At 68.7% G+C, this 115,343-nt stretch carries 92 protein-coding genes (2 of these 92 cut by a window edge); 47 read left to right on the top strand and 45 right to left on the bottom strand.

Going from position 1 to position 115,343, the window contains the following annotated elements:
• The 11 genes from DAT35_RS12090 to DAT35_RS12040 form a co-directional block, all read right to left on the bottom strand.
• A protein-coding gene (locus tag DAT35_RS12090) for an FG-GAP-like repeat-containing protein (RefSeq protein WP_158501663.1) crosses the window boundary here: on the bottom strand, positions 1–6,210 show its 5' portion. It extends 186 nt beyond the left edge of the window; 6,210 of the gene's 6,396 nt are visible here — the first part of the coding sequence; it begins with the start codon at positions 6,208–6,210; the stop codon falls past the left edge of the window.
• Between the two features lie 298 nt (positions 6,211–6,508).
• The gene (locus DAT35_RS12085; protein WP_158501662.1) at positions 6,509–7,603 is read right to left on the bottom strand and encodes an extracellular solute-binding protein; all 1,095 of its coding nucleotides are present in this window, start codon (positions 7,601–7,603) and stop codon (positions 6,509–6,511) included.
• Positions 7,604–7,618: 15 nt separating this feature from the next.
• Positions 7,619–9,949, bottom strand: a complete 2,331-nt coding sequence (locus DAT35_RS12080) for a hypothetical protein (protein ID WP_146209675.1) — start codon at positions 9,947–9,949, stop codon at positions 7,619–7,621.
• A 10-nt stretch (positions 9,950–9,959) separates the two neighbouring features.
• On the bottom strand, positions 9,960–11,444 hold the full coding sequence (locus tag DAT35_RS12075) for a hypothetical protein (protein ID WP_108067084.1): 1,485 nt from the start codon (positions 11,442–11,444) through the stop codon (positions 9,960–9,962).
• Between the two features lie 31 nt (positions 11,445–11,475).
• On the bottom strand, positions 11,476–15,330 hold the full coding sequence (locus DAT35_RS12070) for a hypothetical protein (protein WP_146209674.1): 3,855 nt from the start codon (positions 15,328–15,330) through the stop codon (positions 11,476–11,478).
• Positions 15,331–15,352: 22 nt separating this feature from the next.
• Positions 15,353–16,738 carry a hypothetical protein gene (locus DAT35_RS12065; RefSeq protein WP_108067082.1) on the bottom strand — a complete coding sequence of 462 codons (1,386 nt, stop codon included), beginning with the start codon at positions 16,736–16,738 and terminating at the stop codon, positions 15,353–15,355.
• A complete protein-coding gene (locus DAT35_RS12060) occupies positions 16,735–17,880 on the bottom strand; it encodes a hypothetical protein (RefSeq protein ID WP_108067081.1) in 1,146 nt (381 codons plus the stop codon). The genes DAT35_RS12065 and DAT35_RS12060 overlap by 4 nt, the downstream gene beginning before the upstream one ends.
• Before the next feature lie 42 nt (positions 17,881–17,922).
• Positions 17,923–20,100, bottom strand: coding sequence for a hypothetical protein (locus DAT35_RS12055; protein ID WP_146209673.1), 2,178 nt, complete (start codon positions 20,098–20,100; stop codon positions 17,923–17,925).
• A 475-nt stretch (positions 20,101–20,575) separates the two neighbouring features.
• Positions 20,576–21,121: an ester cyclase gene (locus DAT35_RS12050; RefSeq protein ID WP_108067079.1), complete on the bottom strand. Its 546-nt coding sequence runs from the start codon at positions 21,119–21,121 to the stop codon at positions 20,576–20,578.
• A 147-nt stretch (positions 21,122–21,268) separates the two neighbouring features.
• The gene (locus DAT35_RS12045) at positions 21,269–22,180 is read right to left on the bottom strand and encodes a LysR family transcriptional regulator (RefSeq protein ID WP_108067078.1); all 912 of its coding nucleotides are present in this window, start codon (positions 22,178–22,180) and stop codon (positions 21,269–21,271) included.
• A 33-nt stretch (positions 22,181–22,213) separates the two neighbouring features.
• Entirely contained in the window at positions 22,214–23,281 is a 1,068-nt protein-coding gene (locus tag DAT35_RS12040) for a folate-binding protein YgfZ (RefSeq protein ID WP_108067077.1), read from the bottom strand.
• A gap of 38 nt (positions 23,282–23,319) precedes the next feature.
• Here DAT35_RS12040 and DAT35_RS12035 point away from each other — a divergent pair, with 38 nt between their 5' ends.
• From DAT35_RS12035 to DAT35_RS12010, 6 genes are all read left to right on the top strand, one after another.
• Complete coding sequence (locus DAT35_RS12035; RefSeq protein ID WP_108067250.1) at positions 23,320–23,646, top strand: cupin domain-containing protein; 327 nt, start codon at positions 23,320–23,322, stop codon at positions 23,644–23,646.
• Positions 23,643–24,983 carry a thioredoxin domain-containing protein gene (locus DAT35_RS12030; RefSeq protein WP_108067076.1) on the top strand — a complete coding sequence of 447 codons (1,341 nt, stop codon included), beginning with the start codon at positions 23,643–23,645 and terminating at the stop codon, positions 24,981–24,983. Before DAT35_RS12035 ends, DAT35_RS12030 begins: the two co-directional genes overlap by 4 nt.
• A gap of 9 nt (positions 24,984–24,992) precedes the next feature.
• A complete protein-coding gene (locus DAT35_RS12025; protein ID WP_108067075.1) occupies positions 24,993–25,370 on the top strand; it encodes a translation initiation factor in 378 nt (125 codons plus the stop codon).
• A 110-nt stretch (positions 25,371–25,480) separates the two neighbouring features.
• Positions 25,481–27,853: a kelch motif-containing protein gene (locus DAT35_RS12020; protein WP_146209672.1), complete on the top strand. Its 2,373-nt coding sequence runs from the start codon at positions 25,481–25,483 to the stop codon at positions 27,851–27,853.
• A gap of 168 nt (positions 27,854–28,021) precedes the next feature.
• On the top strand, positions 28,022–28,768 hold the full coding sequence (locus DAT35_RS12015) for a superoxide dismutase (RefSeq protein ID WP_199242866.1): 747 nt from the start codon (positions 28,022–28,024) through the stop codon (positions 28,766–28,768).
• Positions 28,769–28,809: 41 nt separating this feature from the next.
• Positions 28,810–29,814, top strand: coding sequence for a YncE family protein (locus DAT35_RS12010; protein ID WP_108067072.1), 1,005 nt, complete (start codon positions 28,810–28,812; stop codon positions 29,812–29,814).
• A 71-nt stretch (positions 29,815–29,885) separates the two neighbouring features.
• On the opposite strand, the gene DAT35_RS12005 is transcribed toward DAT35_RS12010, so the two are convergent.
• The 3 genes from DAT35_RS12005 to DAT35_RS11995 form a co-directional block, all read right to left on the bottom strand.
• Positions 29,886–30,956 carry a DMT family transporter gene (locus DAT35_RS12005; RefSeq protein ID WP_108067071.1) on the bottom strand — a complete coding sequence of 357 codons (1,071 nt, stop codon included), beginning with the start codon at positions 30,954–30,956 and terminating at the stop codon, positions 29,886–29,888.
• A gap of 62 nt (positions 30,957–31,018) precedes the next feature.
• Positions 31,019–32,023: an isocitrate dehydrogenase (NAD(+)) gene (locus DAT35_RS12000; RefSeq protein WP_108067070.1), complete on the bottom strand. Its 1,005-nt coding sequence runs from the start codon at positions 32,021–32,023 to the stop codon at positions 31,019–31,021.
• Between the two features lie 65 nt (positions 32,024–32,088).
• Complete coding sequence (locus DAT35_RS11995; protein ID WP_108067069.1) at positions 32,089–32,892, bottom strand: DUF2270 domain-containing protein; 804 nt, start codon at positions 32,890–32,892, stop codon at positions 32,089–32,091.
• Between the two features lie 78 nt (positions 32,893–32,970).
• On the opposite strand from DAT35_RS11995, the gene DAT35_RS11990 reads away from it, so the two are divergent.
• Positions 32,971–35,040: a response regulator gene (locus DAT35_RS11990; RefSeq protein WP_108067068.1), complete on the top strand. Its 2,070-nt coding sequence runs from the start codon at positions 32,971–32,973 to the stop codon at positions 35,038–35,040.
• Position 35,041: 1 nt separating this feature from the next.
• On the opposite strand, the gene DAT35_RS11985 is transcribed toward DAT35_RS11990, so the two are convergent.
• Positions 35,042–36,004, bottom strand: coding sequence for a DUF5996 family protein (locus DAT35_RS11985; RefSeq protein ID WP_108067249.1), 963 nt, complete (start codon positions 36,002–36,004; stop codon positions 35,042–35,044).
• Between the two features lie 281 nt (positions 36,005–36,285).
• Between DAT35_RS11985 and DAT35_RS11980 the strand changes: the two genes are divergently transcribed.
• Positions 36,286–36,912 carry a TIGR02265 family protein gene (locus DAT35_RS11980; protein WP_108067067.1) on the top strand — a complete coding sequence of 209 codons (627 nt, stop codon included), beginning with the start codon at positions 36,286–36,288 and terminating at the stop codon, positions 36,910–36,912.
• Here the strand turns inward: DAT35_RS11980 and DAT35_RS11975 are convergent.
• Positions 36,888–37,802, bottom strand: a complete 915-nt coding sequence (locus tag DAT35_RS11975) for a LysR family transcriptional regulator (protein WP_158501661.1) — start codon at positions 37,800–37,802, stop codon at positions 36,888–36,890. The genes DAT35_RS11980 and DAT35_RS11975 overlap by 25 nt on opposite strands.
• Before the next feature lie 99 nt (positions 37,803–37,901).
• On the opposite strand from DAT35_RS11975, the gene DAT35_RS11970 reads away from it, so the two are divergent.
• From DAT35_RS11970 to DAT35_RS11950, 5 genes are all read left to right on the top strand, one after another.
• A complete protein-coding gene (locus DAT35_RS11970; RefSeq protein ID WP_108067065.1) occupies positions 37,902–38,915 on the top strand; it encodes an NAD(P)-dependent alcohol dehydrogenase in 1,014 nt (337 codons plus the stop codon).
• A gap of 13 nt (positions 38,916–38,928) precedes the next feature.
• Positions 38,929–39,612, top strand: a complete 684-nt coding sequence (locus DAT35_RS11965) for an HAD family phosphatase (protein ID WP_108067064.1) — start codon at positions 38,929–38,931, stop codon at positions 39,610–39,612.
• 356 nt (positions 39,613–39,968) lie between these two features.
• Positions 39,969–40,520 (top strand): TIGR02265 family protein, encoded by a 552-nt coding sequence (locus DAT35_RS11960; protein WP_158501660.1) that lies wholly within the window; start codon positions 39,969–39,971, stop codon positions 40,518–40,520.
• Positions 40,521–40,538: 18 nt separating this feature from the next.
• The gene (locus DAT35_RS11955) at positions 40,539–41,153 is read left to right on the top strand and encodes a TIGR02265 family protein (protein ID WP_108067062.1); all 615 of its coding nucleotides are present in this window, start codon (positions 40,539–40,541) and stop codon (positions 41,151–41,153) included.
• A 34-nt stretch (positions 41,154–41,187) separates the two neighbouring features.
• On the top strand, positions 41,188–42,435 hold the full coding sequence (locus DAT35_RS11950) for a tetratricopeptide repeat protein (RefSeq protein WP_233261424.1): 1,248 nt from the start codon (positions 41,188–41,190) through the stop codon (positions 42,433–42,435).
• A gap of 13 nt (positions 42,436–42,448) precedes the next feature.
• Here DAT35_RS11950 and DAT35_RS11945 read toward each other — a convergent pair whose 3' ends face one another.
• Positions 42,449–43,069 (bottom strand): DUF4230 domain-containing protein, encoded by a 621-nt coding sequence (locus tag DAT35_RS11945; protein WP_108067061.1) that lies wholly within the window; start codon positions 43,067–43,069, stop codon positions 42,449–42,451.
• Positions 43,070–43,111: 42 nt separating this feature from the next.
• On the opposite strand from DAT35_RS11945, the gene DAT35_RS11940 reads away from it, so the two are divergent.
• Complete coding sequence (locus DAT35_RS11940) at positions 43,112–43,723, top strand: 2OG-Fe(II) oxygenase (protein WP_199242865.1); 612 nt, start codon at positions 43,112–43,114, stop codon at positions 43,721–43,723.
• Here the strand turns inward: DAT35_RS11940 and DAT35_RS11935 are convergent.
• Positions 43,702–44,268 carry a helix-turn-helix domain-containing protein gene (locus DAT35_RS11935; RefSeq protein ID WP_108067060.1) on the bottom strand — a complete coding sequence of 189 codons (567 nt, stop codon included), beginning with the start codon at positions 44,266–44,268 and terminating at the stop codon, positions 43,702–43,704. The genes DAT35_RS11940 and DAT35_RS11935 overlap by 22 nt on opposite strands.
• An 80-nt stretch (positions 44,269–44,348) precedes the next feature.
• Here DAT35_RS11935 and DAT35_RS11930 point away from each other — a divergent pair, with 80 nt between their 5' ends.
• Complete coding sequence (locus DAT35_RS11930; RefSeq protein WP_108067059.1) at positions 44,349–45,092, top strand: SDR family oxidoreductase; 744 nt, start codon at positions 44,349–44,351, stop codon at positions 45,090–45,092.
• Positions 45,089–46,114, top strand: a complete 1,026-nt coding sequence (locus DAT35_RS11925) for an S-adenosylmethionine:tRNA ribosyltransferase-isomerase (protein ID WP_108067058.1) — start codon at positions 45,089–45,091, stop codon at positions 46,112–46,114. The genes DAT35_RS11930 and DAT35_RS11925 overlap by 4 nt, the downstream gene beginning before the upstream one ends.
• A gap of 30 nt (positions 46,115–46,144) precedes the next feature.
• Here DAT35_RS11925 and DAT35_RS11920 read toward each other — a convergent pair whose 3' ends face one another.
• Positions 46,145–47,365: a zinc-dependent alcohol dehydrogenase gene (locus DAT35_RS11920; protein ID WP_108067057.1), complete on the bottom strand. Its 1,221-nt coding sequence runs from the start codon at positions 47,363–47,365 to the stop codon at positions 46,145–46,147.
• Between the two features lie 132 nt (positions 47,366–47,497).
• Positions 47,498–49,000, bottom strand: a complete 1,503-nt coding sequence (locus tag DAT35_RS11915; protein ID WP_108067056.1) for a Ppx/GppA phosphatase family protein — start codon at positions 48,998–49,000, stop codon at positions 47,498–47,500.
• Between the two features lie 133 nt (positions 49,001–49,133).
• Between DAT35_RS11915 and ppk1 the strand changes: the two genes are divergently transcribed.
• From ppk1 to DAT35_RS11890, 5 genes are all read left to right on the top strand, one after another.
• Positions 49,134–51,296 carry a polyphosphate kinase 1 gene (gene ppk1 / locus DAT35_RS11910; RefSeq protein WP_233261423.1) on the top strand — a complete coding sequence of 721 codons (2,163 nt, stop codon included), beginning with the start codon at positions 49,134–49,136 and terminating at the stop codon, positions 51,294–51,296.
• 93 nt (positions 51,297–51,389) lie between these two features.
• On the top strand, positions 51,390–52,100 hold the full coding sequence (locus DAT35_RS11905) for an immunity 52 family protein (RefSeq protein ID WP_158501659.1): 711 nt from the start codon (positions 51,390–51,392) through the stop codon (positions 52,098–52,100).
• A gap of 48 nt (positions 52,101–52,148) precedes the next feature.
• Positions 52,149–53,909 carry a Tox-REase-5 domain-containing protein gene (locus tag DAT35_RS11900; protein ID WP_146209671.1) on the top strand — a complete coding sequence of 587 codons (1,761 nt, stop codon included), beginning with the start codon at positions 52,149–52,151 and terminating at the stop codon, positions 53,907–53,909.
• 15 nt (positions 53,910–53,924) lie between these two features.
• Entirely contained in the window at positions 53,925–54,647 is a 723-nt protein-coding gene (locus tag DAT35_RS11895) for an immunity 52 family protein (protein ID WP_108067053.1), read from the top strand.
• A 48-nt stretch (positions 54,648–54,695) separates the two neighbouring features.
• Positions 54,696–55,421, top strand: coding sequence for an Imm52 family immunity protein (locus tag DAT35_RS11890; protein ID WP_108067052.1), 726 nt, complete (start codon positions 54,696–54,698; stop codon positions 55,419–55,421).
• Between the two features lie 91 nt (positions 55,422–55,512).
• Here DAT35_RS11890 and DAT35_RS11885 read toward each other — a convergent pair whose 3' ends face one another.
• Together DAT35_RS11885 and DAT35_RS11880 are read right to left on the bottom strand one after the other, a co-directional pair.
• The gene (locus tag DAT35_RS11885; RefSeq protein WP_108067051.1) at positions 55,513–56,439 is read right to left on the bottom strand and encodes a DUF2381 family protein; all 927 of its coding nucleotides are present in this window, start codon (positions 56,437–56,439) and stop codon (positions 55,513–55,515) included.
• Positions 56,440–56,539: 100 nt separating this feature from the next.
• Positions 56,540–58,564 (bottom strand): serine/threonine-protein kinase, encoded by a 2,025-nt coding sequence (locus DAT35_RS11880; RefSeq protein ID WP_108067050.1) that lies wholly within the window; start codon positions 58,562–58,564, stop codon positions 56,540–56,542.
• A gap of 322 nt (positions 58,565–58,886) precedes the next feature.
• Here DAT35_RS11880 and DAT35_RS11875 point away from each other — a divergent pair, with 322 nt between their 5' ends.
• Positions 58,887–59,963, top strand: coding sequence for a sensor histidine kinase KdpD (locus DAT35_RS11875; RefSeq protein WP_158501658.1), 1,077 nt, complete (start codon positions 58,887–58,889; stop codon positions 59,961–59,963).
• A gap of 53 nt (positions 59,964–60,016) precedes the next feature.
• On the opposite strand, the gene DAT35_RS11870 is transcribed toward DAT35_RS11875, so the two are convergent.
• Positions 60,017–61,168 (bottom strand): phosphatidylserine/phosphatidylglycerophosphate/cardiolipin synthase family protein, encoded by a 1,152-nt coding sequence (locus tag DAT35_RS11870; protein ID WP_108067048.1) that lies wholly within the window; start codon positions 61,166–61,168, stop codon positions 60,017–60,019.
• A gap of 27 nt (positions 61,169–61,195) precedes the next feature.
• Positions 61,196–61,390, bottom strand: coding sequence for a hypothetical protein (locus tag DAT35_RS11865; protein WP_108067047.1), 195 nt, complete (start codon positions 61,388–61,390; stop codon positions 61,196–61,198).
• Positions 61,391–61,522: 132 nt separating this feature from the next.
• On the opposite strand from DAT35_RS11865, the gene DAT35_RS11860 reads away from it, so the two are divergent.
• Both DAT35_RS11860 and DAT35_RS11855 read left to right on the top strand, forming a co-directional pair.
• Positions 61,523–62,614, top strand: a complete 1,092-nt coding sequence (locus tag DAT35_RS11860; protein WP_199242864.1) for a serine/threonine-protein kinase — start codon at positions 61,523–61,525, stop codon at positions 62,612–62,614.
• Between the two features lie 25 nt (positions 62,615–62,639).
• Entirely contained in the window at positions 62,640–62,855 is a 216-nt protein-coding gene (locus DAT35_RS11855; RefSeq protein ID WP_108067045.1) for a hypothetical protein, read from the top strand.
• Between the two features lie 3 nt (positions 62,856–62,858).
• Here DAT35_RS11855 and queF read toward each other — a convergent pair whose 3' ends face one another.
• Positions 62,859–63,260, bottom strand: coding sequence for a preQ(1) synthase (gene queF, locus DAT35_RS11850; RefSeq protein ID WP_108067044.1), 402 nt, complete (start codon positions 63,258–63,260; stop codon positions 62,859–62,861).
• A 180-nt stretch (positions 63,261–63,440) separates the two neighbouring features.
• On the opposite strand from queF, the gene DAT35_RS11845 reads away from it, so the two are divergent.
• The 3 genes from DAT35_RS11845 to DAT35_RS11835 all read left to right on the top strand — a co-directional run bounded on the left by DAT35_RS11845 (position 63,441) and on the right by DAT35_RS11835 (position 71,541).
• Entirely contained in the window at positions 63,441–65,366 is a 1,926-nt protein-coding gene (locus tag DAT35_RS11845) for an ATP-binding protein (RefSeq protein ID WP_108067043.1), read from the top strand.
• A 152-nt stretch (positions 65,367–65,518) separates the two neighbouring features.
• Positions 65,519–70,075 carry a glutamate synthase large subunit gene (gene gltB / locus DAT35_RS11840; protein ID WP_108067042.1) on the top strand — a complete coding sequence of 1,519 codons (4,557 nt, stop codon included), beginning with the start codon at positions 65,519–65,521 and terminating at the stop codon, positions 70,073–70,075.
• Between the two features lie 2 nt (positions 70,076–70,077).
• On the top strand, positions 70,078–71,541 hold the full coding sequence (locus DAT35_RS11835; protein WP_108067041.1) for a glutamate synthase subunit beta: 1,464 nt from the start codon (positions 70,078–70,080) through the stop codon (positions 71,539–71,541).
• 50 nt (positions 71,542–71,591) lie between these two features.
• Here the strand turns inward: DAT35_RS11835 and DAT35_RS11830 are convergent, their stop codons facing one another.
• Together DAT35_RS11830 and DAT35_RS11825 are read right to left on the bottom strand one after the other, a co-directional pair.
• Entirely contained in the window at positions 71,592–71,972 is a 381-nt protein-coding gene (locus DAT35_RS11830; protein ID WP_108067040.1) for a hypothetical protein, read from the bottom strand.
• Between the two features lie 24 nt (positions 71,973–71,996).
• On the bottom strand, positions 71,997–72,461 hold the full coding sequence (locus DAT35_RS11825; RefSeq protein ID WP_108067039.1) for a hypothetical protein: 465 nt from the start codon (positions 72,459–72,461) through the stop codon (positions 71,997–71,999).
• A gap of 105 nt (positions 72,462–72,566) precedes the next feature.
• Between DAT35_RS11825 and DAT35_RS11820 the strand changes: the two genes are divergently transcribed.
• Positions 72,567–72,794: a hypothetical protein gene (locus tag DAT35_RS11820; RefSeq protein ID WP_369945477.1), complete on the top strand. Its 228-nt coding sequence runs from the start codon at positions 72,567–72,569 to the stop codon at positions 72,792–72,794.
• A gap of 37 nt (positions 72,795–72,831) precedes the next feature.
• On the opposite strand, the gene DAT35_RS11815 is transcribed toward DAT35_RS11820, so the two are convergent.
• On the bottom strand, positions 72,832–73,206 hold the full coding sequence (locus DAT35_RS11815; RefSeq protein ID WP_108067038.1) for a hypothetical protein: 375 nt from the start codon (positions 73,204–73,206) through the stop codon (positions 72,832–72,834).
• 146 nt (positions 73,207–73,352) lie between these two features.
• Complete coding sequence (locus tag DAT35_RS11810; RefSeq protein WP_158501657.1) at positions 73,353–75,281, bottom strand: carboxypeptidase regulatory-like domain-containing protein; 1,929 nt, start codon at positions 75,279–75,281, stop codon at positions 73,353–73,355.
• Positions 75,282–75,381: 100 nt separating this feature from the next.
• On the opposite strand from DAT35_RS11810, the gene DAT35_RS11805 reads away from it, so the two are divergent.
• The gene (locus DAT35_RS11805; protein WP_108067036.1) at positions 75,382–75,999 is read left to right on the top strand and encodes a glutathione S-transferase family protein; all 618 of its coding nucleotides are present in this window, start codon (positions 75,382–75,384) and stop codon (positions 75,997–75,999) included.
• 357 nt (positions 76,000–76,356) lie between these two features.
• Complete coding sequence (locus tag DAT35_RS11800) at positions 76,357–80,226, top strand: DEAD/DEAH box helicase (RefSeq protein WP_233261422.1); 3,870 nt, start codon at positions 76,357–76,359, stop codon at positions 80,224–80,226.
• 11 nt (positions 80,227–80,237) lie between these two features.
• On the opposite strand, the gene DAT35_RS11795 is transcribed toward DAT35_RS11800, so the two are convergent.
• The 4 genes from DAT35_RS11795 to DAT35_RS11780 all read right to left on the bottom strand — a co-directional run bounded on the left by DAT35_RS11795 (position 80,238) and on the right by DAT35_RS11780 (position 85,508).
• The gene (locus tag DAT35_RS11795; RefSeq protein ID WP_233261421.1) at positions 80,238–81,026 is read right to left on the bottom strand and encodes a carbohydrate deacetylase; all 789 of its coding nucleotides are present in this window, start codon (positions 81,024–81,026) and stop codon (positions 80,238–80,240) included.
• Entirely contained in the window at positions 81,023–82,189 is a 1,167-nt protein-coding gene (locus tag DAT35_RS11790) for a polymer-forming cytoskeletal protein (protein ID WP_108067034.1), read from the bottom strand. The genes DAT35_RS11795 and DAT35_RS11790 overlap by 4 nt, the downstream gene beginning before the upstream one ends.
• A gap of 138 nt (positions 82,190–82,327) precedes the next feature.
• The gene (locus DAT35_RS11785) at positions 82,328–83,386 is read right to left on the bottom strand and encodes a PHB depolymerase family esterase (protein WP_108067033.1); all 1,059 of its coding nucleotides are present in this window, start codon (positions 83,384–83,386) and stop codon (positions 82,328–82,330) included.
• A gap of 13 nt (positions 83,387–83,399) precedes the next feature.
• Entirely contained in the window at positions 83,400–85,508 is a 2,109-nt protein-coding gene (locus DAT35_RS11780; protein WP_255415171.1) for a protein kinase, read from the bottom strand.
• 363 nt (positions 85,509–85,871) lie between these two features.
• On the opposite strand from DAT35_RS11780, the gene DAT35_RS11775 reads away from it, so the two are divergent.
• From DAT35_RS11775 to DAT35_RS11735, 9 genes are all read left to right on the top strand, one after another.
• Entirely contained in the window at positions 85,872–87,152 is a 1,281-nt protein-coding gene (locus DAT35_RS11775; protein WP_108067031.1) for an amidohydrolase family protein, read from the top strand.
• Positions 87,153–87,206: 54 nt separating this feature from the next.
• The gene (locus DAT35_RS11770; RefSeq protein WP_108067030.1) at positions 87,207–87,779 is read left to right on the top strand and encodes a peroxiredoxin family protein; all 573 of its coding nucleotides are present in this window, start codon (positions 87,207–87,209) and stop codon (positions 87,777–87,779) included.
• Between the two features lie 174 nt (positions 87,780–87,953).
• Positions 87,954–88,445 carry a DUF2381 family protein gene (locus DAT35_RS11765; RefSeq protein ID WP_158501656.1) on the top strand — a complete coding sequence of 164 codons (492 nt, stop codon included), beginning with the start codon at positions 87,954–87,956 and terminating at the stop codon, positions 88,443–88,445.
• Between the two features lie 131 nt (positions 88,446–88,576).
• Positions 88,577–90,247: a hypothetical protein gene (locus DAT35_RS11760; RefSeq protein ID WP_108067028.1), complete on the top strand. Its 1,671-nt coding sequence runs from the start codon at positions 88,577–88,579 to the stop codon at positions 90,245–90,247.
• 14 nt (positions 90,248–90,261) lie between these two features.
• On the top strand, positions 90,262–90,894 hold the full coding sequence (locus DAT35_RS11755) for a pentapeptide repeat-containing protein (RefSeq protein ID WP_108067027.1): 633 nt from the start codon (positions 90,262–90,264) through the stop codon (positions 90,892–90,894).
• Positions 90,895–91,177: 283 nt separating this feature from the next.
• Positions 91,178–91,984, top strand: a complete 807-nt coding sequence (locus tag DAT35_RS60635; protein ID WP_233261420.1) for a peptidoglycan-binding protein — start codon at positions 91,178–91,180, stop codon at positions 91,982–91,984.
• 240 nt (positions 91,985–92,224) lie between these two features.
• Complete coding sequence (locus tag DAT35_RS11745; protein ID WP_108067244.1) at positions 92,225–93,328, top strand: glycosyltransferase family 4 protein; 1,104 nt, start codon at positions 92,225–92,227, stop codon at positions 93,326–93,328.
• 86 nt (positions 93,329–93,414) lie between these two features.
• Entirely contained in the window at positions 93,415–94,533 is a 1,119-nt protein-coding gene (locus DAT35_RS11740; RefSeq protein ID WP_108067025.1) for a glycosyltransferase, read from the top strand.
• 165 nt (positions 94,534–94,698) lie between these two features.
• Entirely contained in the window at positions 94,699–96,888 is a 2,190-nt protein-coding gene (locus tag DAT35_RS11735) for an ATP-binding protein (RefSeq protein ID WP_108067024.1), read from the top strand.
• On the opposite strand, the gene DAT35_RS11730 is transcribed toward DAT35_RS11735, so the two are convergent.
• From DAT35_RS11730 to DAT35_RS11720, 3 genes are read right to left on the bottom strand one after another with little or no spacing between them, the layout of a single operon-like run.
• A complete protein-coding gene (locus DAT35_RS11730) occupies positions 96,845–98,287 on the bottom strand; it encodes a HAMP domain-containing sensor histidine kinase (RefSeq protein WP_108067023.1) in 1,443 nt (480 codons plus the stop codon). The genes DAT35_RS11735 and DAT35_RS11730 overlap by 44 nt on opposite strands.
• On the bottom strand, positions 98,284–98,997 hold the full coding sequence (locus tag DAT35_RS11725; RefSeq protein WP_108067022.1) for a response regulator transcription factor: 714 nt from the start codon (positions 98,995–98,997) through the stop codon (positions 98,284–98,286). Before DAT35_RS11725 ends, DAT35_RS11730 begins: the two co-directional genes overlap by 4 nt.
• Before the next feature lie 9 nt (positions 98,998–99,006).
• On the bottom strand, positions 99,007–100,287 hold the full coding sequence (locus tag DAT35_RS11720) for a serine hydrolase (RefSeq protein ID WP_108067021.1): 1,281 nt from the start codon (positions 100,285–100,287) through the stop codon (positions 99,007–99,009).
• A gap of 270 nt (positions 100,288–100,557) precedes the next feature.
• Here DAT35_RS11720 and DAT35_RS60630 point away from each other — a divergent pair, with 270 nt between their 5' ends.
• The 6 genes from DAT35_RS60630 to DAT35_RS11690 all read left to right on the top strand — a co-directional run bounded on the left by DAT35_RS60630 (position 100,558) and on the right by DAT35_RS11690 (position 104,660).
• Entirely contained in the window at positions 100,558–101,172 is a 615-nt protein-coding gene (locus tag DAT35_RS60630; protein WP_233261419.1) for a hypothetical protein, read from the top strand.
• A gap of 756 nt (positions 101,173–101,928) precedes the next feature.
• A complete protein-coding gene (locus DAT35_RS58080) occupies positions 101,929–102,357 on the top strand; it encodes a hypothetical protein (protein WP_146209669.1) in 429 nt (142 codons plus the stop codon).
• Between the two features lie 3 nt (positions 102,358–102,360).
• Positions 102,361–102,822 (top strand): immunity 26/phosphotriesterase HocA family protein, encoded by a 462-nt coding sequence (locus DAT35_RS11705; RefSeq protein WP_108067020.1) that lies wholly within the window; start codon positions 102,361–102,363, stop codon positions 102,820–102,822.
• A gap of 51 nt (positions 102,823–102,873) precedes the next feature.
• Positions 102,874–103,335 (top strand): immunity 26/phosphotriesterase HocA family protein, encoded by a 462-nt coding sequence (locus tag DAT35_RS11700; RefSeq protein WP_108067019.1) that lies wholly within the window; start codon positions 102,874–102,876, stop codon positions 103,333–103,335.
• Positions 103,336–103,482: 147 nt separating this feature from the next.
• Positions 103,483–104,301, top strand: a complete 819-nt coding sequence (locus DAT35_RS11695) for a helix-turn-helix transcriptional regulator (RefSeq protein WP_233261418.1) — start codon at positions 103,483–103,485, stop codon at positions 104,299–104,301.
• Positions 104,298–104,660 carry a terminase gene (locus DAT35_RS11690; RefSeq protein ID WP_108067017.1) on the top strand — a complete coding sequence of 121 codons (363 nt, stop codon included), beginning with the start codon at positions 104,298–104,300 and terminating at the stop codon, positions 104,658–104,660. The genes DAT35_RS11695 and DAT35_RS11690 overlap by 4 nt, the downstream gene beginning before the upstream one ends.
• Before the next feature lie 21 nt (positions 104,661–104,681).
• Here DAT35_RS11690 and DAT35_RS11685 read toward each other — a convergent pair whose 3' ends face one another.
• From DAT35_RS11685 to DAT35_RS11670, 4 genes are all read right to left on the bottom strand, one after another.
• A complete protein-coding gene (locus DAT35_RS11685) occupies positions 104,682–105,452 on the bottom strand; it encodes a hypothetical protein (protein ID WP_199242863.1) in 771 nt (256 codons plus the stop codon).
• Positions 105,453–105,455: 3 nt separating this feature from the next.
• The gene (locus tag DAT35_RS11680; RefSeq protein ID WP_108067016.1) at positions 105,456–106,670 is read right to left on the bottom strand and encodes a type II CAAX prenyl endopeptidase Rce1 family protein; all 1,215 of its coding nucleotides are present in this window, start codon (positions 106,668–106,670) and stop codon (positions 105,456–105,458) included.
• Between the two features lie 61 nt (positions 106,671–106,731).
• Positions 106,732–107,748: a methyltransferase gene (locus tag DAT35_RS11675; RefSeq protein WP_108067015.1), complete on the bottom strand. Its 1,017-nt coding sequence runs from the start codon at positions 107,746–107,748 to the stop codon at positions 106,732–106,734.
• A 73-nt stretch (positions 107,749–107,821) separates the two neighbouring features.
• Positions 107,822–109,054, bottom strand: a complete 1,233-nt coding sequence (locus DAT35_RS11670; protein WP_108067014.1) for an acetyl-CoA C-acyltransferase — start codon at positions 109,052–109,054, stop codon at positions 107,822–107,824.
• A gap of 158 nt (positions 109,055–109,212) precedes the next feature.
• Between DAT35_RS11670 and DAT35_RS11665 the strand changes: the two genes are divergently transcribed.
• Positions 109,213–109,809, top strand: a complete 597-nt coding sequence (locus DAT35_RS11665) for a TetR/AcrR family transcriptional regulator (protein ID WP_108067013.1) — start codon at positions 109,213–109,215, stop codon at positions 109,807–109,809.
• A gap of 112 nt (positions 109,810–109,921) precedes the next feature.
• Positions 109,922–110,227, top strand: coding sequence for a hypothetical protein (locus tag DAT35_RS11660; protein WP_108067012.1), 306 nt, complete (start codon positions 109,922–109,924; stop codon positions 110,225–110,227).
• 23 nt (positions 110,228–110,250) lie between these two features.
• Here DAT35_RS11660 and DAT35_RS11655 read toward each other — a convergent pair whose 3' ends face one another.
• From DAT35_RS11655 to DAT35_RS11635, 5 genes are all read right to left on the bottom strand, one after another.
• Complete coding sequence (locus tag DAT35_RS11655) at positions 110,251–112,341, bottom strand: chloride channel protein (protein ID WP_233261417.1); 2,091 nt, start codon at positions 112,339–112,341, stop codon at positions 110,251–110,253.
• A 140-nt stretch (positions 112,342–112,481) separates the two neighbouring features.
• Positions 112,482–113,228, bottom strand: coding sequence for a DUF1223 domain-containing protein (locus DAT35_RS11650; protein ID WP_108067011.1), 747 nt, complete (start codon positions 113,226–113,228; stop codon positions 112,482–112,484).
• Between the two features lie 21 nt (positions 113,229–113,249).
• A complete protein-coding gene (locus DAT35_RS11645; RefSeq protein WP_108067010.1) occupies positions 113,250–114,026 on the bottom strand; it encodes an NrsF family protein in 777 nt (258 codons plus the stop codon).
• Positions 114,023–114,544 (bottom strand): RNA polymerase sigma factor, encoded by a 522-nt coding sequence (locus DAT35_RS11640; RefSeq protein ID WP_108067009.1) that lies wholly within the window; start codon positions 114,542–114,544, stop codon positions 114,023–114,025. The genes DAT35_RS11645 and DAT35_RS11640 overlap by 4 nt, the downstream gene beginning before the upstream one ends.
• Positions 114,545–114,696: 152 nt before the next feature.
• On the bottom strand, positions 114,697–115,343 hold the 3' portion of the coding sequence (locus DAT35_RS11635; protein ID WP_108067008.1) for a fatty acid desaturase. The gene runs 436 nt beyond the window's last position; only the last 647 of its 1,083 coding nucleotides appear in the window; the start codon falls outside the window, past its right edge — the gene reads right to left on this strand; the stop codon is at positions 114,697–114,699.

Genomic DNA, 115,343 nt, shown 5'->3' with positions numbered 1-115,343 from the left:
ATTCATGTCGAGCGCGACCGTTATGAACGTGCTCCGAGCCGCTTCGGGGAACCGAGCAAGCTCCCGTGGCGTATCAATGAGCGTGGCTTCATTCCCACGTTCGCCGTACCTGGCTTTGAGCGTCTCTCTAGCAAGGCTATCCGCGCCCAGCATCCCTTCTAGCAGGGGCTCAGGGGCGTCACTATCACTCATGCCGTAGACGGGATTTCTTCTAGAGTTGCCCCTGTCGACGGCCCAGCCCATGCGGTTGGCCGGGTAGTTACCCCCTGGCTGCATGGCCGGGTGGACCCGTTCGTGGGCCGTACCCTGCCAATTGAGAGGACTCTTGAACTGGACCAGCCCGATCTTCATCTCGTGGTTTGTCGCAGCAAAGCCGATCTTGATGTTGGCTCCCACCTGATAGTGTTCCCCCGCGGCTGGCTGCGCTTGTCGTCTGAACGCTTCATAGACATGCACCGTGAACCTGCCGCTCACCCCACCTTGGGGGTTGTTTGGATGCCTGGTCTGGAATGTAGACCCGACAGACTGCGTCATGAGCCCCGACTCATCAGAGAAGTTGATCGGATCGTGTCTGGCATAGGTGTAGAGATGGCACTCGAGCGGGCTCCCGACACAGAACTCCGGCTCCGAGAACACATAGGCGTCTGGAGTGGTGAAGCTCGCGAGTCCCGGCGCATACTCACGTGCCCCCATCTGGATGAGGCCGGTGTCGGGGTCCGTGAACCGTCCGGTGAAGCTGAAGACGAGCTCGGTGCTCTCGAGCAGGTTCTGGGCTCCCGTCACGGTGGCCAGACCGAAAGGTGTGTATTCGGCCTGGAGCGGGGTCTGGCCGGACTCGTCCACCAGCGCCCGGACCACGCCGCGTGAGTCGTCCAGCAGGGTGAAGACCCGCTGCTCGTCAACGATGAGGGCCAATCGCCTGCCCTCGATGCGGACTAGGCTCTGCCGCTCCCTCCCGTTATCGCGTGTGAAGCGTGAGGGATAGATGACCACCTCGGAGACCTTCTCCTGTGCGCCCTCCTTCACGCGCACCTGCTTGGAGACGCGATCGCCAGCCACCGAATAACCATAGATGAGTGTCTTTCCGTCGAGCTCGATGCGCCGGATGCGGCCGAACGGGTCGTAGATGATCTCCCGCATCGCTCCGCCCGCCACCACGCGGCCGAACACGTCGAGGCGGAAGTTGCCCCCCTTGGGTAGGGGAATGGCGTTCGTGCCCGATGCACGCTCGAAGAGGTAATCCGCTCCTTCGCTCAGTCTGCTCGGCTCTCCCGAGGGACCATAGGCGTAGGTCTGGGTTTGCCCTCCCTCCTGGGCCGAGAGCAATTCTCCGCGGGGACTGTAGGTGTACGAGCTGGTGCGTGAGCCGTCCTGGATGGCCGAGATGCGCCCATCCGCACGGTGCGTGAGCAGCATGTCCTGGACGGGGACGCAGCCTGCCTCACGCGTGATGCAGGCCTGGAGGTGGACGAGACGCCCGGACGCGGTCTCATAACCATATTGGCGCTCGAGCCCCATCCGAGGCGCCGTATACGCGGTTATCTGTCCCCGCCCGTTGTATTGAATGCCCGCGATGAGCGGAGCCTCGACGCGCCCCGGCGCCGACCAGTGGATCGCGGCGAGCGCTCCCGCGCCATGCCGTTCGAGCGTGAAGGTATTTCCGAACGGATCGTCATAGGAGGCCAGCTTGCCATCGAGCGCGTAGGTCCACGCTTCCTCGTAGGTGCGCTCCACTCCGCCCCCCGAATACGAGAGCATGTGCCCGGTCCGCTGTCCGCTCCGGTCGTAGGTGTAGTGCTCCGTCACGTGCTGCGCCCCGAGCAGGTCGTGCGCGCTGGCCTCGACAAGACGGTCCAGGGTCTCGGGCGTGGCGGGTTGTCCCTCCCGCTTGTCGTAGACGAACGACAGGTCATCGGTGCCATCGGGGTAGACCGAGGAAGAAGCTCGCAGGTGCGTCAGCCGGTTGAGGGCGTCGTAGGTTCGTTCGACGCGCTCCCACTCCGACCCGCTGGCGCTCCATGTCATCCCCTGGGTCACCCGTCCTCGCGTATCGCGCGTCCAGAGTCGCGTCATGATTCCGGAGGCCTGACTGAGGAGGAGGTCACCATCGGCATCGAAGACCACTCGCCGGGGCGTCTCCTCTCCAGGCAGGTGGATTCTGTACAACCTTCCATGCGCGTCCCGCGAGTAGCGATAGATCTGCCCCGCCTCATCGACCAGCGCGTACACTTCCCCGGAGCGCTCGACGGAGGTGCTCGTGCGAACGACGGCACCACCGCTCTCCGTGAGGCGCTCCTCGAGCCGTCGCCCCCAGGGCTCGTACACCGTGCGCACGACGTACCTGCCCGAGGAATCCGTCACCTCCACCGGGCGCCCCAGTGCGTCATAGGACGTACATGTCCCCAGGCCGAGCCCGCAGCCGGGTGCACTCGCAGGAGCCGGGAACCGCCCTTCCGCGAAGAGCGCGGCCGGTCCCTGGGCCTCCAGGTAGGGCTGGGCCGAGAAGACGGGAGCGCCCGTCGCGTTGTAGGTTGCGTACGCCAGAACCCTGGCTCCGGTGGATTCACTCTCGATGGCCTCGCCCAGGGAACGGCCATCGGCCCGGAATGCGAACAGCCGCTCCGTGGTCATCCGGAGACCCGTGGCCGCGCGGCGCTCGATCACGCGCACGAGCCGTGGCTGTGTGCCCTCCGCGTCGCGGTAGGCGTAGGCGACTTCGCGTCCGCTCGAGTCCGTCATCCGCACCGGGCGGTGCAGGGAGTCGAACCTGGACACCGTGAGCTCGCCCTGTGGAGTCAGGAGATGGGTTCGGGCCAGGCTCCGTTCGGGGATTCCCTCTCCCGTACCGCCGAGCGTGCATTCCGCCGAGCCGTAGCAATACCGGGTCCGGTGCCCGAGTGAATTCCGAGACTCCACGATGCGCAGGCCCGTCGGGTCGTAGATGAAGCGAGCCGTGATTCCCAGCCCATCTCCGGATTCGACGACGTTGCCAAAGGCGTCATAGGCATGTGTGAGGGTGCGCACGGCACTCTTCTGGATTGCCTGGGTGAACCGGGTGTCGAGCCCCGAGAGTGCCTCCGGGTCCGTCTCGCCTTGAGCCGTCACGCGCACCGGCAGGGGCCATTGCTCCGCATACACGGTGGTGGTCTTGGAGAGTACGGCGCCGGAAGGCAGTGTCTTCACGACTTCTCCGCTCACGGCCGTCAGAATTCCCCGCTCCTCCCAGACTGGGTCGTACGTGAGCGTGCGCACGCTGGCGTGCGAGGGGACCTGCAGGTCTTCGGGTCCCGCGACGGCGTTCAGGGCTTCCTGCTCACGCACGAGCCGATTCAGCGCGTCGTAATCGAGCGTGCGGGTGCTCGTCGCGGGGGCCACACATCCCGAGCTCTCGCTGCAGCTTCGCGAACGGGTGCTCAGGAGGCGCACGAACACGGGGGGCGTGCGGGCCTCCGCTTCCGGAAGGGGCTCGACGGCCCAGTCGGACTCCTGCTGGGAGAGGACCGCCGCCGGGGTGAGCGGCTCCTCGCTCCAGGTCTCCGCCGTGAAGGACACCGCGCTCGCCGTCTCGAGTGGGCCGGGCACGGCGGGACGGACCCGGAGTGGAGTGGGGCGGACGAGCTCCTCCATGCGGGTCATGCTTGCCAGGAAGCGGTCCGTGCGCGTTCCCTGCACGGCGTACGTCCGGCGGATTCCCAGGTCCGGTTGGGTACTGTCTCCCAGAGTGAGCATGTCGCTCCGGGCGAAGCCGACGAAGCTTCGCGCTTCGCTCTCGAAGTGGGGCGCATGGTACCGGAAGGCCGTGAGTTGAGGAGGCTCGCCCCCCACCAGGAGGGCATGCCGCTTCACCACGGGGAGCGCGTAGGGAAGGCCGCGCAGGCTCGCATCGTCCATGCCGAGCTGCCGACGATCGCGCACGAGCTCATCGGTGGTCGTGCCATAGACGAATGCGTGCCGGAGCCCGGTCCCCTCGGACGCTGCGACGAGCAGATCCGGTCCGACGACGTTCTTCTGCCCCGTGCGATTGAAGTCGATGACGCGCAGCCGTCCACCTTGGGGAGTGGGCTCGTAGACGAGGATTTCTCCGACACCATCCCCGTCGATATCGATGACGCGCGTGTTCCAGATGTTCTGTGTGTCGACACTCAAGGTCGTGTTCAGCGGGATGAGCTCCGCACGCGAGAATCCATCGCGGCCCTGCCCGAACCAGACCTTGAGCGCGTTCGCCGTCGCCGTGAGGTGGGCGAGGTCGATGTTCCCATCCCCGTTGACGTCCGCCAGCCACATCGCGTTGAGGTTGACGCCGGACTCGATGCCCTGGGCCGGGAGGAAGAAGCCCTGCTCACAAACCGGGTCGCCCGCGTCGAAACCAAACACCATCGCGCCCGCGGCCATCCGCCCGCGCGGCACGTCTCGCCCCTGCGAGTCCGTCCCCAGGCTCGTATAGGTATATGCCCACACCCCGCCCTGGTTCTCGTAGACGCACAGGCCCTTCTCGCCCGCGCCAGTCACTTTCAGCACGGCGAGGTCCTGGAGCCCATCCCCATTGACGTCCAGGAAGCGGTACGCGGGATTGTCGAGCTCCCACCCGGCGCCGGCCGTGAAGGGGAACCGGAGGTTGGTGAGGGTCTGGAAGGACAGGGCCCTGTCCTCCGGCGAGGTGATGTTCACATGGGCGGTCCACGTCGCTGTCACTCCGTCCGTGGTCGCGATGAGGATGTCGTCCTTTCCGTCCGCGTTGAGGTCGATGACGCGGCTGCGTCCGTGCATGAGCTGCCCGACATACGCATCGAGCATGCTGGAGCGCGTGGCCGCCGCGAACGGCTTGCCGGGGACGCCTTGCTGTCCGCGGAAGAAGAAGAGCTCGGACTGACCGCCCGAGGCCGTGATGTGCACCACGTCCGTCAGGCCGTCGCCATTGAAGTCTCCCGTCCAGAACAGGCTGTCGGAACCGGGGCGCTCGTCGAAACGCAGCACCTCCGGCTGCTCGATACCGCCCAGCACCTTCTGGAGCACCACCCCATCGCGCTGCACGAACGGGTTCTGCCTGGCGAGGTCTCCGAGATTGTACGAGGCGAAGCTCCGGTTGTCGGAGAGCGAGGCGCGCAGGACATCCGCCAGACCATCGGCGTTCAGGTCCAGGAACTCCGAGCCGCCCTCGGGACCAAAGCCATACACATCCGGAATCTCAATGTCGTAGACGAGCGAATGATCGCGAATGTCCGAGATCGTCCAACCCGAGTACTGGAACCGCACGAGCGGTTCCTGTTGCGTGTTGCGTGTCAGGGGAACCGCACTCCGTCCGAAGCGGTAGACACCCAGGAGCTTGTCCTGCCGGCTCAGGGACGCCGAGAGCTTTGTGAGCTCCGCGGCGAAGTCCTCCTGTGCGACCGCCGCGCAGTCCGGATGGGTGAGGAGTTTCGCTCCATCCTGTGCGTACACACCGTAGACGAAGCACCACTGATACATCAGCTCGCCGTCGAAGCGTGCCGTCATCTTCGTGTAGAGGTGGCCTGCCTTCTGGGGGGACCCCATCACGTAATCCGTGGGTGCACGCGGCCGCTCCGCGCGCTCGAAGACGTAGGCCGACCGGCCGCCCGCGAAGCTGACGGAGCTCAGGTACGAGCGTTGATCCTCCGTGGGCTTGTCGTACTGGTAGGTGACGACTTCGCCCGTGGGGCTCACAGCGGCCACCAGCGGCCAGCGCGTGGCGAAGAAGCGCTTGAGCATCAGCCCCTCGGCAACCTCTGGCGCTTCGCTGTAATACTCCTGCCGTCCATCCGGGTAGACGACGCGGAAGCCCGCAAGGGCCAGCGTGCCTCCCTGTCTGTCCGGCACGGCCATCTCCGCGCCGGGCATGTGGCGGAACACCCGGACGAGCGAATCCGTGCCATCGAGTCGATACTCGATGATGCTCAGGGCGCCGTTCACCTTCTCTGTTCGGACGCGCTCCAGCCGCGCGCCATTGAGTGTGAGCCGGGCGGCGAGATCTCCGTTGGCGGTGACATACCGGTACGGCACGCCCCAATCACCGGCGATCCCCACCGAGGACGAGCCGAGACTGAAGCCGATGCCGAATCCGTCCCGGGCATCGGTGGGGGAGGTGCTGTACGTGAGGGCCAGACCCGGTCCGAAGCCCGCGCGTGCGGGCAGGCCCGGGAGTGGGAGCACGACACTGGCCGCGCCACGGTTCTCCGTGACGCTCACGCCCATCGTGGGTCCACTCAAGGCCCCCGCGGATGCGAGTGCGCCAGAGCCCATGGCCTGGGGCGTCTCCAGCTCATCAGACCTTGGGGCCTTGGCCGGGTCCTTCGTCTCTTCCGTCCGGGTGGGTCCACACGAAAGGGCTGGGAGCAGCCCCAGGACGGCCAGCGACAATCGCAGCCGATTCATCCACTCATCTCCTTGAAATGGCATTCCGCCTCCGGCGGAGGACATGGCTGTGCCGCCGCGCCGGAGGCGAGCCGGCGACACGTGCTGAGCAACGACCTGAGGGCGCGGGTGCGCCCTCTCAGTTCTGTGCGGGAGTCGAGACGGCGGCGACCAGGGAGCGGGCAGCACCCTCGGCGCTCAACCGCCCGGTGGCGAACTGCTCCCAGATGGGAGCCAGTGCGGCCTCCGCCGCGCGCACGCGCGCTTCGGGAACTTCCACTGCGTCCACGGAAGCCGCCGCCAGGGCGAGCTCTTCCGCCGACGCCGATGCGGCCACGGGCTGGAGCGCTGCCTTTCCGAGCGTCGCCATGAGGCGCGAGGAGCCCTCCTTTTCGACGAAGCGCAGGAGCGCATCCGCGGCCTCCAGCTCACGCTTCGGGGCCTCACCCGCCCGGAAGAGCGCGTACACCCGTTGTACGGGCCTGATCCTGGCTCCGCCCCCGGGCAGGGCGGGAATCACCGTCAGCCCGAGCTTCCCTCCGAGTGCGCTCCGCAGCTCTGGCAGCCGCCATTCTCCAATCACTGCGAACGGTGCACGGCCCTCCTTGAAGACCTGGACCACGCACTCCGACAGGCAGGCGCCCGGCGTGAGGCCGTACTTGAACCGGAGATCGGAGAGCAGCGCGAACGCCTCTCGAGGCGTGTCACCCGGGCCCCCGGCCTGGAAGAGGTCGCCGAAGAAGGGGAGGAGGCTGTGCATCTCCTCCGCGAGCACGATTCCATACGGGACCGTGCCCTTCTCCTTGAGGGTGTAGCCGTGGGCGATGATGTCGCGCCACGTCTTCGGTGCTTCCGGAACGAGGTCCCGGTTGTAGGCGAGGACGACGTAGTCCGAGGCGAACAAGGGAACGCCTCCGGGCGTGGCGGACCCGTTCGACACTCGCAGCGCCAGGTGGGGGCCACGGGCCGCGCCGTCACTCCCCTCCCGGGCATGCGCGTCGTACCGCACCGACAGCCGCACCTCGGGGTGTTGCTCGAGGAAGGGGCGCAGGAGTTCCTTGAGGGGTTCATTGAACTCCTCGCTCACGCTCTGGACGACGCTGAGCTCGACCGGCGATGTCGAGGGAGGGGGCGGGGCCGGGTCTCGCCGGGATAGCCAGTACCCGAGCACGGTGGCAAGCACCACGAAGCTCCCGACGGCGGTGTATGCCCACCGATTCTTTCGCCATCCCATGTCCATGCGCCTCACCTAGGGAGTCCCCATCCACGGCGCTTCGACCTGGCATGCCCCGGGACTGGCAGTCAGGTAGCGGATGTCTGTCATGGGCTGGGGCACGACGAACTGCACCAGCGCCTGTTCTCCGGACGCCTGGGCCGGGCACCGCACCACGTAGGCGAAGTTGCTGACGCTCGCGGCGTCGAACACGAGCCGGCCCGCAGTACGCACGCGCAGCATGGTGGCCTCGGTCCGGAAGAGGGTGGACGTCGAGGACAGCCCCTTGGAGAACGTCGTCCGCTTGGACCACAGGGCGTCCTCTCCTCCGGGCCGCGGAATCCCGGACCACAGGATTCCCACGGGGCCCTGGAGGGTCGCTCCTCCGATGAAGGTCTGGGTGCCCGGTTTGAGCGTCAGGGCCCGGAAGCGATCCACCGCTCCCGAGAGCGAACGTCCATCCAGGTCGATGAGGATGCTGGAGCTCGGGTTGGCATGGGCGAGCGACACCAGCTTGAGCTGCCCCGTCTGCGGCCACGAGACGATGGACACCGTGCCTTGCTCGGCCTCCACGGCGCTCGTGAAGGCGAGGACGTCGGAGTTGTAGAGCACCAGGCTCCCTCCCGCGATGTCCACGCCGGCGTAGAACGGATATGCCCGCGTCGCATCGCCAATATCGGCGTCACGAAGGCGGAGCATCAGCTTCTGTCCGGTTCCACCCCTCGCCCTGACAGCCACGCGCGCAAGCGCCGGCCGGGATGCCACGGGGGTGGTGGGAGGGATTGGACGCATGTCCAGGTACCGGAGCTCTACTTCGAGATCTCCCTCGACCTGGATGGCGGGGACGGCCGCCGTGCAGAGGGCCGCTCCCGTTCCGCATCGTGGCTCAGCGACGAGGAGCGCCGACCGAGCACCTGCCTCTCCGCCGATCCGGAGGGTCTTGAGGCTGGAGGGAAGGGTACTGGCGTCCACCCGGAACGGAGCATCACTCAGGACGGCCTCCGGTCCGAGGACGACCTCCAGGGCCTCGGGTCCACTCGCGCACTGGCGCGCGCGAACCGCGCGTTCCAGCTCGCGTGAGAGCTCGATCTTCGAGAGATCGATTCCATCGAGAATCACCTGGGGCAGGTTGATGCGGCACGTCGTCTGCTCCTGGAGACACGGGAGCGTGAGCTGGGGAGTGGATGGCGAGGAGGGCGTTCCGGTGCCGTACGCGGCCTTCAGCTGCCCCAGCCAGGAGGACGTGACCGCGGGGTTGCGCGTGAATCCGAGGTGCTTCTGCCAGGTCTCCGTGGCTCCGCCGCAGGCTGAGAACACCAGCTCTCCGGTCGAGAGCTGCGCACCCTGGCGAATCGTCCCATCGAGCTGCTGGCGCTCCTCATAAGTGAAGGGAGCGGCGTAGGTGCAGGACTCTCCCGCGCCGAGCTCACCCTGCAAGCAGGAGATCGCACCATTGACGACCTTCTTGTGCGCGGGCTTGAAGTCCGTACCACAGTGGTCCACGCAGAAGTCGAAGAGCGGCCGTCCCGCCACGTCCTGATACTCCAGCTCTCCGGCCCAGCCGATGGATACCGAATTCGGAATCATGAACAGTGCGCGCAGCCTGTCCTCCACCTCCGCGCGCTTCGCGTCGTCCCACAGGAGGTCCGTGACCGCCAGTCCATCCACCGCGTCCAGGAGGACGGTGCTCGCCCCTCGGGTCAGCACATAGACATCCCGGCCGAGACTGCGCGCGTAGGCGGTGTCGAGCTCCCAACCGGAGTACTCGACCGGCCGGTCCCTCTTGCAGGACAGGTAGATGCGCTCCCCCGTGGCCGGAGGGGGCTCCCGCGACGTCTCCTGCTGGGCCGCGCGCTGCGGAACCTGGAAGTGGAAGATCAGCTCTCCACACCGGTTGGGGATGACCAGGAACGACGAGGGCTGACCCGCATCCGTGCCCGCCGAGCCCTGCAGGTACTCGAGATAGGAGGATCCCAGGGTGAGCGATTCGACGAAGACCCGCGCACCCGATGCGGTCGTATCCGGGCAGGAGAGGACGAGTGTGCTCGGGGAATTGAGCTGACCTGCCCACGGACTCTCATCGAGCGGTGTGATGGGGTCCGCGTAGATGCGGAAGAGGCGGCGTGCGTTCGCCTCGGTGCACCCGTTCAACCTCGCGAGCCGGGATGCACGTCCTTCTCCCTGGGGGAACTCCACGGCATACACCGTGGCGCCGCTCGTCGTCTCGTAGGAGAAGAGCTTGGGGATCAGGGGAGCCTGGGCGAGGGCCCGCACCTCGCTGACCGTGGTATGGCTTTCAGCCTCTTCCTGGATGCCGCACCCGGCCAGGAGGAACGGAACGACCCCATACATCCAAAAGCGTTTCATCGGTTGGTTCTCACTGACCCACATAGAACGTGTTCATGCAGGCCTGAATGTCCTTGCGGCCATCCGCGATGTACGCACCGAGCCCGACGTTGCGGCACAGCGCGGCGGCGGTGGTCTGGCCATCTCCGGAGACGTAGGTCGTCTCCACATTGGAGGAGCAGAGCTTGTTGAGCTCGCTGCGAGGCTTCGACAGGATGGGGTCGACCTGGGCACAGGTCTTCCGGAAGGTCTCCCGGTTCCCACCGCGGATCTCGCAGAAGTACAGGCTGCAGAGCTTCTTCAAGACACCATCCTCGGCCTCCGCGCCCCGAGCGAGCACCGACAGGTCCCGCTTGACGAGGCGGATCTTGTCGAGGAACGCCTCCTGGCCCTGGAGCGTCGCGAGGGTGTCGGTCAGGTCCGTCTTGCTCCTGGCCAGCTCCGCGCGGACGTCACGCCCGGCGCTGTCCTGGTAGAGACCGTTGACCCACCTGTCGACGAAGCCGAGCACGTTCTGCGCCTTCAGCGTCACCGCCTGGTACTTCGTGCTCATGGCCTGGACGCGCGAGGGAATAGGCCCATTGCACTCGCCGGTAGGCGAGCAATACATCTCCGCCAGGCCCGTGTACGAGCCCTTGAGCCGCTCGTTGCGCTGCTTCAATTCCGAGAAGAGCTGAGCGGAGCCCGCGACGGCCCCGTCGACCATCTCGAACTTCCTGGCGAGCATGGCCGTGAGGGGACCGACCCCGGTCGCCGTCGAGCTCGTCTGGTCCGTCACGCTCCCCAGGTAGCGCGAGAGCTCCGTGGTCCCCACCTGGGTCCCGATGCTCTTCACCTGCTCTTCCGGGAGCGACGTGACGATGCCACAGGTCGCATCGGTGCCAGCGCTCAGATGGCTGCTGTAGCACGCGCCCATGGACTCGATGTGCTTTCCGACGGAGAAGGCCGTCGAGTCCGGGTAGTCGAGCGCCATGTTCGCCCAGTTGACGCTCGTGAAGGCCGCCTTCGCCATCCCCCGGTGCACGCAGTAGAGCTCGCGCGAGGGCAGCTTCGTCTCCACCTCCGGCGCCAGCTGCTTCATCCGCTCACAATGGAGCAGCCCCTCCAGGAGCGCGCCCACGTGCCTCTGCGACCGCAGGAGCCCGGAGGTCTGTGCGCGCTGGAGCTCGTCGATGCCCCGGTTGATCTGCTCCCGGGCCTTCTTGGGGTCCATGGAGCGCCGGTCCTGGTGGAACGCGCAGAGCCCGTTCAGGAAGTTCACCTGCGCCCGCTTGCTCGTCACGAGCTGACCGCTCTCCATGGGGAAGTACACGGCGCTGAGGTGCTTCCAGGTGCCATTCAGGCACGCGCTGCTCCAGAGCTGCGCGCGAAGCGTCGTCTTCCGCTCCTGGAAGTCGCACGATGAGGCATTGCTGTTGCAGTCACTTTGAGCTGCCGCCGGCCCGCTCGCACAGAGTCCGGCGAGCAGGCACGCGACCCAGAGGGGTGCCTTTCTCTCGAGCACCAACCGATGCATGACGAAATCCCTTCTCATCCGAGATGTGCGATTACTTGACGACGTAGATGAATCCGAGCTTCAGCTTGGACGTGCTGCTTCCGGAGAGGCATCCCACGAAGCTCGGCGTCGCGATGAGCTCATAGGTTCCAATCAGGGGCAGGCCCACGAGCGGGTACTCGAGCTTGCCGACCCGGTCGGACTGGAGCACGGTCTCCAGCCCCGCTGCGGTGAAGGAGCCTGTGCGGAAGGTGTCGCTTCGCGAGGTCCACAGGCCCAGCTCCGCGTTCGTCCAGACGGGCATCTCGAGGTCCGTGGGCTTGCGGACGACGAGGGTCGCCTGCGGAGCGGCGTTGTCACGCGACATGGGCGCGAACAGGGTGCCCGATCCGAGGTGCCGGACAGTCGCCTTGCTTCCACAGCTCGAGCCGTCGGCGAGGGCCATGGCGTGGACGAGCAGCATCGGGGACTCGGTGTTCATCAGATTCTCGTGCCAGAGCACGAGGTTGCCGAGCCGCTGGCTGTTCGCCAGGGACTGCCCGTAGGGGGAGATCTCGAAGCGTACGCGTCCCTCGGCCAGGAGCTGCTGGAGCAGGGTGCTCGTGTTCTCCAGGGTGAACTCCGCCACCGTGCCCGTCATGTTCTTGTTGTCCCAGACGAGCGAGCGAGGCTTGCAGATTTCGTTGGTGTCCAGCCCGGAGCAATCCGCGAGGACCTTCTCGAGCTCCGCCGCGTTGCTGATGAACGCGTACTCCTCCGAGATGGGAGCCACATCGCCCGCGAACTGGGCGAGGACGTTGTAGCGGCTGCGGTAGAGGTTGTAGGTGAAGTTCGCGTTCTCGAGCAGCCTGCGCTTGTAGTCGAGCATGTCGCCGGCACCGCGTGACAGCTCCGCCGCCAGGTTCTCGAAGTCCCAGAACAGCGAGTTGGCGGTCTCCTGCTGGCCGCCGCCCGCCTCGATGTTCTTCCGGACGATGGCGAGGATGTTCTTGTAGGAACCCTCGACCTCCACGGCCAGCTTCTGCTCGATGGCGTGGACCTGCGCGACGAGCTGGTCGGCGTCATCCAGCTGCGCGAGCTTGCTCTTCAGGTCCGCGATCTCACTGAAGGCGACCTTGCCGGACTGCGCCAGGACCGCCGAGACGAACTCCCGCTCCTTCTGCTCGCGCAGGACGATGCTGTCCTTGATCTTCTCGTTGACGGCCTTCAGCAGGGTCTTCGTGTCGGAGTATTCGCCCTGGAGGGACTTGACGGTGGACTGGTAACCCCGGGCCATGGCGATCTGCCGGTCGATGGCAGCCTTCATTCCCGTGAGCTTCTGCTGATCCAGACGGATCTTCTCCTGCTGCCGGTTGTACTCGAGCGTCTCGAGGTTCAGCCGCTCGATCTCCGTCTGCGCCTGGGCCCGGAGGTTCTCCTGCTCGTGGATGTCGAACAGCGTCAACGCGGACTCATCCGCGTTCTGCTGCAATTGCCCGACGAGGGCGGCGCGCGACTTGAGGAGCCTGGCCACCGTGGCCTCGCGGTTGGCCTTCTCTCCATTGCACTCGAGCCGCTGGACCTCCTGCTCGTTCTTCACATTGTCGTACTCACCCTGGAGTTCCGCGAGCCGGACGGAGATCTCCGCGAGCTCTCGCTCCTTCGCCCACTTCTCGACGTCGAGCTCCTTCTGGATGGCGTCGATCTGGTTGGCGATATCCTCCAACTCCTGCTTGTTGAGGAGCTTTTCGGACTCGAGCTGGTGGTGGAACTGGGCCATCTGGTAGCCGAAGTTGAGCAGATTCGAGGCTCCCTCGGCCGCGGTTTTGGCGCTGTTGAATGCGGCCTTGGAGATGGTGAATGTCTTCACGGGCATGAACCCGATGAAGCCGGTAGCGTCGTCTGGATTGGCGGCGAGGGTGGCGGCTGTTGTCCAGAGCACGTCGATGAGGGACTTGGTGGCCTCTATCCCGATGGCCGCATTGGTCGCCGTGCGGAGCTCGTTCTTTTTCTCGTTGAGGATCTCCTTCGTCTTCATCAGCGCGGCCTTCCGATGGTTGATGACCGCCTGGTTCGCCGTGCTGGCATTTTTGATGGCGTCGACGACCGACTTCTCGGTCCCGGTCATCTGGCTGCACTTCCCGCCGCTCTCGTCGCTCCCGCCGCTCCCGTTCCCGCTGCTCCCGCTGTTGAGACAGGCCCGGATCTTGTCGATGTTGGCGAGCTGGTCTGTCTTCAGCTTCGCGCGAGCCGTGCATAGCTCATCCAGATTGGCTTCCTGGGTCGTGCTCGGAGGCGAGACCGTGCAGGAGTGCCCGGAGACGGGATCGCTGTAGCCGCTGTACGCCGCGCTCCGGCTGTAGAAGACGAGCTCCGCATCCACGGTGCAGATCTGCTCGACGATGGGAATACGGGCCGACTTGAATGACGTCTCCTGAGCGGTCTTGTACTTGTTGATGATGATGTCCGTGAGGGTGACCCGCCACTGCGCGGCCTCGATGCCCTTCTGGACCTGTCCCTTGCGTGCCTCGAGGATGTCGATCTCCGCCTTGTCCGCCAGGAACTGCCGGTCGAGCTCCTCCTTCTGGGCGAGCAGGGCCTCGACCTGCATGGTGAAGTTGTATTCCGCCATGGTCATGTCGATGCTGAAGCGGAGATCATCCAGCCGGGAGTTGATGGCCTCCTTCTCCAGTCCGAGGAGATCCTGCTCCGTCTGTGTCTTGATGCTCTGGAGTTGGTGCGAGAGCTCCAGTTGCTCCCGGGCGAGCGTCGCCTCGATGGCCTTGATGCGTTGCTCGAGCTGGAACTTCGGCATGCTCCGGTCGATGAGTTCCACCTGGGCCCGGAGCTCCTGGGTGAGCCGGCCCGCGGTCGCCTGCATTTGCGCGAGCTTGTACACCTCGAGATCCAGGACGCGCGAGTTCTGCTGATTGGCGAGATCCAACTGCTGATTGGTGTGGGTGGTGAACTTGGCCGCCCAGGTTTCCATCTGCTGGCGGAGCTCGCCTTCCTGGCGGCGGATGGCTTCCCGCTGGCCGATGAGCTGCCGGGACAGGGCGCTCAGGCTGTTGCCCGTGAGCTGCTCCGGATCGATGTTGAGGTACAGATATCCCTTGCGGACCGAGTCGAGCCGCATGTTGACGTCGGACTCGAGCGAGGTGAGCGTGGAGAACTCGGAGCTGAAGAGGTCCGTGTTCGCCGCGGGGATGCTGCTCCTCGCCTCGAGGATGACCCAGAACGCCTGGTCGTAATACGTCGCCGCGTTGTAGTACTCGGTCCCCTTCTTCTTCGCGCGGTCATCCTCTCCCAGCGCTTCCGCCACCTGGTACTGCAGGTTGTCCAGGCGGGAGAAGGAGGCCTTGCGATACCAGATGTCTCCCGCCGCCACGAAGAGCCGGGCCTTGAGCGAGTTGAGGCGCGCATGCGCCTTGAGGAAGCGGTTGAGCGGCAGGTCCATCGGATTGCTGGTGGAGCCCGCGGCCTGCTGCTGGCGTGCGAGGTTCTTCAGGGCCTGTTCGACCCGCTGGACACCCAGCATGGCCTGCGCCTCATAGGGCTCGCGCACCTCCCCGTTGCCACCGGGAGGGTCGGTCGGGAACCAGGCATTGCTCGTCTCCCGCATCAGGGGATAGCCGGTCGCGCGGAAGAGATGGACGTTGGCGAGCTGGTAGGAGCACTCCGCGTCACACAGCAGGGGCGCCATGCTGGCGCAGCCCGTGCTCTTGAGGAGCCCATCGAGCTCCTTGAAGCTCTTCTCCATCAGGAGCACGTCCGCGCGGTAGTTGGCGATCCGCAGCGCGGAGACGTGTTGATTGATATAGGTCCTGAGCGCGACCTCGTTGCCCGGAGCGCAGGAGGGGCCCTGGGCCCTGGCGGCGAAGGGCAGGAGTGCCAGCAGCAGCACGAATAGGCATGCAGAACGTTTCATTGATTGAACCCCGTCTCGCCGTTCACTGCCCGCGCGTCGCGATGTCGACATACGCGGACGACAGGTCATCCAACTTCAGGGCGAAATCGCCGTACCCCGGCCGCGTGCCGCTCTGCGCCTTGAGCTCCGTGTAGACCGTCGCGAGCTGCGCCAGACACGTATTGAGCTGCGTGGCGAGGCTCTCGAGGTTCTGCGGCGTCACCTCCGACGGAAGCGTCACGCAGACCTTGACCCGATCCTTCGCACTGGTGCTCAGCCCAGGGGTCACCGCCATCTCCCGGAGCAGGGTGACGGTGTTCGACAGGAACTGCGTATGCGCGTCCCGTGTGGCGCGTGCGCTGGCGACTTCCGCGCTGAGCTCGGCGGCTCCCGTGGCGCTGATGATGGCGTTGATGCGTTTCTGCCTGTCCTCGAGGTCGGTCACCAGGGGCTGCCTCTGGCTTCCCTGGGGGACGCTGTAGAGCATCAGCTTGTCCTGCACGACGAAGTCGTGGACGGGCCGCGTGTCATTGACGGATTTCTTCAGGGCGAAGATCTCGCGTGTGGGCACCTCCACGATGGTGCTCTGGCCGGCGCTCGCGTAGTCCGCCAGCTTGCGCTCGGCGATCTGGAGGGTGGCATCCATCTCCTTGCCGACCTTCACCGCGATGGCCTGATCCACCGCTCCCCTGACGGTCTTCTCCACCTCGCTCTTTCGGATGGAGCGTTGGAGCGAGCAGATGCCGTCGGGGATGTGGCGCACGAAGCTGTTCGAGAAGAACGTGCTGGCCGCGGTGCGCAGGGACTCCCAACCGGTCGGCACGCGGGCCTGGACGGGGCCGCCCGTGGGGCTCTGGCGGGTCCATCCGAGGAAGCGGGCATGATCGGCCGCGCGCTCGTATGAGAGGCACTTCTGCTCGCGCGTCTGTCCCTCGAGGAACACAGCGGTGTTCATGAGGAAGAGCTCGAGGTGCGCGGCGTTCGACCACGTCTCGAGGGCGATGCTGCGATCCATCGGGTCCGCTTCCGCGCGGTAGCCCTGAACGGCGCCGAGCAGCAGGTCGAGCTTGGCGGAGCGCTCGTGGACGGTTCGTGCCAGGCCCGCCTCCAGGCTGACGATGGGGAGGATGGGACCCGTCGCCGTGGCGCTCGCGCGTGGCGCGGCCGCGGCGAAGTCGTATTCGATGCCGCCCCCCCCACCGCCGCCTCCGGAGGAGGTCTGGCCGAGGTGGGTGGTCAGGGTGGTGATGAGGCTCGCATCCAGGGGGTATCCCCCGGTTGCCGTCTGCCACAGGCTCTCCACCTGGGGGAAACCATAGGTGGGGACCACGATCTCGTCCCCGGGCTGGGAGGCCGAGAGGGAGAGCGGGAACAGGGATGTCGTCAGGAGGAGCGTGACGGGAAGCGCCACGCGTCGCAGCGATGTCATGGATTGGTTCCCCCCGTGCAGTACCAGGCGGGATTCGTGGTGCTGCAGTGGACCCGCATCCGGGTGCGCCAGTCGGTGTCGATCCGGGTGGCGTGCGTGAAGAGCATGGAATTGCCCTCGGCCGCCGCGGCGGTCTTGAGCTTCGCGAATCCCTTTTCCTCGGAGGCCCAGAACCGGGTCCACAGGTTCACGCCCAGCAGGAGCTCCGCCGAGAGCTTCTTCACGCTGAGGACGGTCTGCTCCTTCTTCAGGAGGTAGTCGTCCATCGATTGGGCCGCGAGGGCACTCAGAAGCTGCGTCTCCAGGGCCGTCACCTTGGTTTCGACCTGGAGGAGTCCCTGGTAGCGCGTATCGAGAGACGTGAGGATGGCCTGCTTCTTGTTCTGGTCGTAGCGGAAGAGCGGGAAGGTGGTGTCACTGGAGTCATCGGTGATGACCGTTCCCGCGCCGAACTGCGCGTTGATCTCGTCCCGGATGGAGAACAGTTGGGTCCGCCCGGCGTCGAGCTCGATCGATGCCGCGCGGTAGCGGGTCTCGACCTGGGACGCGGTGGTCACCAGGCTCTGCGTCATCTGCTGGAAGGAGCCCATCTTCTCCCGGAAGAGGGGCCCCAGGACTCCGTCCGTCTCGGTGTTGTAGATCAGCCCTTGAATGCGCTCGGTGGCGTAGCGCCGGGCATAGCGCTCCAGGCTTGTCGCGGTGTGCGAGGACTCCTCGCAGCCGGTGACGCTCTTGAGCGCGTCCAGCGTCTTGGTCGCGTGATAGACGTACCGCATCTCATCGGACGTCCCGAACGTCTGCTGCGTCTCGAACTTCTGGTGGCGCTCGGCGAGGAAGGCCTCGAGCAAATCCTTCGCACGAAGGGTGTGGAAGCAGCGGAGGCTCTGCGCGGCCGTCCGGTTGGACAGCCCGAAGTGCGCCCTGCCGAGGAAGTACTTCTCGATGGGCTCGTATCCGATGACGTTCAGGCTGATCCGGTCGATGATGCCCTGGTAATCCCCGTAGGCCGCGAGGGTCTCGTAACAGATGCGCTTGTCGTTCCCCTGACAGGCACTGTCCGAGCTGGCCGTGGGCTCCGCCGCGGCACCGACCGCAGGACACACGAGGAGCGTGGCGAGCAGCAATCGCAGTCGCTTGTTCATGGTGTCAATGTTTCTGATGAGAGGGCTACTCGGGTGGGAAGGCTACTCGCGGATGTAGGTGATTTTGCAGCCCGTCGTGGACTTCGTCCGCACGTAGCACTCGATGGACGGATAGTTCGCCCTCAAGGTGCCCTTCGCGATGTAGCCGCGGATGGCGGTGGTCTTCGATTCGATGGTCGAGCTCGAGCACGAGAGGTTGTCGCGTTTGCAGGCCCGCTCGACGATCTTCGGGATTTCATAGGCACACGCGCCGTTCGCGGGGGTGCACTCGTCCTGGAGGTAGTACTCGTGGCTCTCGCGCATCATGGCGAGGGAGAAGTCCGGATTGGGGATGCTCGGGGAGTAGACCTCGGGCCGATAGAACGCTCCTGTCCACCAGGCGATGCCTTCGTCCGACGCGCACTCGGAGGCCTCGTCGTTCGTATGGACGCAGCCGAACACGTCGTCGTAGGCCTGGATGAGGTCACGCCGCCAGGGAGCGTGCGACTTCACCACCAGGTCGTAGACCCACCGATAGATGCCCTTGTCGACGGCAGCGGTCTTGTTGTTGGTGACGTCGGTCTGGAGGAAGGCCAGGTCATGCGACTTGGCCACGGAGTTGTCGAACCCAGGCCGGTAGAGGTTGGCACGCTTGCCGTCGCTCACCGAGTTGCCCAAGACCGTCGTGAGGAGGCTCGAATTCGCGAAGAGCTTGTTGCCTGCACAGCGCTGAAGTGCCAGGAAGGCCTGGGCGTCATCCGGGTTCTCCATGAGGCTGCGGTGGAAGCCCTTCTCCTTGCCAGCACCGGCCGTGCTCCCGTAAGTCAGGAGGGCGTGCTCACGCATGCGGGCCGCGAGCCGCGGCGCGCGCTCCTTGATGAAGTCCCGGATGAGCGTGAAGTTCGCGCGCAGCGGAGCCCCGAATCCGCCACCCGTGACCTTGCCCTTCAGGTAGTCGGTGATGGGATAACCGTCGCAGTCGCTCTCGATGTTCGGCGCCGGGCTCGCGGCCGCCAGCGCGCGGTCCACGACAGGGGCCAGCTCGGAAGACAGCACCTTCGCCTCGAACTCCGCGATCATGGCCGTCTGGATCTGGGTGGCGTTCCCCTGGAGCTCGCCCCAGAGGCGGGTGTACGTCGCCCTGTAGACGGAGCGCTCTGCGTCCGTGATGGAACGCCCGAAGACGGAGGCGAACCAGGTGTCGATCATGGCCAGCTCCGAGTCGCTCGGACCCGCGCAGTTGATGTCGTAGAGACGGGTCTTCTCCTCTGGCTGGTTGCGGTCGAACAGGAGGTAGTCCAGAGACTGGCGCGTGCTGAAAGTGGCTTTGTTGGTGGTCCCTCCGTCGGGGGTGGGTGGGGTGGTGGTCTCGAAATATTTCGCAGCCGTGCTGCATGAGAAGCGGAAGAGTGCGTTCCTGCTCTTGTTGAACCGGTAGTAGACGCTGGCCGGGGACGAGAGGACCAGGACGCTCATGAGGTTGTCGTTGCGGCAGTGGAGGACCGGCTGCTCGTTGGGATGCGACGCGAGGAAACGGGGATCATCCTGCGCGATGAGTTCCGGAGTGGTGGTGCCGAAGCCGAGCGCCTGCTGAATCTGTGCCCGATTGGAGCCGCAGTCGAGCGCATAGCCCAGGCCGCCGGAGATGAGGTACAGCGGCCTGGACGTCCGGACACCGTCGAAGGGGTAGTCGCTGACGAAGAGCTGGGGCCTGTCGAACGGCATGGGGGGGACAGTAGGGACGGTGGAGGTCGGAGGCGCGGGGAGCGGCTTCGCCGTGGCTGAATAGCAGTTGATTTCGAGCGGGATGAGCCCGTGATCCGTCGGGTCCAACCAGAAGTCGAGAGTGAGAGACAGGGTGGCGATACTCTTCGCCACGAGGTCGGAACCCGTCGTGTTCGTGACGCCGAGGGCCGTGAAGAGATTCATGCAACTGGCGGCGAACAGGTAGTCGGGAGCCTCGCGGAGGCGCATGTAGTACTGGGGCTTTCCCGCCGCGGCACCGAGGATCGAGAAGACCTGCAGAACCTGCTGCCGGGTCTCCTCCGGGGTCTTCCCACAACGAAGCGTGAAGATGGGAACCGCGACGTTCCCGTTCGCCCGCTTCAGGTCGTCTGGAAGGTTCGACAGATCCCCCCAGTTCTCCATTTCACCGAGGGTGAGGTTCCGGTCGTACCCGAACGCTTCCAGCATCGTCCCATAATTGCTGCCACAGCCGATGCGGAATGCGGCCGTGGGCATCCGGCCCTTGTAACTGACGACGACGGGAAGCTCGCTCGGAAGGCCGTCCAGGAGGTCCGGGTTCGTGTAGGCATAGGCCTCGATCTCCCGGTCTGTGATAATCTCAGACGAGAGCTCGGAGGTTGGCTGGGTTTGCTGGAGCTCGGTGTGTTCTCTGTTCTGTCCACACGCGGCAATGACGCACAAGCAGCTGGTCCAAAGACACAAACGCATCCAATGCATTAGAAAACCCTGTCCATGTCGCCCTGAAGGACCAGAGGCATGGCCGCAATCAATATTGAAGTCTTGGCAGACGAGATACGGACCCGGGGGAGTCGCGTATTTTGAGAATGCTGGTATTCCGTGAATTGCTAGTGGAGTTGGCAATTCGGGGTGTACGGATTGTGAAGCTGTACACAATCCGTAATATGATTGCACGCGCAAAAAATGCGGCTGATTTGTTTCGCATTGCGTTACCCCGCCGAAGCGTTAGTGCTCAGTGGGTGCTGATGACACCGAGTTGTTTCATGAGGCTCAGGTTGTCCTCGAGGTGCCAGTTGGTGGCGATGCGCCCATTCTTGAGAGTGTAGATATCAACCGCGCTGAAGTTGATAGTTCGCCCGTCGCCGACCTTGTCACCGAAGCGGCCCGTGAAATGCCCGGTGAACCTCAGCTGGCTGATGACCTGATCATTCACGACCCAGGCACGTTCCACGGATACTGAGAGATCGGGAACCGCCTGACGGAATGCACGCGAGGCGGTGAGCGGTCCCTCCACTCCCTGCGGCCGACCCTCGGGCAGATTGAGATCTACGAAATCGGGAGCCAGCGCCTCCTTCGCGAACTGCTCCTTGCCCGTGTTCCAGAAGGCGTAATACCGACGGGCCGGCAGCAAGCGTTCCTCGGCCGCGGCCGGGCTCAGGCCCTTCCCGACAATCACCTCCCTCGGTTGGGGCAAGGGCTCTTCGGCGAGCGCCGGGCTCGTTGTCACCAGTGCAGCGGCTATGACACGGAAGGCCAGACGGGTCTTGAGGGAAGGCATGGTCGAGTTCCTTTCGAGTGCACGGGAGGCCCGCTCTCGAGCGGTGACATCCCGGTGCACTGAAGATGGTCTCGACCGGCTTGGAGATAAATGACCGGGTTGCGAAGGGAGTGTTTCGGATTCGCGAAGAGTCTGGAGGGCTGCCGCTCAGGTGCCCCAGCGATAGGCGGACTGAAGCTCGGCCGCGAGGAACTCCACGAAGCAGCGGACCTTCGCCGCGAGGTGCCGGCCCGCTGGATGGACCGCCTGGATCGGTGCGGCGGCAACCCGCCACTGCGGCATCAGCCGGACGAGTCGGCCCGCGTCGAGATCGTCTCCCACGTGCCAGATGGACTTGAGGATGATGCCCGAGCCCGAGAGGGCCGCCGCGTGGGCCACCTCTCCGTCATTGGCGAGCACGCTGCCACCCACCTCCACGGCCACGGGCTCGGCATCCGGACGCGAGAGGCGCCAGACGGTCATGGGCGGCTCCCCGAAGACGATGCATTGGTGCTGGAGGAGCTCGGCCGGCTCCCGGGGCTCGCCGTGCCGGGCGGCATACTCAGGTGAAGCGCAGAGGGTCCGGTAGTTGGGCGCGAGGCGCCGGACGATCAGGTTGGAGTCCGGCAGCACCGCCTCCCGGATGGCGAGGTCGATGCCGTGCTGGACGAGATCCACCACCGTGTCGGAGACAAGGAGGTGCACCTTGACGTCGGGATGGAGCGCATGAAAGCGGCTCAGGCGCGGGGAGATCTGTCGCTGGGCGAACGCCGCCGTCGCCGTCACGCGAAGCAGCCCCCGGGCCTTGCGCCCATGGCCGCCGACGCTCTCCGCCGCGTCCTCCACCTCGTCGAGGATGCGCACGGCGCGGGCGTGGAACTCGTTGCCCTCCTGGGTCAGGCTGAGGCGCCGCGTGGTGCGGTTGACCAGGCGCACGCCGAGCTGTGCTTCCAATCGGGCGAGGCGCTTGGACACCACCGCGAGCGACATGTCGAGCTCGCGCGCCGCGGCCGAGAGGCTCCCGGCCGCGACCACGCGGACGAAGACCGTCATGTCGGTCAGGCTGTCCAGGGGGAGCATGCGCCGCGAATCGGGGAGCGGGGTCCTCCCACCTCAGGAGAGGGGCAGGGCCGCCACGGTCGCCTCGGCCGGGCCCTCGCCCACCGTCAGCACCGTTCCCGGCTCCAGGTGGTCCCGGTGCACGTACCCCAGTGCCACGTTCTGCCCCTTGCCCGGCGAGCGCACCACGGAGGTGACCCAGCCCACCTTCTTGCCGTCCTTCTTCAGCTCGGTGCCGGGCGACGCCTCGGTGGCCCCGAGCAGCAGGCCGGCCAGCTTCCGGTTCATGTGCCCTCGGAAGGTGGCTCGCGCGATGACCTCCTGCCCGATGTAGCACCCCTTGTTGTACGAGATGGCGTGGGTGAGGTTCGCCTCCAGCGGGATGGTGGTGTCCACCATGTCCTGGCCGTAGCGCGGCACCCCCGCTTCCACTCGCAGTGTCTCCAGCGCCCACCACCCGAGCGGCTTCAGCCCGAAGCCCGCCCCCGCCGCCACCAGCGCCTTCCACACCGCCTCCAACCCGGCCCGGGGCACCAGCACGTCCACCCCGTGCGGCTCCACCCGCGTGGACCCCACCAGCACCACCTCCTGGCCGGCCAGGGTCACGGCACGGGTGGTGTCCTGGGGCAGGGGGGTGAACGGGCTACCCGTCACGGTGCCCAGCAGGTCGGCCGTCCGGGGGCCCAGCAGCCGCAGCACCCCCAGCTCGTTCGTGGCCTCGTGCAGCTCCGCGTCCTCGGAGATGAGGAATTTCTCCAGGAACTCCCGTACCTTGGCGCCCAGCCCGGGCTCCAGGTCCAGCAGCAGGTCGGCCTCCCGGCGCAGGATGCGGGCGTCCGCCACCATGGCGCCCTTCACCGTAATCATGGCCGCGTAGGTGGACGCCCCGGCCCCCAACCCCTTCACCTCCTGGGTCACCATCCCGTGCAGGAAGCTGGCGCGGTCCTCACCGGTTATCCGCAGCGCTTCCCGGTAGGTGGCATCATGGAGGGCCACCGCTTCCCGGGCTGCCCGGTACTCGGCGTCCCCATCACCATGGTCGGCCACCACCTCCCGGCCGTTGACCTCTTGAAAGCGGGCGCCTGCCTGCTCGTGAAGAAAATGCAGAGACAGCGGTTCCATGTCCGTCGCTATATAGAGGCCCGGGAGTGAATGCCACGATGGATGTGAGACACCTGTCGGACTTCATCGGCTTCTCCGCCGAGAAGCTCCAGAAGCACAACCTCTTCAAGTCCGAGCGCTTCTTCCTGGACGTGTATTGCCTCGCGCCCGGCCAGTCGCAGAAGCCCCACCGGCATGCCACCTCGGACAAGGTGTACCTCGTCCTCGAGGGGCGGTGCCGCTTCCGCATCGGCGCGGACGAGGCCTCCCATGGCCCCGGCGCCGCCCTTTTCGCACCCGCGGGTGTCGAGCACGGCGTCACCAATGACGGCCCCGACAACGCCCGCCTCCTCGTCCTGATGACCCCTCCTCCGGAGCACGCATGAGCAAGAAGGCCAATCCGCCCCCTCCCGTCCCGGTCCGTGGTGCCACGGCGCTGCTCGGCCTGGGCCTCGCCCAGTGCGCGCTGGCCATCTACCAGTGGAAGGAGCTGCTCACCCTGCGCGGGGGCGGCGTCACCAGCTGCGGCATCTCCGAGCACATCAACTGCGAGACGGTGTGGAACTCGCCCTTCGCCAGCGCGGTGCACCATCTGCTGCACATGCCGGTGGCCGGGCTCGGCCTGGTGTGGGCCCTCGTCGCGGTGGCGCTCTCCGCGCTCTACCTCGTGTGGCGGCGCGCCGGGCGCACCGTGCGGCCCGCCGTCAACGGTCTGCGCCTGACGGCCGCGGCCGGTGTGGTGGCCGTCCTCGTCTTCGCCGCCGCGAGCGCGAGCGCCGGTGCGTTGTGTCCCACGTGTCTGGGCACCTACGCCCTCACGCTCTCCTTCGCCGCCGTGGCGGTGTGGGGCCTGCCTCGCCCCGTGGTGCCGCAGGCCGGTGAGTGGGGCCGCGCCCTCCAGTGGGCGGGTGGCTTCGCCGTGGCCGCCTACGTCGCGCTGCTCGCGCCCGGTATGGCGACGCCCTCGGCCACCGAAGCCGACGAGAAGGTCGCCAAGATGTCCTCCACCGCGGCCCCCGGCTCGCTGGAGGCCTACCTGAGCGGCCTTTCCGTGGAGGAGCAGCAGGCCGTCTCCAACGCGCTCGCCCGCTACCGCCAGGACTCGCCCCTGCCGGCCCCCTCGCCCGCGCGCCGCCTCTACGGGCCCGCGAACGCCCCGGTGAAGATGGTCGAGTGGACGGACAGCCGCTGTCCGCACTGCAAGGCCCTGGTGGAGGTGCTCGCCCTCATGAAGAAGCGGCTGCCCGAGGGCAAGCTGTCGCTCGAGGCCCGCCAGTTCCCGCTCGACAGTGAGTGCAACCCCACCCTGCCTCCGCAGCTCACCGATGGCTCCGGCACGCGCTGCGCGGCCGCCAAGGCTCAAATCTGCCTCGAGGACGCCCCGGACTTCTGGGAGCTGCGCGAGAAGCTCTTCGCCGCCCAGCGCTCGCTCACCAGCCGCGATGCGATCCTGAACATTCTCGGCTCCGGCTCGGTGTCCCGCGAGCAGCTCGAGAAGTGCATGGGCTCGCCGGAGACGAAACAGAAGCTGGTGGCGGACATCATGTTCGCCAAGCAGCACGACGTGCGTGGCACGCCGCTGGTGGTCATCAACGGCCGCGAGGCGGCGGCCATGCCCTCCTTCCTCTACGCCCTCATCATGGCGGACGGGGACGGCAACGCCGCTGCCTTCCGCGTGCTGCCCCCGCCGCAGAGCCTGCAGCAGGCCCGGCAAGAGCACTGAGCGGGACGTATGGGCAAGCGTGACAAGAAGCCCGAGGCCCCCGCTCCGGCGGGGCCCTTCCACAATCCCTTCGCCTCGCTCGGCCTGAAGCGCGAGGAGCTGCCCGCGGGGCCGGCTCCCTCGCCGGTGAAGGCCGAGGAGCCCAAGGGCCCCGCGCGCGCCGTGGTGCGCATGGAGCGCAAGGGCCGGGGTGGCAAGGAGGTGACGGTGGTGGAGCAGCTCGGGCTGCCGGAGGCGGAGCGGGAGAAGTGGCTCAAGGCCCTCAAGGGCGCCCTGGGGTGTGGTGGCGCCGTGGAGGGGGACACCCTGGTGTTGCAGGGTGACCAGCGCGAGCGTCTGCCCGCGCTGCTGGAGGCCCGCGGCGTGCGCCGCGTCACGGTAGGTTGACGTTTTCCCTCATGCCTTGTCTCTGGACGAGGGAGTGGGCGCCCCGTGTAGTGTGAGCGATGCCGCGCCGCGAAGGGCTGGCGCGAGTCGTTCCCGAGGGGGATTTCCACATGGTTCAGAGAGTAGGGATGGGCTGGCTGTGGCTTGCCGCGGCCGCCTTGCTGGTGGTGGGGTGTTCCCAGCCGCAGACGGCCCAGGAGTCCACGGGCTCCGTGCAACTCGTGGCGGTCATCCAGTCGGCCACCGCCGATGAGGTGACGCGCGTCCTGGTGACGGTGATGGCGCCGGACATGGACCCGGCCACCGGCTCGCTGGTGAAGACGGGCAGCACCTGGAGCGGCAACCTCACCAGCATTCCGGTGGGCTCCAACCGCACCTTCACGGCCGAGGCCTTCGACGCCACGGGCAAGAAGCTCTACTCGGGCCAGTCCACGGGCGTCACCATCTCCGCTGGCGCCACCGCCGTGGTGAACATCACCCTCCAGGAGACGACTCCGAAGCCGGGCTTCGAGAACGACGCTCCGCGCATCACCTCGCTGGTGGCCTCGACCAACCGCGTGACGATGGGGGGCACGGTGTCGCTCCAGGTCAGCGCGATGGACCCCAACACCGGGGACACGCTCAGCTACGCGTGGACGGCCTCGGCGGGCAGCCTGGACAACCCCACCAGCACCGCGACGACATGGACGGCGCCCTCGGTGCCGGGCAGCGCGACGGTGACGGTGACGGTGACGGACTCGCACGGAGCCTCGGCCGCGCTCAGCGTCACCCTCTTCGTGGAAGGGGCGGGTGGGGGCTCGGATGGGGGCATGGGGGGCGGCGCTTCCGTGGGGGCCCTCTTCAACACCTGGCCGCAGGTGACGCGCGTCACCGCCTCGCCCTCCTTCCTGGCCGCGGGTGAGACGACGACGGTGGCTGCCACCGCCTCCGACCTCGATGGGGATTCGCTCTCCTACCAGTGGTCCTCTCCCAGCTGCTTCGGCACCTGGACGGACCAGGGCTCCCGGGTCGCCACCTTCACCCCGTCGGAATTCGGGATTCCGCCGCCTTCGCCGGATGGGTGCTCGGTGTGCCCCCTCCAGGTCGTCGTCACCGATGGGCGTGGAGGCCAGACGACAGGTACCCTGCGCATGTGCGTGGGCAACAAGCCCTCCCCGAGCTTCCCTCCCCGCATCACGAGCACTTCGCAGTCCGCTGCCTCGGTGGCCGCCGGGAGCACCGTCACCTTTCGCGTGACGGCGACCGACCCCATGGGGGGCGCCCTGAGCTTCCAGTGGAATACCATCCGGGGCACCCTGGGCGCTCCGGTGTCGGGCGTCGCCTCCAGCGAGGTTGTCTGGACGGCACCCTCCTGCGTGCCCTCGACGAGCTCCACCGTCCGCATCCTGGCCACGGCGAAGACCACGGCGGGCCTCTTCGCCTCCACCCCCTTCGCCGTGAACCTCACCGGTCCCTCCTGCCCGCCGTCGACGTGGAGCTCCGTGGGAAGTCTGGGGTTCCGCCGCGCGTCCCACACGGCCACGCTCCTGCCGTCCGGCCAGGTGTTGGTGGTGGGCGGCTATGACAGCCCCTCCTACCTCCGGAGCGCCGAGCTGTACGACCCGGCCACGGGCCTCTGGCTTCCCACCGGGCAGATGGGGATGGCGCGCACTGGCCACTCCTCCACGCGACTGGCGTCCGGCAAGGTGCTGGTGGTGGGGGGCGTCTCTGATGGGAGCTACGCGGCGACGGCCACCGCGGAACTGTACGACCCGGCCACCGGTGCCTGGACTCCGGTGGCGAGCATGAACCGGGGTCGCGCGGCCCACTCGGCCGTGCTGCTGCCATCCGGCAAGGTGCTGGTGTCGGGGGGCTTCAGCAGTGGCATGGGCATGATGGCCGACGCGGAGCTGTACGACCCGGCGACGAATACCTGGACGCCGGCGGGCAACATGTTCGAGTCCCGGGACGGGCACTCGTCCGTGCTGCTTCCTACCGGCAAGGTGCTGGTGACGGGCAGCAACTCCCGGAGCTCGTCCGCCGAGCTGTACGACCCGGGAACCGGCACCTGGAGCTCCATCTCCCTGCTGCAGAGCTACGCGCAGCCGGTGATGGCGGTGCTGCCGACCGGCAAGGTGCTGGTGGCGGACCTCTCCTTCTCGCGCTCCGCCGAGCTGTATGACCCGGTGGCGGGTACCTTGGTGTTGACCAGCGGCCTGAGCTCGGTGCGTGACAGTGGCAAGGTGGCGGTGTTGCCATCCGGCAAGGTGCTGGTGATGGGCGGAATCGACCCTTCGTCCGGTATCAACGGCTACTTCGCCAGCGCGGAGCTGTATGACCCCGCGACGGGGAGCTGGTCTTCCGCCGGCTCGATGAGCATCGGCCGTGGCTCCCACACGGCCACGGTGCTGACGTCCGGCGAAGTGCTCGTCGTCGGCGGTTGGTTCACTCCCTTCCCGGGTAGCGGCGACATCACGCCCAGCGCCGAGCTGTACCAGCCGTGATGGAGCGCGGGCCCGCTCCGGCGGGCCCGTTCGCTTCGTGGCGCGGGTGGGGCGTGTGTCCCGGGATGAACACCCGGGCGAAGTCTGCAACACGCCCCGTGGGCTCGCGATGCTCACGGGGATAGCGTCTGGCCTCGCACGCGTTGCCCCAAGCGAGGTCCATGACGAATGAACCGACGCGAAGCCATGACGGGGATCGCCCTCTCGGGAGTGGCGCTTGTCTCCACCGCCGGAGCGGTTGCCAGGGCCAGGACCCGGGAGGACAAGCCAGCATCCCCGCCCCCCGCCACCCCGAGTGCCTTCGCGGGCACGCACGCCATCGCGCCACTGCCCTTCAATCCGGCGAAGCTCAAGGGGCTCTCGGAAAAGCTCCTGCGCAGCCACCACGAGAACAACTATGGCGGCGCGGTGAAGAACCTCAACAAGGTGGAGGAGGAGCTCGCGCGCACGACGAAGGACACGCCCGGCTTTCTCCTCGGTGGGCTGAAGGAGCGGGAGCTCACCTTCACCAACTCGATGATTCTGCACGAGGCGTACTTCGGCAACCTCGGTGGGGACGGCAAGGCGAGCGGCCCCATCCAGAAGCTCCTGGCGGGCGCGTATGGAGACTTCGGCCGGTGGGAGGAGCACTTCCGCGCCACCGGGGCGAGCCTCGCCGGTGGCAGTGGCTGGATCATCCTCGATTACAACCTCGCCTCGGGTGAGCCGCGCACGTCCTGGTCCGGCAACCATACCCAGGCCGTTGCGTCCGGAGTGCCGCTGCTCGTCATGGACATGTACGAGCACGCCTACGCGCTCGACTATGGCGCCGCGGCGGCGAAGTACATCGACGCCTTCTTCCAGAACATCCAGTGGGACGAGGTCAACAGGCGCCTGGAGCGCGCGCAGAAGGCGCACGCCGCGCTGAAGGGGTAGGGGCCCTCGGGCATGGTGGGCATGATGAGGCAGGAGCCCGCATGAAGCTCGCTTTCGCACTCGTCATCGCCGCGCTCGGAGCAACCTCTACCAGCGCGCCCACTCCGCTCCCTCTTCCTGGCGGTGAGGGCGGCATCGGCTTCGACGACCTCCTCTACTCACCCCGGCTGCATCAGGTGCTGGTGCCCTCGGGCCGGACGGGTCGCCTGAACCTCGTGGACCCGAAGAACCGCGCCATCGACTCCATCCCCGGCTTCAGCGAGTCGCCCGCTGCAGGAAAGGGTCATGGCGCCGGAACGACGTCGGCGGACAGTGGCGGGGGCTTCATCTTCGCCACGGACCGGGATCTCGGTGTCGTGAACGTCGTGGACCTGGCGAAGAAGCAGCTCGTCGCCACGGCCCGGCTGGGCGGAGGCCCCGACTACGTGCGTTGGGTTGAACCGCTTCGTGAGGTATGGGTCACCGAGCCGGGACGAAAGGTCATCGAGGTCTTCCATCTCGAGGCAAGCAACCCACCGAAGCTCGTCGCCACTGGGACCATCGACCTGCCCGATGGGCCCGAGTCGCTCGTCGTGGATATCGCCCGAGGCCGCGCCTACACGCACAGCTGGCACGACACCACGTTCGCCATCGAGCTGAAGTCCCATCGCGTGGTGGCTCGCTGGGCCAATGGCTGCGAAGGGGCCCGAGGGATCGCGCTCGACGAGAAACGCGGCTTCCTGTTCGTGGGCTGCGAGGAAGGAAGGGCCGTCGCACTGGACGTGGCTCACGACGGGAAGAAGCTCGGGAGCGTGAAGACGGGCAAGGGGGTCGATATCGTGGCGTACTCGCCGCGCCTCTCGCACCTCTATGTGCCCGGTGGCGACGATGCCTCGCTCGCCATTGTCGGCGTGGGAGGCCGCGGCCAGCTGACGGTCCTCGGCCATGTGCCGACCGCGCCCGATGCCCACTGCGTCGCGGCCGACGATGCGGGAAACGCATACGTGTGCGACCCACAGCATGGTCAGTTGCTCGTGTTCAACGACACCTTCCCGGCCACCCGGTAGCCCGCGCGCTACGCGCTTGCCGGGTCAGCGCTTCAGAGGCGGTGCGGTGGACGGGGAGGGCTTCGGCGGGCTCAATGCGGCCCGTGCTTGTGCCGGTGGTGCAGGTCGGACACGTGCGGATGGTCGTGGGTGAGGGGCACGTGCCGGTGGGGGTGGCTGTGGGGCTCGGTGACGTCCGCCATGCCCGGATGCGCGTGCTGGTGGTGCGCGTCATGTGTGTGCAGGTGCTCGTGCTCCAGCAACTCGTGCGTGTGCACATGGCCGTGGCGCTCGCGCACGAGGAGGACGACACCCAGGGCCATGGCGGCGCCGCCCAGCAGCTCCCTGAGGGAGAGCCGCTCGCCGAGCAGGGGAAGCGCGGCCAGGGCCCCGAGGAAGGGCGCCGTGGCGAAGTAGGCCGCCTCGCGCGCGGCCCCGAGCAGGCGCAGGGCGTACATGTCCAGGACGATGCTCAGTCCGTAGCTGGCGGCCCCGAGCGCGAGCGCCGCGGCCACCACGCGCGCTCCCGGCAGTGGGTGCCCCGTCGCGATGGCCAGCACGAGCATGCAGCCGCCCGCCCCCAGGGCCTTGATGCGGACCACCGCCACGGGGTCCTTCAGGGAGAGGCGCTGGGTGAGGTTGTTGTCCACCGCCCAGGACAGGCACGCGCCCGCCACGGCGAGGACACCGGGCCAGTCCGCGCGCACTTCGCCCGCCTGGAGCCCGAGCACCGCCGCGCCGCAGAAGATGAACCCGGCGGCGAGGCCCGCCCGCCGTCCCAGGTGCTCGCCGAAGAGGAGCACGGCGATGAGGATGGTGAAGGGGCCCTCGAGGTTGAGCAGCAGGGAGGTGGCCACTCCCGACAGCCGCGCCAGGCCCACCAGCATCAGCACGGGTCCGAGCATCCCACCGCAGAGGATGATTCCCGCGAGCAGCGGCCAGTCCTTTCGCTCCAGGGGCGCCTCCAGGTGGGGAGCCCTGCCCTGGCGAAACCGCGCCGCGACACCCGTGAGGCTCAACCCCACTCCGCCTCCCAGATAGAGGAGCGAGGCGAGCAGCAGGGGACCGCTCGTGGGCAGGAGCAGCTTCGCCACGGGCGCGCTCAGGCCGAAGAGCGCCGCGGCTCCAAGGCCCATCAACGCCCCTTTCAACTCGGGGGACATGGACACAGGATGGCCCCTCTTCCAAGACGGAGAGGGGAACTGCCTGAGGAGGAAGCGAGCGACTACAGCGCCGCGATGACGGCGTCGGTGAACTCGCGCGTGGTGGCGCTGCCAGCGAGGTCGCCGGTGCGCGCCTTGCCCTCGCCGTGCACCTTGGCCAGCGCGCCCTCGAACTTGCGCGCCTCGTCCCGCATGTCCATCCAGTCCAGCATCATCACCGCCGACATCATCAGCGCGGTGGGATTGGCCAGGCCCTTGCCAGCGATGTCCGGCGCCGTGCCGTGCACCGCCTCGAACATCGCCGTGCGCTCGCCGATGTTGGCGCCCGGCACCAGGCCCAGGCCGCCCACCAGGCCCGCGCACAGGTCGCTGATGATGTCACCGTACAGGTTCTCCATCACCAGCACGTCGTAGCGCGACGGATCCTTCACCAACTGCATGCACATGTTGTCGACGATGACCTCCTCGTACTGGATCTCCGGGTACTCCCGGCCCACCTTGCGGGTGCAGTCGAGGAAGAGGCCATCCGACAGCTTCATGATGTTGGCCTTGTGGACGCTCGTCACCTTCTTGCGCCCGTTCTTCTTGGCGTACTCGAAGGCGAAGCGGGCAATGCGCGTGGAGGCCTTCTCGGTGATGATTTTGAGCGACTCCACCACGCCCGGGACGATGATGTGCTCGAGGCCGGCGTAGAGCGACTCGGTGTTCTCGCGCACCACCACCAGGTCCACGTTGTCGTAGCGCGTCTTCACGCCGGGCACGCTCTTGACGGGGCGCAGCGAGGAGTACAGGTCCAGGCGCTTGCGCAGGCCCACGTTGGCCGACGCCATGCCGCCACCCACCACGGTCCCGGTGGGGCCCTTGAGCGCCACACCGCTGCGCAGCACCGCCTCCACCGTCTCGTGGGGCAGGTTGGTGCCGTACTTCGCGATGACCTCGGTGCCCGCGTCCTTGAACTCGAACTCGAGGGGGGCCTTGAGCGCCTCGAGGACGCGGATGGTGGCCGCCATCACCTCGGGGCCGATGCCGTCGCCATTGATGACCGTGACCGTACGCGTATTCGCCATGTCACGCGCTTCAACCACAAAAGACAGGGGCCCGGAAGGAGGAAAAAGCCCCGGAGTCAGCCCGGCTAATGCATCGGTGGAGTCTGGATGGGTGGCGAGGAGGGGGGAGGTGGCTTGGGCGAGGGCTTGCGGCGGCCGCGGCGGCGGGGGGTGACGGTGGCGTACGGCCGGTAGAAGGACTCCCACAACGCGGCGCGGCGTCCGCGCGGCAGGGAGCGCAGCTCTCCCATGGGTGCCCGGGTGAAGTAGGAGGCCGCGAAGAGGTAGGCGAGCACCAGGTCGAGCACGAAGAGAAACGCCAGCACCACCTCGCCCGGGACGGGGCCGACGGCCGCGCGCTCCATGAACTCGCTGATGCTCTGGGGGGCGGCCGGGTGGCTGTACACCTTGACGAACCAGGTGAGCGTCAACACCAGCAGGATGGGGCCATACGCGCGGTTGAGGCGGGTGGAGATGGCGGAGAAGAGCGAGAGTTGGATTTGTGGCCGCTCGATGAGGCTGGTCAGCTCGCGCATGGCGTCCGGGTCCACCGGCTCGCGGCGCAGCATGGGGACCCAGTAGCCGTTCTCCAGCAGCCGCACCCGGCGGATCCACAAGTCGTAGTAGCGGTAGCGGCGCGCCTCGATGAGGAGGAAGGACAGCACCATCCAGATGCCCACCAGGAAGACGACGGGCGAGGCGGCGGCGGAGAAGCCGAAGGAGACGACGGCCGCGGTGGTGGTGAGGGACCAGTTGGTGGTGTTGTCCAGGCGCGAGCGCCAGGTGTCCGAGCGGCTGAGCTCGCCCCGGAACAACTGGGCCATGGCGGTGTCCGAGAGCGGTAGGGCTTCGTACTCGTTCTTGTCGCGCTCGTTGCCCTCGATTGGCATCCGCCTGGCCTCCCGGGAGAGTCGGTGGAGGCGGGTGGCCGGACGAGCCCGGCATGCCCACTCTCTCCCGGAGGAACCATGGCCATTCCCTTCCTCCAAGACACCCCGCCGCCCGTGGATCCGGTGGCCGCCCTGCTTCAACTGCTGGAAGAGGAAGAGGAGCGCGTGGTGCGCCTGTGGGCCAAGCGCATCCGGGCGGAGACGTATGAGCTGGACCTGCCCGGGCGCAACCTGCGCGCTCCCCTGCGCCGGCTGATGGATGAGCTCGTCCGCCTGCTCAGGGACCGGGGGACGGATGCCTTGCGCCTCTGGCCGGAGGTGGTGCGCTCGCATGGGGCCCGGCGGTATGACCAGCGCTTCGATCCGGAGGACCTGGCGCGCGAGTTCAAGGCGCTGGAGGAGGTGCTCCTCTACGTCTACGCCCGGCGCAACGGCCGTCTGGAGCCGGAGGTGGCCACCTTCGTGGTGGAGCTGGTGGGCGAGGCCCATGCTTCGGCGCAGGCCTCCTTCGCGCGGGTGCTGAAGACGGAGGAGGTGCGCTTTCGCGAGGCGGCGGTGATGGAGTCGGTGCTGCACCACGTGGAGGTGGGCATCCTCCTGGCCGAGGCGGACGGCACGGTGTCCTTCGCCACGCCGCCGGTGAGCCGGCTCATCGGCGTGCCCATGCGGGCGGTGGTGGGCTCGCGCTCGCAGACGTCGCTGGCGGCGGTGCTCACCCAGGTGAACGCGCGTCACCCCAACGGCGAGCCCTTCAAGGTGAGCGACATGCCCTTCATGCGGGCGCAGCGCGAGCGCGGGCCGGTGCGGGGCGTGATGATGGTGGTGGAGCGGCCCGGCGGGGGCGAGGCCACCCTGGAGCTGAGCGCCACGCCCATCTGGGAGGAGGAGGGGGAGCTGGCTGGTGTCATCCAGACCCTCACGGACCGTACCGAGGCGGCCAACAAGACGAAGGCGCTGGTGAGCGCGCACGGCGAGCTGCGGCGGTTGCAGGGACGGCTGTTGCAGCGCACGCGCACGCAGGCGCTGGGGCAGCTCGCCAGTGGCGCGGCGCACGCGCTCAACAACTTCCTCAACGTGTTGCGGCTGCGCATCACCCTGTTGCGGCGCGAGTTCAAGCCCGAGCACCTGGACGCCCTGGACAAGACGGTGGGGCAGATAGGCGAGCTGGTGGCGCGGCTGCAGGAGTTCAACGTGCAGCGCACCGAGGAGCAGATCTCCGACGTGCAGGTGGACGCGACGGTGCGCGAGGCGCTGGAGCTGGCGCGGGCGGAGCTGGAGCAGCGTGAGCACCCGGTGACGGTGGACCTGCGCCTGGGGAGTCCCGGCGCGGTGCGGGCGGACCCGGGCTTCTTCCGCGAGCTGGTGGTGAACCTGCTGCTGGCCGAGCGCGAGCGGCTGAGCGACGGCGGTGGGCGGGTGGCGGTGGAGACGCGGGCGGACGAGGACGGGTGGAGCATGCTGCGCGTGGAGGACTCCGGCCCACCGTATGAGGCGGACGAGATGGCGCGCATGTTCGATCCACTCAACCGCGAGGCGGGGGCGCCGCAGCTCTCGCTGATGTTGGCGGTGGCGCGCAACCAGGTGCAGCGCTGGGGCGGCGAGCTGTCGGTGGAGAACCTGCCCGGGGGACGCGGGGCGGCGTTCGTGGTGCGGTTGCCATTGGCGAGGGCTACCGAGGAAGCGGCGGAGCGGGCGGCGACGGGCCGGGGGGCGGCGGTCCCCAGGCGCTTCCAGCAGACGCGCCGGGTGCTGGTGGTGGACGACGACCCAGACAACGCGCGGATGATGGCGGAGGTGCTCGGCGAGGAGGGCTATGACGTGAAGATGGCCAACAGCGGGGACGTGGCGCTGAAGATGTGGGACGAGCGCCGCTACGATGCCGCCCTGCTGGACGCGGTGATGCCGGACATGTCGGGATGGGATGTGGCGCGCGAGCTGCGCAAACGCTCGCCCCAGGCGCTGCTGGCCATCGTGACGGGCATGGACGTGCGCGGGCAGAACCGCGCCAACCTCGCGCTGGTGGATGCCGTGTTCCGCAAGCCCATCGACGTGGGCGCGCTGGACGACTTCCTCGGTCAGTCGGAGTCGCCCTCGGCCAGCGGTGGCGGGAGTGGGGCCGGAGCGGCCGGGGCCCCACCTCCCTCGTGAGTCATTGCGCCGGAGCCGGCTGCTCGGGAGCGGTGGTGCCGCGGGTGTCCCTGGCAGCCGGGTGCGGGACGATGAGCGGCCGCTCCAGCCGTGCCCGGTCCCAGCCCCCGAGGTTCGCGCCCGCTTCGTAGATGCTCTGGCAGAAGTCGAGCACGGTCTGCCTCGGGTTGGCGGCCGTGCGCACGTCGTCGTACTTCAGCAGGTACTCCTTGAAGCCCGTGTCGTACCAGGCGGTGCTCGGACGGATGTCCGCACTGGAGAAGCCCTGGGGCTCCGGGGCGGCGTAGCAATAGAAGGCCGGTCCTCCGAGCTGCTCGGTGCCGGGCCAGAAGCCGGCGCTGATGACCTCGTCGCCATAGGCCTCGCGGGTGACAGCGTCCGCGCCGGGCCGCTCTGGTGCGGGCCGGCCCGAGAAGCGCGTCACCGCCAGGTCGAAGCCGCCCCAGAAGACGTGCACCGGGCTGCACTTGCCCGTGAAGCGGGCCCGGAACTCCTTGAGGATGCTGTCCGCCTGCACCAGCGCGAGCCACCAGCGATGGGCGTACTCCGGATCATACGAGGCGTGGTGCCGGTCCTCGCTGAAGGGGGTGATGTCGTCGGCAATCTCCTGGGGCTTGTCGTTGATGGATACCTCGATGCCCAGTGAGCGCAGCGTGGCCATGACGTCCCGGTAGAACTCCGCCACCGGGCGGGCCTCCAGCGCGAGCACCCGCTCCAGGCCATCGCTGGTGCGGAAGAAGAGCTCGTGGTCGATGAAGTCGAAGTCGATTTCGAAGGTGCCCTGTCCGTGGGGGATGGGCGAGGTGGTGAGCCCACGCGCCGTCACGTACAGCACCACCTGCCACCAGTGGTTCGTCATCGGCGCCAGCTCGAGCCGGACCTTTCCAATGATTTGCGTGTAGCGGTGAAGGGTGGCGAGCGTGTCCTTCCACGCCTCCATCGGCAGCTCTGGCCATGCATCCATCGTCTCCTCCACTCGGCGCAGCAGTGTCCGCTCGTCAATGTTGGGACCAGCGAAGGGCGAGGCCACGCTTTCGTGACACGCAGGGACGCCAGAGAGGCGGGGAGAGGGGGGCCCGGTCCAGCGCTGGGGTAGAACATTGGGAATGTATTTCTTCACACCCAATGACAGACGGGGATGGGTGTGCATTGCCTCGGATGGGTATGTGCTGCCTCGCCTGACGGCGGAGGGCGGAGCGGGTACAGTGCCCACGCACTTGGTGCCTCAACAAGGACAGCGGTCTCATGCATGTGCGCGATGAGCAGGCCTGGTGGTTGGAGGCCGCCCCCGGCTCGGACGAGGACCTGGAGCAGCGCCTGGCCATGGCCTCGCCCTCGGACACGGCGCGAGGCATGTTCCTCCGGGCCACGCTGGAGGCGGTGCGCACGCTCGGAGACGAGGAGGCGGTGCGCTGCTGCCAGCAGGCGAGCGGGGAGGAGAAGCTGGTGGACTTCTTCGTCTACCCCATCACCGCGAACCTGCGGATGGTGTTCGCCGCGGCGAGGATGCTGGCGAGCCATTGCGGCGGCTTCGACGAGGCGCTGCGGCAGCTCGGATACCGGGCCGGGGAGAGCTTCCTGGCCTCCGCGGCGGGCCTGGCGCTCCAATTCCTGGCCAAGGGAGACGCGAAGCGCCTGGTTGGCAACCTGCCCTCGGCGTACCGGGCCGCGGTGAGCTTCGGGGTGCGCTCGGTGGTGTGGACGGGGCCGACGAGCGGCCAGTTCACCATGCGGCGCGAGTTCATGCCCTATCCCTTCCACGAGGGGCTGTTGCTGGGCGTGCTGGGGAAGGTGAAGGCGCGGGGGGCGCGGGTGTACGGGCACCAGCTCTCCACGCTCGAGAGCGCCTATGACGTCTCCTGGGAGGCGTGAGCGGGAGCGGCCTCGCGCTCGAGCCGGGTGAAGAGGTCCGCCAGCCAGGAGACGAGGGCGCGCACACGGGCATTGCCCCGGAGGTCCTGGTGCACCGCGCTCCACACCTCGCGGGAGGGGAGCTTCGCGGCGGGCACCACGCGCACCAGCCGCGGGTCCGTCGCGGCGAAGGCCGTGGCGACGGCGGCCAATCCATGGCCGGAGGCGCAGGCGGAGAGGATCGCCGAGGTGCTGTTGGCCCGCACGGCGTAGCGGGCGCCGGGCACATGGCGGCGCAGCCAGCGCATCTCGGGGATGGCGTCCAGGGAAGCGTCGAAGGTGACGAAGTCGTGGCGGGGGAGCTCTCGGAGCGTGCGGGGGCGGCCCCGGCGCGCGAAGTAGGCCTCGCTGCCATAGAGGCCATAGGGGAGCGTGCCGAGCCGCCGCACCACGAGCGCCTCCTCTCGTGGGCGGAAGAGGCGCAGCGCGACGTCCGCCTCGCGGCGGGCCAGGTCGAGCGGGCGCGGGTCGGTGCGCAGCTCCAGGTCGATGCCCGGGTGCTGCTCCCGGAAGGCGAGGAGGTGGGGCATCAGCACGAGGCTCATCAGTCCCTCGCCCGCGGTCAGCCGCAGCAGCCCCTCGAGGCGGACGTCACTGCCGCCCACCTCGCGCTCGATGCCGAGCAACTGCTCCTCGATGCGCTCGGCCGCGGCGAGCACGTGAGCGCCCTCGCGCGTGAGTGACAGGCCCGAGCGCGTCCGGTTGAACAGCCGGGCGCCGAGCGCCGACTCCAGGGCGGTGAGGCGTCGGCCCACCGTCGTCGCATCCAGACCGAGCAGGCGCGCGGCGCCGGCGTGGGAGCGGCCCCGGTGGGCCGCGAGGAACACGCGCAGGTCATCCCAATGGTACATGCCCTGCATTTTCGCAGGGTCCACCTGCGCTGTCCGTGGGTTTCGCACACCGAGGCCGGGTTGCATCCTTCCGAGCATCTCGTTCCGAGGAGGAAGTCCATGAAGGCATTCGAGCTGCGCGGATTCGGCCTGGAGTCGCTGGTGCTCACCGAGAGGCCGGAGCCGGTCCCAGGCCCCTTCGAGACCGTCGTGCGCATGCGCGCCGCCTCGCTCAACTACCGCGACCTGGTGCTCATCCAGGGCACGTATGACCCGAAGCTGCGGCTGCCGCTCGTGCCGCTGTCCGATGGCGCGGGCGAGGTGGTGGCGGTGGGGCCCGGGGTGACGCGGGTGAAGCCGGGCGACCGGGTGGTCCTCTCGTACGTGCAGGACTGGGTAACCGGCGAGCCCGAGCCCTCGCTGGTGACGCGCCGGTTGGGCGGGCCGCTGGATGGGGTGCTGGCCGAGTACGTGAAGGTCCCCGAGCACGGGCTCGTCCGGGCGCCGGCGCACCTGTCGGACGTGGAGGCTGCGACGCTGCCCATCGCCGCGGTGACGGCGTGGCACGCGCTCTTCGAGGTGGGCCGGGTGCGGCCCGGGGACACGGTGCTCGTCGAGGGCACGGGGGGCGTCTCGCTCTTCGCGCTGCAACTGGCGCGGCTCGCCGGGGCGCGGGTGCTGGTGACGTCCGGGAGCGACGAGAAGCTGGCCCGGGCGAAGGCGCTTGGCGCGAGCGCGGGCATCAATTACCGGAAGACGCCCGAGTGGGACGAGGCGGTGCTGTCCCTGACCGGTGGCCGCGGGGTGGACCATGTGGTGGAGGTGGCGGGCGGGCCCAACCTGTCGCGCGCGCTGAGGGCGGTGCGCATGGGCGGCGAGGTGACCGTAGTGGGCTTCCTGGAGGAGATGCGCGCGGAGCTGGAGCTGCTCCAGGCCATCCGGCGCCACGTCACCGTGCGAGCGGTCTCTGTGGGCAGCAGGGCGAGCTTCGAGCACCTGGTGCGAGCGCTGGAGGTCCATGAGGTCCACCCCGTCGTGGACCGGGTGTTCCCGTTCGCGGACGCCCGGGCGGCGCTCGGCTACCTGGCGAGTGGGCAGCACTTCGGCAAGGTGGCCCTGGCCTTCCCTCGCTGATAGGGGGAGGGCCATGAGCCCTTCGCCGCGCCCGCTGTCCGCCGCCATCTTCGACCTGGACGGCACCCTGGTCGACAACATGCGCTTCCACGTCCAGGCCTGGGTGGCCCTGTCCCGGAGTCTGGGCATCGACTCCCCCGCCGAGCGCTTCGAGCGGGAGTTCAACGGCCGGCGCAACGAGGAGATCTTCCCCGCGCTGCTCGGCCGTCCCGTGGCGCCCGAGGAGCTGACGCGGCTGGCGGACGCCAAGGAGTCCCACTACCGCCAGCTCTACGCCCCGCACCTCACCCCCCTGCGCGGGGCTCGCGAGCTTCTCGCCCGCCTGCGCGGGGCGGGTCTCCGGCTCGCGGTGGCCTCGGCCGCGCCCCAGGCCAACCGGGCCTTCGTGCTCGACGGGCTGGAGCTGCGCCCCTTCTTCTCCCAGGTCGTCGGGGCCGAGGACGTGAAGCGGGGCAAGCCGGCTCCCGACGTCTTCCTCGCCGCCGCGAAGGCGCTCGAGGTGGACCCCGCGACGTGTGTCGTCTTCGAGGACGCGGTGAATGGCATCCTCGCGGCGCGGGCGGCGGGGATGTACGCGGTGGGCGTCACCACCCTGATGCCCGCCGAGGTGCTGCGCGAGGCCGGGGCCCACCACGTCATCGGTGACTACGCCTCGCTTCCGGAAGCCTTCGAGCAGCTGCTCTTCGGTACGCCCTGAGTCCTGGGTCAAACCTGACTTCATGCGTTGCGCTCCGGCCGGGCTGTTCGAATCCCATCCCACGGGAATCGTGAATAGCTTTGCAACGCCGAAACTATTTACAGACATGCTGAGCGGGTTCGTTGTTGGTGCAATCCCACAACGCGGGCGGATGGCGCTGGGAGACGCGCCTCGCCTCCTCTCGGAAAATCTGAGTGCCGGGGCCTCGTCCTGCTGACAGGCTGTTCTAGAACAATTAAGATAGCCTTTGCCCAGCCGGGTTGATTCCTGCCAAGGGGGCGCACATGGCCGTGACGGGTAGTGCACGAACCAGGTGGGTAAAGGCAGACACCTGGGAACAGGAATTGGAGCGCCGCATGGGCCTGGCGACGGCGAGCGACACCATCCGCGGGATGCTCTTCAACGGCACGTTGGATGTGCTGCGGGCCGTGGGGGCCGACTCGCTGGCGGAGCGCTGTGTGGAGGAGAGTGGAGAGGCACGCTTCCTGGACTTTTTCAGCTATCCGGTCCGGATGCACTGTCAGATGGTCTCTACGGCGTTGCCGGTGCTGGCGGAGGAGTACGGAGGGGAGGAGGAGGCGCTGAGGCGGATGGGATGTTTGGTAGCCAACCGTTTCCTCCGGGTGGGGGCGGGCCGGGTGATGATGTCGTTGACACCGCGCAGTCCCAGGCAGCTGGGCTACACGCTGCCCATGGCCTACCGCATGGCGGTGAACTTCGGCGAGTACGAGGTGCGGTGGACGGGGCCGCGAAGCGGTCACTTCACCTTGAAGCGTGACTTCATGCCCCACCCCTTCCATGAGGGAGTGGTGAAGACGTCGTTGGAGCTGTGGGGCGCACGCGAGGTGACGGTGAGCGGGCGGCAGACGGGCGGGCTGGATAGCGAGTGCGATTTCTGCTGGCAGTGAGACAAGGGGGTCAGGGGAATGAGCATCGCGGCGATTGCGTGGAGTGTGACACCCCGGGATGGCGGACAGTTCTGGGGGCAGCGCATGGCGCTGACGAGCGCGGAGGACGTGGCACGCGGGTTCTTCGTCCAGGGAGCGCTGAAGGCCATCCGGGAGCTCGGGGACGAGTCGCTGGTGACGCGCTGCACCTCGGCGAGCGGGCAGTCGCGCTTCTTCGACTTCTTCAGCTACCCCATCCGGCTGCAGCTGCAGATGCTGTCCGCCGCCATGCCGGCCCTGGCGGCGCGCCATGGGGATGTCGACCAGGCGCTGTGGTTGATGGGGCACTGCGTGGCCATGGACTTCCTGGAGTCCGAGGCCGGTAGGACGGTGCAGGTGCTGGTGCGCGGCGAGACGAAGCGGCTGGTGAACAACCTGGCCCTGACGTACCGCATGTCGTTGACGGGGGAGCGGCAGGTGAAATGGACGGGGCCCCAGTGCTGCCGCTTCACCATGAAGCGCGACTTCCTGCCCGTCTCGTTCCACGAGGGCATGCTGGTGGCCATGCTCGAGCGGATGAACGCCAGCAAGGTGAAGGTTGTTGGCCATCAGATGGACGTGCTCGACAGCGAGTACGACATCTCCTGGCAGTGAGCCGCGGAGGCTCTGGGCGGCTAGACTTCCGCCCGTGAATCCCACCTCCCTGGAGCACATCCGCCGCAAGGTGGAGGCCGGTGAGCCCCTGCGTGACACGGAGCTGGACACGCTCCGCTCCGCCGCACGGGACACGCCGGGGCCTACGCTGCGGCTCGCCGTGGCACATGCGCTGGTGAACGCGGGCGCGGAGCGCGACGCCCTGCACCTGCTCGAGTCCCTGCGCCGCGACTTTCCCCAGGACGTGCAGGTGCGGCTGGGGCTGGCGCGGGCGCTGCTCGGACTGGAGCGCCCGGGCGACGCGGAGGCCGTGCTGCGCGAGGCGCTCGTCCTCAACCCGGGAGACCCCGAGGCCCTCAAGGTGCTCGCGGTGCTGGCCCTGCGGCGCGGCGAGCACGGCCGGGCGCGGGCCTACGTGGCGGAGGTGCTGGAGAAGGATCCATTCGACTCGGAGGCGCAGCTGGTCCAGGCGGAGCTGGAGTCCGCGGACGTGCCGCCTCCGCCCGCCCCTCGGGTCCAGGCGCTGCGCTCGGAGTTCTCCGCCACGCTGCTGGCCGCGCTGCACCGGGCCGGAGTGGCGTGCCGGCGGCAGGGGAAGGATCTGCTGGTGAAGCTGGCCTCGGGCGAGGTGGGGCGCGTGGACGTGGCCTCGCTCTACGCTGCCTACCGCGACGGCGCGGAGGAGCTGTCCGCGTACGTGGCGGGGCTGGTGGCACAGCTCGGCGGGCTGTCCGTGCTCGACGGGGAGGCGCGCTCCCTGGAGACACGGGTGCGTCCGGTGCTGCGGCCCGCGGGCTTCTCGGCCCAGGCGGTGGGGGCGCTCCACCGGCCGGGACCCGCGGGGCTCGAGGTCTTCTATGTGCTGGAGGATCCGGAGTTCGTGCACTACCTGCCCGAGGCGTCGCTCGCTCCCGCCGGGCTCTCCGTGGAGGCGGTGGACGCGAGGGCCTGGCGCAACCTGGAGGCGCAGCCCGCTCCCGTGAGGCCGGTGGTGCTGGACGAGGGGCAGGTGGTGCTCGCGGAGACGCTCAGTGGTCTGTGGGCGGTGGCCGGGGGCGATGGGTATGACGCGGCACGGGTCCTCACGGCGGAGCAGCAGCGGCGGCTCGTGCTGCACACGGGGACGGGCCCGTTGCGCATCCACCTGGGCCGGCGCGAGTTCGCACTGGTGTGCCGCGAGTCGGACGCGCCCTCGTGTGAGTCGCTGTCCCGGTTGGGCACGGCCCCGGATGGGATTGCCGGACTCTTCCGCCTCTCGGGCGAGGGGCTCGAGCGCCTCTGACCCGAGGCCCCGCTCACCCCGTGGTGGCCGGAGGCGGGAGCACGTCCACCACATTCACCTCGCGGAACCCCGCGGAGAGGAACAGCACGCGCAGCGTGTTCTCCGCCGAGCGCCTCGCCCGCTCCTTCAGCCGGGCATCGCCCTTCACCTCGCGCTCGAAGGCCTCGCGGGCCTTCTCCAGCAGGAGCGTCGTCTGCTCGCTGTCCAGGTTGGAGCCGATGATCTCCGTCTCGCCCGGCTTGAGCTCCACCTTCACCTCCAGCGGCGGGAGGGCCACGTCCACGCGCGTTCCCTGCACGCGCATCGAGGAGCCATCGAGCCGGCCGAAGTCGTAGCCGAGGCGCACGTCCGCGAAGACGATGGCCCGGCCGCGCGGTGTGTGGAGGGAGTAGGACGCCCAGTTGATGACATCCTTCCAGAGCGAGTCCGTGGCCTTGGGCTCCGGGGAGAACTCCACCTTCTTGTAGAGGGACACCTCCAGCGTCTCCAGGCGGGCCACCTCGCGCACGCGGGTGACGAGCGCTGGCGTGTCTGGCAGGGCAGGGGGCTTGGGACGGAGCCACAGGAAGGTGCCCACGGCCCCAGCGGCCAGGGCGACGGCGACGAGCAACACCCGCAAGAGGAGGCGCACCATGGGCCACCATTCTAGCCAAGGTGGAGTAGGGTTCGCCGCGCCATGGGTCCGCTGTCGCTTCGGGATGAAGAAATCCAATCACTCGGTGAGCGGGGTTGGTTCACCCGCGCGTCCTTCCTCGGGGAGGCGGAGGCTCGGGCCGTCCACGCCGAGGCGAAGGCTCGTGTCGAGGCCGGGTTGTTGCGGCCCGCGGGCATCCGCCGGGGTGCGGACCATGCGCTGGACCGGGACACCCGCGGCGACTTCATCACCTGGGTGAAGCCGGAGGAGCAGGGCTCGGCGATCAGCCGGCTGCGCGACGCCTATACCGCGCTCGGCGAGACGCTGTCGGCCGAGGCGTACCTGGGGCTCGGGCGCTTCGATCTCCAGCTCGCCTGGTACCCGGGGAACGGAGCGCGGTACGCGCGCCACTTCGATGCCTTCCCCGGTCAGTCCAACCGGCGCGTCACCGCTCTCTACTACCTCAACCCGGACTGGGTGCCGGCCCACGGGGGCCTGCTGCGCCTCTACCCCGAGGGGGGACCCGTGGAGGTGGAGCCCACGCTGGACAGGCTCGTGGTGTTCCTCAGCGAGCGGCTCGAGCACGAGGTGCTGCCCGCTCATGCCCCCCGGCTCGCGCTCACCGCCTGGTTCTACGGGCGGAACGCCGGCTGAGCCAGCAGCACCACCGAGTAGCCCACCGCGACCTTCGGCCCCGCGTTCTCGTACGAGTGCTTCTGGTCCCCCCGGAACACCACCACGTCCCCCGTCTCCAGCACGAAGCGCTCGCCGCTGGCCACCAGCGCCATCCTTCCCGCTTCACACACCAGGTACTCGCGCGTGCCCGGCGTATGGGGCACGCCCGTCAGCCGGGCTCCCGGTGGCAGCTCCATCCGGTCGAACTCCATTCCCGGAAGCGGGTCCGGCAACAGCTTGCGCACGAAGCCCGGCCCCCGCATCCGCACGGGCAGGCTGTCCCGAGGGTAGTGCCGGGCGCTGGCCCGGGGCTTCGCCACCAGCTCCTCCAGGGACACCTGAAGCGCTGACGCCACCCGGTGCAGCACGGCCAGCGTCGGGTTGCTCGACCCCGACTCCAGGTTCGCCCACGTCGCCCGAGGCACGCCCGCCAGCTTCGCGAGCTGCGCCTGGGTCGCTCCTCGTGCCTCGCGCAGCGCCTTGATGTTGCGCGCCAGCCAGCCCGCCAGCTCCTCGTCGCTCATGCGATGGCATTCTGCCAATCCCTTGGCACGACATCCAACGGATGGGCGTCTCGTGCGTACTCCTGATGCAAGGAGAAGACATGATGAAGCTCGAAGGAAAGGCCGTGCTGGTCACTGGGGCGAGCCGGGGGCTCGGCGAGGCATTGATGGAGACCTTCGCCAGGAAGGGCGCCCGGGTGGTGGGCGTCTCGCGGAATGTTGGGGAGATGGAGGCCGTGGCCTCCCGGCTGCGCGCTCGGGGTTACGAGGCCCATGCACTCGCCGCCGACGTGGGTGACAAGGAGTCCATCCATCCGCTGGTGGGGGCCGCCGCCGCCCTGGTGGGTCCCATCGACGTGCTCGTCCACAACGCGAGCACGCTCGGACCCACCCCGTTGCCGTTGCTGTTGGACACCGCCTGCGAGGACTTGGGGCAGGTGCTGGAGGTGAACCTCGTGGGGCCCTTCCGGCTCACCAGGGCCATCGCCGGAGCCATGGTGCTGCGCGGCGAGGGTGTGGTGGTGCACGTCACCTCGGATGCCGCCGTCGCCGCCTATCCGCGCTGGGGAGCCTATGGGGTGTCCAAGGCCGCTCTGGAGCACCTCGGGCGCATCTGGGCCGCCGAGCTCGAGGGCACGGGCGTCCGCTTCCTGAACGTCGACCCCGGCGAGATGGACACCCTCATGCACCGCGATGCCATTCCCGATGCCGACCCCTCCACCCTCGCGCGTCCGGCGGACGTGGCCGCGCGCATCGTCCACCTCGTGCAGTCCGCTCACTCCCACCCGTCCGGCGCCCGTCTGGAGGCCGCTCGCGTGGAGGTGGGACGTCCGGAGGCCGCATGAACGCCGCCCGTTGGCCTCGGGAGCAGCCAGACTCCGGACGCCTCCTCCATGTGGCGCCCCGCTCCGGGCGTCTCGACGATGCCCGCATGACCGAGCTTCCCCGGATGCTGCGCCCGGGAGATCTGCTCGTCCTCAATGATGCCGCGACGCTCCCCGCAGCGCTGCATGGCCACACGGAGGCGGGCGCTCCCATCGAGCTGCGGCTCGTGTCCCGAGAGGCGGAGGGCACGTGGACCGCCGTCCTCTTCGGCGCGGGAGACTGGCGCACCCGCACCGAGGACCGCCCACCGCCTCCGGCCGTCTCCCCGGGCGAGCAGTTCGTCCTCGGAGGTCTGGGCGCCCGGGTGGTGGCCGTGCTCCCTCCCTCTGCGCGCCTGCTGCGCGTGGAGTTCGCTCTCCAGGGCGCCGCACTGTGGACCGCGCTCTACCGCGCCGGACGGCCGGTGCAGTACGCCCACGTGGAGCGTCCGCTCTCGCTCTGGCACATCCAGACGGCCTATGCCGCGCGACCATGGGCCGTGGAGACGCCCTCGGCGGGGTTGCCGCTCACCTGGGCGCTGCTGCTGGAGTTGAAGCACCGGGGCATCCGGCTGGCCACGCTCACGCACGCGGCGGGACTGTCCTCCACCGGGGATGAGGTGTTGGATGCCGCGCTCCCTCGCCCCGAGCGCTTCGACGTGCCCGCTTCCACCGTGGAGGCCATCCACGCCACACGTTCCTCGGGCGGGCGCGTGGTGGCCGTGGGCACCACCGTGGTGCGAGCGTTGGAGGGGCGCGCGGCGCAGACGGGAGGCCGGCTGGAGCCCGGGGAGGGCGTGACGGACCTGCTCCTCGGCCCGGGCTTCATCCCTCGCGTGGTGGACGGGTTGCTCTCCGGGATGCACGAGCCCGGCACCAGCCACTTCACCCTGCTCCAGGCCTTCGCACCCCAGGAGCTGCTGCGCGCCGCCTGCGTGCTCGCGGAGTCCCGGGGCTACCTGGGGCACGAGTTCGGTGACTCGTGCCTCATCCTGGAACCATGAACCAGGGGGAGCCTGTGCCGCGAGGGCCTGTCACGTCAGCATCGGCGGCTCGAGCTCCACCTTGATCCACCCCGGCTTGCGCGCGTCGAAGGCGCGGTAGGCCTCGAGGGCGCTCGACAGGGGCTGCACGTGCGAGAGGACCTCGGTCGGCTCCACCGCGCCCGTGCGCACCAGCTCCAGCAGGTGGGGGATGTACTTGCGGTGGGGGCAGTTGCCCATGTTCAGCGTCAGGTTCTTGTTCATCGCCTGGCCGATGGGGAACGTGCGCATCTGCTGTGGATACACGCCGATGATGGACAGCGAGCCCGCCTTGGCCAGCGCGTCCACCGCCCACATCACCGCCTGCGCCGGCGCGTCACCGGGCACCCAGTTCTCCCCATTCGGATTCGTCTGCGGCGCCACTTCCTTCAGCTCGCGCTTGAACTCGGCCTTCTCCTTGCGTGCCGTCATCGCCGCCGGCCCATGGTGCGCGTGCATCGAGTCCACGCCCACCGCATCGATGGCCCGGTCCACGCCGATGCCACCCGTCAGCCGGAGGAGGGCCTCCACCGGATCCTCCTCCTCGAAGTTGATGACCTCCGCGCCCTGCTCCCTCGCCGCGTCCAGCCGGTCCGCGTGGCAGTCGATGGCGAAGATGCGCCCCGCGCCCATCAGGTTCGCGCTCAGGATGGCGAACAGTCCCACCGGCCCGCAGCCGAACACCGCCACCGTGTCCCCGGGGGTGATCTCCGCGATGTCCGCGCCGTACCAGGCGGTGGGGAAGATGTCCGACAGCAGGATGGCCTGCTCGTCCGTCACCTCGTCCGGGAGCTTCACCAGCCCCACGTTGGCGAAGGGGATGCGTGCCTTCTCCGCCTGCAACCCATGGAAGGACCCGCTCGGCTCCGGGCCGCCGAAGAAGGCCGTCCCCGCGCGCTTGCCATGAGGATTGGCCACATCGCACTGCGAGAAGTAGCCCGTGCGGCAGTACGCGCACGTGCCGCACGCGATGGTGGACGGAATCACCACCCGGTCTCCCACGCGCAGGTTGCGCACGTCCTTGCCGATGGCCTCCACCACACCCACGCCCTCGTGACCGAGGATGGTGCCCGGCTTCATCCCCGGCACAGTGCCGCGCACGAAGTGCAGGTCCGTCCCGCAGATGGCGCTGGCCGTCAGCTTGACGATGGCGTCCGTGTCCTGCTGGATGACCGGCTCTGGCACGTCCTCGAGCCGGATGTCCCCCACACCATGAAAGACGACTGCCTTCATTGCCGCTCCTTCCCCCCGCGGGGCGCCAGGCGCTGAGCGCGCCGGCATCGGAATCTCTCCGCTAGGGGTGGGCATGCGCTCCGTCCGGTGCCAGACGGAGGCGCTCCCCCTCGTGGAGGGCGGGCGGGAGGGCTAGCGGCTGATGTGCACGGTGAGCCGCTTGTTGAAGACGCGGCGGAAGAGTGCCGTCTCGCGCTCCACGTTCCACAGCTCCAGGTCCACCGGCTGGCGTGCCTTGAAGTGCAGCGACACCGCGTCGCGGCCGTTGACGGCGCGCAGCTCCTTCACGGGCTGATGGTGGCTGCGGTCCAGCGAGTCCGCCACCCGCAGCAGCGTGGCCAGCTTGCGCACCAGGCGCGCCTCGGGGGCGCTCAGCCCCTCCATCCCCGAGTGGTTCAGCTCCGGCGGGCTGCGCCGGTGGTAGCGCGCCACCCGCGCCACGAGCTCCCGCTCCCGGTCCGCCAGGCCGGGGATGTCGCCGTTGTGGATGAGGTAGTACGTGTGCTTGTGGTGGCGCTCGTAGCTCACGGCGTTGCCCACGTCGTGCAGCAGCGCGGCGGCCTCCAGATACGGCCGGCACGAGAGCGGCAGGTTGTGCAGCGCGGCCAGCTCGTCGAAGAGGGTGAGGGCCAGCGACGCCACCTGGCGCGCGTGCTTCTCGTCGAAGAAGAGCCGCCGCCCCATGGCCAGCGCCGCGTCCGCCAGCGTGTGGTCCTCGCGCGTCTCGTCCTGCCGGTACAGCAGGTCCACCAGCAGGCCATCCCGCAGGCCCCGGTTCACCGCGGTGACGCTCTCCACGCCCAGGTGCCGCGCCACCCGCTCGAGGATGGTGGCACCCGCCACGATGATGTCCGCGCGCCTCGGGTCGAAGCGCTTGCGCCGCCGCTCCGGCGTCAGCTCCGCCAGCGTCTCCACCGCGCCCGTGAGCTGGCGAAGGGACACGTGAGCGGTGCCCTCGCTGGCCGCGTAGCCCACCACCGCGTTGATGGTGCCGGAGGAGCCCAGCGCCACCCGGGGCAGGTTCGCCAGGCGCTCGGGGATGGCCTTGCGCATCTGCTCCTCCACGTAGCTGCGCATCAGCCGCAACTGCTTGGGCGTCACCTTCCCGCCGGCGTCGAACATCTCCGTCAGCCGCACCGAGCCCAGCGGCAGGCTCCACAGCTCGTCCGGCCGCTCCCCCGTGGCGATGGCCACCTCCGTCGAGCCTCCGCCGATGTCCACCAGCAGCGAGCGCGTGTGCGGCGGCTTGCGGTGCAGCACGCCCAGGCAGATGAGGCGCGCCTCCTCCTTGCCGCTCACCACCTCCAGGTTCAGCCCCGCCTCGTCGCGCACCCGCTGGACGATCTCCTCGCGGTTCCTCGCGTCCCGCATCGCGCTGGTAGCCACCGCCCGCACCCGGGCCTTGTGCCGCCGGCACAGCGCCGCGTAGCGCCTCAGCGTGGAGAGGAGCCGATCCGCCGTCTCCTTGGGCATCACCCCGCTGGCGAAGACTCCCTCTCCCGGGCGGATGGGGTCCCTCTCCTGGTGGAGTGTCTCCAGCGAACCATCCGGGTCCGTCCGGGCCAGCTCCAGGCGCACGGCGTTGGTTCCCACGTCGATGGCGGCGAGCACGGGCTGTAGGGTCGTAGTGGGCATGGATTCAGAAGTTGAAAATGTTGCGGCTCGAAGGAGGTGGCCCGCTGCGGGAGCAGCCATTCCCTATTATTAGAAGGCTTTCGTGACAGCTCCGTGACGTGACGTGGCCGACCTCCTGCAAGAGTCTCCGCGCGTGGAATTCAACGACCCGCAGCTCTTCATCAACCGCGAGCTGTCCTGGCTCGCCTTCAACGAGCGGGTGCTCGATGACGCCCGCAATCGTGAGCTCCCTCTCTACGAGCGTTTGAAGTTCTTCGCCATCGCTTCCTCCAACCTGGACGAGTTCTTCATGGTCCGCGTGGCGGGCCTGAAGCAGCAGCTGGCCAGCGGGGTGGCGGAGACGGCGGCGGACGGCATGCTGCCCGCCGAGCAGCTGAGCGCCATCAGCGAGCGCGTCCACAAGCTGGTGGACGCGGCCTCCCGCCTCTGGGTGGAGGAGCTCCAGCCCGGACTGGTGGCCGCGGGCGTCTCCGTCCTCACGCGCGACAAGCTGACGGCCGAGCAGAAGGCGGCCGCGCGGACCCTCTTCTCCACCTCCGTCTTCCCGGCGCTCACGCCGCTGGCGGTGGACCCCGGACACCCCTTCCCGCACCTGCGCAACAAGTCCCTCAACGTGGCGGTGCTGCTGCGGCGCGAGGGGCCCAAGCGCCGGCGCAACGTGCGCAGCACCTCGCTGGCCGTGGTGCAGGTGCCCAGCGTCCTGCGCCGGCTGGTCCCCATCCCGGCGGACAAGGGGCTGGCCTTCCTGCTGATGGGCGAGCTCATCGGCTTGTGCGCGGGCGACCTCTTCCCCGGCTACGTGGTGGAGCACACCGCCACCTTCCGCGTGACGCGCAACTGGGACATCAACATCGACGAGGAGGAGAGCGAGGACCTGCTCTCCACCGTCCAGGAGGAGCTGCGCCGGCGGGACCGGGGCGCCGCGGTGCGCCTGGAGCTGGATGCCGTGGCCAACCCGCAGATTGAAGCCCAGCTCGTCGCGGCCCTGAAGCTGGGGCCCATGGACGTGTACCGGCAGCAGGCGCCGTTGCAGCCCTCGGACTTGATGGGGCTCACGGACCTGGATCCGCGGCCCGAATTGCGCGTGGAGCCCTTCGTTCCCACGGTGCCCGGAGCGCTGCGCGACGTGGAGTCCATCCTGGACGTCGTCGCCGAGCGCGACATCCTCCTGCACCACCCCTACGAGTCCTTCGATCCCGTGGTGCGCTTCCTGGAGGAGGCCGCCGAGGACCCGGACGTGCTCGCCATCAAGCAGACGCTCTACCGCACCAGCGGTGACAGCCCCATCGCCCGGGCGCTGTCGCGAGCGGTGGAGAACGGCAAGCAGGTGGCGGTGCTGGTGGAGATCAAGGCTCGCCTGGACGAGGCCAACAACATCGCCTGGGCGCGGAAGATGGAGGAGAGCGGCGTGCACGTCGTCTACGGCCTCATCGGCCTGAAGACGCACGCCAAGGTGGCGCTGGTGGTGCGCCGCGAGGGCAATGGCATCCGCCGCTACGTGCACCTGGGCACGGGCAACTACAACCCCACCACCGCGCGCGTGTACACGGACCTGTCCCTCTTCACCTCTCGCGCGGAGATCGCCGACGACGTCAGCGCCCTCTTCAACATGCTCACGGGCTACGCGGTGGCCCCCCAGTGGAAGCGGCTGGCCGTAGCGCCCATGGGCCTGCAGGAGAAGGTGCTCACGCTCATCCAGCGCGAGGCGGAGAAGGCCCGGCGCGGCGAGCCCGCGCGCATCGTGGCGAAGATGAACTCGCTGGTGGACGCCTCGGTCATCCGCGCCCTCTACGTGGCGAGCCAGGCGGGGGTGGAGATCGATCTGCTGGTGCGAGGCATCTGCTGCCTGCGGCCGGGAGTGCCGGGAGTGAGCGAGCGCATCCGCGTGGCGAGCGTGGTGGACCGCTTCCTGGAGCACAGCCGGGTGTTCGCCTTCGGGGCAGGAAGCCACCCGGAGGTGTGGATGAGCAGCGCGGACTGGATGCCGCGCAACTTCCTGCGCCGTGTCGAGGTCATGTTCCCCGTGGAGGACCCGGCCATCCGCCAGCGACTGCTGGACGAGGTGCTGGGGGTGGCGCTGAAGGACAACGTGAAGGCGCGGCGGCTGCAGGTGGATGGCTCGTATGTTCCCGTGAGCAAGGATGGGACGGCGGTGCGCAGCCAGGCGGTGCTGATGGAGATGGCCCGGCGCAACAACCACCAGGACATCAAGTCGCTCGAGGCCCTGCGTCATGCCACCGCCCCCGAGCGGCGGGAGGAGCCGCTCTTGCGCCCCGTGCCGCAGTCCGCGACCTGAGCGGGCCCCCCGTTCGTGAATCCGGGCGCTTTCCTTCGCCTCCAGCGACGAAGGAATTGGTGCTCCGGTTACCCATGGCGTATGTCATGCCCGATGGAACTTTTCCAGGCGGGAGCCCATTGGACATGTCGTGAGGAGACCGCGGAGGCGTGCGCCCGGCGCGCGGAGGTGTTCTTCCAGCGCCTGGGCCAATGCGACCCGGCCTATGCCCGCTGGTTCGAGTACGTGTACTCGCGGAGGAACGCGCTCCAACTCCCGTTCGAGCCCACCTACGACACCTTCCTCCGCTTCTTCGGCAGGAAGAAGTACCGGCTCGGGAAGGACGGGTTCATCTTCGATGCCTGGACGGGGCAGGAGCAGCGGGGACGTGGTGGCCTGCTGAACTTCACCTGCGGCTCCGGCCTGCCTTTCTACCTCAACGGGTGTCTGCTCTACCTGCCCCGCGAGGAACCGGCCGCGACGCGCGTGCTCACGGTCTCCGTGCTGACGGAGGTGGTGCGCGCCATGGTGCTCGCGTGGGAGCCGGACTCATGCGCGGTGATTTCGGAGAAGGATGTGGCGTCGAAGAAGGCGCTGGAGACAGGAGAGGGCTGCATCGGTTGGCTCACCTACATCGCGAACCACCGGGGACGGGTGCCACCCCTGCCCAAGCCCGTGCGTGTCGAGCCGATGGAGGACAAGGGCACGCTCATCATCCTCACTCCGGAACGCTTCTCCGTGAGGAATCCGGCGCATGTCTCCCTGGCCGAGCGCGTTCGCGAGCGGCTCGAGAGTGCGGAGATGCTGACACGCCGCGCGGGCTGAGGCCGGCCAGGAGGTAGACTGCGCGAAGCCCATTCCGAGGAGGCGGTCATGCCCCTGCGGTCTCCCGGTGTTCGTGCGTGCGGTGGTGGATCTCTTCTTGCGTTGCTGGCCGCAGTGGTGCTGGCGGGGTGTGCCACCGGCTCGCCGCGGGGTGGCCTGCTGCCGGGCTTGCGCCACCCCTCCCTGACTCCATCGTTCTTCCGGAGCGAGGAGCGGCAGCGGTTCACGGCGGACTCCGTCCGGCTCTCTGTGATGGACGATGCGAGTCCGGACGAAGAGGACGATGACCCGGAGGACGACGTCGACGAAGAGGAGGGCGCCGCTGCGGTCGTGCAGGGAGAGCCCCCACTCCCATCCGGCTCGCGGACGCGTCACCCGGTAGCGGCCGGAGGTGATGACCCGCTGGACGACAGGGCCGAGGGCCCTGTGGGTTGGCCGGATGGGGTGGGAGACGGGCGCCCGTACACGGTGCCCATGAGCCTGGACTACTTCCAGGGCTTCCTCGTGCACGCGGGAGTGCCCGCCGACGCGCTGCCGGTGGATGGGCGCACGCTGTCTCCCGAGCAGGCCCTGCGGCTGTTGCCGCACCTGCTGAACGCGGAGGTGACGCTGGGCGACTTCGCTCAGCGGCGCATGGCGGTGCACCTGTTGCTGGAGGCGGCCACGGGCGCGGAGCCCGTGTCGCGCGAGGAGCTGCACGCGCGCATGGACCGCTTCCACCGGCTGAGGGTGCTGAGGCCGGACGGCTACCTGGTGCGGCCGGTGACGGGCGAGGCGGTGCAGAAGGCGGGCGAGGTGCGGCTGGCCGGGGACGGCACGCTGCGCGCGGGGCGCTACGAGGTGGGCCCCTTCTACGCCGTCGAAGGCGGACAGCTGTGGCCGGTGGACACGGAACTGGAAGTGCCGCGAGGGGCACAGCCGCTCGGCCCCTATGTGCCGGATAACGGGGTGTTGCTGCCCGCGCTGGAGGGGGCGGGGCTGGCGCTGGTGGATTCGGTACAGGGGCTCGTCAATACCTTCATTCACCCGATGGAAACGCTGGAGGGCCTCACCCGGTTGCCGGGCGCGGTGGGAGAGCTGGCCCGGAATGCCCCCGAGTACTGGGAGGCCTTCCGCCACAAGCCTCGCGGCGAGCGGGTCCGCCTCATTTCACGGCTCACCACGCACGTGCTGTTGACGATAGGCACCGCGGGCGAGGGAGCGGCCACGGCGGCCTCATGGGGAGAGAAGCTGAGCCATCTCTCCGTGCCCCTGTTGTCACTGACGCGCGAGGGCGAGCTGGCGCTGAGGCTGGTGGCGATACCCGGACGCGCCGTCGCCGTGGCGGGAGAAGCGCTCAGCGCTACGTACGTGCTGCACATGACGGCGGTGGGCGTGGCGGTGGCGGGCGGAGGTGGCCCCTGGACGCCAACGGTGGGCGGGCCGGGCCAGTGGGTGCCCAAGAATGAGAACATGTCCGATCGCTCGCGAGCCTTCCAGCACAAGGTGACGAAGGCGCCCAGGGGCTGGGTGTACCGCGTCTTCCACAATGGCGAGATGGCGGACTTCGACGGCCGCGACGCGGTAACCGGCATTCTGCAGGAGACCAAGGGCCTGGGCTACGATAAGCACTTTGATGCGGACCTTGAGCCCAAACAGTACTTCAAAGGCGCTGATAGGCTCGTCAGGCAGGCCGCGCGGCAGAGTAGGGTGGCCAACGGCGTTCCCATTCGCTGGCATGTGGCAGAGCCTAGAATGGTTTCCATCCTCAAGATGCTTTTCGAAGAAGCGGGGATCAAGGGGATTGACGTGGTCTACACGCCGCCGTAGCTCTGCGGAACGCCCATGAAAGAGACCTTCTACGCAGGTGCTTATTGGCCGGGCCGCAAGGAGTCGGCCGAGGAGTGCGCACGGCGCGCAGAGACCTTCTTCCGCCTCCTCTCTCACTGCGACCCTATCTACGCGCGCTGGTTCGAGCAGGCGGGTTCACTCAAGAAAGCGCTCCAGCTCCAGTTCGAGCCTACCTATGAAACGTTCCTGCGCTTCTTTAAAAGCAAGAAGTACAGCGAGGGCGCATTCGGAGTCAGCTTCAGTGCCTGGACAGGGCACGAAGAGAATGGTCGTGGCGGTATGGTGATGCTCAGCTGCGGCTCTGCTGTGGTTCCCCCACCCAATTCTTGTCGTCTCTATCTACCCAAGGTGGAGCCAGAAGCAGGGCGTGTACTCACCGTGTCAGTGCTGGCGGAAGTGATGCGCGCCTTGGTTTTGGCCTGGGAACCATACGATGGCGGAATCATTTCTCGTGGTTACCAGGAGCTGCGAAACCAACCCGTGGGTGTCCCCCATGTAGGCTGGCTCATGTACTTCGCGCGGCACCGGGGAGAAGTGCCGCCCCTACCCGCGCCTGTACGCGTCGAGCCGATAGAGGACAAGGGCACCCTCATCGTTCTCACCCCCGAGCGATTCACTGTCAGCAATCCTCAGCATGTTTCCCTCGCTGATCAGGTGCGCGCATTGCTCGACCAGGCGGGATTGCTGAGGGATTCCAGTGCTTCTGCGAGCACATGAGGTGTTCTGTCAGCTTGGTCCCCAGCGGTTCCGTAAGGACCGTTACGGATGCTAGATAATTACTACACTGCCGTTTACTGGGGATGCCGGGTGGAGTCTGCGGAGGAGTGTGCCCGTCGCGCGGAGACCTTCTTCCACCTCCTCTCGCGGTGCGACCCCCTCTATACCCGTTGGTTTGAAAAAGCGGACTCGCGAAAGAAAGCCCTCCAACTCCAGTTTGAGCCCACCGCTGAGACGTTCGTACGCTTTTTCAAGAAGCGGAGCTATCAACTTGGAAAGGTTGGGTTCATTTTCGGAGCTTGGACGGGGCATCCGGAGCACGCTCGCGGCGGCGCGGTCAGGTTCAAGTGTGGTTATGACGCCGTGGGCGCCCTGAACAGTTGCTTGCTCTATCTTCCCAAGGAGGAGCCAGGTACGGAGCGTGTGCTCACCGTTCCCGTGTTGGCCGAGGTACTGCGCGCGATGGTGCTCGCCTGGGAGCCGGACTGGGGCGGAGTTTTCTCGGATGCCTATCAGGAACTACGCGATGAGCCTGTGGGGCCCCCTCGCACAGGATGGTTGATGTACTTCTCGCATCGCTGGGGGGAGGTGCCAGCCTTTCCGGAGCCTGTGCGCACCGCACCGGTGGAGGACAAGGGAACGCTCATCATCCTCACATCGGAGCGCTTCAACGGACATGAGCCCGCGCACATTGCGCTGGCCGATAGCGCGCGCACGTTGCTCCACCAAGCGGGCCTGGTGAAGGAATCCACCGCCTTCCCCTCCAGCACGTAAGGAGATTCACCGGGTCTACACTCCATAGGTGCTGTGCGGGCTGGTTGTCCAAACCCGTAGGCGCGGTGAGCTGATCCACCTTCCAGGCCTCTCACGGGAACGTCACGCCGCGCAGGGTGATGGTTCTCGGTCCGTTCGCCTCCCACAGCTTGAGGATGAAGGTGTCTCGGGCCTGCTCCTCCGTGGCTTCTGCCTCCACCACGAGCCGGAGCGGCTCTCCTGGAGGAATGGGCTTGAGTGGCCACACGCTTATTATTCGCAGCCGCTTGCCATTCCTTCCCACCAGTTCCGCCCACTCCACTGTCCAGGGCGCTGTTCCCGTGTTCCCCACGTTCAGTTCTACTGCCACTCGCTCTTTGGCGTGGTAGCTGTTGGCTCTGAATACCTGGAGGGTTTCACCGGGGCGCTGATGGATGGACTCGCTGATCTCCTGTGCGCGGACCCCCTCGTTTCCTGCCATCAATCCGATATCGATCAAGCCCGTGAGGCCATCGGGGTGCTGCTGCTCCGCTCGGGTTTGTGTAAGTTGTGCCTCGCACCGATCGGCCCGCTCCCGCTCCTGTCGGGACTCCTGTTGGTAGGACTCGCCGGAGCGCGGACGGCGGTACACCCGCACCTGACGTTCGGCCCGGGCGGGGTGCACCACCAACCGGAAGGTCGCGCTTCGAGGGAGATCCTCATCCGCGAATTGCACCGTCACCGTCAGCGGTCTGTCCCGTGGCACGGTGTCCGAGGGTAGCAGGGTGACCACGCCAGCGGCCTCGTCCACCATGACCGAGCGGAAGTGCTCTCGCCCCTCCACCACCACGCCACCTTGCAGCAGGCGCGTGTTGAATTCCAGGGTGCTGACCTGGCCGGGGCCGATGCGCATTTCGGAAACCTGTCCGGCGTCATCCGCTCTCAGCTCGAGATTGCGATCGCCCGCGGTGTCCCATTCCTCGGAGGTGGGCTGTGCGATGGCAGGAGTGCTGGAGAGCAGCGCGAGCAGCAGGGGAGTGGTGAGGAATGGGGCGCACATGAGCAGCAGAACCTCTGGAGTGGTGGAGACTAGCAGAGACCTCTGACGTTGGTCGCTGCATTTGTTTCTGCCTGCAAGCGCCTCGGTTGAGCGCCAGCGCCTATTGGAAGCGCTCCACGGGTTTGAGGTACTCGCCGGTCAAGACCGTGGCAGTGTCCTGTGCGCCGTCGGGCTTCTTCTTCATGCCCTTCCTCTTGGGTTCTTCCCACAACTCCATGCAGACGGGATACGTGTGCCCGTCAGGAGTGTGGGCGGAGGTGAATCGGCCATACACGTGCGTCTCCCCGAAGAAGAGCACCCCGGAGAACACCGTGGGCCCCGGCAGCTTTCCCCAACCACTCGCTGGCGAGGTCAATGTGGCCGGGCCCGGGCGCACGGAGGTCAAGGCGGGGGTATCGCTCATCTCGTCGTAGGGAAGGAGGAGCAGGGGCCCCGTCTCGTTGAACTTGAGACCCAGGTCCTTCATGGTCTGCACCGCATCGGGTGGGCACTCGATGACCTGAGGTGGTTGGGTCCGTACCTGGGCGGCGGGGCTGGCGCAGGCGACCTGCCCCACGGTGATGGCCGTGCCGCACGCCCTGAGCGCTCCGCCGAGCGCCGTCCGCTGCTTCTTCTCCTGCTCCTTCGTCCGAGGCTGGGGCGTCTGCTGTGGAGTCTTCATGCGCGTGCTGTCCTCCGGGGGCGTCGCGCTGGCGACGGGCGCGGGAGTTGTCGCCTTCTCGGGCGCCGCGCCCCTTCCACCTTCCGGCGGCTCTTCCCGCCGCGCCACTTCCTGGCCGGATGTCGTGACCTCCGGCATTGTGGAAGGGGTGGCTACTCCCGGAGTAGTGACCGGTGCCTCTGGTTCCGGACGTGGCTTGAGCACGAGCGCCGCGAGCAGGCCCAGGCCCAGCACAGCGGCTCCCCACAGGACCAGGCGACGCAGGCGGATCCGTGTCCTCCTCGGGGAGGGAGTTGCTTCCTCCGCGCTGTCTCCTCCGGGCGGTGCGTCCGCCGAGGACCGCGGGAGCGTGGATGCCTCCTCGACAGGCACGGGCCGGCCCCGCCGGGGGTACCGCTTCGCGTACGCCAACAGCCGCCGCGCCTTGTCCCTCCAGTCCCCCAGGTCGAGCCACTCGTCCTGGGGCGTGGTGGCGCCGTCCTCGCTCCACTCCTCGCACAGCGCCACGTCCCACGTGCCGTCCGCCTCCGCCAGCAGCGCCTCCAACGCCTCGGCCAGTGCCTGGGCATTCGGGAAGCGCGCCTCGGAGCGCTTCTCCAGCATGCGCAGGCACAGCTCGCTCAGCGCCCGGGGCACGCGCGGGTTGCACGTGTGCGGCGTCTCGGGCTCCTGCTTCAGGATGAGGTCCGCCAGCGCGCCCTCGTCCGCCACCTCCGTGTCGAAGGGGTAGCCGCCCGTCAGCAGCCAGTAGAGGACAACGCCCAGCGCCCACAGGTCGTCCGAGGGACGCGCCGGGGAGTGTTCGCCCGCGCGCTCACGCCGGAAGCGCAGCGCCTCGGGGCTGCGGTAGTGACGCGTGCCCGGCATTCCCCAGGGGTGGGTGATCTCCGGAGCCCCCACGTAGGTGCTCACGCCGAAGTCCACCAGCACCGGCCGCCCGTCCGCGTTCCGCACCAGCACGTTGGTACCCTTCACGTCTCGGTGCACCACGCCGGCCCGGTGCACCTCCACCAACTGTCGCGCCACCTCCAGCACCACGCGCGCCATCTGCCTCGCTGTGGGGTTCTTCGCCTTCGTCCACGCGTACAGCGGGCGTCCGTGCACGTACGGGGTGACGAGGTAGAGGAAGCGCGGCGCCCGGTGCGGGCACAGTCCGTGGCCCTCCACCGCCAGCTCCCCCACGCGCCGCAGCCTCAGCCTCACTTCCAATTCCCGCCACGCCCAGTCGGGCGATGCCAGGGACAGGAACTTGATGGCGTAGAGCCGCCCCCCGCGCCGGGCCCGGTACACCGTGCCCTGGCCGCCCTCGCCCAGCCGCGCTTCCAGCCGGTACCCGTCCACCGTCGTCCCGAGCGGCGGGGGTTGTGCGTCCAGGGGCCTGGGCGCGGCCCGTCTCCTCGGAAGACGCCCCGGTGCCTTCCTCTCTGCCTGCCCGGCCCGCTGCCCCTCCACGGCCTCGCTCATGCGAATGACCTCCCAGGTGGGTCAGCTTAACAGATTCCCTCAGGTCAACCGAAGTGCGAGGCGTTTCCAGTCGTTCGCGACGGGGTGTCACCTTCCGTGAATCGTGCTCGTTCCTCTGGTCCGACTCCGGCCGGGAATCCCGGGGGAATCGTCTGACAGCCGACGCTTGGCGGTCCTCCAGGGCAACCCGGCTCGAGCCGTGCGGTTGCCGTCCTTGACCGCGTGTCCATCTTGGGGGACTGCCTGCGATGACCTCATGCGACACAGGGTGCCGCAGAGCCCCTCTGTTCGTTCTGCGCGGGTGGAAAGGGAGACGGGTGTAGTGGAGCGGCCAGGGCCAGAGCGTGTTCTCGACTTCCTCGCCGTGCCCACGCTGCGAGTCGAGGAGGGGACCGCACGCGTGCTGTTCGCCAACGCCGCGGCGCGGGCGCTGCCCTTCCTCCTCGAGGCTTCCGGCCAGAGCACCCTCCTGGATCGGGAGGGAACGCCGCTGTTCCCCGGGCAGCATCCCGTGGAGCGGGCCGCACGGGGCGAGCCTCTCGAGGGCGTGCCGTTCCGCTGGGAGACTCCCGAGGGACACCGGACGTTCGTGGTGCATGCCCGTCTGGACCGCTCGTGCTCTCCGGGCGTGGTGACGATGACCTTCCAGGAGGTGACGCAGTGGTCGCGGGCGGAGGAGGACCTGCTCCGGGCGCTCGGTTCGCGTGACACCTTCCTGTCCGTTGCCTCGCACGAGCTCAAGACCCCCATCACCGTGCTCCAGCTCGTGCTCGAGCGGCTGCAGCGGGGGGCCCGCCGCGAGGCGAGCTTCTCCGGCAGTCATCTCGCCGAGCGGTTGGAGCCGGCCCTGCGGCAGGTGCGCCGGTTGGGCGTGCTGGTGCAGAACCTGCTCGACGTGAGCCGGGCGCGCAACAACCGCTTCGTGCTCGTCTGCGAGCGTTTCGAGCTCGGCGGCCTGATGCGGGAGCTGTGCGAGCGCTTCTCCGAGCAGGCCCGTCAGGTGGGCTCGGAGCTGACGATGGAGGACTGCCCGCGGATGGAGGTCCACTGGGACCGGCTGCGGGTGGAGCAGGCGGTCAGCAACCTCATCACCAACGCCATCAAGTACGGCGCGGGCGGGCTCATCTCGATCCGGCTCGAGCAGAAAGACAGACAGGTGTTCCTGCGGGTGGAGGACCGGGGCATCGGCGTGCCCGAGGGCGACCGGGAGCGCATCTTCCACCCGTTCGAGCGGGCCGCGTCGGGCCACCGGACGGAGAGTCTGGGGCTCGGCCTGTACATCGTCCGGGAGATTGCCCGTGCCCATGGGGGTACGGTGGAGTTGGCGGGGCGGGACGGCGGAGGTTCCTGCTTCACGCTGTGTCTGCCCCTGGAGGTGGCGGGGATGCCGAATGGGTGAGTCTGTGAAGAAGCCCTTCCGGCTCGAGCAGCTCCTGGACGCGGTGTCCCGGGTCATCCCCGGCGGCGCATCCTCCGGTAGCCCATGAAGGTGGCGATGCGCTCGGAGAGGCGCGCCACCGCGAGCCCCACCACGTCCAGCAGCCACCGCTGAAGGCCCGAGCGCGCGCAGTCCCCCAGCGTCACCTGCCGCGCACCGCTCACATGCCGCTCCATCCAGCGGGTGGCCTGGGCGGCCACGCCCGCGTCCTCCACCTCCACCAGCGTCTCCAGGTTCACCAGCGAGAGCGGATCCAGGTTGAAGCTGCCCACCAGCAGGCGCTCCCCATCCACCACCGCCGCCTTGGCGTGCAGGGTGGTGGCCGTCCACTCGTGGATGCGCACGCCCGCCAGCAGCAGGGTGCGGTACAGGCGCATGGTGGCCGCGCGGGCGAAGGGCACGTCACTGCGGCCGGCCAGCAGCAGGTGCACCTCCACCCCGCGCCGCGCCGCGCGCTTGAGGGCGCGCATGAAGCCCATGTCCGGCAGGAAGTACGCGTGGGCCAGCACCACCTTCTCGCGTGCGTCCTTGAGGGCCGCCAGGTAGCGCGCCCGCAGGCGCCGTCCTCCTCCGAAGCCGGACAGGAGGATTCGCACCGGGTCCGCCGAAAGGGTGGAGGCTCCGGCGTTGAGCTTCTCGCCCAGTTGCGCGCAGATGTTCCCTCGCAGCTCCAGCGCCAGGTCCGCCCACCCGGGCCGCCCCTCCTGGGTGGCGTAGTGGTCCCCGATGTTGATGCCCCCGAGGAAGGCCACCGTGTCGTCCACCAGGAGGATCTTCCGGTGGTTGCGCCAGAAGCGGCCGAGGAAGACGGAGGTGAGGGGATTGTGGATGCGGACCTTGATGCCGGCCGCGCGCAGGGTGTCCGACAGCGCGCGGCTCTCCCCGATGGAGCCCCAGCCGTCGACGATGACCTTCACCTCCACGCCCCGGTGGGCCGCGGCCGTGAGCGCGGCGATGAAGTGCGAGCCCACGCCCTCGCGCTCGAAGGCGTACACCTCCAGGTGCACGCGCCGGGTGGCCGCGCCGATGGCCTCCAGCATGCGCGGGTAGGCCTCGGTGCCCCCGTCGAGCAGGGTGATGCGCTGCCCCTGTGTCTCAGAGGTCAGCCATTCCCGCTCCCCCTGGGGGCTCGTCGGGAGGAGGGTCTGTCGGGCCGGGGCTTCCATCCGAAGTCGCGGGGGTGGCTCTCCGTGTCAGTCGTCGTCGTCGTGCTTGCGGGCGCCGTGGCCCTTGCCCTTGTGCCGGCATTTCTCTCCATCCCAGTACTGGCTGGGGTGGCAGTCCTTCCGGGCGGGCGCGGGCCTGGGCACGTAACGGGTGTCGCGCACGTAGAGACAGCCCGGCAGGCCGATGAGGAGGGCGGGAATGAGGAGGACGAGCTTCTTCATGGCGCGCGCAGATTAGCAGTGAGCACATCGCAGTGGTCGTTCCCTCTTCTTGTGAACAGGATTTCTACCGCCCGGCTGTGTGCACGCCAGGCGTGTCGACGCCTCGCGCGCAAATTCGGTAGCCTTTCGTCCGTGCCTTCCAGCGAGAAGCCCGTCGTCAGACATCGGAAGATAGGTGCCTACCGTGTGCTCGGAGAGCTGGGCCGCGGTGGCATGGCCCAGGTCTACCGGGGGCTCCACGAGATGTTGCAGCGCGAGGTCGCCATCAAGGAGATGCTCGCGGACCCCGTGCGCGACAAGGAGGCCGTCTCGCGCTTCCGCCGGGAGGCGCTCGCGCTCGCCGCCTTCCGTCACCAGAACATCGTCACGCTGTACGACCTGGTGGAGAAGAACGACGTCCTCTTCATGGTGATGGAGTTCGTGGACGGGCCCACCCTGCACGAGCTCATCAAGGAGGGGCCGCTGCCGCCCGAGGTGGGTGCCGCCGTGGGTGCGCGCATCGCCGGCGCGCTGGAGCATGCCCACTTCCGCCACATCATCCACCGCGATCTCAAGCCCGCCAACGTGATGCTCGCCAAGGCGGGAGACGTGAAGCTGATGGACTTCGGCGTGGCCAAGGACGTGGGCCTGGAGGCCCTCACCGCGCAGGGCATGGCGGTGGGCACGCCCTCGTACATGTCCCCCGAGCAGGTGACGGGTGCTCCGGTGGATGGGCGCACGGACCTGTTCGCGCTCGGGGTGCTCCTCTACGAGGCGCTCTCGGGGACCCGCCCCTTCCTGGGCCGCAACGCTGGCGAGGTCTTCGCCCGCATCCGCGATGGCGACTACACCCCGCTGCACAAGGCCGCGCCGCACCTTCCCAAGCAGCTCACGGACATCGTCCAGCGCGCCCTCGAGGTGCGGCCCGACGACCGCTTCGCCAACGCCGCCGCCATGCGCCGCGAGCTGGAGCTCTTCCTCTCCCGCCGCGTGGGCATGTCCTACGAGGCCCTGCTCGTCGGCTTCCTGCGCCACCGCAAGAAGCTCACCGAGACCGAGGCGCTCGCCCACCTCACCCAGCAGGAGCTGAGCGTCGTCGACGACTTCGACGAGCAGGCGCAGCCCCCCCGGGCGTGGACCCGGTGGCTCGCCGCCTTCCTCGCCGTCGCCGGGGCGCTCGGCGCTGGACTGGCGTTCACCCACCCCTATTGGATGGGACTCGTGCGGCAGCTCACCGTCCGCTGAGGTGCACCCCCTTCCGGAGCACGCCATGGGCAAGCTGATCACCGCCATCCTCGCCATCGCCCTCACCGCGGGCGCCGCGTACTACGCGCTCAGCCACGCGACGCGGAGCCCCTTCGCCTCGGGCGAGCCCAGCTCCGCCAAGCGGCAGTTGGACAACGTCCGTGGAGCCGCCAGCCGCATCGAGTCGGATGCGGACCATCGGGCCCAGGAGCTCCAGGAGAAGATGCAGGACGGACAGTAGGGGCTACTTGCGGCGCGCGGGGGCGCTCTTCTTCGCCTTCGCGCCCCGGCCCTTCTTCTCGTGCGTCACCGTGACGAGCGTGCCGATGCCGCCGCGCACGAAGAAGTCTCCCTCCACCGTCAGCTTCCGGGGCTGGATGGCGCGCACGATGTCGTCGGCGATCGTGTTGGTCACCTTCTCGTGGAAGGCGCCCTCGTTGCGGTACGCCCACATGTAGAGCTTCAGGCTCTTGAGCTCCACGCACAGCTGGTCCGGCACGTAGCGGATCTTGAACTTCGCGAAGTCCGGCTGCCCGGTCAGCGGGCAGAGGCACGTGAACTCCGGCACGTCGAAGGCGATCTCGTAGTCGCGGTCCGGCGCGGGATTGGGGAAGGTCTGCAGGTCCTTGGAAGGCTGGGAAGGCATGGCGGGTGTCGTCTAACACACACTGCGCGGATTGCAGCCTCCCAGTGGTGAACGCTCTCCCCCCCGCCGGACGTTCTTCCTGTCGGGCCTACAACGCGCCTCCTGTCCAGGGTAGGGCAGGATGGGACAGGCACCTTGTCTGATCCAGGTGGTAGGCGTAACTCCAATCTCCAGCCCCGCATGCTGCCTTCCGACTTCCAGGACATCCTCGCGTGCGTCCCCCAGGCCGTGGTCCGGCTGGGACCCGACCTGCATGTGGAGTGGGTGGCGCCGGACTTCACCGCCAAGACGGGGGTGGCCCTCCGGGTGGGAGACCCGGTGCTGTCGGTCCTCGAGGGGGGTTGGGGCCGGGATGCGCTGGAGCGCGCCCTGCGCGAGGGACGCAGCCACTCGGGCCACGTCATCACCTCGGGGCTCAAACAGGTGCGCGTCCAGGCCCGCCCCAGTCGCCAGGGCGCGGCTCCCGGTGCCTGGCTCCTGTTCGAGCCCTCCGGCGCCGATGACGACCTGGCCTTCGCCCAGGCGCTCCAGGAGATTGCTCGCGAGGTGGGTGCGACGCTGGACGTGGACAGCGTGTGCAAGGCCGCGGTGCTGGCCGTGGTGCGCTGTGCCCAGGTGCGCCGCTCCGAGGTGTACCTGGCCGAGGAGGGGCAGCCCCTGCGCCGCGTGGCCGTGTCCGACCTGTCGAGCGCCGACTCCCCTGAGGACGCACTGGAGGACCATGCCGACTCCTTCGAGGCGGCGCTCGTCACCCGGCAGCCGCAGATTGGCGTCCAGCGCGGCTATGGCGACGCCGTGGGCTCCATCTTCGCCGCGGTGCCGCTCCTGTCCCAGAAGCGCGCCCTGGGGCTGCTGGTGCTCTACAAGGAGCAGGGCACCTCCTTCTCCCTGCGCGAGCTGGACTTGTGGAGCGCCGCGGCCGGGCAGGTGGCGGTGACGGTGGAGAACGCGCGCCTGTTGCGCGAGGCCCAGGCGGCCCTGCGGGTGCGCGAGGAGTTCATGTCCATTGCCTCGCACGAGCTGAGGACGCCCCTCACCCCGCTCAAGCTCACGCTCTACTCCATGGAGCGGCGCATTGCGCAGGGCCAGCCGGTGGAGCTCTCCAGCGTCATCAAGTCCAAGCGGCAGGTGGAGCGGCTGGCGGGGCTGGTGAATGACCTGCTGGACGTGTCGAGGCTGGAGCTGGGCCGGCTGTCGCTGCAGCCCGCGCCGCTGGAGGTGGGCCACCTGGTGGCGGAGGTGGTGGACCAGTTCCGCCACGCCTTCGAGCGCCCCTTCTCCCTGACGGTGCCGCGCGAGCGCGTGTGGGTGCAGGGGGACCGGGACAGGCTGGAGCAGGTGCTCGTCAACCTGCTGGAGAACGCGCACAAGTACAGTCCGTCGGGCGAGCCCATCTGCGTGGATGTGGAGGCGGTGGGCGGCGAGGCGCGCATCCACGTGAAGGACCGAGGCATCGGCATCCCCGCGCCGGACCAGAACCGGCTCTTCCAGCGCTTCTACCGGGCGGGCAACTCCTCGCACCGGCACTTCGGCGGGCTGGGGCTGGGTCTCTTCATCAGCCACTCCATCGCCCGGCTGCACGGGGGCTCGCTGTCGCTATCGAGCGCCGAGGGCCAGGGCTCCACCTTCACCCTCGGCCTGCCGAGGATGACCGCGAACGAGGTGCGGCGGCTGCCGCGGCGGGTGCTGCTGCTGGACGAGGACCGGCTGCAGGAAGAGGTGGCCGAGCGCGTGCTGCGCGCCGAGGGTTTCGAGGTGCTCACCGCGCACGAGGGAGTGGAGGCGTTGCGCCGGGCCTCATACCTGCCGGTGGACCTGGTGCTGCTGTCGGCGAGTGCCCCACCCACCCAGCTCGGCATCTTCCTGGCGGCCTTCGCCGAGCTGCCTCGTGCCCGGCCCATCCCCATCGTGCTGGCCGGGGCCTCGCGGCCCGCCTGGGCCCACCCGGACTTCTCTCTGTGCGCGCGGCCCTACCGGGAGGCGGAGCTGCTCTCCGCCATCCGCGCCACGCTCGCCATGAGCGAGGAGCGCACCCACACTCCGGGGCGCGGCTCCTCACAAGAGCACCTGGAGCACGTCCCTCAGGAAGCCCTCATGCTTCCGTGACGTGAGATGTGACATCAGGGGGCCCCCGTTCCCCCGCCCGCCCCTGGCTCTTGCGGGCGGGACGGACGTTCTGCGTGCTTACACTGGGTGACTCAGTGCACTAGACTCTCCGCGTCAATCAGGATTTTCCTGCCACGAGGAGAGCACCAGCGATGTCGGACCGCCAACCCGGCCGTTATGGGCTGTACGAACCGGACACCGAGCACGATGCCTGCGGAGTGGGCTTCGTGGCCCACATCCGGGGCGAGAAATCGCGCGGCATCGTCGAGGATGCGCTGGAGCTCCTCAACCGGCTGAGTCACCGGGCAGCGGCGGGCAAGGACCCTGAGACGGGAGACGGCGCGGGCATCCTCGTGCAGCTCCCCCACCGCTTCTTCGAGCGCGAGCGCCTGGGCTTCGCCCTGCCGCCCCGCCGCCAGTACGCCGTGGCCATGGTGTTCCTGCCCTCCGACGCCGAGGCGCGGATTTCTTGTGAGTCCGTGCTGGAGCAGGTGACTGCCGATGAGGGCCAGCGGGTGCTCGGCTGGCGGGACGTGCCGGTGGAGCCCTCGTACCTGGGCCGGCTCGCTCGCGAGGGCGCGCCCGTCATCCGCCAGCTCTTCGTGGCCCGGCGCCGCGTGGTGCCCAGCGCCTTCGAGCGCAAGCTGTTCCGCATCCGCAAGCTGGCCGAGCGGCGCATCACCGAGCGCGGCCTGGACCCCGAGGGCCAGTTCCACGTGGCCAGCTTCTCGGCGGAGACGCTCATCTACAAGGGCCTGCTCCTGCCCCGGCAGCTCCCGCGCTTCTACGTGGACCTGCAGCACCCCGAGTTCGTGAGCGCCCTGGGCCTGGTGCACTCGCGCTTCTCCACCAACACCTTCCCCACGTGGGAGCTGGCACAGCCGTTCCGCTACATCGCGCACAACGGAGAAATCAACACGCTGCGCGGCAACCGCAACTGGATGAACGCGCGGCGCGGCCTGCTGCAGTCGGCGAAGTTCGGCGGCAGCCTGGAGCCGCTCTTCCCCATCATCGTCCCGGGCAAGAGCGACTCGGCGCAGTTCGACAACATGGTGGAGCTGCTGTTCCTGGGCGGGCGCCCGCTCCCCCACGCGATGATGATGATGATTCCGGAGGCCTGGGAGGGCCACACGCTCATGAGCGACGAGCGGCGTGCCTTCTACCAGTACTCCAGCTCACTGCTGGAGCCGTGGGACGGGCCGGCCGCCATCGCCTTCACGGACGGGCAGCTCATCGGCGCCACGCTGGACCGCAACGGCCTGCGCCCCGCGCGCTACCTCGTCACCGAGGACGACCGCATCATCCTCGCTTCCGAGACGGGCGTCATCGACGTGCCCGCCGCGCAGGTGCGCCGCAAGGGCCGCCTCACCCCGGGCCGCATGCTGCTGGTGGACACCGAGGAGGGCCGCATCCTCGAGGACGAGGAGGTGAAGCGCGACATCACCTCGCGCTGGCCGTACCGCCGGTGGCTGGAGCGCAACGTCTTCACCTTCGATGACCTGCCCACGGTGCCCGCGCCGGCGCGCCTGGGTGGCGAGGAGCTGTGGCGGGTGCAGCGCGCCTTTGGCTACTCGGACGAGGACGTGCGGCTGCTGCTGCGGCCCATGGCCGAAGGGGGCAAGGAGCCGGTGGGCTCCATGGGCACGGACACGCCGCTGGCGGTGCTCAGCGACCAGGCCCCCTCGCTCTTCAACTACTTCCACCAGCTCTTCGCGCAGGTGACCAACCCGCCCATCGACCCCATCCGCGAGTCGCTGGTGATGACGCTGGCCACCGGACTGGGGCCGGAGGGCAACACCTTCGAGGAGACGCCGGACCAGTGCCACCGGCTGTCGCTGCCGGGCCCCATCCTCACCAACGGAGAGCTGGCGAAGCTGGCCGCCATCAGCAACGAGGGCATCTTCGAGACGCACCGGCTGAGCCTTCTCTACCCCACGGGCGAGGGCGCGGGCGCGCTAGAGGCGGCGCTGGAGCGGTTGTGTACCGGGGCGGTGGACGCGGTGGACGCGGGTGCCAGCATCCTCGTGCTGAGCGACCGGGGTGTGGACTCGGCCCATTGTGCGATTCCCGCGCTGCTGGCCGTGTCCGCCGTGCACCAGCGGCTCGTGCGTGACGGCATCCGCATGTACACGGGCCTCGTGCTGGAGACGGCCGAGGCGCGCGAGGTGCACCACTTCGCGTGCCTCTTCGGCTACGGCGTCTCCGCGGTGAACCCGTACCTCGCGCTGGACACGCTGCGCGCCCTGGCGGACGCGGGCGAGCTGCCGGTGGACCAGGAGAAGGCGCAGGAGAACTTCATCCACGGCGTGGAGGAAGGCCTGCTCAAGGTGATGTCCAAGATGGGCATCTCCACGCTGCAGTCCTACCGCGGCTCGCAGCTCTTCGAGGTGGTGGGCTTGGATCGGCGGCTGGTGGAGCGTCACTTCACCGGGACGCCCTCGCGGGTGGAGGGCGTGGGCCTGCCGGAGCTGGGACGCGAGGTCCTGGAACGGCACGCCCTCGGATTTAGCGAGGCCTCGGAGCACGAGCAGGAGCAACTCCCCGTGGGCGGCCAGTACCAGTGGCGCCGCCGCGGCGAGACGCACAAGTGGAACCCGGCCACCATCGCGAAGCTGCAGCAGGCGGCGCGGACGAACGACGCCGCGCTCTTCGCCGAGTACTCGCGGCTGGCGGACGACGAGTCGCGCGCACACTGCAACCTGCGCGGGCTGCTGGATGTGGTGACGGACGGCCGTACTCCCGTGCCGCTGGAGGAGGTGGAGCCGGCGTCGGAGATCGTCCGGCGCTTCGTCACCGGCGCCATGTCCTTCGGCTCCATCAGTGCCGAGGCCCACGAGACGCTCGCCATCGCGATGAACCGGCTGGGCGGGCGTTCCAACAGCGGCGAGGGCGGTGAGGAGTCGCGCCGCTACTCGCCGGACGACAACGGGGACCTGCGGCGCAGCGCCATCAAGCAGGTGGCGAGCGCGCGCTTCGGCGTCACCACCGAGTACCTGGTCAACGCCGTCGAGCTTCAAATCAAGATGGCCCAGGGAGCCAAGCCGGGCGAGGGTGGACAGCTCCCGGGCCACAAGGTGGACGAGCGGATCGCCCGCGTGCGTTGGTCCACGCCGGGCGTGACGCTCATCTCCCCGCCGCCGCACCACGACATCTACTCCATCGAGGACCTGGCACAGCTCATCTACGACCTGCAGGCGGTGAACCCGTCGGCGCGGGTGAGCGTGAAGCTGGTGAGCGAGGTGGGCGTGGGCACCATCGCCGCGGGCGTGGCCAAGGCCGGCGCGGGCGGCGTGGTCATCTCCGGCTACGAGGGCGGCACGGGCGCCTCGCCGCTCTCCAGCATCAAGCATGCGGGACTGCCGTGGGAGCTGGGACTGGCCGAGGCGCAGCAGGTGCTGGTGCACAACGGGCTGCGCGGCCGCATCCGGGTGCAGGTGGATGGTGGCCTGCGCACCGCCCGGGACGTGCTCATCGCCACGCTGCTGGGCGCCGAGGAGTACGGCATGGCCACCGCGAGCCTCATCGCGCTCGGGTGCATCATGCTGCGCAAGTGTCACCTCAACACCTGCTCGGTGGGCATCGCCACGCAGGACGCGGGCCTGCGCGAGCGCTTCCACGGCAAGCCCGAGCACGCAGTGAACTTCTTCTACATGGTGGCCGAGGATCTGCGCCGGCAGATGGCGGCCCTCGGTGCGCGCAAGCTGGACGAGCTGGTGGGCCGGGTGGAGCTGCTGCGGCAGCGGCACTCCACGGACCACTGGAAGGCGAGGAAGGTGGACCTGTCCGCGCTGCTCGTGCCGCCTCGCGGGGATGCCGATGAGGTCCGCCGCTGCGACACGCCCCGAGGCAAGGACGTGTCGGACCACCTGGATCACGACCTTCTCCAGCACGCGAAGGCCACGCTCCAGGGCGGGGCTCCCACGCTCCTGGTCCGGCAGGTGGCCAACACGCACCGTGCCGTGGGCGCCATGCTCTCCGGAGAGATCGCCAAGAGGTACGGTGCGCGAGGCCTGCCCGACGGGCAACTGCGCATCCGGCTTCAGGGCTCGGCGGGACAGAGCTTCGGAGCGTTCCTCGCCAGCGGCGTGACGCTGGAACTGGAGGGCGATTCCAACGACTACCTCGGCAAGGGGCTCTCCGGCGGGCGCGTTATCGTCTACCCGCCCCAGGGCAGCCGCTTCGTCCCCGAGGAGAACGTGCTGGTGGGCAACACCGTCCTCTACGGCGCCACGGCCGGCGAGGTGTACCTGCGCGGGATCGCGGGCGAGCGCTTCGCGGTGCGCAACAGCGGCGCCCAGGCGGTGGTCGAGGGCGTGGGCGACCACTGCTGCGAGTACATGACGGGTGGTGTGGTGGTGGTGCTCGGGCCCACCGGGCGCAACTTCGCCGCGGGCATGAGCGGAGGCCTGGCCTTCGTGCTCGACCGCGAGCGCTCCTTCCGCAACCGCTGCAACCTGGAGATGGTGGAGCTGGAGTCGCTGGTGGACGAGTCGGAAATCTGGCTCGTGCACGGGATGATTGAGCGGCACCTGCACCACACGGGCAGCACGCTGGCGCAACGGGTGCTCGACAACTGGGAGCTGATGGTGCCGCAGTTCGTGAAGGTGATGCCCACTGACTACAAGCGCGTGCTCCAGGCGCGTCGGGCGGCCCGCAAGCCGCCTCCGGCGACCATGCCGCGGCTCCAGGTCGTGGGAGGGGAGGGCTAGCCATGGGAAAGACGACGGGTTTCATGGAGTGGCAGCGCGTTCACGCCCCCAAGCGCGAGAAGTCCGAGCGGGTGGGGGACTCGCGCGAGTTCGTGCTCCCGCTGTCCGCCGACGAGGCGAAGCGCCAGGCGGGGCGGTGCATGGACTGTGGCGTGCCCTTCTGTCAGCAGGGCTGTCCCCTGGGCAATCCCATCCCGGACTTCAACGACGCGGTGTACCGGGGCAAGTGGAAGGAGGCCTTCCTCGCGCTGAGCGGCACCAACAACTTCCCCGAGTTCACCGGCCGCCTCTGTCCGGCGCCGTGTGAGGCCGCCTGCGTCCTGAACATCGACCACTCCCCGGTGACCATCGAGCAGATGGAGAAGGAGATCATCGAACGAGCGTTCGCCGAGGGCTGGGTGCGTCCGCGACCTCCGGTGAGCCGCACGGGCAAGCGCGTGGCGGTGGTGGGCTCGGGGCCGGCGGGGCTGGCGGCGGCGGCGCAGCTCAACCAGGCGGGGCACAGCGTCACCGTGTACGAGCGGGATGACCGGGCCGGAGGCCTGCTGCGCTACGGGATTCCCGACTTCAAGATGGAGAAGTCGGTGGTGGACCGCCGGCTGAAGCTGCTGGAGGCCGAGGGCGTGGAGTTCCGCTGTGGCGTGGACGTGGGCCGCGAGACGGGCTTCCGCGCGCTGCGCGAGCAGTACGACGCCGTCCTGCTGGCCCTGGGGGCCAGGCGCGCGAGGGAGCTCGAGGTGCCCGGGCGCGAGCTGTCCGGAGTGGTGCAGGCCATGGACTACCTGGAGCACCAGAACCGGGTGGTCGCGGGGCTGACGACGCTCGAGCCCCGGCTGAACGCGGTGGGCAGGCGGGTGCTCATCCTGGGCGGAGGAGACACGGGCTCGGACTGCTTGGGCACGGCGTTGCGCCAGGGCGCGGCGAACGTGACGCAGGTGGAGCTGATGCCGGCTCCGCCGAAGATGCGTGCCGAGGGCAATCCGTGGCCGCGCTGGCCGCTCATCTTCCGCACCTCGTCGAGCCAGGAGGAGGGCGGGGCGCGTGAGTTCGGGCTGATGACGAAGAAGCTGGTCGGCACGGACGGACGGCTCCAGGCGCTGCACGCGGTGCGGGTGGAGTTGCAGCGCGAGGCGGGTGGGCCCCCCCGGTTGGTGGAGGTCCCCGGCTCCGAGGTCGTCTATGAGGTGGACATGCTGGTGCTGGCCATGGGCTTCACGGGGCCGGACACCGGGCGGCTGTCGGAGGACCTGGGGGTGAAGCTCACGTCGCGCGGCAACGTGCAGGTGGATGCGCACTTCGCCACGTCGGTGGAGGGTGTGTACTGCGCGGGTGATGCGAGCCGTGGAGCAAGCCTCATCGTCTGGGCCCTGTCGGACGGGCGCGAGGCGGCGAAAGCCATCGACACGTACCTGTCGAAGGACGCCTCCGCGCTGCCGACCCGAGGCAAGGACTACGTCTTCGGGTGACACCCGGTTGGGCCTGGGTATGTCCCCTCTCCTTTGAGGAGAGGGGACGCCTACTTCGAGGCGGGTGGCTTCAACTCTTCTGGTAAAGGCGTCCGAAGGAACCTCGAACCCTTCGGCAATTGAATGACCTGGAAACCCTGGCCGGCGATGCTGACGAGTTCGCCGTCAGTGGCCTTTCCACTCGAGAGCCACTTGTCTGCCTCTTCTTGCGTTGCAAACGCATGGGAGACTTTGACTTGATACGAGGGGTTGTGAATGTCCTGATAGTATTTGCGGAAGTCCTTCAGCTTCCCGATGCGTAGGACATAGAGCAGTGAAATCGCGGCGAGCTGGATTGTCTGCTCTTCTTTTGAGCCCTCTTGGTATTTCTTGCTCGCGGAGTCCAGGGTTCTCAGCGCGTCGTCCAAATCAAAGTCCGGAGGGAGCGTCATTCAACACCGGGTCCTTTCACCGGCTCAGAGCAGGGGCGCCAGAATCAGCGCGTCAGAGCCGCCTGTTGCAACGACGAAGGCAACGCCAGCGACGACGACGACGGTTCCAAGTGCAACTTCGGCCTTGTGAGCCCTGAGCCAGTCGAGCGCGGCATCAATGTTCGAGAAGTTCAAGTTCTTGTTCTTCTTTTCCCGCTCCAGTTGCTCCTGCTCCTCGATGCACTCCATGTATTCTTCGCGGCAAAGCTTTGTGCAGTATTCGTGGTGCGGGCCAGAGCCTTTCTTGATGCTTGAAATCGGAGGGGCTTTGTTCCAGCACCTGTCAAAGCACTCGTTGTGCTCGGCGTCGCAATCATGGCCACCCGAGCCGCCAATGCCGCTCACATCCTCGGAGATGACGTAGACTTTGCGCTCGGGCTGTTGCGTGTGGGCACATCCGAGGCTGGCCATCGCCACAGCCGTCAGTAGCACCAGCAATTTCATCACCATCACCCCGCGCTCTATTGTTACGCATGTTCAATGCAAGACATTGTTGACATGCCCGGCCATTGTAGCATTGCGTCAGGGGAACTGTTCTCATGGACCCTGGCTTTGTTGAATACTCTACCGGCGGATGCGCCGCCGCGTTGCCGGGATGTCGTGGATGCGCACTTCGCCACGTCGGTGGAGGGGGTGTACTGCGCGGGCGACGCGAGCCGTGGAGCAAGCCTCATCGTCTGGGCCCTGTCGGACGGGCGTGAGGCGGCGAAGGCCATCGACACGTACCTGTCGAAGGACGCCTCCGCACTGCCGATCCGAGGCAAGGACTACGCCTTCGGATGACACCTGGTTGGGTCGGAATGGAGCAACCCGTGAAGGGTTACTCCATTTCTTCCGGGAGGGGGGTGCGGAGGAACATCAACCCCTTCCCCTTCCGTGCGGTGATGACGCGGAATCCCTGGCCAGCGACTCGAACGAGCTCACCCTCGCGGGCCTTTCCACTGGACAGCCATGTGTCCGCTTCGTCTCTCGTCGCAAACGTCTGGGAGACGATGACTGACTCAATGGCGGGGATGTAGAACTTGCGAAAATACTCGCGGTACTCATCCAGCTTCTGGATATCGCGGACGTAAAGCAATGCTACCGCGGCGATCCGGAGTGCTTCGTCCTCTGGCGAGCCATCCTGGTACTTCTCGTTGACCGTTCCCAGGATTTCCATCACGGAGTCCACATCGAAGTTTGAGTTGTAGCTCATGAACGCACCTGACTAGAGGGCAAGGGGATCCAGGATCAGTGCACCTGCGCCACCTGTGGTGACAATGAAGGTCGTGTTCGCAATGATGACAATGGTTTCAAGACACCCGGGGAGCCGTTCTCATAGGCCCTGGCTGTGTTGAATACCTACCGGCGGATGCGCCGCCGCGTTACCGGGATGTCTACGATGGAGGCCGGGCTTCCGTCCGTGCCCACCGCCGAGGCCCGGCGCACCCCGAGCACCAGCCGGCTGCTCTCGGGGCCTCGGATGCGCTGGACGGCCTCGGGGAAGCCCAACTCCACCACCGGGCGTCCGTCGATGCGTACGATGCCGTCTCCCGTCGTGAGCCCCGCCTCGGCCGCGCCTCCGCCCGGCATGACCTCGCCCAGCACCAGCGCGTCCTCCCTGGGGGCGAGCACCGCCCCGATGCCCACCAGCTCCACCTGCGGCTCCTCGCCCTCCTCTGTCTTGCGCAGCTCGATGGTCCGTGGCTGTGTGGTGTCTCCGCGCACCGTGATGCCGGAGATGATGCGGCTGTGGTGTTGCTCGGCCGAAACGAACAGCGACAGCTCGCCCGGCGGCAACCCGTCGAGCGTGAAGTCTCCCCGTTCATCCGTGAGGGCGTCGTAGCGCACGGACAGTGCCTCTGCGGAGCCCAGACCCTCGACGGAGAGGCGCGCTCGCTCCAGCGGGAGGCCCGAGCCCTCCTCCACCACGCGTCCCGTCATCTTCCCCCCTCGCCCGAGCGAGAGGTCCGCCGTCACCGGCCCCGTGGCGCCTTTCGGTACCTCCACCTGGGTCTCGGCGGGCGCATAGCCGTGCGCGGCCACCTGCACCACGTAGCTTCCGGCCGGCACGCCCGCCAGCTCGTAGCGTCCCTGGGCGTCGATGAACGAGAGCTGGGCGAAGGCGTCTCGCTGGAGGGGGCCTCGCTTCGTGGACACGGCCAGGGTGAAGGAGGGCAGGGGTTTGCCGGTGGTCGCGTCGCGCACCGTGCCCACCAGCTTCGTCCCGGGCGCCAGCGTCAACACCAGATCCTTCCGGCCCGCCGCCACGTCCCGCAGCTCTCCGGGGGCCATGCCCATCACCCTCGCGGTGACATCGTAGGTTCCCGGCTCCAGGTCCTCGACCGCGAAGCGCCCCTCCGCATCCGTCACCGTCTCGTAACCGAGCTCATCACCAAAATGGCGAGGCCATGCGCTCGCGGCGGACTTCACCGACACCAGGGCTCCGGCCACGCCCGTTCCCCCTCCGTCCACCACGTGCCCCGAAAGTGACTCGCCCGCGGTGGTGGCCGGCTTGTCCTCGCGCTTGCCCAGCCTCAGCACCAGCCGGCGCGCCAGCATGGCCGAGGGGGTCACCTCGGCCCGGGCGGACGCATGGGCCGGGTGGCGGGCTTCCACGGCGGCTCCTTCGGGCGCGTGGAAGTGGAACTCCCCTCTCGCGTCGGAGGTGTAGCGGTCCGGCATGGGAAAGAGCACCGACTCCCCGCCTCGTCCCGTCAGCACCCGCACCTGCGCTCCAGCCACCGGCTGCCCGTCCGGGTCCTCCACTCGGCCCAGCAGCTCCACCTCGGGTGTCAGGGCGAGCACGATGTCCTTGATGCGCTGGCCCGGCACGGTCGTGAAGCGGATGGGACTCTGTCCCCACTCGGGTCCGAAGGGCAGGTAGCCTCGCGCCGTCACCACCGCGAGCTGCCAGGTGCCCGGCGTTCGCAGCACGAGGTGGAACTGCCCGTCGGCATCCGTGCGCGTCGACGTCGCTCCTCCCGCTCCGGCGAAGGTCAGCTCGGCGGCCTTCACGCCCTCGCCCGTGGAGGCGGAGATGACGCGGCCGTCGAAGGAGCCCAGGGGCTCGGCCGAGTCCTCGGCCCGGGTCGCGGGCACCAGGCGCGAGGGCAGGGCGGTCACATGGGCTGGCTCCGGCCTCGGTGACGTCTCCGTCACGGCTCGAGCGGGCGCGGGTGTCGCGGGAGGGGCTCCGTGTGTCCGCGAGCCCTCGGGCACCCGTTCTCCATCTTCCCGGCGCAGGAGGAGCAGCAGTCCACCCACGAGCACCAGCGCGACGACGAACATCCAGACTGTGCGCTTCCGATCCATGGCGCCGAAGGCTAGCGCAACCTGGGAGCGTCTCTTATAGCTTCGCCCCGCTTCTCAACCCCACGGAGGCACACCCATGAAGCTTTACGGCAATCCGATGAGCACCTGCACCCGCAAGGTGCTGACCACGCTCGCCGAGAAGGGTCACGAGGCTCAGTTCGTGCTGATCGATCTCGCCAAGGGCCAGCAGAAGTCGCCCGAGTACATGGCGAAGCAACCCTTCGGCGTCGTCCCCTACCTCGAGGACGATGGCCTCTCCATGTACGAGTCCCGCGCCATCATCCGCTACCTCGACGCGAAGCTGGCGGGGCCCAAGCTCACCCCGAGCGACCTGCCCTCCCTCGCCCGCATGGAGCAGTGGATCAGCATCGAGCACTCCTATTTCTCCCCCAACGCCATGGGCATCGTCATGGAGCTGTTCTTCAAGCCCATGCGCGGCCTCACTCCCGACATGGACAAGGTGAACAAGGGCCGGGACGGTTCCGCCAGGGCGCTCGACGTCGCCGACCGTGCCCTCATGTCCCAGGCGCATCTCGCCGGTGACAAGTTCTCGCTCGCGGACATCTGTTGGATGCCCTACCTGCAGTACCTCTCGGCCACTCCTCACGGCAACCTCATCACCGAGCGCCCGCACGTGAAGTCGTGGTGGCAGCGCATCAGCACCCGGCCCTCGTGGAAGAAGGTGGTCGGCTAGTCGTCTCCGCCTCGGAGGCCGGAGGGCGGTGATGGCCCTCTGGCCTCCTCGAAGCCCGCAGTAGCCGTCCACGCGGCTCTGGATGAGCGCCTCCGGGTGCCCTGGACCGCTTCCATTCGCCGACTGGACCCCTTGCCTCTCGCGCTGCCTTCCCTCCTCAGGGGGTTGAGCTCCCGGCCTGGAGCGGAGGCTCCCTCGGCCGAGGGCCCCGCGGCCGCGAGTCCCTTCAAGAGACGGAAGACAGGTCCGCCCGTGAAGGTTATCTTGCAGGTCATGTCGGAAAAACCACTTCCCACGTCATCTCCCGAGCCTGGGCCCTGGCTGAGGCGCTGGCTCACCCGTCAGGAGCTTCGCGAAGTGGCGGGCGACGCGCTGTACTCCAAGGGCCTGGCGCTCGCGAGCAAGGGGCGTGTGCTGCGCTGGAACGTGGACGTCGGGTGCCTCGAGGGCGTGGTGCGGGGACGGGTTGGTGTTCGCTTCAACGTGCGGGTGTCCGCTGATGAGGAGGGCCTGGTGCTCGATTGTCAGTGCCCCCACTTCCTCGAGTCCGGCACGTGCGAGCATGTGGTGGCGCTCGGGCTGGCCCTCCTCGAGGTCCTCTCCCCCGAGGACAAGGCCTTGCCGCCGCGTTCCGTCCCCGTGGAGGAGCGGCCGCGCACCCCGGCGGACATGAAGCGGTGGTTGGAGTCGCATCAGGTCACCCACCTGGAGCGCGTCCTCATCTCCTCGCTGGAGCCCTTCTTCCCACGCGGCTTCGGCATCACCCATAGGGTGTATCCGCTCGATCCCTTCCCCGTCGTCTCGCTGTTGGATGGGACCCTGACGCTGTCCGGGGACTCTGTGTCCGAGCAGACCCGCTCCACGCTCGAGCAGGCGGCGTGGACCCTGCTCACCGAGGAGGCCGAGCGGGTGCGCAAGGGTCTCGAACGGGAGCGCCAGGCCGTCGGGCCTCCGCCCCCCACGGATGCCCGGCTCATGCCCCTCGTGCAGGCACTCCAGCAGGTGCGCGCCCGTGTGCGCGAGTTCGCCGTTCCACGTCTGCTCCCAGAAGGTGAGCTCCAGCTCCTCTTCCCGGAGCAGGAGTCGCCCCTCGTGGTGCATGCCCACGAGCTCCGGCGGCCGGCCGGCCCGCGGCACGTCCACGACTACGGCCATGCTCAGTGCGTGCAGTTGGATCTGCCTCGGGTGCTCGAGGGGGAGGACGCCGTGGGTTGCATGACCTGCGGCCCGGCGGGCGGCCCCCGCTGTGTCCATGTCCTCTCCGCGGTGGATGCGTTGCTCGACGCGCTGGGCGAGCCCAGGCGTGGGCGGGAGAACGCGCAACTCGCCGAGCGACTCTTCGTGGTGCCAGGACGACAGTTCCTCCTCGCGCTGGAGAAGGCCCGGACGCTGGCGCTGACCCGTCAGGAGGCGCCCCCTCCGCCTCTCTCGGTGTCCTTCCGGCTGGAGGCCATGGGGCCGGATCCGCGCCTGCGGCCCTATCTCCACCGGCCGCTCAAGCGTGGCGGTTGGTCCAAGGGCTCGCCGCTGTCCCCGTTCGATGAACGCGAGGCCCTCGCCGTCCTCTCCTCTCCCGAGGAGGTCGAGGCCTTCGAGCTGTGCCTGATGATGGCCCGGCAGTACAGCGCGGACGATCGCCGCCGGCTCCTCCTCCAGGCGCTGCGGTTGCTGGCGCACAGCCCCCGTCTGGTGCACGAGTCCCGGCTCGGCGTACCGCTGCGGGTGCGCGAGGCGTCGCTCGGCTTCGCCTTCGAGGAGGCCGAGGAAGGGCTGCGCGTGCGTCCCGCCATCGCGGGCACCCCGGTGTCGCCCCAACTGTGGCGGGACCTGTTGCAGCGGCAGGTGCCACCGCCCTGGCTCTATCTGGAGCTCGAGGTGCCGCGGTTGTCGCTGGTGTCCGTGTCCCTCGAGGCCCTCGCGGTGTTGTCGTCCGTGGTGGCCCATGGAGGACTGCTGCCCGGGGCGGCACGGGAGGAGCTGCTACGTCACCTGGGAGGCGTGGAGGCGGCCTTCCCGCTGTCCCTGCCGCCGTCGCTGGAAGGGCGCGAGGTACCGCCCGTGCCCGGATTGCTGCTGCGTCTGCGGCCCACGGGAGAAGAGGCCCTGGAGGCCGCGCTGTTCGTCCGGCCGCTGCCCGAGGCCCCGCCGTTGGTGCCAGGAAAGGGCTCCGAGGTCGTTCGCGGCGTGCGCGGGGGCGAGCGGGTGCGGACGCGCAGGGACCTGGAGGCCGAGCGTACGGAGGCGGCCCTGCTGCTGGAGCGGCTGGAGCTGCCAGCGGCGGAGCACGACCGTTTCACCCTGGAGGGGCCGGAGGCGGCGTTGGGCTTCCTCGAGCGGCTGGAGCCCCTGACGGGCCCCTCGCTGCGCGTGGAGTGGGAGGAGCGCCCGTGGCACGTGGTGCGCTCGCCGGACGCGCAGGGCCTCAAGGTGGAGGTGCACCGGGAGCGGGACTGGTTCGGCGTGCGGGGCGGAGTCGAGCTGGACGGCGAGCGGGTGGGGCTCGCCGTGCTGTTGGATGCGTTGCGGCGCGGGCATCGCTACGTGCCTCTGGCGCCGGGACGCTGGATGCGGCTCACCGAGGCGCTGCGCGAGCAGCTCGCGCCTCTGGCGGACGTGGCACATGCGTCGCGCGGCCGGTGGGAGGTGAGCGCGGCGGCGGCGCCCGTGCTGGATGGGCTGGCCGAGGCCGGGGCCGACGTCCAGGCTCCACCAGACTGGCGCCACCTGGCCGGGCGCATCCGCGAGGCCCAGCGGATGGAGGTGCCGGTGCCCGCGAACCTTCGGGCCGAGCTGCGCGACTACCAGCGCGAGGGCTTCGTCTGGATGGCTCGGCTGGCGGCCTGGGGCGGCGGCGGGTGCCTCGCGGACGACATGGGGCTGGGGAAGACACTGCAGGCGCTCGCGCTGCTGTTGCACCGCGCCAATGAGGGGCCGGCGCTGGTGGTGGCACCCACCTCGGTGTGCTTCAACTGGGTGCGCGAGGCCGCGCGCTTCGCTCCCTCGCTGAAGGTGCACGCCTATCGCGAGGCGGAACGGGAGGAGCTGCTCTCCAGCCTCGGAGCCGGGGACGTGGTGGTGGTGAGCTACACGCTGTTGATGCGCGAGGCCGAGCGCTTCGCCGCGGTGTCTTTCGCCACGCTGGTGCTGGACGAGGCCCAGGCGGTGAAGAATCCGGACACGGCTCGTGCGAAGGCGGTGCGGGCGCTGAAGGCCGAGGCGCGGGTGGCCCTCTCGGGCACGCCGGTGGAGAACCGGTTGTCGGAGTTGTGGAGCCTCTTCCGGCTCGTCTTCCCGGGGCTGCTGGGCAGCCGTGAGTCCTTCCGCGAGCGATTCGCCGCGCCCATCGAGCGGATGAAGGATGCCCAGGCGCGTGCGGGACTGGCGCGGGTGGTGCGGCCCTTCCTGTTGCGGCGCACCAAGGGAGAGGTGGCGCGCGAATTGCCGCCTCGCGTGGAAACGGTGGTGCCCGTCTCCCTCGCCGAGGGCGAGCGCCGGTTGTATGAGGACACGCGGCTGGCGGCGCTGGCGCGGCTGGCGGATGCGCAAGGCCCGAAGAAGCGCTTCGAGGTGCTGGCGGCGCTGACGAGGCTGCGCCTGGCGGCGTGTCACCCGAGGCTGGTGGATGCGGACTCTCCGCTGCCGTCCTCGAAGCTGGAGCGCTTCCTGGAGGTCGTGGACGCCGTGCGTGCCGGAGGCGGACGGGCGCTCGTCTTCAGCCAGTTCGTCAAGCACCTGGCGCTGGTGCGCGAGGCGCTGGAGGCTCGCGGCATCCCGTTCCAGTACCTGGATGGGCAGACGCCCGCGGCCGAGCGCGAGACGAGGGTGTCCGCCTTCCAGCGCGGCGAGGGCGATGTCTTCCTCATCTCGCTGAAGGCGGGGGGCACGGGGCTCAACCTCACCGCGGCGGACCATGTGCTCCACCTGGACCCCTGGTGGAACCCGGCGGCCGAGGACCAGGCCACGGATCGGGCGCACCGCATCGGCCAGACGAAGCCCGTCACGGTGACGCGCCTCATCTCCGAGGGCACCATCGAGGAGGCCATCCTCGCGTTGCACGAGGAGAAGCGCGACCTGGCCAACAGCCTCCTGTCCGAGGCGGATGGAGCGGCGGCGCTCTCCACCGAGCAACTCCTCACGTTGTTGCGCTATGGGTCCGAGACGGAGTCCACCTCCGGGAGCACATTGCCCGTGCCCCTGCGTTCAGGCCATGACGCGCGCCCGGGGTAACGAGGTCGCCGCTATCCGGCTTGCGCGAGGACGCGGAAATCGGTGGGCCTCAACCCGAGCCGTGTGAGCGCCATGTGCGCCCGCGGGTGGAGGAAGGTGGCCAGCTCCACCTCGCGCTGCCTGGCATAGCCGCTCTTCACTGCCTCGGGCATGTAGCCCGGGTGGCATACCAGCTCGATGACCCCGTCCTCGGGGAGGGTGGCGAGGATCTGCTCCAGGCGCTCCAGCGTCCAGTAGGCCTCCGCGCCCGTCTCGCCGATGACATGGTCGTTGGTGGGCACGCCGCGCTCCCGGAGTGCGCGGCGCATGTTCGCGTCGATGGCGCGCACCGGCAGCCGGGCCGTGTGGGCGGCTCGTGTCAGGCCCTCGAACACGTTGGGGTGGCGGTGCAGGAGCTGGTGCACGTCCACGTGCGTGGCCGGCTGGCCGAGCAATGTGTCCAGCCGCTCCAACTGGGCGAGCGCCTCGGCCTCCACTTCATCCGGCGTCAGGTGCTGGGCGAGTGGCTCCGAGAGGGCTCCACCCCGGAGGTGCCCGCTGGGGAAGGCGGCCCATACGGGGAGGCCTCGGGTGAGGTTGAAGTGCAGGCCGAGCGGCAGCCCCCGGGCCTCGCGAGCAGCGGTCTCGGAGTAGGGCGTGTTCACCATGAAGGAGGCCGAGGAGACGATGCCCTCCTGCATGGCTCGCAGGACGCCGCGGCTGACGGCCGGGTCGTAGCCCAGGTCGTCGGCGTTGATGATGAGGACACGCGTGGACACGGGGTGGGGCTGCTCGTTCCCCTCGTCCCGGAGCGGGTTCATGCGCTGGCCACGGCGATCCGGCGGCCCCCCACGATAGCGAGGAGCAGTGCGCCCAGGCCGAAGAGAACGGTGGCCAGGACGACGAGCCCGCCCACGATGGGGACGAGCTTCGCCAGCGTCAGCAGCACCAGCCCGACCAACAGCGTCACGACCAGGTGGGCCCCCGTCTTGTGGAAGCGCTCGAGCAGCCACTGGCCGAGGAGCATGCCCACCACGGGGAAGCACAGGGCGAGGGCGAGGGCGTAGAGGGCCAGGATGAAGAGGCCAAGCCACCAGCCCCCGAGGAGCAGGCCCACCATGAAGACGAGGGCGGCGGCGATGGGGATGCCCACGAAGAGCGCGATGCCCCATCCGAGGCTCGGCAGGGGTTGCTGGCGCAATACCGTGGTCGCGCGGCGCGCGAAGTTCGGAAAGAGGAGCACGAGCAGCAGTCCCAGCGCGAACAGTCCGATGAGCGATCGCGCCCAGAAATAGAGGCCCAGCAGGAAGCCCCGGCCCTGGGCGTGCTCGGGGGTGAGCCGCTCCATCTTGCCGGATACCGTGGCGCCCGAGACCAGCTGCGCGTCCCGGTCGCTGCGGTAGCTCAGGTTTCCATGGATGCGTGCGCCCTCGGCGAGCCGCAGCGTGCCCACTTCCGCGTGCACATCCCGGCCCACGGGCGCTCCCAGCGTGAGCGTCCCCGCGGAGGCTCGCAGTTCGCCCTGCACCGGACCCATGACGCGGGCATCGCCGGAGGTCAGATAGACGTCCCTGCCTACCTGGGCCTTGGGGGTGAGTTGCAGGCGGCCGGCGGCGAGGAGCGCATCCTCGCCCACCGGGGCGCTCACGGTGAGCTCGCTGCTCGCGGCCCGAAGGCTGCCGCGCACCGGGCTGAGGATATGCGTCCTCGCGGCGGCCGCCATCACGTCGCCCTCGACGGTGCCGGAGATGTCCACCTGTTCACCCGCGGCAATCACGTCTCCGTGGACGGTGCCCTGGATGTTCACGGTGCGGCCGAAGGCATAGAGGTCCTCGTCGATGACCTCCTGGGGGCCTACCTGCACCACCTCGCCGCTGCGGAACACGGCGGCCGAGGCCAGGCCGGGCACCAGGGCCCAGAGCACCAGCATGGTGGGGAGCCAGGAGGCCCGGGGCCTCCGGTGTCGCTCGGCCTTCGTGGACATGGCGCGTCCCTCCCGCATATGGCTGCCAACATCCAACGCTGGAGGCTTCCCGTCTCACGGGCAAGGTGTGGCGGGCGGCCATGCCTTCCACCGCAGGCGCCACCGCCCGGAGCACGGCGGTTCGGGCCCGCCGCTTCGTCAGGGCCGGGGGTGGGTGGCGAAGAAGCGCCACATCTCCTGGGTCGCGTCGAGGTCCTTCGTGGTGTAGCCGTACTCCGGCGGAATGAGTCCCCCGGGCCAGGTGTGGCCGCCGCCCTGCACGGTGCAGAGCGTGACGGCGGTGTTCTGGAGGCACGTGTTGTACGTGCTGCAGGAGCTGTCACCCTGGTCGAAGGTGGTGATCGGAGCGCTGGTGCAGACGTCCCGCTGCGTCCAGCGCGTCACGGACTCGAGTGCGGAGGGGTAGGGGCCGCCGAAGGGGATGTTATCGCCGCCGTTGTAGAGGATGGTCGGATCATCCGTGCCGTGGAAGTGCATCACCGAGACCGGACGCACGGGCTCACAGGGGGCGAAGCCCTCCATGCCGGCCACGGGTGCGATGGCCGCGAACTGCCCCGCGCGCTCGCAGGCGAGCCGGTAGGAGAAGAAGCCGCCATTGGACAGGCCCGTGGCGTAGATGCGCTTCGTGTCCAGGCACACGCGCGTGTCCAGGTCCGCGAGCAGCGCATCCACGAAGCCCACGTCGTCCGAGCGGAAGATCTGCGCCGGGCCACAGCACACGCCCGCGTTCCAGCCGCGCGTGCTCTCCGAGCGGGGGTCCGTGCTGCCGCTGAGATCGTTCTGGCTCAGCCCGCGGGGATACACCGCGATGAAGCCCTGCGCGTCGGCCTGCAGGGACATCTGGCTCAGGCCTTCCTGCTCCTGCTCGTTGGAGCTGTAGCCGTGGAAGGACAGCACGGCGGGCGTGGGCTTCGCCGGGTCGTAGCCCGTGGGGACGTGGACCCGGAAGAGTCGGGTGCGCCCCTGGTACGAGAGGGTCCAGTCGTAGGTGCCAGGGCCCGTGGTGAGCCCGGTGCAGGAGGCGCGCTCCGGGAGCGGCGCCGGAGCCGCGGGCGAGGGAGGACCGTAGTTCGGTGTCCGGGGCGGAGGAGGCTCGGTCTCCGTCTCGGGCTCGGTCGTGCGGTCGTCGGTACAGGCCGCGGCGGTGAACAACAGTGCGGCGCCAAGGGCGAGCGGCGGGAAGTGGCGGGTGTTCATGGCGCCATCAGCACTAATGTGCCGGGGCGCACTCGGCAGCCAGCGAGCCTGCCTTCTCCGGAAATCGAGTGGCCAGTGAACGCTTCACCTCGTCCACATCGTTCACCCGTCCCGCATGGACGAGTACCTGACAGAGGGCAATGAGGGCGCGGGGGTTCTTGGGCTCGAGCCGATCCGCCTCGCGGTAGGCCCGCTCGGCGCCGGAGATGTTGTCCTGCCGGAAGAGGATGGCCCCCAGGTAGTAGTGGGCGAGCGCGAGCTCGGGCTCCTTGCGCAGCGCGCGGCGCAGCAGGGACGCGGCGTCATCCAGCTTGTCCTGGCGGAAGCGCACGTAGCCCAGCTCCGCGAGCGCCCGCGCGTCCTCGTTGCGGCGCGTCCACGCCCCCAGCACCTCCGCGGCCGGTTCGAGCTGCCCGTTGTGCGACAGCAGCAGGCCGTAGCGGGGGGCGACCTCGGCGTCCCGCGGGTGCTTCTCGTACGCCTGGGCGAGTGCCGCGAGCGCACCGGACACGTCACCCTGGCGCTCGCGCAGCTCGGCGAGCGCCAGCAGCGGGCGGACGTCCTTGGGCGCGAGCGCGGTGGCCTGCTCGATGGCGCGCTCGGCGCGGCGGCCGATGCGCAGCTCGGTGCTGGCGCGCGCCGCGAGCAGGTGGGCCTCCACGTTCTGGGGGAAGCGCTCGACGAAGGACTCGGCCACGTCCATCGCCGCCTGGGGAGCACCCGCGTCGAGCAGTAGCGCGCCGGCCCGGGCGAGCTGGGCCTCGTTGGCGCGCTGGTCCTTGCCCAGGCCCTCCAATGAGGAGACGCGGGCCTTCGGGTCCGAGGAGGCCTCGGCGGTGGCGAGCCGTTCGGCGGGGGGCGGGCCCTGGCGCAGGAACAGGGCTGCGGCTCCTCCACCCAGCACGAGCAGTCCCCCGAGCGCGGCCACCACGGGCACGAGCCGCCGCTTCTTCGGAGGGGAGGAGGTCTGGGGGGTCCCAGCGGCGGGGGCCTCTCCTCGCGGCGAGGGCTGGGCGGGAGCGGGAGTGGCCGTCACGGGTTCGGCCCGCGCCGGCGTGACGGTGCGTCCCGGAGGCTGTCCGGGGCGGCTCCCCGAGGCCCTCGCCGCGGCCAGGACCGCACTCGTGGCGGGCTGGGAGGGATCCGCGAGCCGGGCGCGGCGGAGGGTCTGGCGCTTCGGATCGCTGTCGAGCGGGAAGAGCGCCTCCACGTAGGCGGCCACTTCCTCGGTGGAGGCCACCTCGGCGGCGCCCCCGACACGCTCGATGGCGTCGGTGAAGAGCTGGAGGCTCTCGATGCGCTCGTTGGGGTCTCTCGCGAGCGCCAGGAGGCAGATGCGATCCATCTCCGGGGGCACGGACGGGTCGAACTCGGTGGGTGGGCGGGGACGGCCCTCGGCGATGCGGAGGAGCACGGCCTCGGGACCGGGACCGGTGAAGGGCCTGCGGCCACAGAGCTGCTCGTAGAGCATGACGCCGGCGGCGAAGATGTCGGCGCGGTGGTCCACCGTGTCACCGATGATCATCTCCGGCGACATGTAGAAGAACTTGCCCTTGAGGGTGCCGGGCTCGGTGCCGGAGCCGATGGACTCGGCGCGGGCGATGCCGAAGTCGATGACCTTCACCGCCCCGCTGACGCCCACGTGGATGTTGTCCGGGGTGAAGTCGCGGTGGACGATGCGCAGCGGCCGGCCTTCCTGGTCCACGGCGCGGTGGGCGGCGTCCAGTCCCCGGCACGCATCCACGAGGATGCGCAGGGTGATGCCCAGGGGCACGTGCTTGCCGCGCTCGGCGGCCTCCTGGCGCAGCTCGGCGAAGGAGCGGCCCTCGAGCAGCTCCATGACGATGAAGGGCTCGGGGCCCTCGACGCCGAGCTCCAGGATGGAGATGACGTTGGGGTGCTGTATCTGGGCGGTGATGCGCGCCTCGTTGAGGAACATCTGCACGATGCGCCGGTCGGCGAGCATGTGGGGCAGCAGCCGCTTCACCGCCACCGCGGGACCGCGCGAACCGTCCTCTTCGACGCGCCGCCCGAGATACACCTCGGCCATGCCACCGGTCGCGATGCGCGAGCTCAGACGGTAGCGGCCAAACCAGGATGGGTTGCTGCTGTCGGGAACCACGATGGTCGCAGTCTACGAGACGCGGCGTCCGGTGACACCTTCCCAACCGTCCCGAGGGCTTTTCGTGGGCTCGGACAGAGTGGCTGGGCGAGGCGCATCCCAGACATGGGGCTTCCATGGAACGAGCCAGGAGCAGGCGAGGAGTCGAGTGGCAATGTCGCTCCCGAGTGCCTGGCGCTCCTCCCGGCGGGAGATTGGGCGCGGGACTCCCACCTGGGGTGAAGCCGGGTGGGGCGCTGGGTGGGACTCGACGGGCGGGCTTCCCGCCGGAGGGAGTGCTAACGTGTGGAGCGATCGGCGGCGCGCGGCGAGGAGCGCTGACGTCGTAACGGTGGCGCAGTCGCAGACAAACCGGAGGGACGGTTGGGCACGCTCCTGAAAGGCGGAATCGTCGTCGAGCTCGAACCCGCGTGTGTCGAGCGGGTGGACCTGCGCATCGAGGGCGAGCGCATCGTGGCCCGGGGCCCCGATCTCCAGGCGTCGCCGGACGACGAGGTCATCGCGCTCTCGGGCAGGCTCGTCTTCCCGGGTCTGGTGAGCTCGCACCAGCGGCTCTCCGCGACGCTCGGGCGCGGCATGCCCCGGCCCAAGCTGGATGGCTACCAGGAGTTGCTCGAGAAGGTGCGCTGGCGTTACGAGGACGCGCTGGACCTGGACGCGGTGCAGGTGGCCGCGACCGCCGGCGGGCTCGAGGCGCTCCAGTGCGGCACCACCACGCTCTTCGACCTTCACTCCTCACCCAAGGCCATCCATGGCTCGTTGCTCCGGGTGGGGCGGGGCCTGCACGAGGTGGGCGTGCGCGGAGTGCTCTCCTACGCGGTGACGGACAGGCGCGGCGCGGTGGGCCGCGAGGAGGGCTTGGAGGAGACGGTGTCCTGCGCGCGCAAGGCGCGCGGGCGGCTGCGAGGGCAGGTGGGCTCGGCGCCGCTCTTCACCGTGGGCAAGGAGGCCCTGGAGGGGCTGGCCGAGGCGGTGAAGAACACGGGCTCGGGGCTGCACGTGCCGCTGGCGGAGGATCCGCTGGACGAGAAGCTGTCGACGGAGCGTTTTGGCGCCTCGCCGGTGTCGCGCCTGGTGGACGGAGGGCTGCTGTCGCCGCAAGCGTTGCTGGCGCACGTGGGGCACCTGGCATGGCCGGAGCTGGCGCAGCTGCTGCCCACGGGCGCGTGGCTGGCGCACACGCCGCGCTCGAACATGGAGGCCGAAGTGGGGTACGCGCCGGCCCTCAAGTTCGGCCACCGGGCCACGCTGGGCGCGGACGGCGTCAGCGCGGACATGTTCGCCGAGGCGCAGGCGGCGTGGTTGCGCTCTCGTGACGCGGGGCAGCCCATCGACGTGCTGCGCTACCTGGCCAACGGGCAGCGGCTGGCCTCGCAGGCCTTCGGGGTGCAGGTGGGGCCGATGCGCGAGGGCGCGCTGGCGGACCTGCTCCTCATGGATTACCAGCCGGCCACCCCGCTGACGGCGGAGAACCTGGCCTGGCACGTGGTGTTCGGCCTGGGCTCGCGCCACGTGGAGTCGGTGATGGTGGACGGCGTGTGGCGGGTGTGGGCGCGCCGGCCCCTGTCGGTGAATCCGTCCGTGGTGGCGGAGCAGGCGCGCGAGGCCGCCGCGGCGGTGTGGGCGCGCATGGGTGAGAAGTAGTCCGAGCGGGCCCCCCTGTTGCGCCGGAGGCGGCGAAGTCCTTTACTCGGGGGCATGCTCATTCCCACGCTCGTAGCGGGCTTCCTCGCGGGAGCCTCCCCCCAAGTGGGGGACGTCGCGCCGGACTTCACGGTGGAGGACACCGCCGGCAAGTCGTACACCCTGTCGCAGATGGTGAAGGACGGCCCGGTCATCCTGGCCTTCTTCCCCAAGGCCTTCACAGGTGGTTGAACGCGTGAGCTCTCGGCGTACCGGGATCGGTACGCGGATATCGAGAAGCTCCACGGCCAGGTCCTGGCCGTCAGTACGGATGACAAGGAAACGTTGGCGAAGTTCAAGGAGTCGTTGAAGGCGCAGTTCCCGTTCATTCCGGATCCGGAAGCGAAGCTCACCAATCTCTATGACGTGAAGACGCCGGTGTTGACGCTGGCGAACCGTTACACGTTCGTGATTGGCGAGGAGCGCAAGGTTCTCAAGGTGGAGTCCGGCAAGGACGCCATCGATCCGAACGGGGCGATCGTTTCCTGTCCGTTGCGCAAGTCGAAGACGGAGACGGGCAAGGACGCGGCGGTGAAGGAAGCCGGCCAGGGCGCGGAGGCGGGCAAGGGCTCGGACGTCAAGAAGTAGAGCGTCCCTTGGCGAGGGGGACCGGTGCCCTCGGGTGCCGGTACCCCTCTTCCCCCAGGTGAGCGGGTCGCTACCCGGGAAGTCATGAGGCCGGGGTTACGCCGGAAGTCACCTTCATGGTAGGAACCGGAGCATGCTCTCCCTGCTCTGGTTCCTGGCGAGGCGGAGCTGGCGTTGGAGCGCACCCGCGTGGAGGGGCAGCGCCCCGAGGGCCTCATGGGCCTGTTCGACGCCGGACTGGTGGGAAGAGGCCGGGGCGTCGAGGTGCGGAACATCACCGCCGACATCACCCAGCGCCCCGGCGAAACACTCAAGGTGCAGGAGGCCCACAGCTACCGCGCACCGAATGCAGAGCAGGTAGCGGTGGAACTGCTGGTGGAGAACAAGAGCAACCGGCCCTGGACGGCGGAGGGCGCGGAAGGGGCGGAGTTGGTGTGCACCGAGGGCGTGCGGCTGCGGGTACTGCACGTATGGCCGTCCGAGCCCCTTCTGCCCGGAAAAAAGCGCCAGCTCACGGTGGTGGCGGAGGCCACGGAGGATCAGCTGCGGGGGACCTTCCTCCTGCGGCTGGGCGAGGCGAATGGGCCGCGCACCATCACTGTGCGCGGCGTGGTGTTTCCGGGGCAGGACGCGCCGACTCACATCCAGCAGCCGGACAATCCCTGACAAGCGGCCACGGGGCCCCAACCCACTGCATCTTCCAGCCAACGACCTACCCGGTGCCTTGACGGGCGTATCTGCATTTCCGTGTAATTCTGGAGCGACGGCTTTGGGTGCGTCGCTTCAGGAGGTGCGCCGTGTCCACCCGTCTTCCTCGCGCTCGCCCCACGGGCGCGCGGCTGGGCCCCTGCGTTGGCGCCTGGGCCCTCCTCGTCCTCTTCCAGTTCGCGTGTGCCACGGGCACTCCACGGGGCGGCTCCCGCTCCGACTCGCTCACGCCCCCACCGGCACCGAAAGAGCGTGTGGAGGCTACGGCGGAGCCCGGTCTCGAGTCCGCCACGGTGTACGTCGTGGACTTCATGGAGCCCGGTGCCGTCGCCACTAGGCCGGTGCCCATTCCCAGGGCCGAGTTCCAGCAGGCCGTCCTGCGCCTCTCCCGCGACGTGCGGCTGAAGCACAAGACGCCACGGCAGGCCGCCCATGAGTTGCTGAGCCTCCTGGGGACGCCACCCGACGACTCCAAGGTGGCAGCGACGGGCTACTGGAAGCTGGAGCAGCACCGCGGCGAGGGCGTCACCTGGATACTCGAGCGCCAGGAGGGCCCGGTTATCCTCACCCCCCAGGCCGAACAGGCCCTCAAGGAGAAGTACCTCAAGTGGTGTGAGCCCCGGGGCGGCGGCGATTGCCTGGGCCTGCTGGACGATGACCCGTACCTGCGCACGGACGACCGGCGCACGCTGGCCCTGGCCCTGGCCTTCGGCAACGTGCTCGACGAGACGCGTGCGGCGCTGGGACGCGAGCTGCTGGACGTGCGGGCGCTCGTCTCCATGGTCGTCTGGACGGTCGCCCTCTACTGCATGATGTGGGTGGTACCCGAGCCGACAAGCAAGGCCCTGGCCGCCGGCATGACCCTCATCCTGATGGGCTACCTGGGCCTCAAGACGGTGTACGAGCTGATGGACGGGTGGGCCCGTATGGCCGACACGGCGTACCACGCCACCACCTTCGAGGAGTTGCGTGCGGCGGGTGAGGAGTTCAGCAAGGTGCTGGGCGAGGACGCGGCGAGGGCCATGATTCTCGCAGTGTCCACACTCGCCGGACACACGCTGGGGCAGGTGGTGGCACGGGTGAAGTCGCTTCCGCGATTCAATCTCGCGGGAGCACAGTTCGAAGCGCAGGGCGGTGCCGCTGTCATGGGGTGCCTGGAGGCCACGGAGGCGGCGCTCGCATCGGAGGGAGCCCTGGACAGGGCGGTGGCGGCGGCGGAGACAGTGGCCACCTCACCGCAGGGCCCCATGGCCGTGGTGATGCTCAAGAAGGGGCGGGTGGGTGGTGGGGAAACAGCCCCTGGGGGGCGCTCCGCCGAAACCGTCATCCGTCACCGGGGCGGCAACCGGCAGGTCGAACTCAGCGACGGCCAGCGCTGGCACGTGCCACGTGGCAAATCGGCGGTGGACATTCCCGCTGAGGACAAGGTGGGGGACATGCTCCAGGATGCTGTTACCAAGGCCGCGAAGGAATGGGGGCCAGATAAACTCAGCCCGAGTGAGTTCACGGCCATTGAGAAGGCCCGGGATCAGGGCAAGTACTGGCTGTCGCGGCTGTTGGAGCGCGAGGCCCGGGGGCGTTTCGTGCACGCCAACGTGGAGGCACAATTCAAAGGTCGCCTCCGGTTCAACCACCAGGGGGTCGACGTGGTTGACCTGACGAATAACCGCAAGTACGAGATTCTCTCCGGAACGGAGTCGAACCTGGCACGGCACGGCAGGCGCATGGCGGGCGAGTTCTTCCGGATGCTCACCTTCTGAAAGAGGCGGTAGCCATGGACCGGTTCGGTAACGTCCTCTTCGAGAACAAGGAGATTGAAAACGAGCGGCTGGAGTTGATGGACAAGGAGGCGCACTACTTCCTGGGCCCCAGCTTGACGCTGAAGAACTGCACCCTCGTGCTGAAGGTGTCCGCCCGGCGTCTGTTCTTCGATGGAGCGCGTTTCATCAACTGCACCTTCGAGGTGAAGCAGGAGTTGAAGAACCACCAGCAATGGCTGGCGGCGTCGCTGAAGGGCTGTCGGTTCAAGGGGCGGCTGTCGGGGTGCGACTTCGGGCACTGGCCCGAGTACATGAGCCTGCCGGGGTTTCAGCACGGCTCCATCGAGGACTGCGACTTCACCGAGGCCCGCCTGAACGGCTGCCGTTTCCACGGCTGTGACACCCGCACCCTCCAGTTTCCCAAGTGGCCCTGTTTCACCATCCTGGATCCCATCGGCAGGAGCCGTGAGCTCAACAGCGTTGAGTGGCCGGACCTTTTTGGTCGAGTCGTCATCGAGAAGCTGCACAAGCACCCACGCTCCACCGTGGCCCTGACCGAACACGCTCCCTCTATTGCCAAGGAACTCGACACCACCCCGGAAGCGCTCAAGGCCGTCATCGAGAGGTTCGACTGCATCGTCTACTGACGCAGGCGAGATTCTCTCCGGAACGGAGTCGAACCTGGCACGGCATGGCAGGCGCATGGCAAGGAAAGGGCTACGGAGTGCCGCCCTGGGCTCGAGCGTCATGCTGGACGCTCCCACCTCCACCAGGGTGACGAGCTTCTCGCCCCTCTCCTGGTCAGCTACCCGGGGTTACCCCCATCCGAGCGGCGAGCAGGCGGCATGCCCTCGTTTCGCGAACCGCGGGGCCTCACGAATCCGTCGTGCCGTCTCCATTCTCGGGTGGAGGCTCTACATGGAGGTTGCGATGCCCTCCCTCGACATCTCGTCCCTTCAATCGTCCACCACCCCCCGGGAATTGCGCCTGGAGTCGCGCGGCCCGGAGGTCGCCGAGCTGCAACGCCGGCTGCTCGAGGCCGGGTTCGATCCCGGCGCAACCGATGGTGTCTTCGGGGTGAGGACCGAGACCGCCGTGAAGGCCTTCCAGAAGTCCCGGGGCCTCATCGTGGATGGCGTCGTCGGGCCCCAGACGTGGAGCGCGCTCGGCGTCCATGTGGAGGGCGCGCCGCCCGAGATTCCCGTCGGCTCGGGGCTCACGTCGAAGGTGCTTCGCGAGATCATGCCCAGGCTGTCGGCCGCCCGCGCGGACGAGTGTCTGCCCTACCTCGACGCGGCGATGGTCGAGGCGGACATCACCACCCCGCAGCGCCAGGCGGCCTTCCTCGCGCAGCTCGCCTTCGAGAGCGGGGAGCTGCGCTACTTCGAGGAGCTCTCCTCCGGCGAGCAGTACGAGGGCCGCGAGGACCTGGGGAACACCGAGCCGGGAGATGGCCGCCGCTTCAAGGGCCGAGGCCCCATCCAGCTCACCGGCCGCGCCAACTACCGGGCCGCGGGCCAGGCGCTGGGCATCGATCTGGAGGCCAACCCCCTTCGAGCAGGAGACGTCGACGTGGGCTTCCGGGTCGCGGCCTGGTTCTGGACAAGCCGCGGCCTCAACGCGCTCGCGGACGTGGGGGACTTCCGGGAGATCACCCGCCGCATCAACGGGGGCTTCAACGGATTGGACAAGCGCGAGGCGTACCACCGACGCGCGTTGGACATTCTCTCTCACTGAGAGGTGACAAGGACGTTTTCACGTCGCTGGATCGCCTGTCCGATTCCGGGCAGTGGAGCCGTTGACGAGTGGGCATGGGCGGCGGTGCTTCGTTCAGCAACTGCTGCTCCAGGGGGGGCCCCCGCCTGTTACAGGGACGCGGATGTGTTACCGCCTATGTTCATCATGCGCGACCGCTCCTCGCTCCTTCCCCCCGTGTCCGCGCGCCCGAGCGCATCCGGGGAAGTGCGTCGCGTGCTCATGACCACGCGCACCTCGGGTGGCATGTGGGCGTACGCGCGGGAGCTGAGCCGGGCGCTGGGCCGCCGGGGCGTGGCGGTGACCCTGGCCACCCTGGGTGCGCCCCTCACCGCGGCGCAGTGGGCGGAGGTGCGGGGCCTGCCGGGGCTCTCCGTCGAGCAGAGCACGTGGGCGGCCGAGGGGCCGGGAGTCGCCTGGGAGGACCTGGAAGCGGCGGGGGAGTGGCTGCTGGAGCTGGAGGCCCGTGTGCGGCCGGACGCGGTGCACCTCAATGGCTCCTGCCACGGTGCGCTGCCGTGGCGGCGCAGGCCGCTGGTGGTGGCCCACGAGTGCGCCCTCTCGCGGTGGGAGGCGGTGCAGGGGGAGCCGGCCGTGGAATCGGACGTGCACTATCGCTGGGCGGTGACGCGGGGCCTGCGGGCCGCGGGGTACGTGGTGGCGCCCACCGCCGCCCTGCTGGCGTCCCTGGCTCGGCACTACGGGCCCCTGCCTCCCTCCTGTGTCATCTCCCACGCGCGCCACCACGAGGACTTCCCGCCTGCCCCCGTGCGCGAGCCCTTCATCCTCGCCACGGGCCGGCTGTGGGACGAGGCGCGCAACCTGGAGGTGCTGGAGACGGTGGCGCCCCGGCTGGACTGGCCGGTGTTGGTGGCCGGTGAGCTCCAGCACCCGGACGGGGGCGAGGTGCGTGCGCGCTACGTGCGCCCCCTGGGGAGGCTGTCGCGCGGGGAGCTCGCCGGGTACATGGGCCGTGCCTCCATCTATGTCATGCCCTCGCGCTACGAGCCCTTCGGCCCGTCGGCGTTGGAGGCCGCGCTCGCCGGGTGTGCGCTCGTGTTGGGGGACATCCCCTCCCTGCGCGAGGTGTGGGACGACGCGGCTGTCTTCGTTCCTCCGGATGACACAGACATGCTCGCGCGGGCCCTGCGGCGTCTGGTGTCGGAGCCCGTGCTGTGCAGCCGGATGTCCACCCTTGCACGGACGCGTGCACTGGAGTTCTCCCCGGAGCGCATGGCCGATGCCTACCTTGCGGTCTACGCCGAACTGGACCGCGAGTCCGGGGTGGCATCGCCCGCACAGCCCCAGCTGGCACGGGCGACCTGACCGGAGATTGTTGGCCGGTACGCATTCTCAGGGGACCTGGGCGTTGAGGCCGGACTGGGGGGCCGGTCGCGGGGAAAGGATTTTGGATGAACAGCCACGGACTTCGGATCGCCTTCTTTGGCGCGAGCCTCGTCTCCGCCTGGTGGAACGGGGCCGCCATGTACTACCGGGGACTGCTCCGGGCGCTGCACGTGCGTGGGCATCGCATCACGTTCTATGAGCCGGCGCTGCCCGAGCGTCAGCGGCACAGGGATCTTCCCGTGGCGCCGGACTACGCGACGGTGGTGATGTACCCGGCCGAGGACACGGAGGGACTGGAGCGGTGCCTCGAGGACGCCCGGAACGCGGACGTGGTGGTGAAGGCCAGCGGCGTGGGTGTCTTCGACGAGTGGTTGAATGCCCGCGTGTTGGAGCTGAAGTCCGGTTCCACGCAGGTGGTGTATTGGGACCTGGACGCTCCCATCACCCTGGAGCGCATGGCGGGCAATCCGGAGGACCCGTTCCTGGAGCTCGTGCCGCGCTACGACCGCATCTTCACCCAGGGCGGAGGGGATCCGGTGGTGCTGGCCTACCGAGACTTCGGAGCCCGGGAGTGTGTTCCCGTCTACAGCGCGGTGGACCCCTCCGTGCACCGTCCGGTGGGCCCGGACCCGCGCTTCAGCTGTGACCTGGTCTTCCTGGACGACCGGTGGCCGGACCTGGAGCGGCGCGTGGAGTCCTACTTCCTGCGTGCCGCGGACCTGTTGCCGGACAAGCGCTTCCTGCTGGGAGGAGAGGGATGGGGTGACCGGCAGCGGCCCTCCAACGTGCGCTACGTGGGCCCCGTTCCACCGCGCGAGCACAACATCCTGCGCGGGAGCGCCCGCTCGGTGCTCGACATCAGCCGCGACGGCATGGCGCGCTTCGGCTTCTCTCCGAGCCCGCATCTGTTCGAGGCGGCCGCCGCGGGCTCCTGCCTGCTCACCGATGCCTGGGAGGGAATCGAGCTCTTCCTCGAGCCGGGACGCGAGTGCCTGGTGGCGCAGGACGGCCTGGAGGTGGCCGAGGCGGTGCTGTGCCTCACGGACGACGGCGTACGCGATCTGGGACAGGCGGCGCGCCGCCGGGTGTTGTCCGAGCACACCTACGCGCAGCGGGCGGTGCAGGTGGAGCAGGCGCTGGGCTACCGGCCAGGCGCGAGGGCCGTGCGGGAGTCCGTGCTCTGAAGTCTCGTCCGGCCGTTCGACGTGGTGCTCCTGTCCGCACGGCTGACGCTTCACCTGGGATATCCGGAATTGACCCGCTCGGGTCAATTCCTGGTACTGCGTGAGGGGTGCGCCTGATATGCGCCGCCTCTCCTTGTCACGACGCAGGGGGTCTTTCGGAAACCCATGCCCAAGGCACCCAGGAAGAATTCCGAGGCGAGTCGTGGAGGCCGCTCTGGGGACGAGCGGGCCGCCCTGTTGCGCCGTGTCGCCGAGTTGGAGGAGCGCGAGGCACACGCCAGGCAGATCGTCCAGACAGTGGCCGTCTCCATCTGGGAGGAGGACTTCTCCCAGGTGCAGGAACTGGTGCGCGCGCTGCGGCGCCAGGGCGTCTCGGATGTGCGCGCCTGGTGTGCCGCGCACCCGGACTTCGTCCACGAGGCGGTGGCGAAGGTCCGGGTGGTGAGCGTCAACGCCGCGACGCTGCGGATGTTCCGAGCCTCGAGCCAGGAGGAACTGCTCGGTTCGCTGGATCGCCTCCTGCTCCCGGAGTCGATGGACGCGTTCATCGAGCAACTGGTCGCGCTGGACGAGGGCCGCTCCCTGGTCGAGGCGGAGTCGATCGTCCAGGCCCTGGACGGCCATCGCTTCGAGGTGCTCTTCACCTTCGCCTGGGACGCGGTGGTGGGGCGGGCGGACCGGGTGATGGTGACGCTCATGGACATCAGCGAACGCAAGGCCGCCGAGCGCGCCCTCCAGGAGAGCGAGGCGCGCTTCCGCAACATGGCGGACCACGCGCCGGTGATGATGTGGGTGACGAATCCGCAGGGCGTGTGCACATACCTCAACCGGCAGTGGTACGACTTCACCGGCCAGACGGAGCTGACGGGCCTGGGCTTCGGATGGCTGAAGGCGGTCCATCCCGAGGATGCCGCGGCGGCACAGGCCATCTTCCTCGATGCCAACGCGCGGCATGCGCCCTTCCGGCTGGACTACCGGCTGCGGCGCGTGGATGGCGAGTACCGCTGGGCCATCGACGCGGCGTCCCCCCGCTTCGGGCCGGGCGGAGAGTTCCTCGGCTATGTGGGCTCGGTCATCGACATCACCGAGCGGCGCCAACGCGAGGAGTTGCTGCGCTTCCTGGTGGAGACGGGCACGACGCTGACCTCTTCCCTGGACGACGTGACGACGCTCACCGCCCTGGCGCGGCTCGCAGTGCCCACGCTGGCCGACTGGTGCATGGTGGACCTGGTGGAGGAGGACGGCTCGGTGCGCCGGGTGGAGGTGGTGGTGGGAGACCCGGCGGATGCGTCCCTGGCCCGGGAGGCCCGCCGTTTTCCGACCCGGCTGGAGGGCAACTCCGCCCTTCCTCCGGCGGTGGCGTTGCGTGAGGGGCGCCCGGTGCTGATGCCGGAAGTGGATGTCGAGCGCCTCTTCAGGCGGGCGCACGATGATGAGCACGCACGGCTGATGGTGGCCTGCCGCCCCATCTCCCTGATGGCCATTCCCCTGATAGCCCGTGGACGCACCCTGGGCGTCCTCACCTTCTTCACCACCGCGCGCTCGGGGCGGCGCTACGGCATGGCGGAGCTCGCGGCCCTGGAGGATCTCGCCCGGCGCGCCGCGCTCTCGGCGGACAACGCGCGGCTCTACCGGGATGCGCAGCACGCGGTGATGCTGCGCGACGAGTTCCTCTCCGTCGCCAGCCATGAGCTGAAGACACCCCTCACGCCCCTGGTGCTCAAGCTGCAGGTGCTCACGCGTGAGATCCAGGCGCAGTGTGAGCCGCCGCTGGCCCAGCGTCTGCTCGGGCACCTGGAGATGTGCCGTCACCAGGTGAAGAAACTGACGGAGCTGGTGGAAGGGCTGCTGAACGTGACGCACATCAGCGAGGGCCGATTGCACATCGAGCGGGAGGAAGTGGACCTGGTGTCGCTGGTGCGGCAGGTGGCCGTGCGCCTTCATTCCCAGGCACAGCGGGCGGGCAGTCCCCTGGTGCTGGAGATGGACGAGCCCGTGGTGGGCCGGTGGCAGCGGCTGCGGCTCGAGCAGGTGGTCTCCAACCTGCTCATCAACGCCATCAAGTACGGGGCCGGCCACCCCGTCTTCATCCGCGTTCATGCCTCGGGGGCGCGTGCCCGGATGGTGGTGCAGGACGAGGGCATCGGCATCGATCCCCAGGCGCTGTCGCGCATCTTCCACAAGTTCGAGCGGGGCGTGTCGGATCGGCACTATGGCGGGTTGGGACTGGGGCTCTACGTGACGCAGCAGATCCTCCAGGCCATGGGGGGCACGGTCACCGCGGAGAGCACCCCGGGCAAGGGGGCCACCTTCACGGTGGAGTTGCCCCTGTTGGAGAACGCTGGCGAGTCCTGAGGGCGTCCTCGAGCGGCAACCGGAGTGTCACCCGCGTTCTTTCTCCGGGCTGGCTCTGGATGGAAAGCGTGCCGCCATGAGCCTCGACGATGCGGCGCGTGAGCGTCAGCCCGAGGCCCACCCCGCCGGTGCCCCGCGCACGGCTGCGGTCGGTACGGAAGAAGGGGCTCGAGAGCCTCGGCAGGTCCTCGGGCGCGACACCGATTCCGCGGTCCTCCACCTCCACCTGGAGTGCACCAGACACCTCGTGGGCTCGGAGCGTCACGGGGCTGCCCGCTTCCGAGTACTTGCGCGCGTTGTCGAGCAGGTTGTGGAGCGCCCGCCGCAGGAGCACCCCGTCCGCCCGCAGCGCCGGCAGGCCCTCGGTCCCCTCCACCGTGAGTGGGAGCTCCGGATGGAGTTGGAGGAACCGCTCGGCGGTCTCCTGGAGGAAGGCGGTGGGGTCCACCACCTCCAGGCGTACCCTCGGTCCCGGCTGCCCCGCGTGGTTTCCCTCCAGGTCGAGCCGCGCCATCTGGAGCACGCCCTCGACGAGCTGCTGCAACTCGCCGATGTCCCGGCGCAGGTCCGGCAGCCGCCGCGCCAGCTCGTCCGGATGACCCTCCTCGGCGAGGTCCAGGGTGACGCCCAGCCGCGCCAGGGGCGTGCGCAGCTCGTGCGAGACATTGGCCAGCAGCTCCTTCTCGCTGCGGATGAGCAACTGCATCCGCTCGGCCATCTCGTCGAAGGAGCGCCCGAGCTCGGCCACCTCGTCACGGCCCTTCAGTTCCGCGCGGGCGGACAGGCGGCCCTGGCCGAAGTCCCGCACCGCGCCCGTCAGCCGCTCCACCGGGCCCGCGAGCGCCCGCGCCAGGGGGATGGAGACCAGCGCCAGGACGAGCAGCATGAGCGCCCAGATCATCCCCCGGTATGCATTGGGAGAAGGGGACCGCTCCGGTATCTGCATCAGCACATAGCCAGAGGGCGTGTCGCCTCTCCAGGTGAGGCCCGCCAGCACGCCTCCCTTCGGGGTAAGGCTCAAATACATGCCCGCATCGCCCCTCACCCGATCCCAACGACGCCGGTGTTGCGCCAGCTCGCCAGCGTCCAGGGCCGGGATGGGAGGCCGGGCCGCCGTGGCCACCATCTCACCGCTGGTTCGATACACCGTGGCGCGTACGGACGTCTCGGAGGCGATCCGCTCGAGCTCCCAGGTCATGTTCGCTGGCGCCTCGTTGGCTACCGTGACGAGGCGCTGGACGGCCTCGTAGTCGCTGTCCAGCGGCGAGAGGTGCGTTTCGACCAGGTACGCGGCGCCAGTGGCCGAGAAGTACGTGGCGAGCAGCATCAGCAGGCCGTAGCCGTAGATGCGCCAGAACATCCGGCGTGGCTGGCGCGGGCGGGGGGGTTGCTGGCTCATGCGCCCTCGCTCTCCCCCAGGACATAACCCACCCCGCGCACTGTCCGGAGCAGCCGGGGGTTGCGCGCGTCATCCCCGAGCTTCTGGCGCAACCGGGAGACGTGCACATCGATGGCCCGGTCCACCGGCCCCTCGAGGGTGCCCTTCGCCAGCTCCAGGAGTTGCTCGCGCGAGAGCACCCGGCCGGCCCGCTCGGCGAGCGCGCACAGCAGGGAGAACTCGTGCCCGGTCAGCGACAGCTCGCGGCCGTGGAGGGAGACCTTCCGGGCCCCTCGGTCCAGGGAGAGCGGTCCCACGTGGAGCACCTCGCGCGAGGGGCCCAGCAGGCCGCGGCTGCGGCGCACCTGCGCGGTGATGCGCGCCAGCAGCTCGCGCGAGGAGAAGGGCTTGGACACATAGTCGTCCGCCCCGAGCTCCAGCCCCATCACCCGGTCCGCCTCCTCGCCGCGTGCGGTGAGCATGATGATGGGCACGGCCGAGCGCACCCGGAGCTCGCGGCACACGGTGAGCCCGTCCTTGCGCGGCAACATGACATCGATGAGGACGATGTCGAAGGTACCCCGCAGGGCCTCGGCGAGCCCACGCTCACCGTCGTGCGCGCACCGCGTAGGCAGCCCATGTTTCTCCAGGTACTCGGCCGTGAGGCGCGCCAGGTGCACGTCATCCTCGATGAGAAGGACCTCGATTCGCGATGTCACGGAACCCACCATGCGCCCAGCCTACCGTACCTGCTCCGCGCTCCGTGCCGAGGCCTGGGAGAGGGTGAGCACGCGGGACATGAAGTCGCCGAAGTCCGTGACCCCTCCCGGTTTGGGCTGGGAGGTCTCGTCCTTTGGGGCGTACATGCGAACCGCCACCAGCCGCTGCTCGGGGATGACGACGAGGAACTGGCCGAGCCAGCCGTTGCCGTTGAAACCAATGATGGGGCCCAGCTCGATGCTCGCGAGCCTCACGTCGCGTGCCTGTTTCTCCTTCTGGAGCAGGGGGATGAGGGATCCGTCCGGACGCAGTGCCTGGAGTGCGGCAAAGAAGGAAGGCTTGTCCGGGAAGGTCTTCCCCTTCAGCGCTGAGACCTCCTGGATGAGCGCCTCGGGCATCCCGGCCTTCTTCCAGGACATGAGGAGCGCGTCATCCACCGTGAGCTTCATCCACGCGGGCATGGGCCACCACAGCAGGCCACTGTCGGAGGCAACGCCCTCCTGCCGCGCCACGGCCTGCTTCACCCACTCGGCTGCCAGCACGCGACGCCCCTGCCACATCCCCTCGTCCAGCATCAACTGGCCGAGCTTCGCCAGGTCTCGCGGGTGCAGCTGCAGGCCCGACATGACGTGGGGGTTGCCCGCACCATCCAGCGTCCAGGTGAAGTCGGTGATGCCCAGCGGCTTGAAGAGGGCCTGCGCCATGTAGCGGTCCAGCCGCTGGCCGGACACCTTCTGCACGATGGCGGCGAGCAGGTTGACGGCCTTGTTGTTGTAGCGGAGCTGGGTGCCGGGCGCCTCGGTCAGCTCCGCGGCCAGCGCGAGCTTCACGAAGTCGGGGCTCCGGTAGATTTCTTCCGTCGTCGGGGCGGACTGGAGCCCCGAGGTGTGGTTGAGCAGGTGGCGCAGGGTGATGTCCTTCTTGCGGCCCTGGTTCCACTCGGGGAAGTAGTGGTGCACCGGCTCGTCCAGAGAGGGAATCTTCCCGTCCCCGAGCAGCTTCAGGATGGCCATGCTCGCGATGGACTTGGTGACGGACATCGCCTCGATGCGGGACGACGCGGAGCCGAAGGTCCACTCGCCCACGAGCTTGCCGTTCTTCAGGATGACGAGCCCGCTGGACTGAGACGCCTCGGCACCGCGGACGAGCTCCGCCAGGGCCTTCGGGTCGATGCCTTCCGCCTCGGGAGAAGTGGCGCGGGGCAGGTCCGAGGGCGCCGCGAGCGCCATCGGGAAGGACAGGAGCAGCACGGCCGTGAGGAGCAGGCGGTGCGGAGTGGACTGCGAGCGAAGAGCAGACATGGGACTCCCGGGCCGTGAGGCCGGCTGGGTGATGCACGCAGGGTGGGGAGCCCATGTCTCCGGCGTATGTGCGCCGTGTAAACGAATGTAAAGCGGTCGAAGGACTGCGCGCCCACGCCTGCCTCCCGGCTTGGGGCCATGGGGCAACTGATAGGTCGAGGCTATCAAGACGATGGAAAGTGTGTCTTGGCCTTATGAGGCGCCGGGGCGCATCTTCCTGCCCATCAGAGGCCGGCGTGTGCCGGCCGCTCGGGGATTGGGAGGAAGGCCATGACCGCTGCAGCCCTTGCTGGATTGGGATCGGGTGCGATTCACGCCGTCTCCGGCCCGGACCATCTGCTGAGCCTGGCGCCGCTCTCCCTGGGGATCCGCCGGAGGGCCTGGCGCGTGGGGCTGTTGTGGGGACTGGGACATGGGTTCGGCACGCTGCTGTGCGCGGCGGCCGTGGCGGTGGTGGCCGCGGCGCTGGACCTCGATGTGCTGCGGACGTGGGGAGATCGCCTGGCGGGGAGCGCGCTGCTGGTGACGGGGGCGGTGGGCCTGCTCCGGTGGCTGACCCATCGCTCGCCCGCCGAGGGCTCCGCCGTGCCGGGTAAGAGCGCGGCGACGGTCTGGAGCATGCTCTCCATCGGCTTCATTCACGGCCTGTCGGGCGCGGCGGCGGTGCTGCTGCTGTTGCCGGCGGCGGTGTCCCACTCGCCCGCGTGGCAGGCGCTGTTCCTCGGGGGGTTCGTCCTGGGGAGCACGGTGGCTATGGCAGCGCTGACGGCGGCGTTGTCGGCCAGCTCGCGCGCCGTGCCGAAACCCGGGGCGCTCCTGCGCCATGTGCCCGCGGTGGCCTCGTTCGGCTCGGTGCTGCTCGGGAGCTGGTGGGTGCTGGCCTGATTCCGTGCGTGTTGACATGAACGCACGGCCTACCCGTAATCTCGAATCGAACTCTTTGTGGAAGGAGTCAACGCCAGGAGGCGCTGCATGCCACGCGGGTGGGCTGTGCTGCTCTGCATGTTTCTCGTGGGGTGTAGCGGCGCTGCCCAGAGTGTCCGTCCCGCCACGGGCCATCAAGAGCGCTGTGTTTATGTTCCTCGCAGTTACGTTGCGTCGGGAACACGGAGTGAAGCGTTCCACTCAGCTCGCGCTGGCGTGGAAGTAGTGCCTGTGGCGGCAACGCTGGGGACGGCTTCGCCAGCGGCGCCGCTGACCCCACCCTCGTCACCTCCACTGGAGGGGCTTTCTGGCGAGGGTTTGGGTAATGGCATACCACGCGGCGTGCTCCGGCTCGTGCCAGAAGGCAGCACGGCCGCGGGAGAAGTCGGGGCTGGTGGTGCGGCGGGAGAGCTCATCGTCACTGGAGGCGCGGTTTCCGCGGCAGCCGGTAGTGTGGTCTTGCTCTGCTTGACCGTCGAGGCGGCCGTGGATGGGTCGGAGACCCCGATCGACACCTCGGACGAGTTTTACGGCACGCACTTCGGCGATGTGTCTGGGTGGGTCCAGGGTCAATACCCATCCAATGCATCCGACGGTGCAGGAACAGGGGGGTCCAAGGCCCGAACGGGACCGACATCCGCCCCGCTCGCTCCTCCTAGCGCATCGCCAAAATCAGAACCCGACAAGGATGACAAGAAAAGGCGGGGACGCATATACGTGACCTACAGGAAGCTCAACAAGAACACCCATCGCTACTACTTGGGGCGAACCAGCATGGTCGTCGATCTCACCATGCCTCTCGAAGAACAGGCGGCTCTAGCCGTCATTTTTCGAGACATGAACCATCACATCGACGAGAACGATGATCCCAATGGAGCTGCGTTCGATTCCGCGAGGGTTGATAAATTCGATATTGGGGCCGCCATTGACTATGGCCGACGATATGACGATGCCGCATATTGGCGGATTCGCGGAAGGGAGCAGCAGTTGATTGATTCCCATGGAGGCGCCTGGTCTGACACTGGAAAGCCCCATCGAACCGAGAATGTCGTGCGCGGTGTGGCGAAAAACAATCCGTGGGGCAGGCGGTTTCACGACGCGGCCACGGAGCGCTGGGGTCAGGTTCATCCTTACACGGGGTATTAGGAAATGAAGAAGGTGCGCATACATAGACCGGGGACCTTTCTGAGAATTCCCCTTGCCGACGGGACTTTCGGTTATGGGAGGGCGCTTTCGCGAGTATTTGATGCCTTCTACGACTACAGGACCGAAAGCCCTGACTCGGACCTTGACCGGATCGCTTCCAAACCCATCCTTTTCAAGATTGCTGTCCGCCATTTGGAGCCGGGCTCGTGGGAGGTCATTGGACGAAGAAAGCTTGAGGAGTCCCTGGCTCAACCCATTGTCCAATTTAGGCAGGATATGGGGAACTTCCGCGACTGCACGATCTTCGACACCGTCGGCAATTCGAGAAGTGCCGAGCCCCAGGAGTGTGTCGGGCTCGAGGCAATGGCTGTTTGGGAACAGCACGGTGTCGAGAACCGCCTGCTCGACACCTTCATGGGGCGGCCCAATGCCTCGGTGGAGGACCTGAAGGTACGCCTGCAATAGGGAGCCTCCGAGCGCTGGGGTCGATTTCATCCTTACACGGGATATTAGGAAATGACGAAAGTACGCATGCATAGACCGGGGACCTTCTTGAGGATTCCCCTCGCTGACGGCACTTTCGGCTACGGAAGGGCACTCAAGCCACCGTTTGATGCCTTCTACGAGTACAGGACTGAAAGCCCTGACTCGGACCTTGACCGGATCGCCTCCAAGCCCATCCTTTTCAAGATTGCTGTCCGCCATTTGGAGCCGAGTTCGTGGGAGGTCATTGGACGGAGAAAGCTTGAGGAGCCGCTGACTCAACCGATTGTCCATTACTGGCAGGACGTGGGAGACTTCCGTAGCTGCAGGATCTTCGACTCTGTCGGCAATTCGAGAAGTGCCGAGCCCCAGGAGTGTGTCGGGCTCGAGCCAATGGCTGTTTGGGACGAGCACCATGTCGAGGAACGCCTGCTCGATACCTTCATGGGGCGGCCCAGTGGCATCGTGGAGCGTATGAAGGTACGCCTGCAATAGGACGTTACCCAGGCGGGCTTGATGCACGGGTACTGCATGGGGTGGATCGGAAGCTTACGCCCCAGCGCCTTCAGTATTGGGGCCACGCCGCATCGGCCATCATCCCCTTTTGCACTGCGTGCGGCGGCCCGTGTGTACCATGGGGGCGTGCGCATCTCTGGAGCACCTCCCATTCTCCCCGGGGCGTCCCTGCCGGTCTGGCCGCCCCTGCTGGCCACGCGAGGGCCTGGCGGAAGCAGCACCGGCCACGCCCACCATGCCATGCACCTGGTGCTGGGCCTCGACGGGCTGCTGCGCGTGCGGGCCGGCCGCGGACCCTGGCGCGAGATGGCGGGGGTGCTGACGGCGCCCGACGTGCCCCACGCCATTGATGCCGCGGGGCGCGAGGTGCTGCTCGTCTTCCTGGACCCCGAGAGTGAAGCGGGTGCGGTGCTCAAGGCCTCGCTCGATGGAGCCTTTCGTGCCCTCTCGGCCGAGGAGCGCGACGTCCTCGCCCGGGACGCGGACCCCATGCGCCTCATGCGGGCCGAGGGCGTCGAGTGGATCCACCGTGTCGTCGAGGTCCTCGGCGCCGGCTCGGCACCGCCGCCGCGTGCCATGCACCCACGGGTGCGAAAGCTGCTCCGGTTGCTGAGCCGTCTGCCCCCCGATGGAGACACCTCGCTGCCCGCTCTCGCGGAGCAGGTGGGGCTCTCTCCGGGGCGTCTGATGCATGCCTTCACGGAATCCATTGGGCTGCCCCTGCGGCCCTACCTCGCCTGGCTCAGGCTCCAGCAGGCGGCCGCGGCCATCGTGTCGGGCATGCCCCTGGGAGAGGCCGCCCATGCCGCGGGCTTCTCCGATGCCGCCCACATGTCGCGCTCCTTCCGGCGCATGCTGGGCATGGCCCCCTCGATGTTGAGGCCTCTCGGCGCAGCCAGTTCATTCAAGACGGCGGCGGGGGCGCGTCGTACATCCAGGGCATGAATGACGACCGCTCTGCAGGACTGCTCGCCTGGCAGTTGAACCTCTACCCCGACAACCACCGCGACCGCCGCAACCTGCTGCTGCATGCGGTGACGGTGCCGCTGTTCCAGCTCGGGACCGTGCTGCTCGTCACGGCCCCCTTCACCTCGCTCTGGAGCGTGCTGCCCGGCCTCGTGGCCATGGCGGGGGCGATGGCGCTCCAGGGCCGAGGCCACCGCCTCGAGACCTCCGCGCCCGTGCCATTTCGCGGCCCGCTCGATGTCATCGCGCGGATCTTCGTCGAGCAGTGGGTGACGTTCCCTCGTTTCGTGCTGTCGGGCGGCTTCGCCCGGATGTGGCGTCTGGCCCCCGCTCATTGAGAGGCCTTCAGCCCGGTGGGCTCAGGACTTCGAGCCAGTTCCCGGGCTGCGCAGCAGCTTGCGCAGGGTGGCGCTCGTCAACGAGGCCAGGTTGTCCGGCGTGAAGCGGAACCAGAAGCCGGCGTAGCTGCCGTTGGTCCGGAACTCCGGATTGATCGTGGCATAGGCCCTGGCCGAAGGCCGCTGGAAGTAGTCCGGCGAGAAGCGGCTCAGCGTCTCGGGCTTCATGAAGATGTTGACGAAGAAGACACCCCTCTCCTCGTCCACCTTGAAGTGGCTCTCCTCGGCCAGCTTGAAGAAGGCGTCCCGGAGGGCTCGGCCTTCCTCGGTGTTCATCCGAGGCTCGAAGAGCTGATACCGCGCCAGGGCCTCGGTGATGGACACGAAGCCGAACAGGCTGGCGATGGACAGACGGTAGTGCCGGGTCCGGGGATGCCGGAGCTTGTTCTGGAAGAAGAACGTCAGGCCGGAGAGCAGGTGCAGGCCACGGTTGCGGAACTCGGGGAGGATCCGCAGCTTGCCTCCGAGGATGATGCGGCTCCGGGGCAGCCCGATGGGCGCCGTCTTCCAGAACTGGAAGCCGACGATGCTCCCGGTATCCGTGCGGCGGAAGACGTGGACGAGCTCATTGGACAGGGCGTGCACGCGGAAGTGCTCCAGGTCCTCGGCCATCAGGCTGTTGGCGACCGCGTGCAATTCCCGGATGCGCTCGTCCGAGAGCGCTTCCTTGCGGACGGTCTCCATGTCGACCGCGGGGGAGTGCCGTGAGAGTCGGAGCAGGTGTTGGAGCATGGTCTATCCGGTGAGCTTCTCGAAGAGCCCCGAGCGCTGGAGCCACATCATCAGCGCGAAGTTGAGGGTGTTGAAGGCCGCGTGGGCCAGCCACACGGAGGGCAGGCGGGCGCGGTGGACGAAGACGACGCCGAAGTAGGCCCCGAGCACGGCGGTCTGGAAGACAGCGAAGGTGCCTTCGTAGAAGTGCCCCAGACCGAAGAGCGCGGCCGAGACGAGCGCCGCGGCGTACCAGTGGCCCAGGAGCACCTGGAGCCGGGGGACGAGGAAGCCCCGGAAGGTGAGCTCCTCGAAGCCGGTCACGATCAGCATGGCCGCGGCGAAGGTCGGCAAGCCGAGCCCCGTCTCCATGAGCGCGGTGGCCACCTCCTTGCGTGCGAGGGCCTCCTTTCCGCCGAGCTTCAGGAGCGCGGCGAGCGCGGCGAGCGGAATCGCGGCGGCGATATTGGCGGTATACGCGCCGAGGGTGACGGGGATGCCGAGGAGCAGCTCGCGCACCAGCCCCTCGCGGACGAGCCCCAGCTGCGCCGGGCCCTGTCCGTCCCTCCAGACCAGCAACGCCACGAGCAGGCTCATGCCGAGCGCGCGCAGGCACAGCCACGTCATCGACCCTGGCTTGAAGGGCACGGCCTTGCGCGCGGGCCCGATGTGAGCCGTCACCTCGCGCGTCTCTCCCTTCCGCTCGAGGGTGAAGCGGACATCGGTGCTGGCGCCTCCCCCTGCCTCCCGGATGTGCTTCTGGAAATCCGCCTCGGGATCCGAGCCGGACAGGGGCTCGCCATCCACCGCGAGGATGCGGTCTCCGGCCTCGAGGACCCCGTCTGCGGGAAGCCCCGGCTCCACGTGGGTGAGCTCGACGGCCTTTCGCCCGGGCTGGCCGTCACCGTTCAGGGTGACGCTGGTGTGCCTCACTCCGAGGCGGGGCGGCGGCTCGGGGGCCTCTCCGAACCAGACGGGCGCCATCGCGGCACCGAGCGCGAGCCCGAAGAGCAGGACACAGCCGATGGCCCGGCCCCGCTGGCCCGAGCGCCACTCCGTCCAGGGATGCAGCAGCAGCAGTCCCCAGGCGGCCAGGAGGGTGGTGATTGCTGCGAGGGGCAGCATCCCGAACGCGCCGAGGTTCGCGGGGAGGAACACGGTGACGAGCACGAGCGCCGCTTCGGCCAGTGCCCGCTGGCGTGGAGGTGCGTTTTCGCGGAGCTGATCGGCGTTCGGCACGGGGCGCGCGACTCCTCGGGAGGTTTCGCGGCAAGCTACTCGCTTCGAGTGACTCCGTCCCTCACTTCGTGCCGATGACCATCGAGTCGGGCCCGGCCAGGTGCTCGAGGCGGGCCTCTCGGAAGCCGACCTCGCGCATCCACCCGATGCAGTCGGCCCCGGTGTAGTCGAAGCCGCCGTGCGTCTCGATGAGCATGTTCAGGCTCATCAGCAGCCCGAAGGCGTTCGTGCTCCGCGTGTCGTCGATGATGGCGTCGTACACCACGAGGGCTCCGCCCCGGGGCAGTGCGCGCAGGGCCGCGGAGAGCAGGGTCTTCTTCTGCTCGAGATCCCAGTCGTGGAGGATGTGGCCCATCACGAGCACGTCGGCCTCGGGGAGGGCGTCGTGGAAGAAGTTGCCTCCCTGGAAGCGCAGCCGTCCGGACAGGCCGAGCTGTCCCACGTATGCCTCGAAGACCGGAGCGACCGGCGGCAGATCGAAGCCGATGCCGGTGAGGTGCTCGTGCGCCAGCGTGAGCTGCGCGGGCAGACAGCCCTGGGCCGTGCCGATATCGGCGAAGCACTGGTAACGCTCCCAGGGGAACTTCGCGGCGATGGCACGTGCGGGGCCCAGGCTCGCGCCGCTCATGGCCTGGAGGAAGCCGCGCAGGTGGTTCGGGTGGGCGTAGAGCGCGTCGAACAGGTTGGCTCCCCCGGTCTTCTCCTCGTTCTGGGGCTGGCCGGTGCGCAGTGCCTCGCTGAGCGAGCCCCAGAAGCCGTACAGCCGGGCGTTGGCCATCTCGAGCATGCCGCCGATGTAGCCGGGCTGGGAGCGATCCAGGAACGTGCCGGTCTCGGGTGTGTTGGCGTACCGGCCGTCCCCGTCACGCCGCAGCATGCCCAGGGCCACGAGCGCATCCAGGAAGTCGCGCCAGCTGCGCGGGTGCAGGCAGAGCCGCTCCGCCAGCTCCGCTCCCTCCTGTGGCCCCTCGGCTAGCACGGTGAAGAGTCCCAGCTCCACCGCGCTCAACAACGTCTTGGTGCCCCAGAAGCCCAGCCCGAGCTGGAGGATCCGCTCGGGGGTGACGCTCGAATCCATGTCGCCTCTCCCTCGTGAGACCTGGAGGGAGGGCGCTCATGCCTGGTGTGACGTGGCCGGTGGGGGAGCGAGGCTACACGCGCTCGAGTACCGCCGCGACGGCCTGCCCACCACTGGTGCACAACACCACCACTGCGACGGTCTTGCCCCGTCGCTCGAGCTCATCCAGGGCGGTTCCCACCAGCACGCTGCCCGTGGCTCCCAGGGGGTGGCCCAAGGCGATGGCGCCTCCATTGACGTTGACGCGCTCGAGGTCCAGCTCCAGGGTGCGAGCCGTCTGCAGCACCACGGCCGCGAACGCCTCGTTGATCTCCCACAGGTCGACGTCGCGCACCCCCATGCCCGCGGCCTTGAGGGCCTTGATGGCGGCGGGGGCGGGAGCCGTGAGCATGAGGATGGGGTCGCTCCCCACGGTGGTGACGGCGCGCACGCGCGCGCGGGCCTTCAACCCGTGTGCGCGCACGTAATCGCCAGAGGCCACGAGCAGCGCGGCGGCGCCATCGGCGATGCCACTGGAGGTCCCCGCCGTGTGGAGGTGGTGCACCGCGGGCGTCCGCGGGTATGCACTCAGCGCGAGCTCATCCAGCGTCTCGCCGTTGGGGCCGGCGGGTTGCGCACCCAACTGGGTGAAGGAGGCCGGCAGGGCGGCCAGCTTCTCGAGTGTCGTGTCGCGGCGGGGATGGTCATCCGTGGCGAGCAGCACCTCTCCGGTGTCCGGGTGCTTCACGGGGAAGAGCCCTCGCGAGAAGCGTCCCTCGGCTTGGGCCTGGACGGCGAGCTGCTGCGAGCGCAGGCCGAAGGCATCCAGGTCCTGACGGGAGAAGCCCTCTCGGGTGGCGATGAGGTCGGCGGAGATGCCCTGCGGCACCTGGAAGAAGCGGCGGCGCAGGTGGGTGTTTCCACCATCGGTGCCTCCTCCGTCCGCCCCCAGCCCCAGCCGGCTCATCTGTTCCACGCCACCGGCGACGACGAGCCGCTGAGCTCCGGAGGCGACGCCCATGGCGGCCACCGCCAGGGCCTGCAGTCCCGAGCCGCAGAAGCGGTTGAGGCTGAAGCCGGGCACGGAGATGGGCCAGCCCGCGGCCAGTACCGCGTTGCGCGCGATGTTGGCCCCTTGCTCGTTGATCTGCGCCACGCTGCCGATGACCACGTCATCCACGTCCGTGACGTCCACTCCCGTGCGCAGAGGGAGCTGTTGCAGCGTCTGCGCCAGGAGCTCCTGCGGGTGCAGCGCGCTGAGGGCGCCCTTGCCAGGCTTCGCCCGGGCGCGCGGAGTCCGGACCGCGTCCACGATGAATGCATCCATGTGCCAACGCCTCCCGTTCGCGGCGGGGTTCATCCCCACCGCAGGGTCTCACCCCATCAATATGATGGCCATAATATGAATGCAACCCTGGATGAACACTGGGGCCGTGCGTGTGGAGCGGATGATGGCTATGATGTGGAGAAGTGAGGTCGTATCGAATGGGCCATCCCACAGAGCAGAAGCAGGCCACGCACGAGCGCATCCTGGAGGCGGCGAGCCACCTCTTCCGGCGGCAGGGGTTTTCAGGGGCCAGCGTGGAGACGGTGATGAAGGCCGCGGGGCTGACGGTGGGCGGGTTCTACGCGCACTTCTCCTCCAAGCAGGCGCTCCTCATCGAGTCGCTCTCGCGCATGCTGACGGCCCGGCGCGCCGAGTGGTTTCAGGGCCTGGACGATCTGCGTGGCGCGGAGTGGATGAGCCACTTCGTGCGGCGCTACATCACGCGGGCCCACCGGGACGCGGAGTCACCCGCGTGTCCGCTGCCCGCGGTGTTGTCCGACGTGGTGCGTGGGGATGCGGAGCTGAAGGAGGCGCTGGCTCGTGAGGTGGGGGTGACGGTGGAGGCCATCGCGGCACATCTGCCCGGAGATGAGCGCGCGGACGCGCGGGAGCGCGCGCTGGCGACCTATGCCCTCTGCATCGGGTCCCTGTCCCTGGCCCGGGCCTCAGCGGGCACCCCCCTGTCCGACGAGCTGCTCTCGGCGGCCCGGCGTGCCGCCGTGTTGCTGGCGGATACTCCGAAGACCGGCTCCTAGAGACGGACACCTGGCGCTCGCTCGTTCTCCAGCCCGCCCCTGGTGCCTGCTCGCGCACCCGAAGCGCAGTGATGACGTTGGACGGGTGGACAGCGAGCCTCAGGAGCGAGCCATGAGCATCCGCGACGACAAGAAGGACCTGAACGCGGCCGGAGGGCCCATCCCCGCCGAGCGGGTAGCGGAGGCCGAGGACCAGGACACGAAGAAGGCGGGCACGAAGCTCTCGGACGAGCCAGGGCCGGAGTTCCGGGTGGCGTCAGCGGAGGAGTCGGAGGAGGAGCACGCCCTCACGACGGACTCGCCGCGCTGGGGCGAGGAAGGGTCTTCGCGCGAGGATCGGGGGTATTCCCGCGAGGGCGGAGAGGAGCCCCGGGTGGGCAAGGCGCCATCGGAGCGCGACCTCCCTCCGCGCAAGTAATGGCGGGGACGGCCTTGGCCCCCTCAGTTCGCGGCCTCGGTCGGTGCCACGATGTGCTCTCCGTGGGCGTGCTGCCTCGCGTGATACGAGGAGATGAACCTCCGCACGAGCGCGCGTGTCAGCAGCCCACAGGTCTGACTCCCGGGCACCCCCTGCACGGGCAGGGCGTCCACGTCTTCCTGGTCCATCAGGAGCAGCGCGTGGGCCAGGTCCGTGTCCGGCGACAGCAGGGGCACCTTGCGCGCCAGGTCGCTGGCGACGAGCATCGGGTGTAGCCCCTCGTCGCGCCAGATGTCCCGGAAGTGGTCCACCTGGACGATGCCGTACAGCTTCCCCTCCCCGTCGAGCACAGGCAGGGTCCCGCTCTCGGTGGTGAGCACCTGGTCCATGAGCGGCCGCAGGTGCATGTTGGCGGGGACGGGCGCCAGCTCGCGCATCAGTGCGCGCACGGGCGTGGTGGCCAGCAGCTCCTCGTCCGTCTGCGTCTTGGGCGCCTTGCGCTCGGTGAGGTAGTGGCAGAGCGCCGAGGCGATGGTGCACGTCACCATGAGCGGCAGGATGATGGCGTGGTTCCCGCTCAGCTCGTAGAGCATCATCATCCCCGTGAGCGGCCCTCGGGTGAGCGCGGCCACGGCGCCTCCCATGCCCACGATGGCGTAGGCGCCGCTCGGCCCGGTGCTGGCGGGGAAGAAGTAGTGCACCAGCGTGCCGAAGGCGCCGCCCAGCATGGACCCCATCACCGCCGAGGGGAAGAACGTGCCTCCCGAGCCTCCCGAGCCCAGGGTGATGGCGGTGGCCGCCAGCTTCACCACGCACGCGGTGACGAGGAAGACGAAGCTGAGCTGTCCGATGGCCGCCAGGTTGATGTAGTCGTGCCCGCTGCCCCAAACGGTGGGGTTGAGCAGGGCGAGCACGCCCGCGCACAGTCCGCCGATTCCCGCGCGCAGCGGCAGGCCGAGCTGGCCGAGCCACGCCGACATCCGCCCCGCCACCCGTCCGCCGAAGAAGTCCTCCGAGTGGTGGAGCAGCCGCACGAAGGCGTACGCGAGCAGACCGCACGCGAGCCCCAGTCCCACGTAGCAGAGCACCTCCCAGCCGCTCACCAGCTGGTAGCCGAGCCGGTTGAGCATGGGGGTGGCGCCCATGGTGCCGCGGCTCACCAGGGTGCCCGCCACGCTGGCGAGGATGATGGGTGAGAAGACGCGCAGCTCGAACTCGCGCAGGATGATCTCCATCGCGAACATGGCGCCGGCGATGGGGGCGTTGAAGGAGGCGGAGATGCCGGCGCCGGCGCCGCACGCCAGCAGGATGGCCAGCTCGCGGCGGGAGAAGCCCAGGGTTCGGCCCACCGTGGAGGCGAAGGCGGCGCCTCCGTAGACGATGGGGCCCTCGCGTCCGGCCGAGCCTCCGCTGCCGATGGTGATGGCGCTGGCCACCAGCTTGAGCAGCCCTCGCTGGCCGGGCAGCTCCTGGTTGCTCTTCACCGCGCGCACCACTTCGGGCACCCCGTGGCCGTGGGTGTCCGGGTAGTCGCGCAACAGCCTCCCCACCAGCATGCCGCCCAGCGAGGGCGCCACGAGGTAGATCCACCAGGGCAGGTGCGGGAGGATCTCCGTCACGTGGTGGGCATTGCCGAAGGCGCGGTTGAGCGCGGTGAGGGCCACCAGCGGGTAGTAGAGGGCGAGCGCGCCCAGCACCAACAGGGCGAGCAGGCGCAACCGGCGCTTCACCTCGTCCCGGGGGCCGCCGGGCTCGATGATGCGCGCCAGCAGCAGGGCCCCGAAGGCCAGCGGCGCGCCGATGATGGCGTGCTCGAGGTGCCACTGCGCCTTGGCCAGAGCGTCCCAGGCGGAGAGCAGTGTGCGCGAGCCGGGGCGGCGCAGCGCGTCACCCACCCACGCGGCGTTGAAGGTGAGCCCGCTCACCACGCCGATGAGGTTGGAGAAGATGCCCGCGGCCAGTCCGCTGTAGAGGCCCACCACCGCCCCCGCCACTGGCAGCACCGAGGGGCCTGGAAGGCGGATCCGGTTGAAGGCCTGTAGCGCCGCATGGGTGAAGCGCCGCATCGCCTCGTGAATCGAGGGGCGGGAGGTGGGCGGAGGCTCGGCTTTCATTTGGAGCCCATACTAAGCGCCTCCCGCCGGGAAACTTCAAGGCGATTGAAGATTCAACAAATTGACTGCAAGCGGGAGAGGGGGCGGCCGGTGCGGTGGCAGGCTGGGCGGCTCTCGGAGCGTGCCCAGCGAGAGCTCGCTCAAGGCTTCGTGCCGAGCATCTGGGAGGCCAGCCCCTCGACCCGGCCGCCCCAGGGCTTCTGCAGCGCCACCACCACGCGCATCCGCTCGCGCTTCCACGCGGGCTCCAGCCTCAGCCGCGCCTGGGTGGTGAAGCCGTTGGCCTCGGACGCGGGCGGGGGGAGCACTGCCCAGGTACGCACCGTCGCCGCGTGGATCAGCGTCCGCCCCTTGTTGGGGCCCGCCGTCACCTTCGTGGACAGGCCGTCCTCCACGAGCGCGGCCCAGACCTCGACGTCCTGCTCGGGCTTCGCGTCCAGGTGCACCTCGAGCACCAGCTCGTTCTTCTCGGTGCGCGCGGTGAGCCGCACGGGTGCCTTGCGCAGATGGGAGGCCTCCGTCACCTGGGCGCGGGCCTGCTCCTCGTTGGCCAGGAAGGAGCGCACGCCATCCACCACCATGTGGGGCGCGAAGAGCTTCCCGTGGTTGTGCACGGCGTTGTAGCGGCGTTGCCGCTGTGTGGCGTCCGGCAGGCCGAAGCGGTCCTTCCACCCCAGGCCGTCGTAGGCGTCCATGTGGAAGGCCAGCGGGATGAGCTCCACGCCCGCCACGGGCTGCGTCTTCGCGAGCCGGGCGAGGAGCTCCTCCTTGCTCGGACAGTTGTCACAGGCCTCGGAGGTGAAGAGCTCCACCAGGACGGGAGTGGGGGGGCGCGGCTCTCCGGCCGTCAGCACCAGGGCGAGTGCGAGGAGGGGGGCATGCGTCATATGGCCGGGAGTGTACCCGGCTCAGGGCGCGTGGTTGTTCGTTGGCAGGCGGGAGCGCACGAGCAGGGCCAGCCCACCCAGGAGCAGCCACGGCCCCACGTGCGCGGCCGCCAGGTGCACCGTGCTTCCATTCGGGCAGTGCATGTGCAGCAGCAGCAGGCCCACCGCTCCCGCCGAGAGCCCCGCGGCCACCGCCCGTGCCGGGTGGTACGCCGAGCGCCGCAGCATCACCAGCGCCGCCAGCAGGGGCAGCGCCGACAGCAGCATGTGCACCCGCACGCACCCGATGAGGCCCGCCAGGAAGCCCATGCCCGCGAGCCCCGAGCCTCCCAGGACCACCGAGAGTGCCACCACCGCCGTGCTCGTCCCCACCAGTCCCCAGGCCACCTGGCGCGAGGGTGCCAGCGCCACCACGGCTCCCCCCACCATCATCATCAGCACGAGCGCGGCCAGACCCACCACGACTCCCATCGACGCCGCGTTCCGGAAGAGCCCCACCTGCGAGAGCACCATCGCCCCCAGCGCCGTCATGCCCGCGTACACGCCCACCAGCACCAGCACCTCGCGCCACCAGGGGGTCGCCTTCGGATGGGCCGCCAGCTCCTGAAGGGCCTGGGCCCGGACGGACTCGAGTGCCGGCTCCGCCGCCGCGGCCTGGGCCGGAGTGGGGATGCCCTCCAGGGCGCCGAAGCCCTCCAGCAGTGCGCGGCACTCGGCGCACGAGGCCACGTGCGTGGTCAGCTCCGGTGGGAGCGGCTGGCCCAGGCTGTCCAGCACGCGCGTGCACTCGGGACTCATCGCGTCTCCTCCCGCAGGGCGGCCAGCAGCTCGCGCAGCCGCGCGTAGCCCCGGTGCGCCCGCACCTTCACCGCCGACTCCGTCAGCCCCATCGACTCGGCGATCTCCGCGAAGCCCATCCCCTCGAAGCGGTGCAGCACGATGGGGATGCGCTGGCCCTCGGGCAGCTCCGCCAGGGCGCGCTGCACCGCGTGTTCCAGCCCCGAGTCCCGGTGCGCCGGCTCCTCTGCGGCCACGACGGTGGGCAGCTCGCCCTCTTCCGTCAGGTCCTCGGGGCGCTTGCGCCGCTGCCAGTCCCGCGCCGCGTTGGTGGCGATGGCGTACAGCCACGGCTTCACCCGCGAGCCCTCCTGGAAGCGCCCGCGCGCCCGCACCAGGGACAGGAACGTCTGCTGTGACAGGTCCTCCGCCGCGGCGGGGCTACCCGTCAACCGCGCCAGGTAGCCGTGGATCGGCCTCGCGTAGCGCTGGAAGAGGGCATCGAAGGCCCGGGCATCGCCCTGGAGGAAGCGCGTCATCAGTACCTCGTCCGACTCACCAGCGGCCGGGGAGGGCGCCGATTCATCAGCGGTACGCGCGGGGGCGATTCCGGGTTTCATCGGGTGGGGCGGCACGGTTCGTCCGGGGGAGGAAACTCTACCCCGGGCCCGAAGCTTCCGCCCCCCCTACTTCACTGGCGCTTGAGCAGCGCCTGGGGGGACGGCGCGGAGGAGGGCAGGCTGTCGGCCGCGGCGGCCAGGGCCTCGCGCATCTTCTCCTCGGCGGCCTTCATCTTCTCCTCGGCGGCCTTCTTCTTGGCGGCCACGGGGGCCAGCCAGGGGATGCGCACCGGGGCGTTGAGCTCCGCGCGCTCCTCCGGCGAGTACTTCAGGTACGAGTACTTCGTCTGCTCGGAGGGTGTGCGCAAATCGCTCACCAGTCCCACCCAGGAGAGCGCCTTGAGCGAGTAGTAGCTCAGGTCCACCTCCCACCAGAACCAGCCCTGGTTGGCGGTGTTCTGGTGGAAGTGGTGGTTGTTGTGCCAGCCCTCGCCCAGGGTGATGAGCGCCAGCAGCCAGTTGTTCTTGCTGGTGTCCGTCGTCTTGTAGCGGCGCTTGCCGAACACGTGGCTGAGCGAGTTGATGGTGAAGGTGCCGTGGTAGAGCAGGGTGGTGCTCACGAAGAAGCCCCACACCAGCATCGAGAAGCCGCCGATGAAGTAGAGGGCCACGGCCAGCAGGATGCCCGGCACCACGTGCAGCTTGTTGAGCCACACCAGCTCCGGGAAGCGCGCGAAGTCCTTGATGCTCTCGTAGCGCGTCTCATTGTACTTGTCGC

The sequence above is a fragment of the Vitiosangium sp. GDMCC 1.1324 genome (assembly GCF_003044305.1).
Classification (GTDB): Bacteria; Myxococcota; Myxococcia; order Myxococcales; family Myxococcaceae; genus Archangium.
Note: the sequence above shows the minus strand (reverse complement) of the source record. Positions and strands in the feature narration are given on the sequence as shown.

Coding starts and splice junctions, on each gene's coding strand:
- DAT35_RS11720 (WP_108067021.1), bottom strand. CDS start 100,287: ATGTCTGCTCTTCGCTCGCAGTCCACTCCGCACCGCCTGCTCCTCACG.
- DAT35_RS11960 (WP_158501660.1), top strand. CDS start 39,969: ATGGGCCTGGCGACGGCGAGCGACACCATCCGCGGGATGCTCTTCAAC.
- DAT35_RS11795 (WP_233261421.1), bottom strand. CDS start 81,026: ATGAACCCGCTCCGGGACGAGGGGAACGAGCAGCCCCACCCCGTGTCC.
- DAT35_RS11815 (WP_108067038.1), bottom strand. CDS start 73,206: ATGAGCTACAACTCAAACTTCGATGTGGACTCCGTGATGGAAATCCTG.
- DAT35_RS11835 (WP_108067041.1), top strand. CDS start 70,078: ATGGGAAAGACGACGGGTTTCATGGAGTGGCAGCGCGTTCACGCCCCC.
- DAT35_RS11930 (WP_108067059.1), top strand. CDS start 44,349: ATGATGAAGCTCGAAGGAAAGGCCGTGCTGGTCACTGGGGCGAGCCGG.
- DAT35_RS11705 (WP_108067020.1), top strand. CDS start 102,361: ATGAAGAAGGTGCGCATACATAGACCGGGGACCTTTCTGAGAATTCCC.
- DAT35_RS11915 (WP_108067056.1), bottom strand. CDS start 49,000: ATGCCCACTACGACCCTACAGCCCGTGCTCGCCGCCATCGACGTGGGA.
- DAT35_RS12080 (WP_146209675.1), bottom strand. CDS start 9,949: ATGAAACGCTTTTGGATGTATGGGGTCGTTCCGTTCCTCCTGGCCGGG.
- DAT35_RS11660 (WP_108067012.1), top strand. CDS start 109,922: ATGAGCATCCGCGACGACAAGAAGGACCTGAACGCGGCCGGAGGGCCC.
- DAT35_RS11730 (WP_108067023.1), bottom strand. CDS start 98,287: ATGAGCCAGCAACCCCCCCGCCCGCGCCAGCCACGCCGGATGTTCTGG.
- DAT35_RS11995 (WP_108067069.1), bottom strand. CDS start 32,892: ATGCCAATCGAGGGCAACGAGCGCGACAAGAACGAGTACGAAGCCCTA.
- DAT35_RS11940 (WP_199242865.1), top strand. CDS start 43,112: ATGGGTCCGCTGTCGCTTCGGGATGAAGAAATCCAATCACTCGGTGAG.
- DAT35_RS11870 (WP_108067048.1), bottom strand. CDS start 61,168: ATGGAAGCCCCGGCCCGACAGACCCTCCTCCCGACGAGCCCCCAGGGG.
- DAT35_RS11690 (WP_108067017.1), top strand. CDS start 104,298: ATGAATGACGACCGCTCTGCAGGACTGCTCGCCTGGCAGTTGAACCTC.
- DAT35_RS11900 (WP_146209671.1), top strand. CDS start 52,149: ATGCCCCTGCGGTCTCCCGGTGTTCGTGCGTGCGGTGGTGGATCTCTT.
- DAT35_RS11700 (WP_108067019.1), top strand. CDS start 102,874: ATGACGAAAGTACGCATGCATAGACCGGGGACCTTCTTGAGGATTCCC.
- DAT35_RS11980 (WP_108067067.1), top strand. CDS start 36,286: ATGCATGTGCGCGATGAGCAGGCCTGGTGGTTGGAGGCCGCCCCCGGC.
- DAT35_RS11645 (WP_108067010.1), bottom strand. CDS start 114,026: ATGAGTCCCGAGTGCACGCGCGTGCTGGACAGCCTGGGCCAGCCGCTC.
- DAT35_RS12010 (WP_108067072.1), top strand. CDS start 28,810: ATGAAGCTCGCTTTCGCACTCGTCATCGCCGCGCTCGGAGCAACCTCT.
- DAT35_RS12035 (WP_108067250.1), top strand. CDS start 23,320: ATGGATGTGAGACACCTGTCGGACTTCATCGGCTTCTCCGCCGAGAAG.
- DAT35_RS11665 (WP_108067013.1), top strand. CDS start 109,213: ATGGGCCATCCCACAGAGCAGAAGCAGGCCACGCACGAGCGCATCCTG.
- DAT35_RS60635 (WP_233261420.1), top strand. CDS start 91,178: ATGCCCTCCCTCGACATCTCGTCCCTTCAATCGTCCACCACCCCCCGG.
- DAT35_RS11970 (WP_108067065.1), top strand. CDS start 37,902: ATGAAGGCATTCGAGCTGCGCGGATTCGGCCTGGAGTCGCTGGTGCTC.
- DAT35_RS12015 (WP_199242866.1), top strand. CDS start 28,022: ATGAACCGACGCGAAGCCATGACGGGGATCGCCCTCTCGGGAGTGGCG.
- gltB (WP_108067042.1), top strand. CDS start 65,519: ATGTCGGACCGCCAACCCGGCCGTTATGGGCTGTACGAACCGGACACC.
- DAT35_RS12085 (WP_158501662.1), bottom strand. CDS start 7,603: ATGGGATGGCGAAAGAATCGGTGGGCATACACCGCCGTCGGGAGCTTC.
- DAT35_RS11925 (WP_108067058.1), top strand. CDS start 45,089: ATGAACGCCGCCCGTTGGCCTCGGGAGCAGCCAGACTCCGGACGCCTC.
- DAT35_RS12020 (WP_146209672.1), top strand. CDS start 25,481: ATGGTTCAGAGAGTAGGGATGGGCTGGCTGTGGCTTGCCGCGGCCGCC.
- DAT35_RS11985 (WP_108067249.1), bottom strand. CDS start 36,004: ATGGATGCATGGCCAGAGCTGCCGATGGAGGCGTGGAAGGACACGCTC.
- DAT35_RS11880 (WP_108067050.1), bottom strand. CDS start 58,564: ATGAGCGAGGCCGTGGAGGGGCAGCGGGCCGGGCAGGCAGAGAGGAAG.
- DAT35_RS11905 (WP_158501659.1), top strand. CDS start 51,390: ATGGAACTTTTCCAGGCGGGAGCCCATTGGACATGTCGTGAGGAGACC.
- DAT35_RS11670 (WP_108067014.1), bottom strand. CDS start 109,054: ATGGATGCATTCATCGTGGACGCGGTCCGGACTCCGCGCGCCCGGGCG.
- queF (WP_108067044.1), bottom strand. CDS start 63,260: ATGCCTTCCCAGCCTTCCAAGGACCTGCAGACCTTCCCCAATCCCGCG.
- DAT35_RS11725 (WP_108067022.1), bottom strand. CDS start 98,997: ATGGTGGGTTCCGTGACATCGCGAATCGAGGTCCTTCTCATCGAGGAT.
- DAT35_RS11675 (WP_108067015.1), bottom strand. CDS start 107,748: ATGGATTCGAGCGTCACCCCCGAGCGGATCCTCCAGCTCGGGCTGGGC.
- DAT35_RS60630 (WP_233261419.1), top strand. CDS start 100,558: ATGACCGCTGCAGCCCTTGCTGGATTGGGATCGGGTGCGATTCACGCC.
- DAT35_RS11650 (WP_108067011.1), bottom strand. CDS start 113,228: ATGACGCATGCCCCCCTCCTCGCACTCGCCCTGGTGCTGACGGCCGGA.
- DAT35_RS11685 (WP_199242863.1), bottom strand. CDS start 105,452: ATGCTCCAACACCTGCTCCGACTCTCACGGCACTCCCCCGCGGTCGAC.
- DAT35_RS11890 (WP_108067052.1), top strand. CDS start 54,696: ATGCTAGATAATTACTACACTGCCGTTTACTGGGGATGCCGGGTGGAG.
- DAT35_RS12060 (WP_108067081.1), bottom strand. CDS start 17,880: ATGAACAAGCGACTGCGATTGCTGCTCGCCACGCTCCTCGTGTGTCCT.
- DAT35_RS11655 (WP_233261417.1), bottom strand. CDS start 112,341: ATGAAAGCCGAGCCTCCGCCCACCTCCCGCCCCTCGATTCACGAGGCG.
- DAT35_RS11755 (WP_108067027.1), top strand. CDS start 90,262: ATGGACCGGTTCGGTAACGTCCTCTTCGAGAACAAGGAGATTGAAAAC.
- DAT35_RS11975 (WP_158501661.1), bottom strand. CDS start 37,802: ATGTACCATTGGGATGACCTGCGCGTGTTCCTCGCGGCCCACCGGGGC.
- DAT35_RS12005 (WP_108067071.1), bottom strand. CDS start 30,956: ATGTCCCCCGAGTTGAAAGGGGCGTTGATGGGCCTTGGAGCCGCGGCG.
- DAT35_RS11885 (WP_108067051.1), bottom strand. CDS start 56,439: ATGTGCGCCCCATTCCTCACCACTCCCCTGCTGCTCGCGCTGCTCTCC.
- DAT35_RS12065 (WP_108067082.1), bottom strand. CDS start 16,738: ATGACATCGCTGCGACGCGTGGCGCTTCCCGTCACGCTCCTCCTGACG.
- DAT35_RS11640 (WP_108067009.1), bottom strand. CDS start 114,544: ATGACGCGCTTCCTCCAGGGCGATGCCCGGGCCTTCGATGCCCTCTTC.
- DAT35_RS11935 (WP_108067060.1), bottom strand. CDS start 44,268: ATGAGCGACGAGGAGCTGGCGGGCTGGCTGGCGCGCAACATCAAGGCG.
- DAT35_RS12025 (WP_108067075.1), top strand. CDS start 24,993: ATGGGCAAGCGTGACAAGAAGCCCGAGGCCCCCGCTCCGGCGGGGCCC.
- DAT35_RS11895 (WP_108067053.1), top strand. CDS start 53,925: ATGAAAGAGACCTTCTACGCAGGTGCTTATTGGCCGGGCCGCAAGGAG.
- DAT35_RS11745 (WP_108067244.1), top strand. CDS start 92,225: ATGACCACGCGCACCTCGGGTGGCATGTGGGCGTACGCGCGGGAGCTG.
- DAT35_RS11865 (WP_108067047.1), bottom strand. CDS start 61,390: ATGAAGAAGCTCGTCCTCCTCATTCCCGCCCTCCTCATCGGCCTGCCG.
- DAT35_RS11845 (WP_108067043.1), top strand. CDS start 63,441: ATGCTGCCTTCCGACTTCCAGGACATCCTCGCGTGCGTCCCCCAGGCC.
- DAT35_RS11855 (WP_108067045.1), top strand. CDS start 62,640: ATGGGCAAGCTGATCACCGCCATCCTCGCCATCGCCCTCACCGCGGGC.
- DAT35_RS12050 (WP_108067079.1), bottom strand. CDS start 21,121: ATGCCTTCCCTCAAGACCCGTCTGGCCTTCCGTGTCATAGCCGCTGCA.
- DAT35_RS11965 (WP_108067064.1), top strand. CDS start 38,929: ATGAGCCCTTCGCCGCGCCCGCTGTCCGCCGCCATCTTCGACCTGGAC.
- DAT35_RS11825 (WP_108067039.1), bottom strand. CDS start 72,461: ATGGTGATGAAATTGCTGGTGCTACTGACGGCTGTGGCGATGGCCAGC.
- DAT35_RS11785 (WP_108067033.1), bottom strand. CDS start 83,386: ATGAACACCCGCCACTTCCCGCCGCTCGCCCTTGGCGCCGCACTGTTG.
- DAT35_RS12070 (WP_146209674.1), bottom strand. CDS start 15,330: ATGAAACGTTCTGCATGCCTATTCGTGCTGCTGCTGGCACTCCTGCCC.
- DAT35_RS11990 (WP_108067068.1), top strand. CDS start 32,971: ATGGCCATTCCCTTCCTCCAAGACACCCCGCCGCCCGTGGATCCGGTG.
- DAT35_RS11790 (WP_108067034.1), bottom strand. CDS start 82,189: ATGTCCACGAAGGCCGAGCGACACCGGAGGCCCCGGGCCTCCTGGCTC.
- DAT35_RS12000 (WP_108067070.1), bottom strand. CDS start 32,023: ATGGCGAATACGCGTACGGTCACGGTCATCAATGGCGACGGCATCGGC.
- DAT35_RS11830 (WP_108067040.1), bottom strand. CDS start 71,972: ATGACGCTCCCTCCGGACTTTGATTTGGACGACGCGCTGAGAACCCTG.
- DAT35_RS12030 (WP_108067076.1), top strand. CDS start 23,643: ATGAGCAAGAAGGCCAATCCGCCCCCTCCCGTCCCGGTCCGTGGTGCC.
- DAT35_RS12055 (WP_146209673.1), bottom strand. CDS start 20,100: ATGCCCACGGCCGCATTCCGCATCGGCTGTGGCAGCAATTATGGGACG.
- DAT35_RS11945 (WP_108067061.1), bottom strand. CDS start 43,069: ATGGTGCGCCTCCTCTTGCGGGTGTTGCTCGTCGCCGTCGCCCTGGCC.
- DAT35_RS11920 (WP_108067057.1), bottom strand. CDS start 47,365: ATGAAGGCAGTCGTCTTTCATGGTGTGGGGGACATCCGGCTCGAGGAC.
- DAT35_RS11955 (WP_108067062.1), top strand. CDS start 40,539: ATGAGCATCGCGGCGATTGCGTGGAGTGTGACACCCCGGGATGGCGGA.
- DAT35_RS12045 (WP_108067078.1), bottom strand. CDS start 22,180: ATGCTCCCCCTGGACAGCCTGACCGACATGACGGTCTTCGTCCGCGTG.
- DAT35_RS11805 (WP_108067036.1), top strand. CDS start 75,382: ATGAAGCTTTACGGCAATCCGATGAGCACCTGCACCCGCAAGGTGCTG.
- DAT35_RS12040 (WP_108067077.1), bottom strand. CDS start 23,281: ATGGAACCGCTGTCTCTGCATTTTCTTCACGAGCAGGCAGGCGCCCGC.
- DAT35_RS11740 (WP_108067025.1), top strand. CDS start 93,415: ATGAACAGCCACGGACTTCGGATCGCCTTCTTTGGCGCGAGCCTCGTC.
- DAT35_RS11735 (WP_108067024.1), top strand. CDS start 94,699: ATGCCCAAGGCACCCAGGAAGAATTCCGAGGCGAGTCGTGGAGGCCGC.
- DAT35_RS11810 (WP_158501657.1), bottom strand. CDS start 75,281: ATGTTCGTCGTCGCGCTGGTGCTCGTGGGTGGACTGCTGCTCCTCCTG.
- DAT35_RS12075 (WP_108067084.1), bottom strand. CDS start 11,444: ATGCATCGGTTGGTGCTCGAGAGAAAGGCACCCCTCTGGGTCGCGTGC.